83 protein-coding genes, 1 tRNA gene and 2 riboswitches (1 of these 86 cut by a window edge) are annotated in these 84,123 nt (G+C 67.6%); of the genes, 51 read left to right on the top strand and 33 right to left on the bottom strand.

The features are described from left to right. The first annotated feature begins 48 nt into the window (after nucleotides 1–48). Nucleotides 49–125: transfer RNA gene (locus tag CXR42_RS16255), tRNA-Met, on the top strand. A 168-nt stretch (nucleotides 126–293) separates the two neighbouring features. On the opposite strand, the gene CXR42_RS16250 is transcribed toward CXR42_RS16255, so the two are convergent. The 5 genes from CXR42_RS16250 to CXR42_RS16230 all read right to left on the bottom strand — a co-directional run bounded on the left by CXR42_RS16250 (nucleotide 294) and on the right by CXR42_RS16230 (nucleotide 4,878). Further along, on the bottom strand, nucleotides 294–506 hold the full coding sequence (locus CXR42_RS16250) for a hypothetical protein (protein WP_103258621.1): 213 nt from the start codon (nucleotides 504–506) through the stop codon (nucleotides 294–296). Nucleotides 507–786: 280 nt separating this feature from the next. Further along, nucleotides 787–2,301, bottom strand: coding sequence for a tripartite tricarboxylate transporter permease (locus tag CXR42_RS16245; RefSeq protein ID WP_103258620.1), 1,515 nt, complete (start codon nucleotides 2,299–2,301; stop codon nucleotides 787–789). A 4-nt stretch (nucleotides 2,302–2,305) separates the two neighbouring features. Continuing rightward, a complete protein-coding gene (locus CXR42_RS16240) occupies nucleotides 2,306–2,794 on the bottom strand; it encodes a tripartite tricarboxylate transporter TctB family protein (RefSeq protein WP_103258619.1) in 489 nt (162 codons plus the stop codon). Next, nucleotides 2,791–3,735: a tripartite tricarboxylate transporter substrate binding protein gene (locus CXR42_RS16235; RefSeq protein ID WP_103258618.1), complete on the bottom strand. Its 945-nt coding sequence runs from the start codon at nucleotides 3,733–3,735 to the stop codon at nucleotides 2,791–2,793. The genes CXR42_RS16240 and CXR42_RS16235 overlap by 4 nt, the downstream gene beginning before the upstream one ends. A gap of 102 nt (nucleotides 3,736–3,837) precedes the next feature. Next, nucleotides 3,838–4,878 carry an ABC transporter substrate-binding protein gene (locus CXR42_RS16230; protein ID WP_245875467.1) on the bottom strand — a complete coding sequence of 347 codons (1,041 nt, stop codon included), beginning with the start codon at nucleotides 4,876–4,878 and terminating at the stop codon, nucleotides 3,838–3,840. Between the two features lie 172 nt (nucleotides 4,879–5,050). Between CXR42_RS16230 and CXR42_RS16225 the strand changes: the two genes are divergently transcribed. The 7 genes from CXR42_RS16225 to zapE all read left to right on the top strand — a co-directional run bounded on the left by CXR42_RS16225 (nucleotide 5,051) and on the right by zapE (nucleotide 12,101). Beyond that, entirely contained in the window at nucleotides 5,051–5,722 is a 672-nt protein-coding gene (locus CXR42_RS16225; RefSeq protein WP_103258616.1) for a response regulator, read from the top strand. Further along, nucleotides 5,715–7,085: a sensor histidine kinase gene (locus CXR42_RS16220; protein ID WP_219727959.1), complete on the top strand. Its 1,371-nt coding sequence runs from the start codon at nucleotides 5,715–5,717 to the stop codon at nucleotides 7,083–7,085. The genes CXR42_RS16225 and CXR42_RS16220 overlap by 8 nt, the downstream gene beginning before the upstream one ends. Before the next feature lie 59 nt (nucleotides 7,086–7,144). Beyond that, a complete protein-coding gene (gndA, locus tag CXR42_RS16215; protein WP_103258614.1) occupies nucleotides 7,145–8,563 on the top strand; it encodes an NADP-dependent phosphogluconate dehydrogenase in 1,419 nt (472 codons plus the stop codon). Nucleotides 8,564–8,641: 78 nt separating this feature from the next. Beyond that, nucleotides 8,642–9,496: a 3-oxoadipate:acetyl-CoA acetyltransferase gene (locus CXR42_RS16210; protein WP_103258653.1), complete on the top strand. Its 855-nt coding sequence runs from the start codon at nucleotides 8,642–8,644 to the stop codon at nucleotides 9,494–9,496. A gap of 61 nt (nucleotides 9,497–9,557) precedes the next feature. Next, nucleotides 9,558–10,379, top strand: a complete 822-nt coding sequence (locus CXR42_RS16205) for an aldo/keto reductase (protein WP_103258613.1) — start codon at nucleotides 9,558–9,560, stop codon at nucleotides 10,377–10,379. 10 nt (nucleotides 10,380–10,389) lie between these two features. Beyond that, nucleotides 10,390–11,022 carry a VOC family protein gene (locus CXR42_RS16200; RefSeq protein WP_103258612.1) on the top strand — a complete coding sequence of 211 codons (633 nt, stop codon included), beginning with the start codon at nucleotides 10,390–10,392 and terminating at the stop codon, nucleotides 11,020–11,022. Then, nucleotides 11,022–12,101, top strand: a complete 1,080-nt coding sequence (gene zapE, locus CXR42_RS16195; protein ID WP_103258611.1) for a cell division protein ZapE — start codon at nucleotides 11,022–11,024, stop codon at nucleotides 12,099–12,101. The genes CXR42_RS16200 and zapE overlap by 1 nt, the downstream gene beginning before the upstream one ends. Nucleotides 12,102–12,104: 3 nt before the next feature. Here zapE and CXR42_RS16190 read toward each other — a convergent pair whose 3' ends face one another. From CXR42_RS16190 to serB, 3 genes are read right to left on the bottom strand one after another with little or no spacing between them, the layout of a single operon-like run. Continuing rightward, complete coding sequence (locus CXR42_RS16190; protein ID WP_103258610.1) at nucleotides 12,105–12,866, bottom strand: TSUP family transporter; 762 nt, start codon at nucleotides 12,864–12,866, stop codon at nucleotides 12,105–12,107. A gap of 58 nt (nucleotides 12,867–12,924) precedes the next feature. Then, nucleotides 12,925–13,392, bottom strand: a complete 468-nt coding sequence (locus CXR42_RS16185) for a GNAT family N-acetyltransferase (RefSeq protein ID WP_103258609.1) — start codon at nucleotides 13,390–13,392, stop codon at nucleotides 12,925–12,927. Beyond that, nucleotides 13,386–14,261 (bottom strand): phosphoserine phosphatase SerB, encoded by an 876-nt coding sequence (gene serB / locus CXR42_RS16180; RefSeq protein WP_103258608.1) that lies wholly within the window; start codon nucleotides 14,259–14,261, stop codon nucleotides 13,386–13,388. Before serB ends, CXR42_RS16185 begins: the two co-directional genes overlap by 7 nt. Before the next feature lie 154 nt (nucleotides 14,262–14,415). Between serB and CXR42_RS16175 the strand changes: the two genes are divergently transcribed. The 4 genes from CXR42_RS16175 to CXR42_RS16160 all read left to right on the top strand — a co-directional run bounded on the left by CXR42_RS16175 (nucleotide 14,416) and on the right by CXR42_RS16160 (nucleotide 18,710). After that, nucleotides 14,416–15,573, top strand: coding sequence for a phosphoserine transaminase (locus tag CXR42_RS16175; RefSeq protein WP_103258607.1), 1,158 nt, complete (start codon nucleotides 14,416–14,418; stop codon nucleotides 15,571–15,573). 91 nt (nucleotides 15,574–15,664) lie between these two features. After that, the gene (gene serA, locus CXR42_RS16170; RefSeq protein ID WP_103258652.1) at nucleotides 15,665–17,257 is read left to right on the top strand and encodes a phosphoglycerate dehydrogenase; all 1,593 of its coding nucleotides are present in this window, start codon (nucleotides 15,665–15,667) and stop codon (nucleotides 17,255–17,257) included. A gap of 43 nt (nucleotides 17,258–17,300) precedes the next feature. Further along, the gene (locus CXR42_RS16165) at nucleotides 17,301–17,891 is read left to right on the top strand and encodes a dimethylsulfonioproprionate lyase family protein (protein ID WP_103258606.1); all 591 of its coding nucleotides are present in this window, start codon (nucleotides 17,301–17,303) and stop codon (nucleotides 17,889–17,891) included. Nucleotides 17,892–17,972: 81 nt separating this feature from the next. Then, on the top strand, nucleotides 17,973–18,710 hold the full coding sequence (locus CXR42_RS16160) for a metallophosphoesterase (RefSeq protein WP_103258605.1): 738 nt from the start codon (nucleotides 17,973–17,975) through the stop codon (nucleotides 18,708–18,710). On the opposite strand, the gene CXR42_RS16155 is transcribed toward CXR42_RS16160, so the two are convergent. Both CXR42_RS16155 and CXR42_RS16150 read right to left on the bottom strand, forming a co-directional pair. Then, a complete protein-coding gene (locus tag CXR42_RS16155) occupies nucleotides 18,707–18,928 on the bottom strand; it encodes a hypothetical protein (RefSeq protein WP_103258604.1) in 222 nt (73 codons plus the stop codon). The genes CXR42_RS16160 and CXR42_RS16155 overlap by 4 nt on opposite strands. Next, a complete protein-coding gene (locus tag CXR42_RS16150; RefSeq protein ID WP_103258603.1) occupies nucleotides 18,925–19,362 on the bottom strand; it encodes a hypothetical protein in 438 nt (145 codons plus the stop codon). The genes CXR42_RS16155 and CXR42_RS16150 overlap by 4 nt, the downstream gene beginning before the upstream one ends. A gap of 52 nt (nucleotides 19,363–19,414) precedes the next feature. On the opposite strand from CXR42_RS16150, the gene CXR42_RS16145 reads away from it, so the two are divergent. Beyond that, nucleotides 19,415–19,975, top strand: coding sequence for a DUF2585 domain-containing protein (locus tag CXR42_RS16145; protein ID WP_103258602.1), 561 nt, complete (start codon nucleotides 19,415–19,417; stop codon nucleotides 19,973–19,975). 57 nt (nucleotides 19,976–20,032) lie between these two features. Here CXR42_RS16145 and CXR42_RS16140 read toward each other — a convergent pair whose 3' ends face one another. Next, entirely contained in the window at nucleotides 20,033–21,133 is a 1,101-nt protein-coding gene (locus tag CXR42_RS16140; RefSeq protein WP_103258601.1) for an MFS transporter, read from the bottom strand. Between the two features lie 130 nt (nucleotides 21,134–21,263). Between CXR42_RS16140 and bktB the strand changes: the two genes are divergently transcribed. Next, nucleotides 21,264–22,421 carry a beta-ketothiolase BktB gene (gene bktB, locus CXR42_RS16135; protein ID WP_103258600.1) on the top strand — a complete coding sequence of 386 codons (1,158 nt, stop codon included), beginning with the start codon at nucleotides 21,264–21,266 and terminating at the stop codon, nucleotides 22,419–22,421. Nucleotides 22,422–22,452: 31 nt separating this feature from the next. On the opposite strand, the gene pbpC is transcribed toward bktB, so the two are convergent. Together pbpC and CXR42_RS16125 are read right to left on the bottom strand one after the other, a co-directional pair. Then, the gene (gene pbpC, locus CXR42_RS16130; RefSeq protein WP_103258651.1) at nucleotides 22,453–24,495 is read right to left on the bottom strand and encodes a penicillin-binding protein 1C; all 2,043 of its coding nucleotides are present in this window, start codon (nucleotides 24,493–24,495) and stop codon (nucleotides 22,453–22,455) included. A 121-nt stretch (nucleotides 24,496–24,616) separates the two neighbouring features. Further along, nucleotides 24,617–30,064 carry an alpha-2-macroglobulin family protein gene (locus CXR42_RS16125; RefSeq protein ID WP_103258599.1) on the bottom strand — a complete coding sequence of 1,816 codons (5,448 nt, stop codon included), beginning with the start codon at nucleotides 30,062–30,064 and terminating at the stop codon, nucleotides 24,617–24,619. 181 nt (nucleotides 30,065–30,245) lie between these two features. Between CXR42_RS16125 and CXR42_RS16120 the strand changes: the two genes are divergently transcribed. Further along, nucleotides 30,246–32,786: a response regulator gene (locus CXR42_RS16120; protein ID WP_103258598.1), complete on the top strand. Its 2,541-nt coding sequence runs from the start codon at nucleotides 30,246–30,248 to the stop codon at nucleotides 32,784–32,786. A 1-nt stretch (nucleotide 32,787) separates the two neighbouring features. Here the strand turns inward: CXR42_RS16120 and CXR42_RS16115 are convergent, their stop codons facing one another. Beyond that, complete coding sequence (locus CXR42_RS16115; RefSeq protein WP_180996090.1) at nucleotides 32,788–33,360, bottom strand: GNAT family N-acetyltransferase; 573 nt, start codon at nucleotides 33,358–33,360, stop codon at nucleotides 32,788–32,790. 127 nt (nucleotides 33,361–33,487) lie between these two features. On the opposite strand from CXR42_RS16115, the gene CXR42_RS16110 reads away from it, so the two are divergent. Further along, a complete protein-coding gene (locus CXR42_RS16110) occupies nucleotides 33,488–33,841 on the top strand; it encodes a cupin domain-containing protein (RefSeq protein WP_103258596.1) in 354 nt (117 codons plus the stop codon). Here CXR42_RS16110 and CXR42_RS16105 read toward each other — a convergent pair. Genes CXR42_RS16105 through CXR42_RS16095 form a run of 3 tightly spaced genes read right to left on the bottom strand, consistent with a single transcriptional unit; the run spans nucleotide 33,828 to nucleotide 35,956 of the window. Continuing rightward, nucleotides 33,828–34,505: a 5-formyltetrahydrofolate cyclo-ligase gene (locus tag CXR42_RS16105; RefSeq protein ID WP_103258595.1), complete on the bottom strand. Its 678-nt coding sequence runs from the start codon at nucleotides 34,503–34,505 to the stop codon at nucleotides 33,828–33,830. The genes CXR42_RS16110 and CXR42_RS16105 overlap by 14 nt on opposite strands. Continuing rightward, nucleotides 34,502–35,500: an NAD(P)H-dependent flavin oxidoreductase gene (locus CXR42_RS16100; protein WP_103258594.1), complete on the bottom strand. Its 999-nt coding sequence runs from the start codon at nucleotides 35,498–35,500 to the stop codon at nucleotides 34,502–34,504. Before CXR42_RS16100 ends, CXR42_RS16105 begins: the two co-directional genes overlap by 4 nt. A gap of 12 nt (nucleotides 35,501–35,512) precedes the next feature. Next, nucleotides 35,513–35,956, bottom strand: a complete 444-nt coding sequence (locus CXR42_RS16095) for a group III truncated hemoglobin (protein WP_103258593.1) — start codon at nucleotides 35,954–35,956, stop codon at nucleotides 35,513–35,515. A 75-nt stretch (nucleotides 35,957–36,031) separates the two neighbouring features. On the opposite strand from CXR42_RS16095, the gene CXR42_RS16090 reads away from it, so the two are divergent. Together CXR42_RS16090 and CXR42_RS16085 are read left to right on the top strand one after the other, a co-directional pair. Beyond that, complete coding sequence (locus tag CXR42_RS16090; protein WP_103258592.1) at nucleotides 36,032–36,445, top strand: Rrf2 family transcriptional regulator; 414 nt, start codon at nucleotides 36,032–36,034, stop codon at nucleotides 36,443–36,445. A gap of 62 nt (nucleotides 36,446–36,507) precedes the next feature. After that, entirely contained in the window at nucleotides 36,508–37,371 is an 864-nt protein-coding gene (locus tag CXR42_RS16085) for a DMT family transporter (RefSeq protein ID WP_103258591.1), read from the top strand. Here CXR42_RS16085 and CXR42_RS16080 read toward each other — a convergent pair. The 5 genes from CXR42_RS16080 to smpB form a co-directional block, all read right to left on the bottom strand. Then, on the bottom strand, nucleotides 37,368–38,243 hold the full coding sequence (locus CXR42_RS16080; RefSeq protein ID WP_103258590.1) for a DMT family transporter: 876 nt from the start codon (nucleotides 38,241–38,243) through the stop codon (nucleotides 37,368–37,370). The genes CXR42_RS16085 and CXR42_RS16080 overlap by 4 nt on opposite strands. A gap of 7 nt (nucleotides 38,244–38,250) precedes the next feature. Next, nucleotides 38,251–39,426, bottom strand: a complete 1,176-nt coding sequence (locus tag CXR42_RS16075; RefSeq protein ID WP_103258589.1) for an amino acid aminotransferase — start codon at nucleotides 39,424–39,426, stop codon at nucleotides 38,251–38,253. Between the two features lie 63 nt (nucleotides 39,427–39,489). Further along, on the bottom strand, nucleotides 39,490–40,353 hold the full coding sequence (gene sseA / locus CXR42_RS16070) for a 3-mercaptopyruvate sulfurtransferase (protein ID WP_103258588.1): 864 nt from the start codon (nucleotides 40,351–40,353) through the stop codon (nucleotides 39,490–39,492). Nucleotides 40,354–40,443: 90 nt separating this feature from the next. After that, nucleotides 40,444–40,728: a hypothetical protein gene (locus tag CXR42_RS16065; protein WP_103258587.1), complete on the bottom strand. Its 285-nt coding sequence runs from the start codon at nucleotides 40,726–40,728 to the stop codon at nucleotides 40,444–40,446. A 102-nt stretch (nucleotides 40,729–40,830) separates the two neighbouring features. Beyond that, nucleotides 40,831–41,310, bottom strand: a complete 480-nt coding sequence (smpB, locus tag CXR42_RS16060; protein ID WP_103258586.1) for an SsrA-binding protein SmpB — start codon at nucleotides 41,308–41,310, stop codon at nucleotides 40,831–40,833. A 49-nt stretch (nucleotides 41,311–41,359) separates the two neighbouring features. On the opposite strand from smpB, the gene CXR42_RS16055 reads away from it, so the two are divergent. Together CXR42_RS16055 and CXR42_RS16050 are read left to right on the top strand one after the other, a co-directional pair. Next, the gene (locus tag CXR42_RS16055; protein WP_103258585.1) at nucleotides 41,360–41,803 is read left to right on the top strand and encodes a potassium channel family protein; all 444 of its coding nucleotides are present in this window, start codon (nucleotides 41,360–41,362) and stop codon (nucleotides 41,801–41,803) included. Between the two features lie 262 nt (nucleotides 41,804–42,065). Beyond that, entirely contained in the window at nucleotides 42,066–43,163 is a 1,098-nt protein-coding gene (locus CXR42_RS16050) for a serine/threonine-protein kinase (RefSeq protein ID WP_180996089.1), read from the top strand. 1 nt (nucleotide 43,164) lies between these two features. On the opposite strand, the gene CXR42_RS19925 is transcribed toward CXR42_RS16050, so the two are convergent. Further along, nucleotides 43,165–45,099, bottom strand: coding sequence for a transglycosylase SLT domain-containing protein (locus CXR42_RS19925; RefSeq protein ID WP_103258583.1), 1,935 nt, complete (start codon nucleotides 45,097–45,099; stop codon nucleotides 43,165–43,167). A gap of 141 nt (nucleotides 45,100–45,240) precedes the next feature. Between CXR42_RS19925 and dapA the strand changes: the two genes are divergently transcribed. Continuing rightward, nucleotides 45,241–46,113, top strand: coding sequence for a 4-hydroxy-tetrahydrodipicolinate synthase (gene dapA / locus CXR42_RS16040; RefSeq protein WP_103258582.1), 873 nt, complete (start codon nucleotides 45,241–45,243; stop codon nucleotides 46,111–46,113). Nucleotides 46,114–46,378: 265 nt separating this feature from the next. Further along, nucleotides 46,379–47,224: a DMT family transporter gene (locus CXR42_RS16035; protein ID WP_281256769.1), complete on the top strand. Its 846-nt coding sequence runs from the start codon at nucleotides 46,379–46,381 to the stop codon at nucleotides 47,222–47,224. A gap of 39 nt (nucleotides 47,225–47,263) precedes the next feature. Here the strand turns inward: CXR42_RS16035 and rlmH are convergent, their stop codons facing one another. The 3 genes from rlmH to CXR42_RS16020 all read right to left on the bottom strand — a co-directional run bounded on the left by rlmH (nucleotide 47,264) and on the right by CXR42_RS16020 (nucleotide 48,890). Further along, nucleotides 47,264–47,734: a 23S rRNA (pseudouridine(1915)-N(3))-methyltransferase RlmH gene (gene rlmH / locus CXR42_RS16030; RefSeq protein ID WP_103258581.1), complete on the bottom strand. Its 471-nt coding sequence runs from the start codon at nucleotides 47,732–47,734 to the stop codon at nucleotides 47,264–47,266. A gap of 7 nt (nucleotides 47,735–47,741) precedes the next feature. After that, on the bottom strand, nucleotides 47,742–48,170 hold the full coding sequence (gene rsfS / locus CXR42_RS16025; protein WP_103258580.1) for a ribosome silencing factor: 429 nt from the start codon (nucleotides 48,168–48,170) through the stop codon (nucleotides 47,742–47,744). Nucleotides 48,171–48,311: 141 nt separating this feature from the next. Then, nucleotides 48,312–48,890: an SOUL family heme-binding protein gene (locus CXR42_RS16020; RefSeq protein WP_245875466.1), complete on the bottom strand. Its 579-nt coding sequence runs from the start codon at nucleotides 48,888–48,890 to the stop codon at nucleotides 48,312–48,314. A gap of 226 nt (nucleotides 48,891–49,116) precedes the next feature. Between CXR42_RS16020 and leuC the strand changes: the two genes are divergently transcribed. From leuC to leuD, 3 genes are all read left to right on the top strand, one after another. Further along, entirely contained in the window at nucleotides 49,117–50,532 is a 1,416-nt protein-coding gene (gene leuC / locus CXR42_RS16015) for a 3-isopropylmalate dehydratase large subunit (protein WP_103258579.1), read from the top strand. Between the two features lie 177 nt (nucleotides 50,533–50,709). After that, nucleotides 50,710–51,693, top strand: coding sequence for a glycosyltransferase family 2 protein (locus tag CXR42_RS16010; protein ID WP_103258578.1), 984 nt, complete (start codon nucleotides 50,710–50,712; stop codon nucleotides 51,691–51,693). Then, nucleotides 51,686–52,291, top strand: a complete 606-nt coding sequence (gene leuD, locus CXR42_RS16005) for a 3-isopropylmalate dehydratase small subunit (protein ID WP_103258577.1) — start codon at nucleotides 51,686–51,688, stop codon at nucleotides 52,289–52,291. Before CXR42_RS16010 ends, leuD begins: the two co-directional genes overlap by 8 nt. A gap of 56 nt (nucleotides 52,292–52,347) precedes the next feature. Here leuD and CXR42_RS16000 read toward each other — a convergent pair whose 3' ends face one another. Together CXR42_RS16000 and CXR42_RS15995 are read right to left on the bottom strand one after the other, a co-directional pair. Further along, complete coding sequence (locus CXR42_RS16000; protein WP_103258576.1) at nucleotides 52,348–53,487, bottom strand: rhamnan synthesis F family protein; 1,140 nt, start codon at nucleotides 53,485–53,487, stop codon at nucleotides 52,348–52,350. Continuing rightward, nucleotides 53,484–54,557: a rhamnan synthesis F family protein gene (locus tag CXR42_RS15995; RefSeq protein ID WP_180996088.1), complete on the bottom strand. Its 1,074-nt coding sequence runs from the start codon at nucleotides 54,555–54,557 to the stop codon at nucleotides 53,484–53,486. Before CXR42_RS15995 ends, CXR42_RS16000 begins: the two co-directional genes overlap by 4 nt. 206 nt (nucleotides 54,558–54,763) lie before the next feature. Between CXR42_RS15995 and CXR42_RS15990 the strand changes: the two genes are divergently transcribed. The 7 genes from CXR42_RS15990 (at nucleotide 54,764) to CXR42_RS15960 (ending at nucleotide 61,951) form a co-directional block, all read left to right on the top strand. Further along, a complete protein-coding gene (locus CXR42_RS15990; protein ID WP_245875465.1) occupies nucleotides 54,764–55,273 on the top strand; it encodes a gluconokinase in 510 nt (169 codons plus the stop codon). A 63-nt stretch (nucleotides 55,274–55,336) separates the two neighbouring features. Next, nucleotides 55,337–55,564, top strand: a riboswitch (cobalamin riboswitch). A gap of 30 nt (nucleotides 55,565–55,594) precedes the next feature. Further along, nucleotides 55,595–56,044 (top strand): DUF1636 family protein, encoded by a 450-nt coding sequence (locus CXR42_RS15985; protein WP_103258574.1) that lies wholly within the window; start codon nucleotides 55,595–55,597, stop codon nucleotides 56,042–56,044. Nucleotides 56,045–56,049: 5 nt separating this feature from the next. Next, nucleotides 56,050–56,808 carry an ABC transporter ATP-binding protein gene (locus CXR42_RS15980; RefSeq protein WP_103258647.1) on the top strand — a complete coding sequence of 253 codons (759 nt, stop codon included), beginning with the start codon at nucleotides 56,050–56,052 and terminating at the stop codon, nucleotides 56,806–56,808. Further along, nucleotides 56,809–57,738, top strand: coding sequence for an ABC transporter substrate-binding protein (locus CXR42_RS15975; protein WP_103258573.1), 930 nt, complete (start codon nucleotides 56,809–56,811; stop codon nucleotides 57,736–57,738). Nucleotides 57,739–58,704: 966 nt separating this feature from the next. Further along, entirely contained in the window at nucleotides 58,705–59,760 is a 1,056-nt protein-coding gene (locus tag CXR42_RS15970) for a FecCD family ABC transporter permease (protein ID WP_103258572.1), read from the top strand. Next, entirely contained in the window at nucleotides 59,757–61,196 is a 1,440-nt protein-coding gene (locus tag CXR42_RS15965; protein ID WP_180996087.1) for a cobyric acid synthase, read from the top strand. Before CXR42_RS15970 ends, CXR42_RS15965 begins: the two co-directional genes overlap by 4 nt. A gap of 167 nt (nucleotides 61,197–61,363) precedes the next feature. Continuing rightward, nucleotides 61,364–61,951, top strand: coding sequence for an outer membrane beta-barrel protein (locus CXR42_RS15960; protein ID WP_103258571.1), 588 nt, complete (start codon nucleotides 61,364–61,366; stop codon nucleotides 61,949–61,951). 241 nt (nucleotides 61,952–62,192) lie between these two features. Here the strand turns inward: CXR42_RS15960 and CXR42_RS19615 are convergent, their stop codons facing one another. Beyond that, nucleotides 62,193–62,333 carry a hypothetical protein gene (locus CXR42_RS19615; protein WP_180996086.1) on the bottom strand — a complete coding sequence of 47 codons (141 nt, stop codon included), beginning with the start codon at nucleotides 62,331–62,333 and terminating at the stop codon, nucleotides 62,193–62,195. A 95-nt stretch (nucleotides 62,334–62,428) separates the two neighbouring features. Beyond that, a complete protein-coding gene (cobO, locus tag CXR42_RS15955; RefSeq protein WP_103258570.1) occupies nucleotides 62,429–63,061 on the bottom strand; it encodes a cob(I)yrinic acid a,c-diamide adenosyltransferase in 633 nt (210 codons plus the stop codon). 36 nt (nucleotides 63,062–63,097) lie between these two features. Next, nucleotides 63,098–63,308: riboswitch (cobalamin riboswitch) on the top strand. Between the two features lie 90 nt (nucleotides 63,309–63,398). On the opposite strand from cobO, the gene CXR42_RS15950 reads away from it, so the two are divergent. From CXR42_RS15950 to cobJ, 7 genes are all read left to right on the top strand, one after another. After that, nucleotides 63,399–63,767 (top strand): DUF1636 family protein, encoded by a 369-nt coding sequence (locus CXR42_RS15950; protein ID WP_103258569.1) that lies wholly within the window; start codon nucleotides 63,399–63,401, stop codon nucleotides 63,765–63,767. Next, nucleotides 63,764–64,798, top strand: a complete 1,035-nt coding sequence (gene cobW, locus CXR42_RS15945) for a cobalamin biosynthesis protein CobW (protein ID WP_103258568.1) — start codon at nucleotides 63,764–63,766, stop codon at nucleotides 64,796–64,798. Before CXR42_RS15950 ends, cobW begins: the two co-directional genes overlap by 4 nt. Nucleotides 64,799–64,900: 102 nt before the next feature. Next, nucleotides 64,901–68,257 carry a cobaltochelatase subunit CobN gene (gene cobN, locus CXR42_RS15940; RefSeq protein WP_103258645.1) on the top strand — a complete coding sequence of 1,119 codons (3,357 nt, stop codon included), beginning with the start codon at nucleotides 64,901–64,903 and terminating at the stop codon, nucleotides 68,255–68,257. A 142-nt stretch (nucleotides 68,258–68,399) separates the two neighbouring features. Then, a complete protein-coding gene (cobG, locus tag CXR42_RS15935) occupies nucleotides 68,400–69,554 on the top strand; it encodes a precorrin-3B synthase (protein WP_103258567.1) in 1,155 nt (384 codons plus the stop codon). Further along, nucleotides 69,538–70,167 carry a precorrin-8X methylmutase gene (locus CXR42_RS15930; RefSeq protein WP_103258566.1) on the top strand — a complete coding sequence of 210 codons (630 nt, stop codon included), beginning with the start codon at nucleotides 69,538–69,540 and terminating at the stop codon, nucleotides 70,165–70,167. The genes cobG and CXR42_RS15930 overlap by 17 nt, the downstream gene beginning before the upstream one ends. Then, a complete protein-coding gene (locus CXR42_RS15925) occupies nucleotides 70,164–70,913 on the top strand; it encodes a precorrin-2 C(20)-methyltransferase (protein WP_180996085.1) in 750 nt (249 codons plus the stop codon). The genes CXR42_RS15930 and CXR42_RS15925 overlap by 4 nt, the downstream gene beginning before the upstream one ends. Beyond that, the gene (gene cobJ / locus CXR42_RS15920) at nucleotides 70,910–71,644 is read left to right on the top strand and encodes a precorrin-3B C(17)-methyltransferase (RefSeq protein ID WP_103258565.1); all 735 of its coding nucleotides are present in this window, start codon (nucleotides 70,910–70,912) and stop codon (nucleotides 71,642–71,644) included. Before CXR42_RS15925 ends, cobJ begins: the two co-directional genes overlap by 4 nt. A gap of 59 nt (nucleotides 71,645–71,703) precedes the next feature. Here the strand turns inward: cobJ and CXR42_RS15915 are convergent, their stop codons facing one another. Next, entirely contained in the window at nucleotides 71,704–72,432 is a 729-nt protein-coding gene (locus CXR42_RS15915) for a cobalt-precorrin-6A reductase (RefSeq protein WP_103258564.1), read from the bottom strand. On the opposite strand from CXR42_RS15915, the gene cbiE reads away from it, so the two are divergent. The 7 genes from cbiE to CXR42_RS15880 all read left to right on the top strand — a co-directional run bounded on the left by cbiE (nucleotide 72,431) and on the right by CXR42_RS15880 (nucleotide 78,715). After that, the gene (gene cbiE, locus CXR42_RS15910) at nucleotides 72,431–73,600 is read left to right on the top strand and encodes a precorrin-6y C5,15-methyltransferase (decarboxylating) subunit CbiE (RefSeq protein ID WP_103258563.1); all 1,170 of its coding nucleotides are present in this window, start codon (nucleotides 72,431–72,433) and stop codon (nucleotides 73,598–73,600) included. The two genes, CXR42_RS15915 and cbiE, sit on opposite strands and share 2 nt — an antisense overlap. Continuing rightward, entirely contained in the window at nucleotides 73,597–73,956 is a 360-nt protein-coding gene (locus CXR42_RS15905; RefSeq protein ID WP_103258562.1) for a cobalamin biosynthesis protein, read from the top strand. Before cbiE ends, CXR42_RS15905 begins: the two co-directional genes overlap by 4 nt. 166 nt (nucleotides 73,957–74,122) lie before the next feature. Then, nucleotides 74,123–74,908 carry a precorrin-4 C(11)-methyltransferase gene (gene cobM / locus CXR42_RS15900; protein ID WP_103258561.1) on the top strand — a complete coding sequence of 262 codons (786 nt, stop codon included), beginning with the start codon at nucleotides 74,123–74,125 and terminating at the stop codon, nucleotides 74,906–74,908. Continuing rightward, a complete protein-coding gene (locus tag CXR42_RS15895; protein ID WP_180996084.1) occupies nucleotides 74,905–76,221 on the top strand; it encodes a cobyrinic acid a,c-diamide synthase CobB in 1,317 nt (438 codons plus the stop codon). The genes cobM and CXR42_RS15895 overlap by 4 nt, the downstream gene beginning before the upstream one ends. A gap of 88 nt (nucleotides 76,222–76,309) precedes the next feature. Continuing rightward, nucleotides 76,310–77,035 carry a uroporphyrinogen-III C-methyltransferase gene (gene cobA, locus CXR42_RS15890; RefSeq protein ID WP_103258560.1) on the top strand — a complete coding sequence of 242 codons (726 nt, stop codon included), beginning with the start codon at nucleotides 76,310–76,312 and terminating at the stop codon, nucleotides 77,033–77,035. Continuing rightward, nucleotides 77,032–77,778 carry a precorrin-6A synthase (deacetylating) gene (cobF, locus tag CXR42_RS15885; RefSeq protein ID WP_103258559.1) on the top strand — a complete coding sequence of 249 codons (747 nt, stop codon included), beginning with the start codon at nucleotides 77,032–77,034 and terminating at the stop codon, nucleotides 77,776–77,778. The genes cobA and cobF overlap by 4 nt, the downstream gene beginning before the upstream one ends. Then, nucleotides 77,771–78,715 carry a phosphotransferase enzyme family protein gene (locus CXR42_RS15880; RefSeq protein ID WP_103258558.1) on the top strand — a complete coding sequence of 315 codons (945 nt, stop codon included), beginning with the start codon at nucleotides 77,771–77,773 and terminating at the stop codon, nucleotides 78,713–78,715. The genes cobF and CXR42_RS15880 overlap by 8 nt, the downstream gene beginning before the upstream one ends. Nucleotides 78,716–78,788: 73 nt before the next feature. Here the strand turns inward: CXR42_RS15880 and CXR42_RS15875 are convergent, their stop codons facing one another. Together CXR42_RS15875 and CXR42_RS15870 are read right to left on the bottom strand one after the other, a co-directional pair. Continuing rightward, on the bottom strand, nucleotides 78,789–79,676 hold the full coding sequence (locus tag CXR42_RS15875; RefSeq protein ID WP_103258642.1) for a DMT family transporter: 888 nt from the start codon (nucleotides 79,674–79,676) through the stop codon (nucleotides 78,789–78,791). Then, nucleotides 79,676–80,578 (bottom strand): LysR family transcriptional regulator, encoded by a 903-nt coding sequence (locus CXR42_RS15870; protein ID WP_103258557.1) that lies wholly within the window; start codon nucleotides 80,576–80,578, stop codon nucleotides 79,676–79,678. The genes CXR42_RS15875 and CXR42_RS15870 overlap by 1 nt, the downstream gene beginning before the upstream one ends. A 101-nt stretch (nucleotides 80,579–80,679) precedes the next feature. Between CXR42_RS15870 and CXR42_RS15865 the strand changes: the two genes are divergently transcribed. From CXR42_RS15865 to rpsP, 5 genes are all read left to right on the top strand, one after another. Further along, nucleotides 80,680–81,162, top strand: a complete 483-nt coding sequence (locus tag CXR42_RS15865; protein WP_103258556.1) for a hypothetical protein — start codon at nucleotides 80,680–80,682, stop codon at nucleotides 81,160–81,162. A 203-nt stretch (nucleotides 81,163–81,365) separates the two neighbouring features. Beyond that, nucleotides 81,366–82,877: a signal recognition particle protein gene (gene ffh, locus CXR42_RS15860; protein WP_103258555.1), complete on the top strand. Its 1,512-nt coding sequence runs from the start codon at nucleotides 81,366–81,368 to the stop codon at nucleotides 82,875–82,877. After that, the gene (locus CXR42_RS15855; RefSeq protein ID WP_103258554.1) at nucleotides 82,877–83,413 is read left to right on the top strand and encodes a GNAT family N-acetyltransferase; all 537 of its coding nucleotides are present in this window, start codon (nucleotides 82,877–82,879) and stop codon (nucleotides 83,411–83,413) included. The genes ffh and CXR42_RS15855 overlap by 1 nt, the downstream gene beginning before the upstream one ends. 37 nt (nucleotides 83,414–83,450) lie before the next feature. Continuing rightward, nucleotides 83,451–83,744 (top strand): chorismate mutase, encoded by a 294-nt coding sequence (locus CXR42_RS15850; protein WP_103258553.1) that lies wholly within the window; start codon nucleotides 83,451–83,453, stop codon nucleotides 83,742–83,744. A gap of 39 nt (nucleotides 83,745–83,783) precedes the next feature. Further along, nucleotides 83,784–84,123: the 5' portion of a 30S ribosomal protein S16 gene (gene rpsP / locus CXR42_RS15845; protein WP_103258552.1), read on the top strand. 14 nt of this gene lie beyond the right edge of the window; the window shows 340 of its 354 coding nt (coding positions 1–340); the start codon lies at nucleotides 83,784–83,786; its stop codon lies off the right edge, out of view.

The raw sequence follows: 84,123 nt of genomic DNA, 5'->3' as shown, positions 1-84,123 counted from the left end.
TCAAAAACGATACAATTACCCCTCCGGATAACCCCGGACATACCCTGGCGCGGGGTGGAGCAGCCCGGTAGCTCGTCAGGCTCATAACCTGAAGGCCGCAGGTTCAAATCCTGCCCCCGCAACCAAATCTTCCTATGTTATCAAGCGCATGCGCCCCGCCATCTGGTGGGGCTTTTTGCGTTCCAAACCGCGGGTCAGCAATAGGTCAACAAGCGGACGAATTCCGCGTGCAAGATCAGGCGGATACGGGGCGGAGCGGCTTTGGAACGAGCGAAAACAGCAAAAGACCGCACTCACTCGGGACGAAGGCTGATCTGCAGTTGGGCCAGCGCCCCGGGCACGATCTCCTCCTGCACCTGATCCAACAAGGCGAGTAGATCGTCCTGCCGCGGTTGACCGAACGACAGAAGATACAGCGCCACCGAGCGGTTCAACCAGAACAGCGCGGTCCCTTCACGGCTGTGGGGGGGCGACCGGATATGGCGTTCGATGCCCTGCCCTGTCACGCCATTCTAACCGATACTGGCATCCAGTTCGCCGAGCAGCTGCGCAACAGGATCACGATGGATTCCCATGCAACTTGGTGTGGAGACGGGAGAGCGTGAACGTCCTCCCGCCTTACGACTGCATCCGCAAGACCTGAACATCGGAGCCGGAACAATTTGTCCCAAAACCGATTCACCAAATGCCAGAACTGAACACCAGACCTCTAACTGTCCAATCAGCTTCGGCCAGCCTGGTGCGTGGACGAATCCCGCTGACCTCACCGCCACAGGTCTGTCGACGTTAGTCCGCATCCCCCGCGACCTGGCTTAGTACTTGCCCACGTCCGCGCAGCCGCATCAGCATTGGTACAAACAGGAACACAGCCGAAATACCCAGTAGTGTGGCGGATACCGGGGTCGCGACCAACGTCGTCCAGTCACCCTGAGCGATTGCCAGTGCCCGTCGCAGTTGCTGTTCGGCCATTGGTCCCAGGATCAGCCCTACCACGACCGGCGCAATCGGATAGCCGTAGAGACGCATTCCATATCCCATCAGGCCGAACAGGATCAGCATTCCCAGTTCCACCGGCGAAGGATTGACCCCGATGGTGCCAAGCGTCGCGAACAAGAGGATGCCGCCATACAGCCACGGGCGGGGGATCGACAGAAGGCGGATCCACAGACCGATCAACGGTAGGTTCAGGACCACCAGCATCAGGTTGGCGATCAAAAGGCTTGCGATCAGCGTCCAGACCAGCTCGGCATTCATCACGAACAGAAGCGGCCCCGGCTGCAAGCCGAATTGCTGAAACCCCGCAAGCATGATCGCTGCCGTTGCCGTCGTCGGCAGGCCGAGGGTCAGCAGCGGCACCAGCGTCCCGGCGGCGGCGGCGTTGTTTGCAGCTTCCGGCCCCGCGACGCCCTCAATGGCGCCCTTGCCGAACTCCTCCGGGTGCTTGGTCAGCTTGCGCTCTGCGGCATAGGACAGAAACGACGCTACATCCGCGCCCCCTGCGGGCATCGAGCCGATGGGAAAACCGATGAACGTGCCGCGCAGCCAGGCTTTCCAGGACCGACCCCAGTCCTGCGCCGTCATCCGCACCGATCCCTTGACCTTGTGCATCCCGTCGGGGGGCGTCAGCATCGCCGCTACGGCCAGCGCCTCTCCAATTGCGAACAGGGCGACGGCGAGCGTCGTGGTCTCGATCCCGTCCATCAGCTGCGGAACGCCGTAAGTCAGGCGTGCAGCACCGGTAAGGCCGTCGATGCCGACGCAGGCGAGCGCGAGGCCGATGAAAAGCGACGTCAGGCCACGCAGCGCGCTGTCGCCGAAGGTTGCCGATACAGTGACAAACGCCAGAACCATCAGGGCAAAATACTCGCGCGGACCAAGCGTCAGCGCCAGCTTCACCACCTGCGGTGCAAGGAAAGCCAGAAGCAGCGTTGCAATCAACCCCGCCACGAAGCTGCCGATCGCCGCAGTTGCCAGTGCCGGGCCCCCGCGTCCCTGCCGGGCCATCTGGTTGCCTTCGATAGCGGTGACGATGGACGCGCTTTCCCCCGGTGTGTTGAGCAGGATCGAGGTCGTCGACCCGCCATACATGCCGCCGTAGTAGATCCCCGCAAACATGATCAGCGATCCGGCGGGGTCCAGCCCATAGGTCACTGGCAGCAGCAAAGCCACCGTCAACGCTGGCCCGATCCCGGGCAGCACTCCGACGGCAGTGCCAAGGGTTACCCCGATCAATGCGTACATCAGGATCAACGGGTCCATCGCCGCCGACAGACCCTGCATCAACAACGAAAAGCTTTCCATCGCGCTATCCCCTGAAGATCAGCCGCTCCAGCGGTCCCGCTGGCAGGTTCAGCTGCAAAAGCCGGTCAAAGACGCCATAGATCACCAGCGCAAGCACCAGCCCTACGGCCACCGCTTTCCACAAAGGCCGTTGCCCGAAGCCGCGCGCGGTCATGCCGAACAGGATCGCGCCCGAAACGATGAAACCCACGACATGCAGCAGTGCCAGTTGCAGTCCAAGGCCCCCCAGGATCCACAACACAGGGGCGGGGGCTTGACGTGGCGGGCGCGGCAGGTTGCCCTTCAAGCCGGACAGCACAGTCAGCACCGCCAGCACCAGCAGGCCATAGGCGACGATCCGCGGCACGTCGCCTGGCCCGACACCGGCATAGCCGCCATCCTGTTTCAGACCTGCCGCATCGATCAGTAGAAGCGCCGCCAGCCCGGCAAGACCCGCCGCAATGATGAACGCCGCCCAACGGGGGCGGCGTTCGGGGGAGACCCCCTGACTCACTTGACCAGTCCGATGTCGCGCAGCACCGTCTCGGTCGCGGCGATGTCCGCGTCCAGTTGGGCAGCGAAGGCGTCTCCGGCGAGATAGGTGTTGGTCCAGCCCTTGTCGGCCAGCATCTTCGTCCAGCCGGCGCTGGCGTTCAGCTTTTCCATGTCGGCGCTGATCTTGGCCACCTGTTCGGGTGTAAGACCGGGGGCTGCCGCAACCATCCGCCAGTTCTCGACAACGACGTCGAAGCCCGCTTCCTTGATGGTCGGCGCGTCGATGCCTTCCAGCCGCTCGGCCGAGGAGACCGCCAAAAGCCGCATGGTCCCGGCCTTCACCTGCTCGGCGAATTCGCCGACGGACGACACGCCTGCCGTCACCTGGTTGCCCAGGATCGCCGCCATCGCCTCGCCGCCGCCCGAGAAGGCGACATAGTTGATCTTGGTCGGGTCAACGCCCGCTGCCTTGGCCAGCAGACCCACGGTGATGTGGTCCGTGCCGCCCGCCGAGCCGCCAGCCCAGCTGACCGCGCCCGGATCGGCCTTCAGCTTTTCGACCAGATCGCCCAGGGTCTGGATGTCCGAAGCCGCAGGCACGACGATTGCCTGCGTGTCGCCCGTCAGCCGCGCGATGGGGGTAACATCCTTGAGCGTCACCGGCGCGCCGTTGGTCAGGATCGCGCCCACCATCACATACCCGCCGACGATCAGCTTCGTCGGATCGCCCGCGCTGTCGGCAACGAACTGTGCCAGGCCTACGGTACCGCCCGCGCCCGGAACGTTGGTCACTTCGACCGACGGCGCGATGCCTTCGGCCTGCAGGACCTCTTGCATGGCGCGCGCTGTGCCATCCCAGCCGCCGCCAGGGTTGGCGGGGGCCATGATCGTGTAGTCCTGCGCAAAAGCCGGAACAGCCAGCGCAGCCGCGAAGGCCACGCCAAGGAATGCATGTTTCATCTGGTTTCCTCCCTTAGTGGCAACCGAAGTCGCCGAATCTGCCGGGGCTCCCTCCCCGGAACAGGTGCAGCAAAGCATGCCAACCTGTCACGAACCTGACAGCTACTCGCTGCCTTCCAATGCGGCATTCCACTGGGCCAGCACCTGCGCCCGACTGGCCGCGTCCAGATAGGCCAGAAGCCCCGGCGAAACAGCCACCGGCCGAAGCTTCGCCCCAAGCGCCTCTTGCATCGCGGCGGCCGAGTCCTTGCCGCGCACCTCCAGGCTGACGGCGGGCAGGCGCAGCCTCTCGGCCAGCACCGTCTGCCCGTCGCGCGACATGAGGAAAGCGAGGAAAGCCTCACCCAACTCCGGGTTCGCGGCGGCGCGTGGCACCAGCGCCACCCGGCTGATCACCACGACATAGTCACGCGGCAGGACCAACCCGATATTTGGCAGCCGGGCGGCCTGGTCAGCCGCGTAAGATCCCAGCACATTGTAGCCCAGGTGCAACTTGCCCGAATTGACGCCGTCGATCACATCCTGCGAGGTTGGATAGGTCTGCACCCCGGCCCGTCCCATCGCCCGGACCAGTGGCCAGAGATCGGCGAAATGTTCCATGTCCCGCATCAGATACAGGTAGCCCACGGCCGAACGGGAGATGTCATAGGTCCCGATCACCCCCTTTGGGGCCGTGTCCAGCCAGTCCATCAGCGCGGCCCGTGTGTCCGGCGGTCCGTTCGGGAAGGAAGGGCGGTGGTAGACGATCACCCCAGGCTCGAACGTCAGGGCAAAGACCATGCTGCGCCACGCCGCCCAATCCGGCCAGACTGCGGCTGCCGCCACCCTCGCTTCGCGTGCGTAGCCGTCATTGGCCAGCTTTACCGTGACATCCATCGCCGAAGAGAACACCAGATCCGCCGTAGGCTGTCCGGCATCGGTTTCGTCCGTCACACGCTGCGCAATCTCGCCGGTCAGCAGGTCCACATAGCGCACGGCGATATCCGGTCGAACCGTCTGGAACGCCTCGACCAGCGGCCGGGCCAAGGGAGAGTCGAGGGAAGAATACACGACAAGCTCGCGCCCGGCCGGCTGAGGCGCGGGAAAGACCACCACCTCTGCCTGAAGCGGCAGGGCAACCAGGGTCAGCAAGGCCAGCATCATGCGCATCGGTCCAGCCTAACCGCATCCCCCGCGCTGCGACAACCGCCCCTCCTCGTGCGACTGCGTCTTCTCGTCGGGAACCTTCGAGGAGTGACGAAGTCATCGACGAGCAGTCCAAGCCTTGCGCCAATCTCTCTTCCGTAACCGTAACCTCATGCCTTACGCTGCCAGGATGCGAATCCTGCTTGTCGAGGATGACCTGCCCCTGGCCGAGGCGCTGACCGCGCTTCTGCTTGGCGCGGGCTATGCGCTGGACGTCACCCATGACGGACTGTCGGCCGAGGCGTTGATCGGGGCAGAGCGGTTCGATCTTGTGATCCTGGACCTCAACCTGCCGGAAAAGGATGGGCTGTCCGTCCTGCGCTCGTTGCGGGGCAGGAAGAACCCGGTTCCGATCCTGATCCTGACCGCCCGAGGCGAACCTGCCGAACGGGTCGCGGGGCTGGACCTCGGGGCGGATGACTACATGGTGAAACCTTTCGATGTGGGCGAGTTCGAGGCCCGCGTCCGGTCGATCCTGCGTCGGCAGGCTGGGCACCATGCTTCCGAACTGCAGATCGGGGCGGTCCGCTTCGACATGGCGTCCCGCCGCTTTCACGCCGGCGACGACCAGCTTGACCTGCCACCCCGGGAATTGGCCCTGCTGGAGCTGTTCTTCCTGCGTGCCGGCCGTGTCGTCGGCAAGGACGCGATCGTGCAGTCGCTGACCTCGTTGGACGACAGCCTGTCCGACAATGCGATCGAGCAATATGTCAGCCGCCTACGCCGACGGCTGCAACCCCACGGGCTGACGCTGCGCACGGCCCGCGGCCTGGGCTATTTGCTGGAGCGTCCTGGTGGCTGACCGCCCCGCCTCGCTGCGCCGAACGATCCTGGTCTGGTTGGTCCTTGCCACAGCCGCTATCGGGGCTCTGGCGCTTGTCGACACCCGGATCGAGGCGTTGCGCACCGCGCGCGAGGTGTCCGACCGCGTCCTGATCGGGTCGGCCATGGCCATCGCCGAAGGGGTCAGTGTCGACGCCGAAGGGCGGCTGGCCATCTCGATTCCCTTCTCAGCTCTCGACATGCTGTCCTCGACCGCGCAGGACCAGGTTTTCTACCGCGTGGACGGGCCCGCAGGTACCCTGACGGGATACCAGGATCTTTCCCCGATTCCGGTCCCGACGGACGAGGACACTGCTCTGGCGGATGCCAGCTACAAGACCTTGCCGATCCGCACGGCGACGCTTCAGCGAGAACTGACCACCGGCGAAGGCACCTTGCCCTTCACGGTCACCGTTGCAGAGACCACCCGGGCGCGGGAGGCCCTCGCAACATCGATCCTGACCCGGTCGGCGCTGCGGATCGCGGGGCTGATCGCCGGGGCCGCGCTGGTTGCCTGGACGGTGGCCACCTATGCGCTGCGGCCGCTGGATCGCCTGTCCCGCGCCATCGCCGCGCGGGAGCCGCACGACCTGACCCCGATCCGGGCCGAGGCCCCGGACGAATTGCGCCCGGTGCTGGACGCGTTGAACGGCTTTCTGTCCCGGTTGGCCAAGGCCATGACGGCGCTGCAGAATTTTGCCAGCAATGCCAATCATCAGATCCGCACCCCGCTGACGGTCGCCCGAACGCAGATCGCCATGTCCTCGCGCGATACCCAGCGCCCTGAGGCCCTGACGAAGGCAGACGCCGCGTTGATCAGGATCGAGCGTGTGCTGCAACAGGTCCTGCTTCTGGCGCGGGTCGAGGCGACGGGGACCAGGCCACAGCTTCAGACCGTGGACGTGGCGGCCCTGGCGCGCAACGTCACGGCTGACCTGCTGCCGCAGGCAATGCGCCGCCATCAGGACCTGGGCTATGACGGCCCCGACCAACTGCTGGCATGGAGCGAGGAGGTTCTGCTGGAAGAACTTCTGCGCAACCTGGTCGGTAATGCCTTGAATCATTCGCCCGAACGGACCGTCGTGACCGTGCACGTCGGACCCGGACCCTGCCTGCGCGTCGAGGATACCGGCCCCGCCTTGCCTGATGCGACACTTGAGACGCTGAAAGGCCGGCTTACGCCCGACCGCGCGGCCGAAGAGGCGCGGCTTGGGACGCACGGGCTGGGCTTGCACATCGTGGCCGAAATCGCACGGGCCTTGCAGGCCGAGATGGCGCTGGATCGTGGCGCCGACGGCATTGGCCTGGCGGTCACGGTCCGCTTGCCCGCCATGGCTGGATAGGAACGACCAAGCCAGCGCCACGTTGGCCTGGGCCGGAAGATGGAAAGGATCGGGACGCAATGAGCAAACCGCAGATCGGGTTGATCGGCCTGGGGACCATGGGGGCCGCGCTGGCCATGAATATTGCCGAGAAGGGCTTTCCCATCGCGGTCTGGAACCGCACAGGCTCTGTGACGCAGGCGTTCCATGCCCAGGCAGGGGCGCTGGCGCAGCGGATCGTCCCCGCTGCCACGCTGTCCGATCTGGTGGCAGCGATGCAGGGGCCGCGGGCAATCATCCTGATGGTCCCCGCCGGGCAAGCCGTGGATGACCAACTGGCGGCTCTTGCCCCCTTGCTGCGACCCGAGGACCTGGTGATCGACGCGGGAAACGCCAATTTCCACGATACCAACCGTCGGGCGCGTGGCGGTCTGCCGTTCCGCTTCATGGGGATCGGTGTCTCCGGCGGGGAAGACGGGGCGCGGCATGGGCCGTCCATCATGGCGGGCGGCACGGCGGGGGATTGGGCGCAGGTCGCCCCCGTCCTTCAGGCGATTGCCGCCCGGGCCGAGGATGGCACCCCCTGCGCGGCCCATCTGGGCCCGGACGGGGCGGGACATTTCGTCAAGGCCGTCCACAACGGGATCGAATATGCCGACATGCAGATGATCGCCGAGACCTACGGCGTCCTGCGCGATGGCCTTGGACTGGAAGCGCCCGCCATTGCCAAGACCTTTGCCGGCTGGAACCGGGGCCTGTTGCGGTCATATCTCGTCGAGATCTCGGCCGAGGTGGCGGGGGCGAGCGATCCCGTGACGGGTGGGCCGCTTTTGGACATGATCGTCGACGCGGCTGGGCAAAAGGGCACCGGGCGCTGGACCGCGATCGAGGCGCAGGATCTGGGCGCGCCGATCCCGGTGATTGAGGCGGCGGTGATGGCCCGCAACGTCTCGGCCCGGCGGGCAGAGCGGGCGGCGGGCGAGGCACTCTATGGCCCCGCACCGCAGCCGCTGTCTGCCGGTCTGACACTTGAGGACCTTGAGAATGCGCTGATTGCGGGCAAGATCCTGTGCTATGCGCAGGGCTTCGCGATGATGACGGCGGCAGGGCAGCAGTTCGGCTGGGCCCTTGATCGTCCCGCCATCGCGCGGGTCTGGCGGGCGGGTTGCATCATCCGGTCCGCGATGCTGAACGACATGGCATCCGCCCTGGCCGAAGAACCCGGGCGGAACCTGATGCTGAAGCCATTCTTCGCCGACCTTCTTCGCGACACGATGCCGGCCTTGCGCCGGGTGGTGGCGGCGGGGGCATTGCATGGCTTGGCCCTTCCGGCGCTGGGCGCGGGGCTGGCCTGGTTCGACATGATGCGGACCGCGCGCGGGACGGCCAACATGATCCAGGGGCAACGCGATTTCTTCGGGCTGCACGGGTTCGAACGGTTGGATGGGCTGGATCGGCCGCATGGCCCCTGGGCGCAGGATCATAACGAAAAGACATGAAGCCCGACGGGTTTCGCATTCTTCCGGCAGGGCCGCCTCGGTATGATCGCGATCATCGCGCCTGACGAAAGCCAACCCATGACGAACCCCCACGCCGGCAAGCCCTGCATCATCTGCGTCGCCATCACCGGCTCGTTGCCGACGAAAGAGAACAACCCGGCAGTGCCGATCACGATTGCCGAGCAGATCGAGTCGACGCATGAGGCGTTCGAGGCCGGCGCCACCATTGCCCATTGCCACGTCCGCGACGCCGAGGGGAAGCCGACCTCGGACCCCGAACGATTTGCCCGGCTGAAAGAGGGGTTGGAAAAGCATTGTCCCGGCCTGATCGTCCAGCTTTCGACCGGGGGTCGGTCCGGGGCAGGGCAGGCACGCGGGGGGATGCTGCCGCTGCGGCCGGACATGGCCTCGCTGACCACGGGGTCGAACAACTTTCCCACCCGCGTCTATGAGAACCCGCCGGACCTGATCGACTGGCTGGCGGCCGAGATGCTGAAGTACGACGTGAAGCCGGAGCTGGAGTGCTTTGATCTGTCGCACATCTTGAAGGCGCACGAGATGCAGCAGAAGGGCCAGATCAAGGGGACGCCCTATGTGCAGTTCGTCATGGGCGTCAAGAACGCCATGCCCGCCGACCGGGACGTGTTCGACTATTACATTCGCACGGTTCACCGCCTTTTCGGCCCCGATGCCCCTTGGTGCGCCGCCGGGATCGGACCGCAGCAGATCGTGCTGAACGACTGGGCCGTGGCCTCGGGCGGCCATGCGCGCACCGGGCTGGAGGATAACGTGCGGCTGGATCGTGACCGGCTGGCGCCTTCAAACGCCGCCCTCGTGCGCCGGGTGGTCGAGCTTTGCGCGCGTTACGAGCGCCCGGTGGCCGACTGGCAGACCGCGCGCGCCATCCTGGGATTGCGCCAACCGGCGGGTTGATTTGCTCTTGCCATGGGGGGCGGTTTGGCCCTTTCTCGGCCCGACAGTTTCAGGACACCCAATGCCCCCAGCACGACTTCGGCTGAACGACGGCCATTCCATTCCCCAGCTTGGCCTTGGCGTCTGGCAGGTTCCGGCAGCCTCCACGGCGGCGACGGTCGCGCAGGCGCTTGGGTTGGGCTATCGGCTGATCGACGGTGCGGCGATCTATGGGAACGAAGAAGGCCTGGGCGCCGGTGTTCGCGACAGTGATGTGCCGCGGGACGAGATCTTCGTCACCACCAAGGTCTGGAACGACGATCAGGGCTATGACGCGACGCTGCGTGCGGTCGAGGCAAGCCTTGCGCGTTTGGGGATGGAACGGGTCGAACTGTGCCTGATCCACTGGCCTGTCCCGGCAAAGGACCGCTATCTGGACACATGGCGCGCCCTGATCCGGCTGCGCGAAGAGGGGCGGGTCCGGTCCATCGGCGTGTCGAACTTCATGGGCCAGCATCTTGAACGTCTGGTGCAGGAAACCGGCGTGGTCCCGGTGCTGAACCAGATCGAGCTGAACCCCCGGCTGCAACAGGCAGAGCTGCGCGCATTGCATGACCGGATGGGGATCGTCACGCAAAGCTGGACGCCGCTTGGCCAGGGCCGCAGCTTCGACGCGGCACCGATCCAGGCCGCTGCGGTCCGCACCGGCAAGACCCCGGCGCAAGTGATCCTGCGCTGGCATGTGCAGTTGGGCCTGTCGGTCATCCCGCGCTCGACCCGGGCCGAAGGGCAGGCCGAAAACCTCGATCTCTTCGGTTGGGAGCTTTTGCCCGAGGAAATGGCCGCCATCGCTACGCTGGACGAGGGCAGCCGCTGCGGTCCCGATCCGCTGACGTTCGGCTAGGGGGCTGACGGTGCTGGTTCCTGAACTTACCCTGCAATCGCCTGAAACTGGGGCCAAGGTTCTGGAGAGTTTCGGCTTTCAGTCTGATGGCGGGCTTTGGCGGCTGAGCTCGCAATCGCTGCGGCTGGTCGAGGGGCAGCCGCAGGGTCATGGCCGGATCGACCATCTGGCGCTGACGGTCCCGGATATCGACGCGGCGGTGGCGGCGCTGGCCGCGAAAGGGATTGCGCTGGATGCAGCGATCACTCCCAAGGGGCCAGAACTGATCCCGGAATTCTGGGAGGACGGCCTCCGCTTCGTCTACCTGGCCGGCCCCGAAGGCGCCCGGATCGAGTTGTGCCAGCGCGTCACCGGGGCACCGGCAGCGGTCGGGCACGACCATGTCGGCATCCCCTGCCATGACCTTGTGGCCATGCAGGACTTCTTCGTCACACAAGGTGCGCGCCTGACGGCCGCCGTGAACCTGCAGCGCCCCGAGGGCGTGATCCCCGTCCGCTTTCTTGCCTTCCACGGCGCGGTGATCGAGCTTTTCCAACCCCCCTCGGCCCCGCGTGCGGTACAGGGGCTGTGGTCGCGGCTGCTTGTCGCCGGGCTGTCCGCCCCGATCCAGGGCCCCGAGGACCTGATCCTCGCCCCCTTGTGATGCGCCGGACCTTGACCGAAATCTATGAGGCCCGGGTGGCAGAGGGGACCCTGCGGCCCGACCCGGCCCAACACGCCGTCCTGGCCCCGCTGGAGGCCATCCGCCTGTGGCTGGAAGAGAACGCGACCCGCCGTGTCGGGCTGTTCGCGGGCCTGTTCGCCCGGCCGATCACCCCGCCGAAGGGCATGTATCTGTGGGGCGGGGTCGGGCGCGGCAAGTCCATGCTGATGGACCTTTTTACCGAGGCCACGGCGATCCCGCAAAAGCGCCGGGTGCATTTCCACGCCTTCATGCAAGAGATCCAGCGCGGCATTCACGCCGCCCGCAAGCAGGGGGTCGAGGACCCCTTGGCCCCGGTGGCCGAGGCGGTGATCCGTGAGGTCCGGCTTCTGGCTTTTGACGAGATGCAGATCACCGACATCGCCGATGCGATGATCGTGGGCCGCCTGTTCGAAAAGCTGTTCGCGGCGGGGGTAGTGGTGGTTACTACTTCGAACCGGCCGCCCAAGGACCTGTACCTGAACGGCCTCAACCGTGGCATCTTCCTGCCCTTCATCGCGATGCTGGAGGACCGGCTGCAAGTGGTGGAACTGGAAAGCCCCACCGACTATCGCCAGCATCGTCTCGCGGGGGCGCAGGTCTATTTCCACCCGGCCCGCAGCGCCACGACGCAGATCGCCGCGATCTGGACCGACCTGACCGGCGGCGCCCCGGCCGCCCCCCTGACTCTGCAGGTCAACGGCCGCGAATTGGTTCTGCCGCGCTTTGCCAACGGCATCGGGCGGGCAACCTTCTGGGACCTTTGCGCCAAGCCCCTTGGACCTGCGGACTATCTGGCCATTGCCCAGGCCCTGCGGGTTCTGATCCTGGAGGATATCCCGCAGCTTTCGGCCGAAAACTACAACGAGGCCAAGCGGTTCGTCACGCTGATCGACGCGCTTTACGAGGCGAAGGTTCGCCTGATCGCCTCGGCCGCGGATATGCCCGAACGGTTGTATCTGGAAGGCACCGGCGCCTTCGAATTCGAGCGCACCGCCAGCCGCCTGCGCGAGATGCAGGCCGCCGACTGGGGCGTCTAGCTCCTAGCCCAGGGCCTGCCACAAAAGCCGCAGCGCCATCGCGGTCGAGGTGAAAACCAGCAGCGGTTTGATCAGCCGCGCTCCGCCCTTCATCGCCAGCCGCGCCCCCAGCGATGCCCCTGCGACCTGCGCCGCCGCCATGGCCAGCCCCACCGCCCACCACATCGCGCCCGACGGGATAAACACGACAAGCGAGCCGATGTTCGAGGCAAAGTTCAGCATCTTGGTATGCGCCGTCGCCTTCAGCACGCCGTAGCCCGCCAGAAGAACGAAGCCCATCATGAAGAAGGACCCGGTGCCCGGCCCGAAGAACCCGTCATAGGCCGCAATCGCTGGCACCGCCGTCACGGCAAAGACTGCCGGTTTGATGCGCTGGGCGCGGGCATCATCGGACAGGCCGGGTTTCAGTGCAAAGAAGGCCGCAACGCCGATCAGCACGACCGGCATGATGACCCGCAGGACTTCGGCCGGGATCAGATGCGCCACCATTGCCCCAGCCGCGCCGAAAACGGCACTGATCGCGGCCATCCCAAGCTGATCCTGAGGCCGGACATGGCCCGCACGGGCGTACGTCAGCATCGCCGTCCCCGCCCCGAAGGTGCCCTGCAGCTTGTTCGTCGCCAGCGCCTCGACCGGCGAAGCACCCGCCAGAAGCAGCGCCGGGACCGAGATCAACCCGCCCCCGCCCGCGATGCTGTCGATCAACCCGGCGCAGAAAGCCGCCAGGACCAGAAGCAGGGCAAGATGGGTGGCGACTTCGAACATTGCCACGGGTTGTCGCTGGTTCCCGCTGCGGGGGCAAGGGGGCCTGCCGCGCTGCCGGTCACAGCGTGAAGCGCCGGTGGACGCGGCCGACCTTGCGACCATCCGGCAGGGCAAAGTCGGGATCCTGGGCAAAGTCGACAAAGCCGATGCGGGCATAATAGGCCAGCCCCGGCACGTTGTCCGCCCGGATTGACGCCACGATCTCGCGCAGCTTCTTGGCCCGCAGCGTCTCGCAGGTCAGGGCAAACATCCGGGCGCCCGCGCCTTTTGCCTGAAGACCCGGCTGGACGAAGCTGCCGATATGCGCCTCGCCCTGCCAATGCGTGACCGACTGCCAGCCGATCACCCGATCGCCGTCCACCGCCACTACTGCGCTCAGGACGTCCGGGCCGTCGATGTAGTCGCGCCGCACCGCCTCGGCCGTCTTGGGCACCTCGTGCGCCGTCGTGCCGCCGACGGCGATCACCGCGTTCAGGATGTCGGCCATTGCTGTCGCATCATCGGGCGTTGCCAGTCGGATCAGCACGCGAACGCCTCGCGCGAATAGCCCTGCAGGTACAAAAGCGCGGTCAGATCGCCGTGGTTCACGCGGACCTCGCACTGGGCTTGCACCCTGGGCTTGGCGTGCAGCGCCACGCCCGTCCCGGCCGCCAGCAACATCGGCAGGTCGTTCGCCCCGTCCCCGACCGCCAAAGCCTTGGCCGGAGTGATCCCCAACTGCGCCGTGATCTCGTTCAAGGCCTGCAGCTTCGCCTCCTTGCCAAGGATCGGCTCGGCCACGGTTCCGGCAAGCGCACCACCTTCGACATGCAGCGTGTTCGCCCGGTTTTCGTCAAATCCAAGTTGCGCGGCCACCGCCGCCGTGAAGGCCGTGAACCCACCCGAGACCAGGGCCGCATAGGCGCCGTTCGCCTTCATCGTCGCCAGAAGGACCTTACCCCCCGGCATCAGCGTGATCCGGTCGCGCAGGACCTGGGCGATCACGCCCTCGGGCAGGCCCTTCAAGAGGCCAACCCTCTCGCGCAGGGCACCCTCGAAGTCCAACTCGCCATTCATCGCCCGCGCCGTGATGTCGGCCACGCGCGCGCCCACCCCGGCCTCGTCCGCCAACTCGTCGATGCATTCCTGGCGGATCATCGTCGAATCCATGTCGGCGATCAGAAGGCGCTTCTTCCGGCCCTCGGCCTTCTGCACCACCATGTCCACGCGGAGTGCTTGCAGGCCCTCCCAGACCTCCCAACGGTTCTGTGGCACCGCTTCAAGATCGAACTCTGCCGCCACTCCGGGATCCAGCCACCGCGCCTCGCCACCGCCCCAGGCGTTGCGCAGGGATTCGACCGTCACCCGCTCCAGCACCGGGGTTTCGGGGTTGGTCAGAAGCGTGACGACATGCATGGGGCAGGTTTCCGATAGTGAACACGGGTGTCGCTTTTTCGCGACGATGCGGCGCATTAGCGCGATTTTTCCGCTTGCGCCAGAGCGGCCGGGTCTTTAGCCAAGGCGGCGGGACACCCTTCCCCAACGAAGGGCTTTTAGCTGGAAGGCTACCATGACAGACCTGACCCCGCCGGCCAAGCGCCCGGCCAATCCGCGCTTCTCTTCTGGCCCCTGCGCCAAGATCCCCGGTTATTCCCTCGACATGCTCAGCGATGCGCCCCTTGGCCGCTCGCACCGTGCCGCCGTCGGCAAGGCCAAGCTGAAAGAGGCGATCGACCTTACCCGCGAGATCCTTGGCGTGCCCGCCGACTACCGGATCGGCATCGTTCCCGCCTCCGACACCGGCGCTGTGGAAATGGCGATGTGGTCGCTGCTGGGTGCCCGCCCGGTCGAGATGTTGGCCTGGGAATCGTTCGGCGAAGGCTGGGTCACGGACGTGGTCAAGCAGCTGAAACTGGACGCCAAGGTCCGCATCGCGCCCTATGGGCAGATCGTGGATTTCGCTCAGGTCGATTTCGACAAGGACGTCGTTTTCACCTGGAACGGCACCACCTCGGGCGTCCGCCTGCCGAACGGCGATGCGATCCCGGCGAACCGCGCGGGCCTGACGATCTGCGACGCAACCAGCGCCGCCTTCGCGATGGACCTGCCGTGGGACAAGCTCGACGTCACCACCTTCTCCTGGCAGAAGGTCCTGGGCGGCGAGGGCGCGCATGGCGTCATCATCCTGTCGCCCCGCGCTGTTGAACGCCTGGAGACGTATGTCCCCGCCTGGCCGCTGCCGAAAATCTTCCGGCTGACCGCCAAGGGCAAGCTGATCGAAGGCATCTTCGCGGGTGAGACGATCAACACCCCCTCGATGCTGGCGAACGAGGATTACCTCGTCGCGCTGAAATGGGCCAAGTCCATCGGCGGCCTTCAGGGCCTGATTGCCCGCGCAACTGCCAACGCCAAGGTCGTCCACGACTTCTGCGCCGCGAACCCCTGGATCGCGAACCTGGCCGAGGACCCTGCGACGGCCTCGACCACCTCGGTCTGCCTCAAGTTCACCGACCCCCGCATCACCGACGGTGAGGTTTTTGCCAAGGCCGTCGCCAAGCGGATCGAGAAGGCCGGCGCGGGCTTCGACATGGGCGCCTATCGCGACGCGCCTCCGGGCCTGCGCATCTGGTGCGGCTCGACGGTCGAGACGGCGGACGTCCAGGACCTGATGCCCTGGATCGCCCACGCCTTCCACGCCGAGATCGCGGCGCTGGCGCAGGCTGCCTGACTAACGGCGGTGCGTGCAGGCACGCACCCTACCCATTCCCCCATACCGCAGGGTGCGTGATTTCACGCACCATCCGCAAAGGATGATCCCCATGCCCAAAGTCCTCGTTTCCGACGAACTCTCCGAAACCGCCGTCCAGATCTTCCGCGACCGCGGAGTCGAGGTCGACTACCTGCCCAAACTCGGCAAGGACAAGGATGCCCTCGCTGCCGTCATCGACCAGTATGACGGCCTTGCCATCCGCTCTGCCACCAAGGCCACCGAGAAGCTTCTGGAGAAAGCCACGAAGCTGAAGGTCATCGGCCGCGCCGGGATCGGGGTCGACAACGTCGATATCCCCGCCGCCTCCAAGAAGGGCGTCATCGTGATGAACACGCCCTTCGGCAACTCGATCACCACGGCGGAGCATGCCATCGCCATGATGTTCGCTGTTGCCCGGCAGATCCCCGAGGCGAACGCCTCCACCCACGCCGGAAAGTGGGAAAAGTCCAAGTTCATGGGGGTCGAGCTTTTCAACAAGACCCTCGGCGTCATCGGGGCGGGCAACATCGGCGGTATCGTCTGCGACCGCGCGGTGGGTCTGCACATGAAGGTCGTGGCCTATGACCCCTTCCTGTCCGACGAACGTGCCAAGCAGCTGGGCGTCACCAAGGTCGACCTTGACGAGCTTCTCGCCCGCGCCGACTTCATCACTCTGCACGTCCCGCTCACCGACAAGACCCGCAACATCCTGTCGAAGGACAATCTCGCCAAGACCAAGAAGGGCGTCCGCATCATCAACTGCGCGCGCGGCGGGCTGATCGATGAATCTGCCCTCCTTGACGCGCTGAACGCAGGCCATGTCGCAGGCGCCGCGTTGGACGTGTTCGAGGTGGAACCCGCCAACGAGAACCCGCTTTTCAACCACCCCAACGTCGTCTGCACCCCGCACCTCGGCGCCTCCACGACCGAGGCGCAGGAGAACGTCGCCCTCCAGGTGGCTGAGCAGATGTCGGATTACCTCCTGACCGGCGCCGTGCAGAACGCGTTGAACATGCCGAACGTCACCGCCGAAGAGGCGGCGGTCATGGGCCCCTGGATCAAGCTGGCCTCGCATCTCGGCAGCTTCATCGGCCAGATGACGGACGAGCCGATCAAGGCGATCAACATCCTCTATGACGGCACCGTCGCCGAGATGAACCTTGCCGCCCTGAACCAGGCGGTCATCGCAGGGGTGCTGAAAACGCAAAACCCGGACGTCAACCTCGTCTCGGCCCCCGTCGTGGCGAAGGAAAAGGGCATCCAGATCTCCACCACCCGGCAGGAAAAGACCGGGGTCTTCGATGCCTACATCAAGGTCACGATGGTCACCGACAAGCGGGAACGCTCGGTCGCCGGGACCTGCTTCAGCGATGGCAAGCCGCGCTTCATCCAGATCAAGGGCATCAACATCGACGCCGAGATCGGGCAGCACATGCTGTATACGACGAACGAAGACGTCCCCGGCATCATCGGCCTTCTGGGCATGACGATGGGCAAGAACAACGTCAACATCGCGAACTTCACCCTGGGTCGGTCGGGCGTGGGGCAGGATGCGATTGCGATCCTGTACCTTGACCAGCCGATCGACCCCAAGGTGATCGAGACGCTGGAGGGAACGGGCATGTTCTCCCAGGTCAAGGCCTTGCAGTTCGACGTGGCCTGACCCACCCTGCCTTGGCCGGGCGCCCCGCCTGGCCGAGGCAACCATGATCCTGTCAGACCTTCTTCTTTCGATCTCTGACCTGATGGCCGCCGAACCGCGCGCCGAGGCCGAGGCCACAGCCAACGCCCTGCGTGCGGGGGCAGACAGTGATCTGCTTTCACAGCCGCCTTCGACGCTCGCGACCGGCATCCAGCGCACCTGCCGACTTGCCGACGCGCATCCGATTGCCCGGCTTGTCGGCGCCGCGCAGCCTTGGCTGCCCTGGCAGGACAGCCCTGCCGCCTCCCTCCAGCCGACCGAACTTCGCGCCATCAAGTCCATCGTGACGCTGCTTGGCCCCGACGCCCCGATCAAATCCGGGGCCTTCCTCTTCGGCCTCTTCTACCAGGCCCCCGGCAGCTACTACCCGCTCCACGCGCATGAGGCGGCCGAGACCTATACGATCCTTGCGGGCAACGCCGACTGGCAGGCCGGCGACCGCCGCCTTGCCCTTTCCCCCGGTCAGGCGATCCACCACCCGCCGAACCTGCCGCACGCCATGCGCGCCGGGCCCGAGGGCTTTCTTGCCATGTGGCGCTGGTCCGGGGACATCAGCTTTGACAGTTACCGCGTGCTTCCCGACCCCCAGGCCTGATCCTCTTGCCCTTTCACATTTGCACAAATATCCCGGGGGTCCGGGGGGAGCACCCCCGGGGCCAGCCACAAGGATTGACCCATGCACATCTACGCCATCGGCGACATCCACGGTCACCTTGGCCTGTTGCAGGCGGCCCATGACCTGATCGCCGCCGACATGGCGCGCCATGGTCCGGGACAGGTGATCCACGTCGGCGACCTGGTGGACCGTGGCCCGGACAGCTGCGGCGTGGTCCGCTTCCTGATCGACGGATGTGCCGGGGGCGAGGACTGGGTGGTCCTGAAGGGCAACCATGACCGCATGTTCACCCGCTTTCTGCGCGACCCCTGGGACCCTGAACCGGGCTTGCGGGCCGAGCTTTCCTGGCTGCACCCGCGCCTGGGCGGAGCGGACACCTTGCGGTCTTACGGCGTGGCGAATGCCGGTGACCGCCCGGTCGAGAAGGTCCATGCCGAGGCGGTGCAGGCCGTGCCGACCAGCCACCTCGACTTCCTCGCAGCGCGGCCAACCCTGCATCAGGCGGGCGATGCCGCCTTTGTCCATGCCGGCATCCGCCCCGGTGTCCCGCTTGCCAACCAGACAGAGACCGATCTCGTGTGGATCCGCGATCCCTTCCTGCATGAGACGTCCAGCTTTGGTCCGCTGATCGTGCATGGCCACACCGCGCTGGACGCGGCCACGCATTACGGCAACCGGCTGAACCTGGACAGCGGGGCGGCCTATGGCGGGCCGCTTTCGGCCGTGGTGATCGAGGGCCGCGAGGCCGCACTTCTGACGCCCGCCGGGCGGCAGAAGCTCAGCGTTGTTGCCCCCTAGGGATGCTCGCGCCGTGCCAGGCGCTTTATCGACCGGCCGCCAAGATAGCCGAACAGCAGCACCGACATCAGCCCGATCTCGACAATGGCGGGGCCGGTGGGCAAGCCGCGCAGGAACAGGGCGAACAGCATCAGCGCCAGCCCGCCGGTGCTGAACCACAGCCAGAACCACAACTCGCCCCGGGTCGGGCCGAAACGCCAGGGGTTCTTTTCGGTCATTCCAACGCCTCCCTTGCCGCCGCGACGGTCCTGGTCGTGGCGGGCTGCATCCACACTTCACCACAATAGGGCTGGATGATGGAAGGCAAGTCCGGTCGCATGTCCGGGACGCGCGACGTCACCACCAGGCGGCCACCCCGCATCGCCCCGATCAGCACCCGGCCACGCGCCAGCACCTCGTGCGGCCCCTGCGCCATGCCTCGGTTCCAGATGAACGTGACCTCGTCCCCTGAGCGGCCCTTCAGCACCTCTTCCACGGCGACCGTCACCAGGGCGCCACCCAGCGGGCCACCAAGCTGCTCGTACGCCGTGACCTCGCCGATCAGAACCAGCTCAGCCCCGCCGATCTGCGCCATGTCGAACGGCTCCAGCACCGGGCAAGCCGACGCCCGACCTGCCGAAAGCACCGCCACGGTCAGGATTACCTTCCACATTCCATGCCTCATTCTTCTGGACGGCGCGTTCGCCGCGTGATTCCCTCGCGTCATGATCAGACGCCTCTCACCCACTGTTGTCGTGGTAGGGATTATCCTACTGACCGCTGCCTATCTGCTGCTGATTGGCCGAGAGCCGATCTGCAAGTGCGGCTATATCAGCCTGTGGCACGGCGAGGTGGTCAGCGCCGAGAACTCGCAGCACCTCACCGACTGGTACACCCCAAGCCACATCATCCACGGCTTTCTTTTCTTCGGTGCGCTCTGGCTGGTGGCGCGGCGGATGTCGCTGGGTTGGCGGTTGGCCATCGCCACGCTGGTCGAGTGCGCCTGGGAGATCGTCGAGAATTCGGACGCGGTGATCGAACGCTACCGGACGGTAACGATCTCGCTGGACTACTACGGCGACAGCGTCATCAACACGGTTTTCGACGTCTTTGCGATGATCCTGGGCTTCTGGCTAGCGGCAAAGCTGCCGGTCTGGGCCACGGTCGCCCTGATCATCCTGTTCGAGGTCGGAACAATGTGGATCATCCGCGACGGGCTGGCGCTGAATGTGCTGATGCTGCTTTACCCGTTGGACTGGATTGCCCAATGGCAGGCCGCGCGCTGAACCCCCGGAAATCGCACGATTTCCGCACCGGAATTCTTCTGCAGAATTCCGCCGTGGTCACACCCGCATGTGCCGCAGGGACATCAGCGCCGCCGCTGTCAGCGCCAGTGTGACGCCTGCCAGGATCCAGAAGAACCCCCGCTCTCCCATGTTGGCCATCAGCGGCGCCAACATCAGCGGCGCGCCGATGCCCCCGACAAGGCCCGAGGCGATGATCGTCGGCGGCACCCGGATATCGTCGCCCATCTTGCCGCTGGCGGTGACATAGAAGCCCGGGAAGAACAGCCCCGCCGGCGCGCCGATGGCCACGAAGAACAGGGCCGGCGACAGGAAGACGGCACCCAGGGCGCATAGGGCCGTTACCGCAACGGCGCCGGTGAACAACAGGAAGGGCGCGATCCGGTGGGCCACGAAGATCAGCACCACCCGCGCGACCAGGAACACGACGAAAAAGGCAGACAGAAGCTCGGCCGCCCTGGCCTCGGTGATGCCGGCGCGGATCAGGGCCGTCGGGCCCAACCCGATCAGGCAGGCCTCCAGTCCGATGGCCACGGCACCAAAGGCCATGATCCCCCAATGCGGCCGGAAGGCGCGGGCCTCGCCCGTGGGCGCCGCGCCTTCGCGACCCGCCGCGCCGGCGAACAGCCAGATCACGGCGGCCAGGGCTGCCGTCAGGCCGAAGGACCACCGCGGATCGCTGCCAAGGGCGACGAAGATCAACGGCGCCGCAATCGCACCGACGCCGAAGGTCGCGTTCAGCAGGCTCAACATCGACGGGCCGCGCGTGCCGAAGGCCCGCAAGACGCGTGGGTTGAACACTGCCGTGGACAACCCATAGCCAAGGCCGAACACCACCGCTCCGGCCACCGTGGCCCACCAGCCTGCCAATGCCGCGACCCCCGCCGCGCCCAGGGCCATGGCCGCCAGGGCATGGCGTGGCGTGATGCCGCCCCCGCGCACATACATGAGTGCCACGCCAACAAAGCAGCCCACCCAATGCGCCGAGACCAGGACACCCGCCTGCGCCTCGCTGACGGCGAAGATGCGCGAAAAGGCCGGCAAGGCGGGCCCATAAAGCGATTGCCCGGCACCCATCATCACGAAGGTGGCCACACCGGCGAACAAAAGCCCCGCATGGGCGCGGATCAGGTCTTTCAAGGCGGGCCTCCTGCTGGTCCGCCTCCCATCCTCCGGTCATCGGGCACTGTCAATGGCGGCCGTGACGCCACGTCGTCTCGGCAAGGGACCGGGATTGGTGCATGATGGGCGGCAAAAGCCGGAGGCCCCCATGACCGATATCCACATCCTTTCCGCTGCCCGCACCGCCATCGGTGGCTTTGGCGGCGCGCTTGCCGCCCTGCCGCCCATCGACATCGCAACCACGGCGGCCAAGGCGGCATTGGCCCGCGCAGGGGTCGAGGGTGCCCGGATCGGCCAGGTCGTCATGGGCCATGTCATCAACACCGAACCTCGCGACATGTATCTCAGCCGCGTCATGGCGATGAACGCCGGCATCCCCGAGACGACCCCGGCGATGAACGTCAACCGCCTCTGCGGCTCTGGCGCGCAGGCGGTGGTCTCGGCCGTCCAGGTCCTGATGCTGGGCGATGCCGAGATGGCGCTGGCGGGCGGGGCCGAGTGCATGAGCCGCTCGCCCTATATCCTGCCCGCCGCGCGCTTTGGGCAGAAGATGGGTGACACCCGCGCGCTTGACATGATGACCGGTGCGTTGACGTGCCCCTTTGGCACGGGCCACATGGGCGTGACGGCCGAGAACGTGGCCGCGCAGCACGGCATCAGCCGCGAAGAGCAGGATGCCTTTGCGCTGGAAAGCCAGACCCGCGCCGCCCGGGCGATTGCCGAGGGCCGGTTCGCGGACCAGATCGTTCCCATCGAGATCGGCGGGAAGAAGGGTCCGGTGACTTTCGCCACCGACGAACATCCAAAGGCCACCAGCGCCGAGGCGCTTGCCGGCTTGCGCCCCGCCTTTCAGAAGGAGGGCACGGTGACCGCTGGCAATGCCTCGGGCATCAATGATGGCGCGGCGGCGTTGGTTCTTTCGCGCAGCGCCAAGGGCAGCCGCGCCCGGATCATGGGCTATGCGCTGGCCGGGGTGGACCCAAAGGTCATGGGGCTTGGCCCGATCCCTGCCGTGCAGGCACTGTGCCGAAAGCTTGGCGTCACGCCGCAATCTTTCGACGTGGTGGAATCGAATGAGGCCTTCGCCGCCCAGGCCCTTGCCGTCTCCCGGGCGCTGGACCTGGACCCGGCCCGCGTGAACCCGAATGGCGGGGCGATTGCCCTGGGCCATCCGGTCGGCGCAACCGGTGCAATCCTGGTGGTGAAGGCCCTGCACGAGCTGGAACGGACCGGCGGCCGCACCGCTTTGATCACCATGTGCATCGGTGGCGGCCAAGGGATCGCCTTGGCCATCGAGCGCGCCTGAAAGGTCCGTAGGGTACGTGCTTGCACGCACCCTACCGAACGCGCACCTGTGACCGCGCCGACCGGCCCTCGGCGTCGATAACGCTCAGCGTCACGAAACCGGCGCCGGGCAGGGCCAGCATCGCCTCGCGCGATTCCAGACCGACCAGCACCGGCACCCCATCAGCCAGCCAGGTAAAGGGTGCGGTTCCTCCGGTCACCCGGACCTTCAGCCCTGCCGCCAGCAGTTCAACCTCTGCGCCATCGGGCGGGAAGGCCACGGCTGGCGCATCCGCCTCGGGGCCAAAGGCCGCTGACCGCGACCGGAAGCGCTGCAGGGGTTGCGGCAGTTCTGAATTGGCGACCAGCAGAGTCGCAGCCGGCGCCGCGCCCTGCGGATCAAGCTCGCGTTTCAACCGGTTGAACGCCTGGAACAGCACCGGCGCTGCCACGTCCGCCCCAAAGGCCCCGGGCACCGGCGTGCCATCCGCGCGGCCCATCCAGACCCCGATCACATGCTTGCCGTCAAAGCCGATCGCCCAGGCATCGCGGTGCCCGTAGGACGTCCCGGTCTTGTAGGCCAGCCGGTTGGGCGGCGCCCCTGGCGGTGGGGCCAGGCCGGCCAGAATATCGCCGACCTGCCAGGCGGCCACCTGCGAGATTACGCGCTGCCCCTCTGGCCCGCCCGCGTCGCGCCGCCAGGACAGGGGCCGTGCCACCCCACCCCGCGCGATGGCCGCGTAAAGCTGGACCATGTCGGTCAGGCTGACGCCGACGCCGCCCAGGGCAATCGCCAGGCCAGGCTGGTTGCCGGGAAACACCGGCCGCATCCCGGCCTTCTCCATTGCCGAGATCAGTCGGGCTGGCCCCAGCGCCTCGGTCAGTTGTACCACCGGGATGTTGAGCGAAAGCTGCAACGCTTCGCGCAGGCGGATGGTGCCGCGATACAACCGGTCGAAATTCTGCGGCGCATAGGTGCCGAAGGTCATCGGCCGGTCGTCGATCATCGTCTCGGGATGGGCGAGCCCCTCGTCGAACGCCAGCGCATAGACCAATGGTTTCAGCGTCGATCCCGGCGAGCGCAGGGCCTGCGTCATGTCGACGAAGCCCTGCCGCAGATCGGCCCGATATCCCGCCGACCCCACGCTGGCCAGGATCTCGCCCGAGGCGTGGTCCGCGACCAGGATCGCGACCTGCAACTGCTCTCCGCGGCCTGCCACTGATTCCAACGCAAGGGTCTCCAGCGTTCCTTGCAGGGCGCCATCCAAAGTCAGGATGTGAAACGGCGCAGTCGGCAGCTCGGCCCTTGCCCGGTCGGCCAGATGCGGTGCCAGCGCGGGAAAGGGTTTGCGCAGCCCCGGAACCGCCTCGCGCAGGGCTGCTTCCGCCTCGTCGGGTTCGACCACCCCTTCGGACACGACACGGGCCAGGACCCGGTTGCGCGCAGCCTCGGCCCGGTCGGCGGCTCGGTCGGGGCGACGGCTTTCGGGGGACTGCGGGATCGCCACCAGCAGGGCCGCTTCGGCCGGGGTCAAACGGCGCGGCTCCTTGCCGAAATAGCTGATCGAGGCGGCACGGACCCCCTCAAGGTTTCCGCCGAACGGCGCCAGGTGCAAGTAAAGCTGCAGGATCTGGTCCTTGGACAGCCGCCGCTCCAGCGCCAGCGCAACCCGCATCTGGCGCAACTTCCCCGCAACCTGGCCCGTCGTGCCCTCTTCCAGCAGGCGGGCGACCTGCATGGTCAGGGTCGAACCGCCGGAAACCACGCGCCCGTTCCACAGCGCCTGCACGACCGCCCGCAGCATCGACCGCGCGTCCACGCCCTGATGCCTGCGAAAACGCTTGTCCTCATAGGCCAGCAGCATCTCCAGATACAGCGGGTCGACCTTGTCGGGCGGCAGGGCCAGGCGCCAGCGGCCGTCCGCCACCGTAAAGGCCCGCAACAATGCGCCATTGCGGTCCAGCACTTCGATCGAGGTCGCGACCACCAGCGGCGGCAGGACCGTCGCATCGATCCAGGCGTCGAACCGGTCACGGCCCAGGCCAGCCAGCCATAGGCCCAGGACAAGGGCCACCAGCCACCGCGCGCGGATCACCCTGGGCTGCTCGTCGAGCACTTCGTGCACTCCTCGCCTTCGTCCCCGACGCGACGTGACCCAGGAAGGCCATCCGCACCCCCCTCCGCAGAAGGGGGTACGTCTGCTTGGCGCAGCCCGGTCACGGCAGGATCGTCAGCGCGCCCGTCTCGCTGCGCGCCCGGAAATCCGGGCGATACATGTCCTCGACCAAGGCTGCCGGGTGGTGGAAAGTGCCCGGGCTGACGGCGCGCACCACATAGGCCAGGCGGAACGGCTGGTCGGAGCGCCAGTCGATTGCCGTCAGGAAGCGGTCTTGCCGGAACTCGGCATGGGCCACGTCCTGTATCGTGTCCAGCCATGACAGCTCCGAGGTCGAGCCTGCGGACATCAGGTTCGGGTTGTCGATCTCGAAACCCGCCGGAAGCGGATCGCTGACCATCAGCCGTGCCTCGCCATAGCTGAAGGGGGTGATCTCCAGGACCGTCACCAGCCGCGTGCCGGCCGTCACACTGTCCAGCGCCACCGGATCGCCCGCCATCGTAAAGTAGCTGCGGGTGATGGCATAGCCGTTACCGCCCGCCGGTTCAGGGTCCGCCGGCACGCCGTAAGTCGTGACCGTGACCGTGGTATCCGGCCCGTCATTCCTTACCACCACCGGGGTCACCGACCCTGCATCAAGCACTCGCACCAGGGGGCCGTCTGCAGGTTGGCCGTCGATGGTCACCCCCTCGGCGCCCGGCCGGTCGATCAGCGCGTTGGTGGCCAGCAGCGCCCAGGTCGCCTCTTGGGTGGACAAGTTCGTGCCCTGCGCCGCCAGCCGATCCGTCAGCGCCTCACGGTCCACGGCCTGGCTTCCGGCCTCGACCGCCAGCGTCAAAAGCGCCGCCGCATCGCGGTAGCGCGTGCCATAGTCCACCCGCCAGATCTGGCCCGTCGCGGCCTCTTGCGCGGCCAGTTTCGCTGCCGCCTTGCGGAACAATGCATCCGCCCGGGTCTGGTCGCCATATGACGCCAAGGCCGCCGCCAGCTGCGCCTGCGCCAGCGGCGTGGCGAAATCGTCCGCCTTCACATCCGCATAGTAGCGCAGGTCCCCGATAGCCGCCGCGCCCTCACGCGCCAGCACCATCAGCGCATAGGCCAGCGCCTCGCCACCGCCGTTGGTCTCGGCGCTGAACTCCGGCGCATAGTTCACCTGATTGCGCAGGTTCGCCAGCGCGTTGCGGAACGCCAGGTCCGGCACCTGATAGCCCTGCGCCTTGGCCCGGCTCAGGAAGTCGGTGACATAGGCGTCCAGCCAGAAGTCGCCGTCATAGGCGCCCCACAGACCGAAGCCCCCGCTGGCGGCCTGGTTTGCCAGGATCTCCACCACCGCCTCGTCGATGCGCTGCTGGATGTTTTCGGCACCCTTCAGGTCCATCACGCGTGCCACTTCATCGAAGTACAGCAGCGGCAGCGCCCGGCTGGTCATCTGCTCGGTGCAGCCATAGGGATAGCGGTCCAGCGCCGCCAAAAGGCCCGGAGCGTTCAGACGGGCGATCGGGCCGACCGCCATCGTTGCCTTGCCCGACCCCGGGACCAGCCCCGCAAAGACATCGCCGTCAAAGGTGAAGCTCTGGCCGCTGGCCAACTCCAGCCGTGTGATCCGAGCGACCTCAGGGTCGTTCACCTGCACCGGGATGGTCAGCGTCTTATCCAGCACCTTGCCGTCCGGCGTGGTCAGGGAAATGTCGACGGTCTGCACCCCGACCGCCCCCGCTGTCAGCGGCACCTCAAACACCGCCTTGGCCTTGTCCCCAAGGTCAAAGCCCGAGGGCACCTCGCCCAAGGACAACCCGTTGGCCGTCACGTCCAGGCTCATCCGGCCCGACGGACCGGTGGCATGGACCACTTCCAGCAGCAACCGCGACGTATCGCCCGGCGACAGGAAGCGCGGGACCGAGGCTGTCACGACCACCGGATCGCGCACCAGCACGTCGGCGCTGGCCTGGCCGACCCCGGTTTTCGACCAGGCCACCGCCATCACCTTCACCGTCCCGTTAAAGCTGGGCAGGTCAAAGCTTGCCCGCGCATAGCCGTCCGCGCCCACTTCCACCGGGCCGGTGAAATAGGCCACCAGTTCCTCTGTGGGGGGCGGCGCCTGCAACCGTGCCTGCGCGCCCGCATCCCCGCCCGATCGGACCTCTCCGGTCGCGCCGTTCAGTCCGTCGATCAGCCGGCCATAGATGTCGCGGATGCCGACGCCCAACCGTCGCTGGCCGAAGTAATGCGCCTGCGGATCGGGGGCCTCGAACCCGGTCAGGTTCAGGATGCCAACGTCCACCGCAGCGATAGTGACATAGGCGGTCTCGCCAGCCGCCACGCCCTCGACCTTCACCGCCACGTCCAGTGGCCCGCGCGGCGCTGCCTCTGCCGCCATCTCGACGGTCGCGGTCAAGGCCCGCGCACCCGGGTCAATGCTGGCATGGGTCAGCCCCAGCGCCCGCGCCGGGTTCCGCCCAGCCGCCACGTCCATCGGCCGCAGGACCGTGGCGGTCACATAGACCCCCGCGCCCCATTCATCGGTCACGGGAAGCTGGATCAGGTTCTCGCCTTCCTTCACCTCCACCGCCTGCATGGCCACCAGCCGGTTCGACAGAACCGTCACCAGCGCCGTCCCCGCCGCGCGGGGCACGATCCGCAGCGTCGCGGTGTCCCCGGGCTTGTAGGCCGGCTTGTCCAGCGACAGTTCCAGCGTGTCAGGCGTCGCCGAGGCGTCGGCCGGCGCATACCAGCCTGCATAGAACTCCATCGACGTGGCGGCTTTTCCGCCATCCGCGGCGGTCACCAGAACCTCATAGGTCCCCCATGTGACATCCGCCGCAACCTCGACCGGAGCGGTGCCAAGCGTGGCTTCACCCTCGGCCACCACCGACCGGCTGACCACAGGCTCCCAACTCCAGTTGCCATAGCTTTGATACCACTGGTAATCGTATTCCACCCGGCTTACCGTCCACTTCACCGGCAGACCCACCAAGGCCTCGCGGGCATCGACCGCGATGATCTGGAACCGTGCTTCGCCGCCCTCGGGTGCGACGCCGTCGAACATCGGCTTCACCCCGATCATCGCTTCGGCCGACGTGACCGCCTTGGTCACCGACCGCTCGACCGGACGACCCGAGCCTTCGGCCACGCGCACCGTCACCCGTGCCTCCAGCGGGCGATGCGGGTCCTCGACCTGCGGCAGGGTGACCGGGATCACCGCATTGCCCGCCTCATCCGTCGCGCCGCCCTCCAACGCGGTCATCTGCGCGCTGAACGGCTGGTCATGGCGTCCAAAGACATAGCCGGGGAAAGCCTCCAGCCCCTCGGAAGCGCGCAAGAGAACTTCGCCCTCGATCGCAAGTCCCGCGCCCGGCGCGCCGAACAGATAGCGCGCGGCCACGGTCAGATCGACCGCCGACGCAGCCCCAACCGACAGCGGCGTGTCCGCTAGCGTCAGGTCAAAGTCGATGCGCTCGGGCAGAAAATCCTCGACCAGAAAGGTCCTGGATGTCAGCGCCGGGGCTTCCAGGTCGGCGAACATCTCCAGCCGCCAGACCCCGCGCGGGGCGCTCTCGGCGATGACCTGCGTAAAGACGTAGCCGCCGCCCCAATCGTTTACGACCGCCCGGGCGTATTCAACACCGTCGGGCCGTTTCCAGACCGCCGTCAGCGGCAAGCCCTCGACCGCCGCCTGTTGCGCATCCCGTGCCAGCGCGGTCACATACACCGTTTCGCCGGCGCGATAGGCCCCACGGTCGGTCGTCACGAACAGGTCCACGGGAGGAGCCGCCTCGCGGCCCTCGACCCCACGGTCGGACAGATCGAACTCCGGGTCGGTCAGCGACAGGAAGGCGATGTCTTGATCGGCTTCCTTCACCACCACCATCGCTGGCGCACTGCCACCCGTCCCCCGCGTCAGGCCCGCGTCGAACCGGGCATAGCCCTGGTCATCCGTCGTCGCCGTCCCCAGCACCGTATTGGCCCGGTTCAAGAGTTCCACCGTCACGCCCGGCTTGGCGCCCGCTGTCCCAAGGGACCGGACAAAGACATGCAGCCCGTCAACCCCGGTCATCGTGGTGACGCCAAGATCCGAAATCACGAACCACTGCCAGGCGGGCGCAATCGTATAGGGGTCCACCCCAGGCACAGCGGCCTTCAAGGCATAGATGCCCGCCGGCAGCCCCTCCAGCGCCTCACCCATCGGCAGGCGGGTGGTGACGTCCTTGTTCACCTCTTGGCTTACGGTGGCGGTCCCGGTCCAGAGGCTTTCGCCCACGGTGTCGGCGAAGTATTCCTCGGAATAGACGTTGATCGGCGCGCCGAAATAATAGTCCTGGACCGAGCGCAACAGGTTCCGGTCGGTCACGCGATACAGCGTCAGGTCCAGCTTTTCGGTGTTCACCGTCTCGACCGGCAGCGCGGGATCGCCCGCCTTCGGCAGCACATAACCCCGGCCGGGGAATTTCACCCCCGGCGCGCGGTCGCGGACGTATTGCGTGATCTCGACCGACTTCGCCATGGTCTGACCGTCGGCGGCCGGAAGCCCCTCGCGGAAAGTCACGCTATAGCGCTTGCCGTGCTCAAGCCCAGCCACGCAAAGCTGCCGCCAGCCGCCGTTTTCCACCGTCAGGCCCGCGTCGTTCAGTTGCACGAAGGTCGAATAATCGACGCCCGAAGCCACCAGATCCTCGCTGAACGTGGCGCAGATCCGCGGACGCGCCAGATCGGACTGCACCAGCGTCTCGGCGATGCGGAAGCCGTATTTGCCAATCGCGTCATCCAGCGCCGCCGCCGTATCGACCCGCTCTTGCAACGACTGCGCCAGCCGCAGCGCGCTGACGGTATCCCGGCCGCGACCGTTCCGCTCCAGCACCTCGCCCATCACCACCAGGATCGTGTGCCGCAGGGCCGGATTCTCGGCCCGCAGATAGGCGTTGATCGACGACGAGAACGCCTGACCCAGCCAGTAATACTGCTGGTTCTGGTCCGCCTTCGCCGCTTCAAGCTGCCGCCGCGCAAATTCGCCCCAGGTGGCCGCATCGTCCGTCAGGTTCAGCGCCGCCCCCGTAAAGGCCGCCGCCCCGGCCCAATCGCCGCGTCCCTCCGCTTCGGCCGCGGCTGCAAGATGCTCTTCGGCTGTCCAGGGTCCGGTGGCGTGCTGGCGACCCAGGCCCTGCGCCTGGTCAAAGGCCGGCGTGATGTCCCAGTCGGGCAGGAAGGCCAATTCCTTCCGCCGTTCCGCCGCCGCCGCCCGGATGCCCGCATCCGCCTCGATCACATAGGCCGAGAAGGCGCCCGCAAAGAACGTGCCCTCGCCGGGGCTGTTCTTCACGAAGCAGGACCCGTTCCTGGTATTGAACACATAGGCCGTGCAACGCGCGTTCGTCAGGCAGGCCCGTTCGCAAGCCTCGATAGTCGTGTCGAACACGCTGCCGATGTCGCCGCCAGGCAGATCCTGGTCCTGGGTGACGACCACCCGCCGCTCGGGAATCAGCTCTTGCGCCGAGACCCACCCGGAAATGCCGACAAATGCCGCAGTGATCGCGGCTTTCGCAAACCAATTCATTGAAAATGCCTCCATGGTGGATTGGCGGGAATCTCGCACGGGGTCGGCAGGCCTGGCAAGGCTGGTTCCCCCTATGGCGTTAAGTCTTGGTTCACTTCGATGCGGCAGGGTAGTCCCGGAATCCGGATGTGCGGTGAAACCGTCACGTGCCGGGGGTTCGGACAGGACGGCCGCACAAGTGATGGAAGTTTCGGAACGACTGCTCAGGGAAAGACGCGCGCGCCTTGCGGCCGAGCGGCTTCTTGAACAGAAAAGCCGGGAACTTTTCGCCGCCAACGAAAAGCTGGCGATCCATGCGCGTGCCTTGTCGGACCAGATCGTCGAACAGCGCCAGATGGTCCGCTCTGCCCTGACCGAGGCGGCGGCGCTGAAGAACCAGAATCACCGCTTTGTCGAGGATCTGGACAAGGCCCATACCGCCGCCGTCATGGCCGAACGGCGCCTGTGGGATTCGATCAACACCATCCGCGACGGATTCGCCGTCTTTGACAGCGGCAAGCGCCTGGTCAGTGCGAACCTCGCCTGGCTTGCCACGTTTGAAGGCCACACCATCGCCCCCGGCTTCCCGTATGAGGAGATGGTGCGCATCATCGCGACCTCGGGCCGCCTGGATCTGGGAGAGGAGGCGCCAGATGCCTTCGTCGACCGGATGATCGCCCGGCTGGACGTCGACCCGATCGAGGCGGTCACCCTGAAATTCAGCGACGGCACCTGGATCAAGCTTCAGGACCGCCGCGCCCGCGATGGCGACCTTGTGTGCCTCGCGCTCGACATCACCGATCAGATGCGCATCTGGGCCGCGATCGAGGCGATCCCGGATGGATTTGTGCTTTACGACAGGGAGGAACGGCTTTTGACCTGCAACCAGCGCTACCGCGACACCTATCCCGCCTCGGCCCCGGCCATGCAGCCCGGCGCGAAGTTCGAGGATATCTTGCGTTTCGGCCTGGCCAACAGCCAGCACGCCGACGCCATCGGCCGGGAAGAGGACTGGATCGCCGAACGCCTGATACGCCACCGCGAGGCGACCGGGATCTTCGAACAGCAGCTCACCGATGGCCGCTGGATCCGTGCCCAGGACCATCCCACCCCCGACGGCGGCCGCGTCGGTCTGCGCGTCGACATCACCCAGTTGAAGGAACACGAGGCACAGCTTGATTCCGCCCGCAAGGCGGCAGAAGCGGCCAGCCGCGCGAAGTCGGCCTTCCTTGCGAACATGAGCCACGAAATCCGCACGCCGATGAACGGCGTGGTAGGGATGGCGGAACTCCTTTGCGATACCGCCCTCACGGAAGAACAGCGCCTGTTTGCCGAAACGATCCGCTCCTCGGGCGAGGCGCTTCTGGTCATCATCAACGACATCCTGGACTACTCCAAGATCGAGGCCGAGCGTCTGACCCTGCGGCCCGAACCCTTTGATCTGGAACGCACGATCCATGAGGTGACGATGCTTCTGCAACCCCGGGCACGGGAAAAGGGTATCGACCTGATGATCGACTTCGACATGTTCCTGCCCACCCGCTTTGTCGGCGATCCCGGCCGGTTGCGGCAGGTGCTGACCAACCTGATCGGCAATGCGGTCAAGTTCACCGAGGCCGGCCACGTCCTGACCCGTGTCGTCGGGATCGAATCTGCCGACGGGGCGCAGACCCTGCATGTCACGGTCGAGGATACCGGCATCGGCATCGCGCCCGAATACCTTGACCACATCTTCGGCGAATTCAACCAGGTCGAGGATGAGCGGAACCGCAAGTTCGAAGGCACCGGCCTGGGCCTGGCCATCACCCGGCGGCTGATCGAACATATGGGCGGCGCGGTCTGGGTGGACAGCGACCCCGGCCAGGGCTCCAGCTTCGGGTTCCGTGTCACCCTTCCGGTGGCCGAGGATGCGGGGCCGGTCCAGGTGCCGGTTTCGGTCCGGCGCGTGCTGGCGGTGGATGACCAGTTCATCAACCGCACCATCCTGGAACGCCAGCTGACCCCCTGCGGGATCGAGGTGACGCTGTGCCGCTCAGGCGCGGAGGTGCTGGAACGTCTGGCGGCCGACCCGGACTATGACGTGCTGCTGACCGACCACGCGATGCCGGAAATGGACGGCGATGTCCTGCTGCACCACATCCGCGCGGCCGGACACAAGCTGCCGGCGATCCTTCTGTCCTCGAACCCCTCGAACCTGGGCGAGGCGGCGCAGGACTTTGCCGCCGTCCTGCAAAAGCCCGTGCTGCGATCGGACCTGTATCGCCACTTGCAGGCCCTGACCGCGCCGGTCCTGCCCGACCTGCCGCCCCTGCTGTTGAAGCCCGTGGAACTGCGCCAACTGCGCATCCTTGCGGCCGAGGACAACCGCACCAACCAGTTGGTGTTCCAGAAGATGGTCCGGGCGATGGACCTGGACCTGGTCTTTGCCGACAACGGCCGCATCGCGGTGGACCTGTTCCAAAGCTATCAGCCCGACATCATCTTCATGGACATCTCGATGCCCGAGATGGACGGCAAGGAAGCCGCCCGCGCGATCCGGGCGCTGGGCGGTGCAGGGGCACATGTGCCGATCATCGCCCTGACTGCCCACGCGATGGAGGGTGACGCTGAAGCGATCCTTGCGGCCGGCATCGACCAGTATCTGACCAAGCCCCTGCGCAAGTCTGCAATCGAGGCCGCCTTGACCGAACATTGCCCGCCCGGTGTCCGCACCCCGGTCGCCGAGACGGAAAGCGCCGCCTAGATCACAGGTCCTTGACGAACAGGATCCATTCCCGCGCATCGACCTGCCAGTCGCCCTTGACCACGGGGCGGCGGGCGATCTCGCGGTACCCCTTGGCGCGGTACAAGCGCAGGGCATCCTGATGGGTGTCCTCGGCGATCAGGCTGATCGTCCGGTGCCCCAGCCGCCGGGCAATCGCCTCGGCCTCGGCCAAAAGCGCGCTGCCGCAGCCGCGACCGCGGAAGCTGTCATAGGTGGCCAGCACGTTCAGATACCATGCCCCCGGCGCCAGCGCCTCCAGTTCCAGAAGCGGCACAAAGATCGGCGGGGTGTCAGGGTCGATCGGCGAAGGCTCGGTCTCGGCCGGATAGCCCAGCAGGCAGGCCGCCACCTTGCCATCCACCTCGGCCAGCCAGGCGTTGCCGTACGAGAAGTTGCCAGTGTCGCGCGCCGCCCGCTCGCGGCCATAGGCCCAGGGGTCGTCCTCGGGCCCCACCGATTTCCGCCAGAAATGCAGCGGCAGGTCGTCGGCAGCCATGTTGATGAACCGGACCAGATGCTCGGCATCCGCCGCCCGCGCTTCCCGGATCTGCATGGTCGCCTCCGTACCGTTGTCCCGCACTTGATCCGACATGGCCGCGTCGGGCGCAAGGTCCGCAGGCGCTTGACTTGGACTTTGGCGCATAGGACCACTTCGACGAAAGTTCTCAGGAGAGACCAAGATGAGCGACATGGTTTTCCGCTTCCCCGCGCCGGGGCCGGACCCGATGCTGACCGACCTTGAAGGCTGGGTGAAGGTCGAGGGCACCCCGACGATGAAAACCTGGGTGCAGCACACCACGATCGACGGCAGCGTGATCAGCGGCACCTGGGAGGCGACACCGGGCACCTGGCACGCCACCTACAAGTTCTACGAATTCGTCCATCTGATCGAGGGCCAGATCACCATCACGCCCGACGGCGGCGCGCCGGTGACGATGGGGCCGGGCGACGGCTTTGCCGTCGAAGCCGGGTTCAAGGGCACCTGGCGGATCGACGCGCCGGTGCGCAAGCATTTCTGCATCAAGCTGAAATAGCCGCCTGCACCCCGGCCTCGGTGACAATCGCATCCAGCCTGATGTCGTGCGGCTGAGGATAGATCGTCGCCAGCCGCGCCGACTGAAAACCCACGCCGATGGTGAAGGGGCGGGGGGACAGGCTGGCCAGCGTCCGGTCGAAGTAACCGCCGCCATAGCCCAGCCGAAAGCTGTCGTCGGTCCAGCCCACCAGCGGGGCAAGTGCAATCTCGGGCGTCACCGCTTCGGCCTCGGGAGGGGGGACGGGGATGTTCCAGTCGCCCCGCACCATCCGTGTCTCTGGTGTCCAGCGGCGAAAGACCAGCGGCGCGGCCTTCACTTCGACCAGCGGCAGGGCGACGCACACCCCCTGGCGGTGCAGGTCCGCTAGCAAGGGCCGCAGGTCCGGCTCGCCCTTGATCGGCCAATAGCCGGAAAACACCCGTCCCCGCAGATCGAAGCGGTCGCTCAGGAAGGCACACAGATTCCGGGCCAGGGCCGCGCCCGCCGCTTGCCGTTCGGCAACCGAAAGCATGTCCCGCTCGCCGCGCAGCCGGGCCCGCTCGGCCTTCCGCCAGCGCGCCACGTCTCGCGCTTGGTCAGGGTCGACTGCCAGCGGGTCGAAATAGGTCGGGTCGACCTCGGCGGCCAGACAGGGCGGCGAGGCATAGCACTTCCCGCTCATCCCAACCGCTCCAGACAGGCTTCCGCCTCACGCACCATCTGCCGCAGCCGGTCGCCGGCCGGCATCACCTGGTGGATCGCGCCTGCGCCCTGACCGGCGTAAAGCGCCATCTCCTCCAGCGCGCCAGAGGTGTGGCGCATCGGCGAGTCGGTGCTGTAGCGCAGCAGCGGCTGGCCTAGGTCATCCGCAATCACCTCGCGCGGCAGGGTATCCGGGTCGTGACCCATCAGCCGGTCGCCAAGCGCCGCCGTGACGCTATTGCCGATCACCCGCACCGCCGCGCCTTTGGGCCAGTTCAGCACGAAGGCATCGGTCAGCACCGTATCCTCGCCCGCCGCCGCCACGACGCGGGCCTTGTGGTAGTCATGCGCAAAGGCTTCGGTTGTGGCCAGGAACGCCGTCCCGCACTGCACCCCTTGCGCCCCCAGCGCCAGCGCCGCCGCCAACCCGCGCCCGGTCGAAATTCCGCCGGACAGGACCACCGGCACCGTGGCGACATCCAGCACCGCCCCGGCCAGGGCAAAGGCACCGGTGCGGCCGTGGACATGGCCTCCGGCCTCGATCCCCTGCGCGATCAGCACATCTGCGCCCGCCTCTTGCGCCTGCCGGGCCGCGTCGACCGTGCCAACCTGATGCAACACCAGACAACCCTCGCGCTTAACGCGGGCCACGGCTTCTGGCACCACGTCCCAGAAGAAGGTGAAGGCCCGCACGCCCAGGTCAAGGCAACGCGATAGCTGACGGTCCAGAAGGGCAGGGTCGGTGGCCGAGGGGATCACGTTGACCGCGAACGGCCGGTTCGACGCGGCGCGCAGGGCGCGGACCTCGGTCTCGATCAACTCGGGGCTTTCGCGGACCATGCCAAGCATCGCGAACCCGCCCGCATTGGCCACCGCAGCCGCCAGTTCCCAGCGCGCGACACCTCCCATGCCGGCAAGAAGGATCGGGACCTCGCAGCCCAGAAGGTCACAAAGCGGCGTCCGCAGATTGGCCATCCTTCCCCCTTCCTAGCGCAGCGACGGCACCCCGGAGCTTGCTGCATCCGTCACCGCCATGTGCAGCGACCGTGCGATCCGCTCCGCCCGCTCGATCAGATGCGCGGCGCCCTGCGGCGGGCACAGTTCCCGCGCGGTCTCGCGGAACAGGGTCAGCCAGCGGTCGAAATGCGCGCCCGTCACCGGCAAGCTGGCATGTGCCGGGACCGGCGCGCCGTGATACCGCCCGGTCATCAGCGCGACCGAGGACCAGAAGTCCACCATCCGCTCCAGATGCGGGCCCCAGTCATGGATACGGTCGGCGAAGATCGGGCCAAGCACCGCGTCTGCCCGCACACGGTCGTAAAAGCCATGCACCACCTGACGCAGCAGGGTATCGCTCAGGCCGGTCTGATCCATCAGGGCCGCAGTGACGGCGGGGCGGGCCGAAGGGGTGCTGTGGGAAAGCGCAGTCATGGCAACATCCGTTCTGCTTGCTTTCCGGTCTAGCCCTGCTAATCAGTATTGTAAATACCGATTGATCGAGTACCCATGCGCCTGACCCTGTTCACCGACTATGGCCTGCGGATGCTGATGCGGATGGCCGCCAGCCCCGACCGTGGCTTTTCCACCGCCGAACTGGCGCAGGAATTCGGCGTCTCACGCCACCATCTGACCAAGATCGTCCAGCGACTGGCGCAGGCGGGCTATGTCACCACGCGGCGCGGGGGTGGGGGCGGGGCGATGCTGGCCCGCCCCGCCACCGAGATCCGGCTGGGCGCCCTGATCCGCCTGCTGGAAGAGGGGCAGGCGCTGGTGGAATGCCTTGCCCCCGGCGGCGGAGACTGCAGCCTGGACGGTCAGTGCCGGCTGAAGTCCCGCCTGCGCCGGGCCGAAGCGGCCTTCCTGACCGACCTCGACCGCTCCACTCTCGCCGACATTGCACTGACCCCGGCAGCCGTCTGATTGGGGCTGTTGCCCGGCAAAGCGCCGCACTAGGGTCCGCCCAAGGACCAAAGGGGCAGGGGATGCAGCGCGAAGGCAGGCCGATGCGCGGGGTTGCGCTGGTGGCGGCGGCGACGCTGCTGTTTGCCTCGGGCGATACGCTGGGCAAGCATCTGGCGATGCTTTACGCCGCGCCGCTGATCCTGTCGGCGCGCTATGTGATCAACCTTGTCCTCGTCGCCGTGACGATGGGCCCGCGCCACCGCAGCGCGGTCTGGCACACGCAGCGCACCGGGCTTGTCGTCCTGCGCGGCCTGTTCCTGGCCACCGCGACGATCACCATGCTTCTGGCCCTCCGCGTCATGCCGGTGGCCGAGACTGTGGCGATCATCTACATCACGCCGGTCCTGCTGATGCTCGCCTCGGGCCCGATCCTGAACGAGAAGGTCAGCCTGATCGGCTGGCTTTGTGCGGGCCTTGGCTTTGCCGGGGTGCTGCTCATCGCCCGCCCCGGCAGCGGCCTTGATGCATGGGGCGTGGCGCTGGCGCTGCTGAACGCGGTCCTTGGCACCGGGTATCACCTTCTGACCCGCATCCTGACCCGGACCGAGACGACAATGGCGCTGATGTTCCATACCGCGCTGGTGGGAACCGTGGTGTCGGTCTCGCTGACGTTGGTCCTTGGCCTGCAAAGCCTGCCAACCCTGCCGGACGCGGCCATGATCCTGGCCTATGGCACCTTGGCCACCGTCGGCCATCTGCTTCTGACCACCGCCTACCGCGAGGCCCCGGCCGCGACGCTTGCCCCGGTCAACTACCTGCACATCGCCTTTGCCACGGTGCTGGGCTGGCTGGCCTTTGCCCAGATCCCCGATGCCCTGGCATTCGCCGGAATGGGTCTGATCGCGGCGGCGGGGCTTCTGGCGGCCTGGCGGGCCAGCCGCTAGCCCGCGGCCAGCGTGATCAGCGCGGTGCCCGCCACAGCCAGCCCCGCACCCGCCCAGGCCAACGCGGTCGGCGGGCGGCGTGAAACGTACCAGACCATCGGCAGAATCAGGATCGGCGTGGTCGATGACAGGGTGGTCACGATCCCCACATCCCCCACCGCCAGGGCCGCCATCAGCAGCGACATGCCCAGGAAGATGCCGCTGAACGCCGTGGCCCCGATGCGCCGCAGGTCTGCCGGTGCCGGCCGCGCCGCCGGGCGCAGGCGCGGCACCGCCAGAAGTCCGATGAAGAACGCCGCCCCCAGCCCCGACCGGATCGCCATGGCGGTAAAGGGCTCTACCCCGTCCAGCATCGCGGGCCGGGCGAACAGGCTGCCCGCCGCCTGTCCCAGCGCCGTGACCACACCCAGCGCCAGACCCAGGCCCAGCGCACCCTGTCGGCCGCTCTCGCGCCCGCCCGGCCCTAGGATCGCCAGCACGATCCCGGCAAGGATCAGCCCGACACCCGCACCCTGCATCGGGTTCACCGTCTCGGCCCGGAAGGCATAGCCCAGCACCAGCGCAAACGGCGCCGACAGAGTAAAGACCAGCGCATTCAGCCGCGGCCCCAGAAGCTGGATCGTCGCGACAAAGGTCGATGTCGCCAGCATGATCCCCGCGGCCGAGGATGCAGCCAGCCACAGGAACTGCTCCAACCCGACCGTCCGCCAGCCCCCCAGCACGACCGAGGCCGCTGCGGTCATCGCAAAGGCCAGCCCCATCTGCCAGCGCGCCAGCTGCAAGGGGCCGACCCGGCCCGTGAGGCTGTCGATCTGCATGGCCGACAGCGCAAAGGTGGCGGCCGCCGCAAGGGAAAGCGCGACGGCAAGCATGGTGGGGTCAGATCACCTGCGCGATTGCGGCGGCCAGCACCGGCACCGTCTTGGCGTTCAGCCCGGCGATGTTGATCCGGCTGTCACCGACCATGTAGATGCCATGCTCTTCCCGCAGCCGGGTCACCTGCGCCTCGGTCAGGCCCAGCCGGCTGAACATGCCCCGGTGATGGGCGACAAAGTCGAAACGGTCCGAATTCGTGGCGCGGCGCAGCTCCTCGGCCAGCGACTTGCGCAGGCCCAGCATGTTCTGGCGCACCTCTTCCAGTTCCGCCTTCCAGTCCTGCGTCAGCGCCTGATCTTCCAGGATCATCGTCACCAGCCGCGCGCCGTGGTCGGGCGGGAAGCTGTAGTTCTGCCGGTTCAGGAAGTTCAGGTTCCCCTGCACCACCGCCTTGCGGTCGGGCGAAGTGAGGGCGACCAGAATCCCGGTCCGCTCACGGTAAATACCAAAGTTCTTGCTGCACGACGCCGCGATCAGCACCTCGGGGAAGGCGGCGGCGACCTTGCGGGTCGCGGCGGCGTCCTCTTCCAGCCCGTCGCCAAAGCCCTGATAGGCCAGGTCCACGAACGGCACCGCCCCTTTGCGTTGCAGCAGCGCGATCACCTGGTCCCATTGGTCCGCCGACAGGTTCGCGCCCGTCGGGTTGTGGCAGCAGCCATGCAGCAGGACCGCATCGCCGGCCACGACGCCCTCCAGGTCGGCCATCAGGCCCGCAAAATCGATGCCCGAGGTGGCGACGTCGAAGTAACGATACTCCACCCCCGTCATCCCAAGGTATTTCACGATGGACGGGTGGTTCGGCCAGGTCGGCGCGGACATCCAGACGCGGGCCTTGGGGTTCGCCATCTTGATCAGTTCCAGCGCCTGCCGGATCGCGCCGGTTCCGCCGGGCGTGGCGACACTGGCCGCCCGGTCGGCATAGCCCTCGCCCAGGATCATCGAGACCAGCGCCGCATTATAGGCCGGCTCACCGGCCAGGCCGGTATAGGTCTTGGTCGTCTCGACCTCCCACAGCTTCTTCTCGGCCGCCTTGACGGCGCGCATGACCGGGGTCAGCCCGGTCGCGTCCTTGTAGACGCCAACGCCAAGGTCGATCTTGGTGGTCCGCGGGTCCTCGCGGTACATGGCGATAAGTTGCAGGATCTTGTCCTGCGGCTGGGGATTCAGGGTTTCGAGCATGGGATTTCCCGGGGTTCTGGACGCCAGCCCAGTGCCACAAGCCGCACCGCTCGGCAAGCGGAGTCAGGGTCCGGTGGCGACCCGCAGATCGTCATACATGCCCCATTCCGCCCAGGACCCGTCATACAGCGCGTGGTTCCGGTGCCCCATCCGCTCCAGCGCCAGCGACAGCACCGCCGCCGTGACGCCGGACCCGCAAGTGGTGATCGCCGGTTTCTTCAGGTCCACCCCCGCCGCTTCGAACACCGCCTTCAATTCGGCCGCCGGCTTCATCGTCCCATCCGGGTTCAGCACATCAGCGAAGGGCAGGTTCTTCGACCCCGGGATATGGCCCGAGCGCAGGCCCGCCCGCGGTTCCGGCGCCTCTCCCCGGAAACGGGGGGCCGAGCGCGCGTCGATGATTTCCGCCTCGCCCAGCTTGGCGGCATGGGCGACCTGCGTGACGTCCTTCACCAGATGGTTCTGGCGGCTGACGGTCATGTGCCGGTCGCGGATCACCGGCGGCATATCCTCGACCTCGCGCCCCTCGGCCTGCCACTTGGGGAAACCGCCGTCCAGCACGGCCACGTCGGTCTTGCCCATCAGGCGGAAAGTCCACCATACCCGCGCCGCGCTGAAGATGCCGGCACCGTCATAGACCACGACCTGATGCCCGTCGCCCACGCCCATCGCCCGCATCCGGCTGATGAACTTCTCGGGCGGCGGGGCCATGTGCGGCAGGTTCGAACGCTGGTCCGAGATCTCGTCAATGTCGAAAAACCGTGCGCCGGGGATATGGGCGGCCTGATACTCGGCCTTCGCATCCCGGTTCATCGCCGGCAGGTACCAGCTTGCGTCCAGCACCCGCAGGTCCGGGTCGCGCCGATGTTTCGCCAGCCAGTCGGTCGAGACCAGCGTCTTGGGGTCGTCCTGCGGCGATGGGGTCATTCGGGCCTCCCGGGGATCACCGGGATATATGCATTGCCGCGCGGCCCGCGCAAGCGGCGCGGGGCCATGCCCGACCCCGCGCCCAAGCGATTACTTGACCATGGCCTTCTTCACAAAGCCCGCGATCAGCGTCAGTACTGCACCGCCGACCCCGCCACCTGCGACCGACTGCACCAGCGCGCCGATATCCAGCGCCGAAAGGTCCAGCGCCGCGCCGCCCTCGCCGCCAACGAGCCCGGTCAGAAGCCCGCCGAGCAGCCCGCCAAGGCCACCGACGACCGAGTTTCCTGCCGTCCCCAGGCTAAGGCCCTTGGCCCCGGCCCCTGCGGCATTGCCGCCGACCAGCCCCGCAATGATCTGGATGATCAGTTCCATTACCCGCAACTCCACTGTCCGCCGGTTTTCCGCACCGGTCGACCCGGCTTATGCCGCCGCGCTGCGGTCGGGCAGGGGAAAATCCGTCAGATCGACGCAGGATCAGTCGCGGCTGTTCTGTTTCAGCAGCCGGGCCTTCTGTCGGTCCCAGTCGCGCTTGGCGCTGGTCTCGCGCTTGTCTGCCAGCTTCTTGCCCTTGGCGATGCCCAGCTTCAGCTTCACGATGCCGCGGTCGTTGAAGTACATCTTCATCGGCACGATGGTCATGCCCTCGCGACCCACGGCCGACCACAGGCGCGACAGTTCCTTCTTCGACACCAGCAACTTGCGCCGCCGCCGTTCGTCATGTCCGAAGGTCTTGGCCTGCAGGTAGGGCGCGATATAGCCGTTGATCAGCCACAGCTCGCCCCCTTCGACCGAGGCATAGCTTTCCGCGATGTTCGACCCGCCCTGGCGCAGGCTTTTCACCTCGGACCCAAGCAGCATGATGCCAGCCTCAAGATCGCTCTCGATGCTGTAATCGAAACGCGCCCGCCGGTTTTCGGCGATCAGCTTGGAGTTGGGATCGGATTTGGCAACCATGACCCAGTTCAGATAAGGTCTGGCAGGGGCATAGTCCAGAAGGGTTGCGATGCTGGTCCAGATTGCGCTTGGGGCGGGGCTGCTCTTGCTCAACATCCTGGTGATGGCGGTGGCCGCCCTGGCGCTGGAATCCGCCTTCCGCGCCGCCCATCCCTGGCTGGTCGCCCCGCCGCAGCGCCCGAAGCTTCTGCTCATGCTTGTGGGCGTCAGTTTCTGGGTGTTGGTCGTCCTGACGATCGGGGTCTGGACCTGGGCCCTGGCGCTGCACCAGGTCGGCGCCTTCTCCACGCTGGAGGAAGCTGTCTACTTCGCGCTTGTCGCCTTCTCGACCCTGGGCCTGGGCGATCTGATCCCGCTTCGCGACTGGCGCATCCTGGCCGCCATGGCTTCGGTCAACGGGTTTCTCAGCTTCGGGCTGCTCACCGCGCTTCTGGTCGAGGCCCTGCGCCAGGTCCGTCTGGCGCAGTTGGAACGTCGGCATTCGGACCGCTAAGCCTGCCCATATGGCTTGATATTTTTCGCCCTGCGAACGCGCAGCCGTCGCCACATCAGCCGGAAAATCTGCTAAATTCTCGCTAAGGTTGTAAGTTTTGCCGTCAACATATCCTGTGTGTCGGATCTTCACTAATAAGACAGAATCTTTCCTGCTTTAGTTCCAATTTCGCTGGACTTTTAACAAACCGCTTAGCTTTTGTGCCCTGTACCCGGTGCCCCCCTCAATCTTGCGCCGGCCGTGATTCGCAGGGATGAGTGACGTGAGTGACGATGGTGTCCACCTCGACCCCGAGGATTGGGGCGATGAGCTTAAACCTGGAACCGATCTGTTCCACGCGCAGTACAGTATCGACCGCCATCTGAAATCCGGCGGCTTCGGCATCACCTACCTCGCCCGCGACAGCCTGAACCGCCAGGTCGTCATCAAGGAATGTTTCCCCGAAGGCATGTGCGTCCGGCCCAACCGCGTGGTCCGGCCGCGGTCCCGCACCTATGGCGCCGGGGTGGCGACCCTGATCCAGAAATTCATCGGCGAGGCGCAAAGCCTGGCCCGGATCGACCATCCGAACGTCGTGCGCGTTCATCAGGTGTTCGAAGACAACGACACCGCCTACATGGTCCTCGATTTCATCGACGGCCGCGAACTTGGCGAAGAGATCGTCGAGAATCCGCTTTCCCCGGCCGAGGTGCGTTCGGCACTCTTGCAGCTTCTGGACGCCGTGGCGGTGATCCACGATGCGGGCCTTCTGCACCGCGACATCTCGCCCGACAACATCATGCTGGACGCCGACCGTCGCCCGGTGCTGATCGACTTTGGCGCCGCGCGTGACCAGGAGCGTCCCGCCAACCGCCCGGCCTCGACCGTGCATGTGGTGAAGGACGGATATTCGCCGCAGGAACTTTATCTCCAGGGCGGCGACCAGGGGCCGTGGAGCGACCTTTACGCCCTGGCCGCGACCTTCCACCACCTGATCACCGGCGAAGCCCCGCCGAACAGCCAGATGCGCCTGGCCGCGCTGGCCATGGGCTCGCCCGATCCCTACCTGCCGCTGGCGGGCCGGGTCGACGGATACGCGCCCGCGTTTCTGGCCGCCATCGACAAGGCCCTGTCGGTGATGGCCCATGCCCGCATCCAGACTGCCCGCGACTGGACTGCGATGATCACTGGCGTTCCGGCCCCGGCGCCCCGGCCGGTGTCCCAGCCCCTGTCTGAGCAACAGCCCCAACGCCAGCTTAGCCAGCCCATGCCGTCGGAAACTGCTCGGCCCAATTCGCCGCTCCAGCTGTCCCCAACCCGCGCCGCTGCCGCCGTGGCGACTGTCCTGGCGCTGGGCGCGGTCATCCTCGCCGGCGTCTAGGCTAGCCCTTCAGCTCGTCCGTGATCCGGACCGGCCCGACCGCGCCTTTCAACTTGGCGCGGTAGATCACCACGCCCTCGGCCACGCGCATCACATAGGTCCGCGTCTCGCCAAAGGGGATCGATTCGACCCAGTCGACCACGTCCACATCCGGCCGGCGCGGGTCGCCGAACTCGGTGATCCAACGCCGCGGACGCCCCGGCCCGGCATTGTAGCCCGAGGCGATCAGCGCGATCGACGGGCCGAACTCCTCGACCATCTCGGCCAGATAGGCGGCGCCCATCTTCACGTTATAAGCCGGGTCGCTGATCAGCTTGCCCACCTCATGCGGCACGCCCAGCTTGCCCGCCATCAGCTTGGCCGTCCCGGGCAGCACCTGCATCAACCCCCGCGCATCGGCACTGGACCGCGCGCCCGGGTCAAACTCGCTTTCCCGGCGCGAAATCGCCAGCGCCAGCGCGCGGCTGACGCTCAGCCCGTCCGGCACGAATTCCGGCACCGGGTAATAGGCCACGGGCAGGATCACCCCGCGCTCGGCCGCGGCCTTGCCGACCAGCACCGCCAGGTGCGGCTCGTCCCAGGCCACGACCATATCGGCCATCTGCGCCAGCCCGGTCGGGTCCTGGCTTTCGGCCAGATGCAAAAGGAACCGCTTGGACAGGTTCAGATCGCCCGCCCGCCGCAACAACTCGGCCGCCTCCATGACCGAGGATTGCCGGAATGCCGCGCCCTGCCAATCCGGCGCCGAAGAGCCCGCAAGCAACCCCGCGTCCAGCGTCATCCCCAGCCGTTCCGCCGCCAGAAGGCCGTAATAGGCCGTCTGATGCGCCGCCGCCGCCTGGAAACTTGCCGTGCCGTCCTGCCCCGCCGCGTCCTGCGCGCGGCCGATCCAGTAATGCGCCCGCGCCAGGCTGATCGGCGTTCTGACCCCGGCCAGCAGGTGCTGGAAATGCTTCAAGCCCGTCGCCGGATCGCCCTGCCGCCGCAGCGCGACAAAGCCCGCCAGGAACTCCAGATCCGCATAGGCCGAGGCGCCCGCCCCCTCGGGCAGCCAATGGCTGGAGGCGACGCGATAGGCTTCCGCCGGGCGGCCCTGTCGCATCAGCCAGCGCGTCAGGATCGCGCGCCGCTCTGCCCAGGCTTCCGGCCGACCCAGCCCGTCCGCGCTGGCCGAGCGTTCCAGGATCAGCGGCAAGGCCTCGTCATAAAGGTCGCGCTTCATCCGCCAGATGAACCGGTCAAACGCCAGCCCCGCATCGCCCGCCCGCGCCTTTGGCACCGCATCGATCAGGGCGGTCACACCCTTTTCCTCGTTCTGCAGGGCGATCCGCGCCCGGGCGACGGCACGCAGGTCCTCGGGCACCCTGGCCAGCATCCGGCTTGCCTCACCCGTCCGACCCGACCACAGCAGGTTGTCCAGCCGCAACTCATGCACAAAGCCCACCGCCTCGGGGGCCAGCGCGATCAGCGCCTCCTCCTCCTCGGGGCTGAAGGACAGTTCGGTCCAGGCCCGCATCGCCTCGGTCTCGGCCTCGGCGGCGCGGCCCGCGGCTTGCAGCGCGCGGACATAGGCCACCGCACCTTCGCCCGTCTCGGGCAGGCCGGCTGCGAACCAGGCGATCACCCGGGCCGGATCGTCCGACCGCGCCACCGCCTCTTCACCCTTTTCGCGCAAGAGGGGCAGGCCCGGCCAGTCGGGCCGGCGCTTCAGGAAATCCTCGTAATCTCCCAGCCGCCCCTCGCCCGCGCGCAGGCGTTGCCAGTCCACCAGGTCGCGCCCCACGCCCGCCGGCGCCACCGCCAGCGCGCCGTCCCAATCCTTGCCCGCCGCCAGCTCCAGCGCGGTGCGCATCGCCTGCACCGTGTCGGCCGCCACCGGGCCAGCCTGCAACGCGACCGCCAGAAGCGCCGCACGAATGTATCTCTTGCCTGTCATGCTGCGGAATCTGCCCGACCGACCGCACCGCCACAACCCACGACTGCGTTAGTGGGCAAAGACTTGGCTTTGCACCGCCCACCCGCTAAGAGAGGCGCGTTTTCCGGGCAAATCCGCCCCTGTACATAAAGGAGAAGCGTCATGATCAAAGGGTCCCTTCCTGCCCTGGTGACGCCGTTCAAGAACGGCGAGCTGGATCTGGTGACGCTGAAGAAACTTGTCGACTGGCACATCGCCGAAGGCAGCCACGGCATCGTTCCGGTCGGTACCACCGGCGAAAGCCCCACCCTCAGCCATGCCGAGCATCAGAAGGTGATCGAGGAAGTCGTCGCCATCGTCGCCGGCCGCGTTCCGGTGATCGCCGGCGCCGGGTCGAACAACACCGTCGAAGGCATCAGCCTGATGCGCCATGCCGAGAAGGTGGGCGCCACCGCCGCGCTGGTCGTGACACCCTACTACAACAAGCCCACCCAGGCGGGCCTGATCGCGCATTACACAGCGCTGCACGACTGCTGCCAGTTGCCAATCGTGATCTACAACATCCCCGGCCGCTCGGTCGTCGACATGTCGCCCGAAACCATGGGCACGCTGGCGAAACTCCCCCGGATCATCGGCGTCAAGGACGCCACCGGCAAGATCGAGCGGGTCAGCCAGCAACGCGCCTCTTGCGGGGCCGACTTCATCCAGCTTTCGGGCGAGGACGCGACCGCCCTTGGCTTCAACGCCCATGGCGGCGTCGGCTGCATCAGCGTGACCGCCAACGTCGCCCCCCGCCTCTGCGCCGAGTTCCAGGAGGCGACCCTGCGTGGCGACTACGCCAAGGCGCTGGAATATCAGGACAAGCTGATGCCGCTGCACGAGGCGATCTTCATCGAGCCTGGTCTTGTCGGCGCGAAATACGGTCTGTCGCTTCTTGGCCTGTGCAGCGAAGAGGTGCGCCTGCCGCTGGTCGGCCTGACCGATGGCACCAAGGCCAAGATCAAGGCCGCGATGCAGCACGCCGGGCTGATCTAGGCACCCAGATTCCTTCGAAGGAAACGGCGAATCTTTTCGAAAGGATTTGCGCCCCGCTCCCACCGGCGGGACGCTTGCCATTTCCGCCCCGCCCAAGCACCTTGCCCGCCAACCCGGAGGGCATCATGCGCAGGTCCAAACCCAGCACCATCCCGGCCCATGCCGACGGCGGTGAGGTCATCATCGGCCCCCCAGCCCCTTCGCCCGGCGCGCCCCGGTCCGCGACGCAGACAGCGGGCGACGACTCGTGCTTGCGGAGGTTCGCGTGACCGACAACCAGCGCGGCGCGCTTTACATGACCGCCTCCATGGCCGGCTTCGCGGTCGAGGATGTGTTCGTCAAGGCCGCCGCCCAGACCCTGCCGCTGGGGCAGGTCCTGCTGACCATTGGGCTGGCTGGCATGCTGATCTTCTCGGCCATGGCCGCCCGCCAGGGCGAGGCGCTGTTGCCTGCCGCCTTCTACTCGCGCCCCATGCTGATCCGCTGCGGGTTCGAGGTGACGGGCCGGCTGTTCTACGGCCTTGCGATCACCCTGACTGCGTTGTCCACCACATCGGCGATCCTGCAGGCGACGCCGCTGGTCGTCGTCGCCGGGGCCGCGCTGGTCTTTGGCGAACGGGTCAGCCCGCAGCGCTGGCTTGCGGTGCTGGTGGGCTTCGTGGGCGTGCTGGTGATCCTGCGGCCGGGCGACGACTTCTCGACCCTGTCGCTTCTGGCCGTGGTGGGGCTTCTGGGCTTTGCCGGCCGCGACCTTGCGACCCGCGCCGCGCCAAAGGGCCTGTCGAACCGCCAGCTTGGGGCGCTGGGCTTTGCCATGCTGGCCGTCGCCGGGGCGATCCTTCTCGCGGTCAATGGCGGCGCGATCCTGCCCACCGGCACTGGCCTGCTGCACCTGGCCGGCGGCACCCTGTTCGGGATGCTCGGCTATCACGCGCTGACCTATGCCATGCGCACCGGAGACGTGGGGGCCGTCACCCCATTCCGCTATACCCGTCTGGTGTTCGCCATGGCGCTGGCCATCGCGCTGTTCGGCGAACGTCCCGACCTTGCCACCTGGATCGGCGCTGGGCTGGTCGTGGCCTCGGGCATCGTCGCGCTGACCCGCAAATGACGCGCGGGGGTAGGGTGGGCGATATCGCCCACCTTACGCCTAGACCCGATGATAGGGCGACCCCGCAAGGATCGTCGCGGCGCGGTACAGCTGTTCGGCCAGCATGACCCGGACCAGCATATGCGGCCAGACCATCCGCCCAAAGCTGACCACCAGATCGGCCCGCCCGCGCAAGGCCGGGTCCACCCCGTCCGCCCCGCCGATCACAAAGGCTGCATCCTGCCGCCCGCCATCGCGCCAGCCCGCCAGGGCCTGGGCGAACTCGGGGCTCGACATCTGCTTGCCCCGTTCGTCCAGCACGCACAGCGCGGCCCCCTCGGGGACTGCCTTGGACAACAAGGCGCCCTCGGCCGCCATGCCACCGCCGCGCTTGTCCTCGACCTCATGCTCTGCCACCGGGCCCAGCCCCAAGGGCCGCCCGGTCCGCTCCAGCCGTTGCAGATAGTCGTCCACCAACTCACGCTCTGGCCCCGCCCGCAGGCGGCCCACGGCGCACAGGTGCAGCCGCATCGGCGCGTCAGACGGGGGCGCTGCGGGTCGATCCCGCCGGCAGCCACATCTTCTCAAGCTGGTAGAAGTCGCGCACTTCCGGGCGGAAGACGTGGACGATCACATCGGCCGCGTCGATCAGCACCCAGTCGCCCGTCTCCTTGCCTTCCATCCGGACCGAGATCCGCAGCTCCTGCTTCAGCCGGTCCGCCAGCTTTTCCGAGATCGACGCGACCTGGCGCGACGACCGGCCCGAGCAGATGACCATGTAGTCCGCCACATCCGACCGGCCGCGCAGGTCGATCTGGACGATGTCCTCGGCCTTGTCGTCGTCGACGGATTTCAGGACCAGCGCCAGCACGTCCTCCGAGCTGTAGCCGTCGGCGGCGGGGGTGGCGGGTTTGGGGCGCGGGCCGACCGGCAGGCCGGTGGCGGGATCGGAATGCGACAGGACCATGTCCTCCTGAAACGCGCGGACAGCGGCCCCCGCGCAGGGCCTTGGAACCAGACTAGCACCCGGGGGCGCCAATCTCAACCGAAGGCCGGGCGCCTACGCCTTATTCTGCGGCTTGGCAAGCAGGCACGGGCCGCCCGCCGCCTAGCGGATGGTGAAAGCCACCTCGTTGCGCCGTTTCCAGGGCAATGTCATCGGCGCGTCGTAGAAATAATAATGCGGCCCGGCCAGGATCACATGGCCCTCGGCCTCGGCCCAGGTCCGCAAGGCCTCGGCCCGCTCGGCCAGCCCCGCCGTTCCCGGCAGGCCGGAAAACCGCTCCACCAGCTGGCGCGAGGGGTCGGCCTTCACAAACCGGATCGCCGCGTTGCGCGGGGCCGGCAGGGTCTCGGTCGCGTATCGCGCCGGCATCATGAAACTGACCACCCAGCTTTCCCCCGCCGAAGTCTGCGCCACCGGCACCGTCATCGCGATCTTCTCGCCCGTGGCATTGCCGCCGAAGATGTATCCCGCCAGCATCCCGAACCCGGTCTGGATCGCCCCCTGCCGGCTACCGGCCACCCGGACCTCGGCCAGCAGATGCGGGCCATAGCTGCGAATCTCCCGCGTACCCTCGGCCCATTCCACCTTGTGCGGCGGCATCTCATAGCCTTTGTGGGTGCCCTCGGCCCCCGCGCCCGTCGCCATCGCCACCCCCAGTGCCAGAACCAGTGCCATCCGCATCGCCAAACCCCCGACTTCCCAAGGGAGCTAGCTTGCCTGACAGGCTTTTCGAGCGTATATCGCCCCCATGTCCGGGTTCATCTACTTCAACATCACCGATCACGCGCGGCTTCCCGCCCGCTTCTTCGGCATGACCCGCAATATCCTCGCCCGCGCCTGACGCCGTGCCGTCCCGCGCGCCCGCGCCGTTTGCCTATCCCAGCCATCCCAAGAACAGGTGAGAGCCATGGCTCCTCGTACGCTTTATGACAAGATCTGGGACGACCACGTCGTCCACCAGGCCGAGGACGGCACCTGCCTCCTCTACATCGACCGCCACCTGGTCCACGAAGTGACCAGCCCCCAGGCGTTCGAGGGCCTGCGCATGACCGGCCGCAAGGTGCGTGCGCCGGAAAAGACCATCGCCGTGCCGGACCACAACGTGCCCACGACGCTGGACCGCGCCAATGCCGCGACGATGACCGAGGACAGCCGCATCCAGGTCGCCGCGCTGGACAAGAACGCCAAGGACTTCGGGATCAATTACTACCCGGTGACCGATGTCCGCCAGGGCATCGTCCACATCGTCGGGCCGGAACAGGGCTGGACCCTGCCGGGCATGACCGTGGTCTGTGGTGACAGCCACACCGCCACCCACGGCGCCTTCGGCAGCCTCGCGCACGGGATCGGCACCTCCGAGGTCGAGCATGTGCTGGCCACCCAGACGCTGATCCAGCGCAAGGGCAAGAACATGAAGGTCGAGATCACCGGGTCGCTTCGCCCCGGTGTCACGGCCAAGGACATCACCCTTTCGGTGATCGGCGCGACCGGCACCGCTGGCGGCACCGGCTATGTCATCGAATATTGCGGCCAGGCGATCCGCGAACTGTCGATGGAAGGCCGGATGACCGTCTGCAACATGGCGATCGAAGGCGGTGCCCGCGCCGGTCTGATCGCGCCGGATGAAAAGACCTTCGAGTATGTGAAGGGCCGCCCCCACGCCCCGAAAGGCGCGAAGTGGGAAGCGGCACTTGCCTACTGGAAGACCCTCTATACCGACGAAGGCGCGCATTTCGACAAGGTCGTCACCATCCGCGGCGAGGATATCGCCCCGGTCGTGACCTGGGGCACCTCGCCCGAGGACGTGCTTCCGATCACCGGCGTGGTCCCCGCACCCGAAAGCTTCACCGGCGGCAAGGTCGAGGCCGCGAAGCGGTCGCTTGACTACATGGGCCTGACCCCCGGCCAGAAGCTGACCGACATCGCCATCGACACCGTGTTCATCGGCTCTTGCACCAATGGCCGGATCGAGGATCTGCGCGCCGCCGCCGCGATCCTGAAGGGCAAGAAGATCGCCGTGAAGCGCGCGATGGTCGTGCCCGGCTCGGGCCTCGTCCGCGCCCAGGCGGAAGAAGAGGGCCTGGCCCAGATCTTCATCGACGCGGGTTTCGAATGGCGGCTTGCCGGCTGCTCCATGTGCCTGGCGATGAACCCCGACCAGCTGCAACCCGGTGAGCGCTGCGCCGCGACCTCGAACCGCAACTTCGAGGGGCGTCAGGGCCGCGGCGGTCGCACGCACCTGATGTCGCCCGCGATGGCGGCGGCGGCAGCGATCACCGGCCACCTGACCGACGTGCGCGAACTGATGGGCGAGACGGTATAGGCGGCGCGCCAGCATGGCCCGGTCAGACAGACGCCGTGACCCGATGACCCGCACCAGACAGGCATCCCGCCTGTCTGGGCGGGGCGTCCCGCACTGCCCCGGCGGCAGCGCGGGCGGGCTTGCGTGTGGCGACCACGGCCTTGCCGGGCGGCTGTCTGCTTGGTCCGGCGCCAGACCATGACCGCGTCGCCCGCCTCGGTGCTGATCTCGGCCCAAAAGGACGAGGGGCCGTTCCTCCTGGAATGGCTGGCCTATCACCGGGTCATCGGCTTCGAGCGGATCATCGTGGCCTCGAACGATTGCACCGATGGTTCGGATGCCCTGCTCGACGCGCTGCACGCGGCGGGCGAGGTGGTTCACCTGACGAACCGGGTCGGCCCGGACGAGATCCCGCAGAAGAAGGCGGCGGCGACGATCCTGGCCTCGGGGGCGGTGCCGCCGGGGGCCTGGACCATGTGGCTGGACCTGGACGAATACCTGCTGCCGCCCGACACGACCGGGCGGCTGCCGGCCCTTCTGGCCGAACTTGGCGACCAGGAGGCCTTGTCGATCGCCTGGCGCTTCTGCGGGGACAGCGGCAATGCGACTTGGCCGGGCCGGCAGATCTGGCCCAGCTTCCCGCGTGCCGCCCGCCGCTGGCGCCGCAAGCCGCCGCAGGTCAAGACGCTGTTCCGCTTCGGCGACTGGATCGAGGCGTTCGACATCCACCGCCCGATCCTGCGCGCCGGGGTCGGCCCGGACGATTTCCGCTGGATCGGCAGCGACCGCCAGCCCGTCCCGGCCGAATTCTACCACCGCGACCGGCGCAACCCCTATAACCGCCTGGCCTCGGTGCAGAACCTCTACCGCCTCGGGCAGGTGCTGCACTTCTCGATCCGCACGCCGGACATGTTCCAGCGCAAGCGGGCGCGCGGCGACGGCTATTTCGACGCGGCGAACCAGCATGCGGTCGTCCGCGACGCGCAGTTCTACGCCAAGAAGAACCAGAACCAGGCGGAAGAGCGCAGCGCCTTCCCCCTCATCCCCGACATCACCGCCGAGATGCGGCGACTGGCGGCTCTGCCCGGTGTGGCCGACTGTCTTTCCCGGATCGATGGCTTTCGCTGGCCCGATGCGCCCGCGACCACCCCCCTTTCAACGACGGAGCCCTCTCATGGATAAGTTCACCACCCTGACCGGCATTGCCGCGCCCATGCCGCTGGTCAACATCGACACCGACATGATCATCCCCAAGCAGTTCCTCAAGACGATCCAGCGGTCGGGCCTGGGCAAGAACCTGTTCGACGAGATGCGCTATACCCAAGACGGGGCCGAGATCGCGGACTTCATCCTGAACCAGCCCGCCTATCGCAAGTCGCAGATCCTGGTCGCTGGTGACAACTTCGGCTGCGGCTCCAGCCGCGAACACGCGCCCTGGGCGCTTTTGGATTTCGGCATCCGCTGCGTGATCTCGACCAGCTTTGCCGACATCTTCTACAACAACTGCTTCAAGAACGGCATCCTGCCGGTCGTCCTGCCGCAGGACGCGGTGGATCACCTGATGGACGACGCCCGCAAGGGCGAGAACGCCCGTATCACCGTGGACCTGGAGGCGCAGACCGTCACCGCCTCGGACGGCAAGACCTTCGCCTTCGAGGTCGACGCCTTCAAGAAGCACTGCCTGATGAACGGCCTCGACGACATCGGCCTGACGCTGGAAAAAGCCAGCGCCATCGATTCGTACGAGGCGCGCAACGCCACCCTGCGTCCCTGGGCCTGACCTCTTGACACAAGCTGCCCCGCCGCGCCTTGCGTGGCGGGGTGCAGCCGCCTTGCTCAGGCCGCCGCCATCCGCGCCTCTGCGGCAGACGGTTTCCAGCCCGCCACGCTGGCCGTGATCTCGGCGCGGACGGCGGGATGCAGCGGCGCGATGCGTCCCGCTGCGTCAAGTTCCAGCACCTTTTGCCGGGCCAGATGGAATCGGCGGTCACTGGTCTTTTTCACGAAGCCCATCCCGCAGACCTGCATCGCCGGCGCGATGAACGTGGTCGAGACCATGTGCTGCAACGAATTCGCCAGCGCCCTGTCCACCCAGGCCAGGAAATCCTCGCGCCAGTCCAGCCCCGCTGCGGCGGCGGCGGCAATTCCCTCGCACAAGGTTTTGGCATCCGCGCGGTGATGCACCACCTCGCGCAGGACAGCCAGCAATTCGGCATCGTCCAACACTCGCAGGTGGGTGATAAGACTGTCCCGACCGATCAGGCCACGAACCTCAAGCCCCGCCGCACGGACGGCGCGGGTCAGCCCCTTCTCGCCGTGCCGGATCGTCAGCACCCGGTCGTCCGACATCAGATAGTCCCGCCAGAACCCGGTCAGCGCCGGATGCGCCAGCGCCTTGGCGTCGAACATCAGCAGGTGCGATTCGACATGGTCCCTGTCTGCGGTGCCCTCGGTCTTGAAGATATGCCCGACCATGCCAACACCCATCGCCTCCATCCGGCGCAGGGTGTCGTCACCTTCGCGCAAGGGAAACCAGGTGCTGTCGTTCATCAGGATCAGTCGCTCGGGCCGGTGGCCCAGCCGGTCCAGCCGCCGCACGCCCGCGCGATAGGCGCCAAAGTCATAGCCGACATTGGGCCGTTCCAGCACCAGCGCGGCTTTCTCCTGCACCAGTGCCCGGTCGGCGTCGGACAGGGGCGCATTGGACACCGCCAGCACCGACCAGCCCTCGGCAGCCAGATGGTCCAGCGTCAGTTGCACGGATGCAGCAATCCCACGCGGCTGGAACAGCACCAGCACCGCAACCCGCCCGGTCAGGGGCAGGCGGCCCGGCGTCACCCGCTCGTTGCGGTCGGTCGCCCGGTCGTACAGCCACTGGCGCGGCGGCTCGACCAGCGCGCGACCCAGGGCGCGCGTGGCCGCGTCCCGCACCCGCGCCAACTCGCGCTTGATCTTCCACCAGGGCGGCAGGCTCACCCTGCGGCGTCCCGTGCCTGGACTTCGGACAGGATCGGCGGCGGCGGCGCGTGCAGCCGCCCGGCCTCGATCGCGCGCAGATGCGCCTGCCGCCAGGCGCGGCTGATCGGCTCGGCGGATTTCTTCAGCACCGGATATCCCATCAGCTGGACCGACGCATAGGGGAAGCTGGAATAAAGCTGCCGCTTCTCCAGCACCTTGCCGACATGCGCCACCGTGGCCGACCGGAAACTGCGCCCGCGCGACGCCAGCAGGTGATCGCGTTCGGCCTGCAGGTGGGGGTCGATATAGGCCGCATGTTCCAGTGTCCGGTGCAGAAAATCGTCGTCCTGCTCGGCCAGGTGCAGCGCGGCGGTTTCGGTGTCATAGACCCCAGCCACCCGCAGCCCCGCCGCCCGCATCGCCGCGCTGAATCCGCGTTCGCCCCGGCGGATGACGTAGTACTTGTTCGATGTCAGCCGCAGCCGGGACCAATAATCGCGAAAGGCCGGATGCTCCAGCGCCGGGCGGCGCAGCCGGTACAGATAGCTTTCCAGAAACCGCTCCTCCCCGCGCTTGCGCAGGATCGTCCCGGCCACTTCGGCCGGCTCGGCCGCAAGGCGCGCGGCAAGGTCGCTTTCCGGCAGGACCGGCAGCCAGATGCTGTCGTTCAGGATCAACAGCTCTTCCGGCCGCACGGACCATTGCTCCAGCAAGGTCAGCCCGTCACGGTAGCCGCCGAAGTCATAGCCGAAATTCGGCCGCTCGACCGCGCGCCAGACCAGCGATTGCAACGCCTCGCGGTCGGCCGGCAAAAGCGGCGCGTTCGAGACCAGAAGTGGCGCATAGCCCAGCCCGGCCAGCCAGCGCAGCGTGCCAAAGGTCGAGGCACTAAGACCCCCCGGCTGATAGACCAGGAACAGCGCGACCCGGTCCGTCAGCGGCACCTGGCCCTGCAGGCAGGGCAACCCATTCGCCACCAGCTTGTCCAGGCGCTTTTGCTGCAAGGGATCGGTGAACCTCTCGGTGACGCCGCGCAGTTGCTGCCCCAGACGGTCCAGTTCCCGCCACAGCTTCCAGGGTGTCTGCATACTCGTACCTCTCCCAGCAACGGGGAAACAGACAACCATAGGGCGATCTGCGCACCACTCACACGCACTCTTAAGAAACAACCTGGGCGCAAGGCAAGCGCCTCCGCACAAAGGTGGCGCCCGGTCGCCGATCCGCGTGGCACTTTCGCCCTTTTCCCCGCCACATCCTCTGCCATTCTGGCCCCCCGCCCGGACTGGAGCCCGCCATGACCACGACCCACCCCCCGCAAGACGCCCTGAGGCTGGTGATCATGGGCGTCGCCGGCTGCGGCAAATCCTCGGTCGGCGAGGCGCTGGCGACCCGCCTGGCGATTCGCTACCGCGATGGCGACGACCTGCACCCGCCCGAGAACGTCGCCAGGATGCGCGCCGGGGTGCCTCTGACCGACGCCGACCGCTGGCCCTGGCTGGACCAGGTGGCCGCCACCCTGCGGGCCGAGGCGCCGGTGATCCTTGGCTGCTCGGCCCTGAAACGCGCCTATCGCGACCGCATCCGGGCCGGGGCAGGGGGGCCGGTCACCTTTGTCCACCTTGCGGGCAGTCGCGACCTGATCGCCGCCCGCATGGCGCAGCGTACCGGCCATTACATGCCGCTCTCGCTGCTGGACAGCCAGTTCGCCGCGCTGGAGCCTCCGGGCCCGGACGAAGCGATTACCGTTGACATCGCCCAGCCGCTTCCGGAGCTGGTCGATGCCATCCTGGCCCGGCTTCCCTGACCGCGCCTGCCGCCTCTGGTCCCGGGGGCGTCGTTTTCCGTCTTGCCCCGCCCCGCATTCCGGCGCACACAGATTGGTGATGGTTCCCGGCCAAGCCAAGCGCGGCCGGGTGAAAAGGGAACGGGGTGAGGTGTAGGCATCAGCCGCCAAATCCCCGACTGCCCCCGCAACTGTAAGCGGCGAGCGACCCCTCTCACGCCACTGGCCCCGCCGTCTGAACGGCAGGCCGGGAAGGCAGGGGGAAGCGGCGACCCGCGAAGTCAGGAGACCTGCCATCGAAGACGTGACCCACCGGGCGGGGTGCCCCGGAAGGAGTGTTCGATGGACGATCTTCCCCAGGGCCGCCGCGCCCGACCTTATGCCGTGCCGCAATCCGCGCCGCACCAGATCCTTGTCTGCAAGGCCTGCAAGCATACCGGCCAGGCCTGCACGCAAGGGTTCCAGCTGCTGAAGAACCTGCGCGCCGCGATCTCGGCCGCGGGCCTTGGCGACCAGTTCGAGGTTTCGGGCACCGCCTGCCTTGCCGGGTGCGTGCCCGACCATGGCAAGCCCTGCATCGTCGGCTGGCGGGCCACCGAAAAGGCGACCTGGCTTTTCGGCGACATCGACCCCGACCAGCCCCTGGACGAACTGGTCGAGTTTGCCCGCGCCTATGCCGCCCTGGACGACGGCTGGATGACCGGCCGCGACCTGCCGCCGGGCCTGATCGACACCACGCTCGCCCGCATCCCCGCCGCGATGATCGTCACGCGGGAAGGGGCGATCCAGTGACCGTGATGCAGGTCAAGGGCGTGACGTGGGGCCCGAAACGCGCCCCGGCGATCCTGCACGACATCTCGTTCACCCTGGCCGAGGGCGAGGTTCTGGCGATCTGCGGCGCGAACGGGGCCGGCAAATCCTCGCTCCTGCGCCTCCTTTACCGCCACCAGGCCCCGCTCTCGGGCACCGTCCTCGTCCAGGGCCGCGACCTCTGGCAGCACTCCGCGCGCGAGGCCGCCCGCATCGTCGCCGCTGTCCTGCAGGAACAACCCACCGACTTTGCCCTGACCTGCCGCGAGATCGTGTCTCTTGGCCGCCTGCCGCACCGGCAGGGCATGGGGCCGGGCGCGCGCGACAAGGCGATCACCGACGCGGCCCTTTTGCGGATGGACCTTGCCCAGCTTGCCGACCGCCGCTTCGGCACCCTGTCGGGGGGTGAGCGTCAGCGTGTCATGGTTGCCCGCGCCCTGGCGCAGGAACCGCGCATCCTGGTGCTGGACGAACCCACCAACCACCTCGACATCCGGCACCAGCTGGAACTGCTGCGGCTGCTGCGCGGCCTTGGCCTGGCCGTCGTCTGCACCCTGCACGACCTGACCCTGGCCGCCGAATTCGCCGACCGTGTCCTGATCCTGGACCAGGGCCGCGTCATCGCCGACGCCCCCCCCGACCAGGCCCTGACCGAGGCCACCATCTCCCGCGCCTTCCGTGTCGCCACGCGCATCGACCGCACCGGCACGGCCCCCCGCTTTTCCTTCCACCTGACGGACCATTAGATGAAAACCGCCCTCCTTGCCCTTCTCCTCACCGCCACCCCCGCGCTGGCTTTCCCCGTCACCGTGCCAAGCTGCAACCGGACCGTCACCTTCGACGCCCCCCCCGCCCGCGCCATCGCCAATGACGTGAACCTGATCGAGATGATGCTGGCCCTTGGCCTGCGCGACCACATGGTCGGCTACACCGGCGTCTCCGGCTGGAAGACCCTGGACGAAGAACTCCGCGCCGGGATCGCCGAACTGCCGGAACTGTCCGCCCAATACCCCACGCGTGAGGTCCTCGTCGGTGCCGAACCCGACTTCTTCTTCGCCGGCTGGAACTACGGCATGAAGGTCGGCGGCGAGGTCACGCCCGAGACGCTGGAACCCCTGGGCATCAAGACCTACGAGCTGACCGAAAGCTGCATCTTCGTCGGTCCCAAGGCCAAATCCTCGATGCAGGACATGTACGCCGACCTCTTAAACCTCGGGATCATCTTCGGGATCGAGGACCGCGCGAAAGAGCTGGTCGCCGGCTATGAGGCCCGGCTGGCCGAGATCACCGCCGCCGTCGACCGCACCACGCCGCTGCGCGTTTTCGTCTACGACTCGGGCGAAGAGACCCCGTTCACCGCCGGCGCCTATGCCATGCCCACCGCCCTGATCGAGGCAGCAGGCGGCCGCAACATCATGGACGACCTGGACAAAAGCTGGGCCACCGTCGCCTGGGAGCCAGTGGTCGAGCGGAACCCCGAAGTGATCGTGATCGTCAACTACGGCGACGTGACGGCGGACCAGAAGATCGCCTTCCTGGAAGCCAACCCCGCCTTCGCCAATGTCGACGCGGTGAAGAATGATCGGTATGTCGTCCTTGAGTATGTCGAGGCCACGCCCGGCCCCCGCAACATCCGCGCGGTGGAAAAGCTGGTCGCGGGCTTCTGGGACAAGTGATGCACCGCCGCGCCGCCATGACCCTGCTGCCCGCCGCGCTTCTCGCGCAGCGGGTCCGCGCGCACGCCGCGCCGGGTTGTGGTCACGGGCGCGGGGCGTGGGGGACGTTCTGCCGCACAGCCGACCGTGGAATGCGCGGGATGAGTGCGACAATGTCAGACTGCACTCCTGCGCCGGTGCGCCCCACAAGCCGCTCATCGCACGGCTTCGCCGCTCTTCGCTGCGGCCTTTGCACAGTCACGACCGCGACGCTGCTTGCCACCCCGGTCAACCCCACCCAGCGCCGGATGCGCGAACCGCAGGCCCCCGGCACGGCGCATGACGCTTTCCTCGCAGGTCTGGCCGCCCAGACGATAGCCGGGCGGCACAGGGCCGAAACCTTGGCAGAGGGAACGCCCGCGCCCGCGGTTCCCCCGAGACGCCCATCGAGTGGCTTCGCCAGCGCGGCAAGTCGGTCACAACCTTCATCGTTCCCAAGGGGCCAAGCATGACCGCGACATTGCTTGTCACCCCGGTCAACTTGACCCAGCCCCGGATGCACGAACCGCAGGCCCCCGCCACGGACCACGGCACTTTCCTTGCAGGCCGGACCGCCCAGACGATGTCATCTTGGCGCAGGGCCGAAACCGTGGCGACAGGCACCTCGGCGTCCGCAATCCCCCGAACCGCTCATCGCATGGCTTCGCCGCTCTTCGCTTGCACGCCTTGCTGTGCCGGGGCCGGATCGACAAGCCGTCCCGGGACGCCAGGCCAGCTTCCGCCGGCCGATCTGCCCCGGCACAGCCAGAGGCACCCCCGCTTCCGGCCGCATGGTGATGGAGCGCCACGGACCGCGCCCCGCCCGACCAGCGAGGAGTGCACGAAGTGCATCGACGAGCGCACCCTGGCCAATCCGCCACTGCCGCGCCTCTCGACTTGCGCCAAGGGCCGGAAAGAGCGCCGAGAAGCAGCCCCGGTGGGACGCACATGACCGAAACCCCGCTTTCCACCCCGGCTTCCGCCACCCTCCGCCTGACCCGCCGGGCCGCCCTTGCCCTTGGCGGCGGCGGGGTACTCCTCCTTGCCATCCTCACCGCCGTCTCGGTCGGCGCGGTCGCCGTCCCGCTGGCCACCGTCTGGGGCGTGCTGGCAAACCATGTCGTCCCCGGCCTTGTCACCCCCGACTGGACCCCCGGCCGCGAGGCCATCGTCTGGGACATCCGCTTCCCCCGCGCGCTGCTCGCGGCCCTTGTCGGTGCCGGCCTCGGGATCGTGGGCGCGGCCCTGCAGTCGGTCACGCGGAACCCGCTTGCCGACCCCCACCTCCTGGGCATCTCCTCGGGCGGGGCGTTCGGGGCCATCGCGGCGCTTCTGCACACCGGGCTTTTCCTCGGCCTCCTCACCGTGCCGCTTTTGGCATTCGGCGGGGCGCTTGCCGCGACCCTCCTTGTCCTCGCCGTCGCGCGCGTGACCGGGGCCACCAGCGCCGACCGCCTGGTCCTGGCCGGCGTCGCCGTCAGCTTCATCATCATGGCGGGCGCCAATATCCTGATCTTCCTCGGCGATCCCAAGGCCACCCATACCGTCGTGTTCTGGATGCTCGGCGGCCTGGGCCTTGCCCAGTGGGGCCACCTGATCTACCCGCTTGCCGTCCTGCTGCCCGCCGGCCTCTGGCTCTGGTCCCAGGCCCCGGCCCTCAACGCCATGTCCCTCGGGGATGAAACCGCCGCCTCCCTCGGCATCCCCGTCGCGCGGTTCCGCCTGACCGTCTTTGTCGCGGGCGCCCTGATCACCGGAGTCATGGTTGCCTTCTCGGGCCTCATCGGCTTTGTCGGGCTGATGATGCCCCACCTCGTCCGTCTCGCCGTCGGCGGGGACAACACCCGTGTCCTGCCGCTCTCCGCCCTCCTTGGCGCGATCTTCCTGGTTGCCGCCGACACCGTCGCCCGCATCGTCATGGCGCCCGAGGATATGCCGATCGGCGTGGTCACCGGCCTTGTCGGGGGCGTGTTCTTCCTCTGGCTCATGGCCCGCAAGGCATGAAACGCGTGATGATCCAGGGTGCCGGCTCGAACGTCGGCAAGTCGATGCTGGTCGCCGGCCTTTGCCGGCTTTACACCCGCCAGGGCCTGACCGTCCGCCCGTTCAAGCCGCAGAACATGTCGAACAACGCCGCCGTCGCCGAAGGTGGAGAAATCGGCCGCGCCCAGGCCCTGCAGGCCCGCGCCTGCGGGGTGCAGCCGCATGTCGACATGAACCCCGTCCTCCTGAAACCGGAATCCGAGACGGGCGCGCAGGTCATTGTGCAAGGCCAGCGCCTGACCACCGTCCGCGCAAGGGACTATGCCGCGCTGAAGCCGCAACTGATGGCCCCGGTCCTGGACAGCTTCCACCGCCTGCAGGCCAAGGCCGACCTTGTGATCGTCGAAGGCGCGGGCAGCCCGGCCGAGGTGAACCTCCGCGCGAACGACATCGCCAACATGGGCTTCGCTCGCGCCGCCGATGTGCCGGTGATCCTGACCGGCGACATCGACCGCGGCGGCGTCATCGCGCAACTGGTCGGCACCCAGGCCGTGTTGGACCCAGACGACTCCGCGATGATCAGGGGCTTCCTGATCAACAAGTTCCGCGGCGATACGCGCCTCTTCGACGACGGCTACCGCCTGATCGAGCAGCGCACCGGCTGGCCCGGCCTTGGCGTCGTGCCGTGGTTCCCGCATGCCCACAAACTGCCCGCCGAGGATGCCGCCGACCTCGGCGGCACGCGGGGCAGCGGCAGCTTCCTGATCGCCGTCCCGCACCTGAACCGCATCGCCAATTTCGACGACCTCGACCCCCTGGCGCAGGAGCCCGGCGTCACGCTGCGGATCGTCAAACCCGGCCAGCCGCTGCCGGTCGAGGCTGACCTGATCATCCTCCCCGGCTCCAAGGCCACCATCGCCGACCTGGCGCATTTCCGGGCCCAAGGCTGGGACATCGACCTTCAGGCCGCCCTCAGGCGCGGCGCAAAGGTCCTCGGCCTCTGCGGCGGCTACCAGATGCTTGGCCGCGACATCGCCGACCCCGACGGGATCGAGGGCAAGCCGGGCAGCGTGCCCGGCCTCGGCCTCCTCGACCTCACCACCACCATGACCCCCGACAAGCGCGTCACCGAAACCACGGCCCTGCATCCCGCCTCTGGCACGCAGGTGAAAGGCTACGAAATCCACCTTGGCCGCACGACCGGCCCCGACCGTGACCGCCCGATGTTCACCGTGGACGGCCAGCCCGAAGGGGCAATGCGCGAGGATGGCCGCGTGATGGGCAGCTATCTGCACGGCATGTTCACCGAAGACGCCTTCCGCCGCGCCTTCCTGGCCAGCCTTGGGGTGACGCCGGGCAATACGAGCTATGACCGCACGGTCGAAGAGACACTCGACGCCCTCGCCGATCATCTGGCCACCCACATCGCAACCGATCGGCTTCTGGAACTGGCGTAGGTCGGGCTTCAGCCCGACTTGCCAAAAAAGGTGGCAGCAATGCCACGCCGCCCCCGCCAATTGCGCGCGATTGATCCCGGTCAAGGCCGCCCGTCCGACCGGGGCGCAAGACAGACGCACGACCCGCGCTCCATCCCGGGCTGCGGCGTCGAAAAGGGAGAATCGCCATGAAGATGACTTTGCTTGCAAGCGCCGCCCTCCTGGCCCTTGCCCCCGCCGTGCAGGCCCAGGACGCATATTTCGGTCTGGGGCTGGGCGTGTCGGCCAACAGCACCACCGCGTCCGAGGTAACGGGGTTTGAACCCTCGGCAACCGACTTCGGGCTGGCCCTCACCGCAGGCTATCGTTTCGCCTCGGTCGGGACGGTGACCTATGGGATCGAAGGCAACCTCGACCTGATGGGCGGCAAGCTGATGAGCGACACCTTCGACGCTTGCACGGACTTCGCCCCGACCTGGTGCGAGGTGGACGCAGCCCTGCGCCTGCGGGGCACGGTCACCAGCGATCTGGCCAATGGCAGCCGCGTGATGGGGTCGCTTGGGGCCGTGATCGTGCGCGGCCGCGCCGAGGACGGGCCCGACAACTATGTCAACGCTACGGGCCGGGGCCTGTCTTTCGGCGTATCCTGGGAACAGGTTGGCGGCACGATGCCGGTACGGGTCGACCTGAACTACGACGCGATCCGCGAGGACGACGCGGATCTTTACGAGCGTGACCTCGACATGCTCGGGCTGCGCGTGTCCTACATGTTCTGACCTGCGACCGGGGTGGGTGGAAACACCCACCCTACGCCCGAACCAAAGGCCCGGCGACGCTGTGGTCAGCGCCAGGCACGGCCATTGCCGCACCTCTCGTGGCAGGACGTCCGCTTCGCTCCTCTCCGCCTTGACCCCGATCCGCGACCGCGCGCTGGGCGGACACACCCACCCTACGCCCGCACCGCAGGCCTTGGCGATGCCGTCGCCGGGCAGGGGATGGAAGTCCTTCGGTCAGTCGTCAGAACAGCCCGTCGCCGCCCTGGTCCTGCTCGACCACCTCGTCGGCGAGGACGACCGCGCCGCCCACGATCAGGGGCGTGCAGCCCGCAGCCGCAAGCCCCGCCAGCACCAGCACCAATGTCAGTCCCGTTTTCCGCATCTGCGCCCTCCGCCAAATCCTTGCCAAATGGTAAACGTCGGCGATCAAGTATCTGATTTTGCTTGAGTTCCAGAGAATGTCCACCGTGGACAGCCCTAGAACTCCACCCCCGCCTGGGCCTTGATCCCGGCCCGGAACGGGTGTTTGACCAGCGTCATCTCGGTCACCAGATCCGCCGCCTCGATCAGCGCCTCCGCCGCGTTCCGGCCGGTCAGCACGGCATGGGTCAGCGGGGGCTTTTCCTCGGCCAGGAAGGCCAGGACTTCGTCCAGGTCCAGGTAGCCGTACCGCAGCGCGATGTTGATCTCGTCCAGCAGGACCAGCCGGATGGAGGGGTCGCGGATCAACTCCTTCGCCTTCTCCCACCCCGCCTTCGCCGCCGCGATGTCGCGGGCCTTGTCCTGCGTCTCCCAGGTGAAGCCCTCACCCATCGCGTGGAACTGGCAGAGGTCGGCGAAATGGGTGGTCAGAAGCCGCCGCTCGCCGGTGTCCCAGGCCCCCTTGATGAACTGGACCACCGCGCAGGGCATCCCATGCGCGATGCAGCGCAGGATCATCCCGAAGCCCGAGGAGGACTTTCCCTTCCCCGCCCCGGTGTGAACGATGATCAGGCCCTTCTCGCCCTCTTTCCCGGCCATGATCTTGTCCCGCGCGGCCTTCTTCTTCGCCATCTTGGCGGCGTGCCGGGCCAGCTCTTCGGTTTCGGGTGTCGCATCGGTGTCGGTCATGGTCGGTCGCGTCCTTGACAATGGGCCCCCATCTGCCACAGGTGGATGGGCGCTGGTTCCTGTTATGACAGGCGAAGAGGGAATGCGACAGGTCGGAAGCGACCAGAAGCAGCCGCCCCCGCGACCGTGACCGGAGAGGTCTCCAATGCCACTGGCGATCAGCCGGGAAGGCGGGGGGCCGTGGGGCCCAGACTTTCGGCGCCCCGTATCCGCAAGCCGGGAGACCTGCCAGCGCGGACGGTAACCGGCGGACGGGGTGTTCCGCGACCGGTGATCGGCGGCCCATCTTCCGGGCGGCCCCTCGCTGGCCCACCCTTGCCGCCTTAGGAAGGCTGATATGGGCACGACCCTTTACGTCTGCACCACCTGCAAGGCCGGTCAGCCGGTGCCCGAGGGTGATCTGCCCCCCGGCGCGCAGCTTCATGCCGCGCTTGCCGAAGGCGCCCCCCAGGACGTGCGCATCGTCGGGGTCGAATGCCTGTCGGCCTGCAACACCGGCTGCGCGATCTCGCTGACCAAGCCGGGCGCCTGGTCCTATGTCTACGGTCGCCTTACCCTTGACGACGTCCCCGCGATCCTGGAAGGCGCCGGGAAATACGCCGCCAGCCCGGACGGAATCGTTCCCTGGCGCGAGCGTCCCACTGTCTTCCGCAAGCAATCGATCGCCCGCATCCCCCCACATCCCCTGCCAGAGGCCGCCGAATGACCGACCTGACCAAGATCCCCGTCACCGTGATCACCGGCTTCCTTGGGGCGGGCAAGACCACGCTGATCCGCCACCTGATGCAGAACCCGCAAGGCAAGCGCCTGGCGATCCTGGTGAACGAATTCGGCACCGTGGGCGTTGACGGCGATATCCTGAAATCCTGTGCCGATGAGATGTGCCCGGTCGAGAACATCGTCGAACTTGCCAACGGCTGCATCTGCTGCACCGTTGCCGACGACTTCATCCCGACGATCGAGGCGCTGATGGCCATGCCGCAGCGCCCCGACCATATCCTGATCGAGACCTCGGGCCTTGCACTGCCGAAGCCCTTGCTCAAGGCGTTCGACTGGCCCGCGATCCGCAGCCGCATCACCGTGGACGGCGTGATCGCGCTGGCCGATGCCGAGGCCGTGGCCGCCGGCCGCTTCGCCCCCGACGTGGACGCGGTCGAGGCCCAGCGGGCAGCCGACCCCAGCCTTGACCACGAAACCCCGCTGTCCGAGGTGTTCGAGGACCAGATCCTGTGCGCTGACCTGATCCTGCTGTCGAAGGCCGACCTCGCCGGGGACGCGGGCCTGCAAACCGCCCGCGAGGTCATTGCCGCCGAGATGAATCGCCCCGTCCCGATGCTGGCGATGACCGAAGGCGTGATCGACCCTCGGGTGATCCTGGGCCTGAATGCCGCCGCCGAGGATGACCTCGCCTCCCGCCCCTCGCACCACGACGGGGCTGACGACCATGAGCATGAGGACTTTGACAGCGTTGTCATCGACCTGCCCGAAGTTACCGACCCCGAGGCGCTTTCGACCGCCATCCAGCGCCTGGCGGAAGAGCTGAACATCCTCCGGGTGAAAGGCCACGTCGCCGTCGCGGGCAAGCCGCTGCGCTTGCTGGTGCAGGCTGTCGGCGCCCGGGTCCGCATGCAATACGACCGTCCCTGGGGACAGGAACCGCGCCGGTCGCAACTGGTGGTCATCGCCGAGCATGATGACATCGACGAAGCCGCCATCCGCAAGGTCCTTGGGGCCTGACATCGTGAGCCATCCCTTACCCATCCCAGGCCGAATGGCACCTCCCTCTCCTCACCATGGGGCAGGGTTGGGGTGGAAGGGCGCCCCGCTGCGGAGGACCTGATGCACGTCGTCTTTCGCGAAAGCCATGGGCTGGAGGAAACCGAAACCCCGTTTGACCTGGGTCAGGACCCCGCCGATCTGGTGGTCCTCAGCTTCTCGGACAGCGACCTTGGTGCCTTCACCGCGGGATATGAGCGCATGTGTAGGGTGCGTGATATCACGCACCCTACGGTGCGGCTTGCCAATATCATCGCGCTGAAGCACCCGATTTCGGTCGATACCTACGCCGAACGAACCCTCTCGGGCGCAAAGGCGATCCTGGTCCGACTGATCGGGGGCGAGGCCTACTGGCCCTACGGCCTTGCCACGTTGCAGGACCTGGCCCGGCGTCAGGGCACTGCGCTGGCGATCCTGCCTGCCGATGGCCGCCCCGACCCCCGCCTGGACGAACTTTCCACGCTTCCTGTCTCTACCCTGCGCCGCCTGCAGGCGCTGTGCGACGAGGGTGGGGCCGTCGCGGCCCACGCGGCGCTGGCGCAGCTGGCCTTGGCCGCCGGGATCTATGCAGCCCCGGTCATGGGCGACAAGACCGTGCCGCAGATGGGATTCTACGATCCCGAACGGGGCGTGATTCCGTCGCTGGACGTCAGGATCACCCGTCCCGGGCTTGACCCGGGGCCTCTTCCCGAGCCGGGCGGGGCGTTTGCGGCTGGAGGTCCCGGGTCAAGCCCGGGACGGGGTCTCTCGACGACCATCCAGCAGTCCAGAGGCCCGGTTCTCGTCACCTTCTACCGAAGCTACCTGACCTCGGGCGATACCGCGCCGGTAGACGCCTTGATTCACGCCCTTCGCGCGGAAGGCTTTGCCGCCTACGGTGCCTTCGCCCCCAGCCTCAAGGCCCCCGGGGTCGCTGACTGGCTTTCGACCCACCTGGCGCAGAACCCACCGGTCGCCATCATCAACGCCACCGCCTTCTCGGCCCGCTCCGACACCGGTGCGACCCCGTTCGATGCGGCGCAATGCCCCGTGTTCCAGGTCGCGCTGTCCACCGCCCGGCGCCGGGACTGGGCGACGTCGGACCGGGGCCTGTCGCCCGCCGACCTCGCAATGCATGTCGTGCTGCCCGAGGTTGACGGTCGCCTCTTCGCCGGCATCGTCAGCCACAAATCCCCGGGCAAGCGCCACCCCGATCTGCAATTCTCGCGCTTCGCCCATCGCGCGGATGCCGCACGCATCCAGGCCGTTGTCGATCGCATCGTCCACTGGCACCGTCTGGCCGCTACCCCCGCGCGGGACCGGCAATTGGCGGTGGTCCTCTCCACCTACCCCGGCCGCACGCACCAGATGGCCCATGCCGTCGGCCTTGATGCCCTGGCCTCGACCGAGGCGCTGCTGACGACCCTGACAACCGAAGGCTATGCCATCACCCCGGGCACCCCGCTGCCGGAAGCCCTGACCGCATCCCTGAGCTGGTCGCTGGCCGACTACCAGACGGCGCTGGAAACCCTGCCATCTCTCCTCCGCCAGACCCTGACCGAAGCCTGGGGCGACCCCGCCGCCGACCCCTTGGTCAAGGACGGCCACTTCCACTTCCCCGCAACCCGGCGTGGCCACGCACTCATCGCCCTGCAACCCGAACGCGGCGAAGTGGCGACCCGCGACGGCGACTATCACGACCTCTCGCGCACGCCACGCCACGGCTATGTCGCGTTCTACCTCTGGCTTCGTGCGCAGGGGGTTCACGCCCTGATCCACATGGGTGCGCACGGCACGCTGGAATGGCTGCCGGGCAAATCCGTCGCCCTGTCCGATACCTGCTGGCCCGAGGTTCTGATCGGCCCCACCCCGGTCATCTACCCGTTCATCGTCAACGATCCGGGAGAGGCCGCCCAGGCCAAGCGCCGCATCGGTGCCGTCACCCTCGGCCACCTGCCACCACCGATGGTCGCCAGTGCGACGCCCCCCGAACTCCTGCGGCTTGAGCGTCTGCTGGACGAATATTCCACCGCCGACGGCCTTGACCCCGCCCGACGCAGCCGGCTGGTCGCCAGCATCCGGGACGAGGCCGCAGCCTCCGGCGTCACCGCCGACCTTGGTCTCGCCCCGGACGCCACCCCCGCCGAGGCGATCACCCGCATCGACCGTTTCGTCTGCGACCTGAAGGAAAGCCAGTTCGGCCACGGCCTGCACATCTTCGGCCACGGGGCAGGAGAGCGCGACGGCCTCCTCACCGCCCTGAACGGCCACCATGTCCGCCCCGGCCCGGCAGGATCGCCTAACCGGGGCCGCTCCGACGTGCTGCCAACCGGCCGCAACCTCTATTCCGTCGACCCCCGCGCCGTCCCCTCGCGCAACGCCCACGCTCAGGGGGTCAAGCTGGCCGAAGAACTAATCCGCCGCCACCTGCAGGACCATGGCGACTACCCGCGCGGGCTGGTGGTGGACCTCTGGGGCAGCGCCACCATGCGTACGGCGGGCGAGGAATTCGCCATGGCCCTTCACCTCGCCGGTCTTGCGCCCAAATGGGACGACGGGTCCGCCCGCGTGTCGGGCTTCGAGATCCTGCCCCTCGCGATCCTTGGCCGCCCCAGGATCGACGTCACCCTGCGCGTCTCCGGCCTTTTCCGCGACGTCTTTCCGACCCTCGCCCAGCTTTTCGAAGCCGGGGCCGAAGCCCTGAGCCAACGCGACGAGGCCGCCGAGGACAACCCCTATGCCGCGCGGCAATCCCGTGTGTTTGGCCCCAAGCCCGGCCTGTACGGCCTTGGAATGGGCACCGCCGCCGACACCTTCACCGCCGAGGCGCGCGCCGCCGCTGGCGAAGCCTGGCTGAACGCCTCCAGCTGGGCCATCGGCCCCGACGGCCAGTCGCACGAGGCCCGCGCCGTCCTGGAACAGCGCCTCCTTGCCGCCGACAGCTTCGTCCACGCCCAGGACCTGCCCGAAACCGACGTCCTCATCGCCGCTGACTACGCCGCGCACGAGGCCGGTTTCGCCGCCGCCGTCGCCAAGCTGGGCGGGGCGCAACCCGCCCTCTACCACCTTGACGCCACCCGCCCCGACGACCCCCGTGCCCGCACCCTGACCGAGGAAATCGCCCGCACCGTCCGCGCCCGCGCCGCGAACCCGCTCTGGGCCGATGGCATGATGAACCACGGCTTCCGTGGCGCCGCCGAGATCGCCGCCACGCTTGACCACATGGCCGCCTTCGCCCACCTGGCCCAGGTTGTCCCGCCGCATCTCTTCGACCTCTACCACGATGCCACCCTTGGCCGTGACGAGGTCCGCGCGTTCCTCCAGCGCGAAAATCCCGCCGCCCTCGCGGCAATGGAAGACCTTTTCCGCCGCCTTCGCGACGCCGGCCTTTGGCAGACCCGCCGCAACTCCATCGCCGCAAGGCTGGACGGTGCTGCATGACACCTGTCCATTTTCTGTCGCCAAATATCCCCGCCGGAGGCACGGCCGAGCCGCTCTGCGTTCTTCACGCAGAGCGGCGAGACAAAAGGCTTGCGCGGAACGCGCTCGATCTGAAAACCGCCCGAACCCCAAGGTGCGCCGCATGACCGCCTGGGAGATCAAGGGCTGGTGCCCTGGCGCCCTCCGGCCGATGCAATCCGGCGACGGGCTGGTCGTCCGTATCCGCCCGCCGCTCGGACGTCTCACCCCAGCGCAGGCAAACGCCATCGCGGATGCGTCCGAAACCCACGGCAACGGCGTCATCGACCTTTCCGCCCGCGCCAACCTGCAACTGCGCGGCGTGACCGAGGCCAGCCATCCGCCCCTGATCCAGGACCTCCGCGCCCAGGGCCTGATCGACCCTGACATCAAAACGGAGTCGCTGCGCAACCTCATCGTCACTCCCTTCCGCCCGGTCGGCGCCGGCGACAGCACTGCCGCCCTCGCCGACACCTTGACTGCCGCCCTGAGCCGGATGCCCCGCCTTCCCGGCAAGTTCGGCTTTGCCCTCGACACCGGTCCGCGCCCGGTCCTGACCGGGGCCTCCGTCGATATCCGGGTCGAGCGCTGCACGGACGGCCGCCTGATCCTGCGACCCGAGGGTCATCCGCTTGGCCAACCGGTCACCGAACTTGCCGCCGACGCCATCGCCATGGCCGAATGGTTCGTCGCCAGCGGTGGTGTCACCAATGGGAGGGGCCGGATGGCTGCCCTCATCGCACGTGGCATCGTCCCGCCGAACTGCACGCTTGCCCCAGCGGACCCCTTGCCAGCCCCGCAACCGGGCCTGCACCCGGACGGGGCCCTGATCGCCCTGGCCTTCGGCCAGATGCGGGCGGCGACGCTGCAGGCCCTCTCCGCCCTTGGCCATGAGATTCGCCCCACGCCCTGGCGGATGCTTCTGCTGGTCGGTGCGACCTCTGCCCCGCGGATCACCGGCGTCCTCACCGACCCGGCCGACCCCATTCTTCGCATCACCGCTTGCACCGGCGCACCGGCCTGCCCTCAGGCGCTGGGCGACACCCGCGATCTGGCGCGCCAGCTCGCGCCCCATCTGCCCGGCACCCAGACCCTGCACCTTTCCGGCTGCGCCAAGGGCTGCGCCCATCCCGCGCCCGCCGCGCTGACCCTTACCGCCACAGGCCAGGGCTATGACCTGATCCTGGACGGCACCGCCGCCGACACCCCCAGCCTGACGGGCCTTTCGCCCCAGGCAATCCTTGACCACCTGAAGGCCCCGAATGCCCCATATCTATGAAACCGACGGCGCGGCGATCTACCTGCAAAGCTTCGCCATGATCCGGGCCGAGGCCGACCTCGCCCGCTTCACACCCGAGGAAGAGATCGTCGCCGTCCGCATGATCCACGCCGCCGGGATGGTGGAACTCGCGCCCTACATCCACTTCTCGCACGGCATGGCGATCGAAGCCCGTGCCGCGCTTGAGGGCGGTGCCCCCATCCTCTGCGATGTCCGCATGGTCAGTGAAGGCATCACCAGGAAACGCCTGCCGGCCAACAACCAGATCATCTGTACCCTGCAACACCCCGACGTCCCCGCCCTTGCGGCCCGCATCAACAACACCCGCTCTGCCGCTGCCGTGGAACTCTGGCGCCCGCATCTGCAAGGCGCGGTTGTGGCCATCGGCAACGCGCCCACCGCGCTTTTCCACCTCTTGAACATGCTGGAAGACCCCGCCTGCCCGCGCCCCGCCGCGATCATCGGCTGTCCGGTCGGCTTCGTCGGTGCGGCGGAATCGAAGGACGCACTGATGGAGGCTCCTCCGGTCCCCTCCCTTATCGTCAAGGGCCGGTTGGGCGGCAGCGCCATCACTGTGGCGGCGGTCAATGCCCTCGCCTCGCGGAAGGAATGACCATGGCCCCGGTAACTGGCAAGGTGATCTGTGCCGGCCTTGGCCCCGGCGACCCCGAGTTGATGAGCCTGAAGGCCGCCCGAACCATCGGCTCCGCCAGGCACGTCGCCTATTTCCGCAAGGAAGGCCGCGCGGGGCAGGCCCGCCGGATCGTCGAGGGGATGCTGCCGCTCGACGCCATCGAACACCCGATGGAATACCCCGTCACCACGGAACTGCCCTTCGACAGCCCGGAATACACCGACGCGCTGGCCCGCTTCTACGACGATTGGGCGAACCGCCTGGCCAGCCTTGCCGCCACGCAGGACGTGGTCGTCCTTTGCGAGGGCGACCCCTTCTTCTACGGTAGCTTCATGCACCTGCACTCGCGCCTGCAAGGCCGGGTTCCGGTCGAGGTGATCCCCGGCATCACCGGCATGACCGGCTGCTGGAACGCCACCGACACGCCGATCACCTGGGGCGATGACGTGCTTACCGTCCTGATGGGCACGCTGCCCGAGGAAGATCTCGTCCGTCACATGCAGACAGCCGACGCCCTTGTGGTGATGAAGACCGGCCGCAACCTGCCCCGCGTCCGCCGCGCGTTGGAGCGGGCGGGACGGCTGGACCAGGCCTGGCTGGTGGAACGCGGCACGATGCCGAACCAGCGCGTCGCGCGGCTGGCCGGGGTCGATGCCGCCGACTGCCCCTATTTCGCGATCGTGCTGGTCCACGGCCACGGCCGCCGCCCGGAGATTGCCGAGTGAGCGGCTGGCTGGTCATTGCAGGTCTTGGCCCGGGGGACGAGCGGCTGGTGACGCCCGAGGTCTCGGCCGCGCTGGCCGAGGCGACGGATGTGGTCGGCTACATTCCCTATGTCGCCCGCGTCGCCGCCCGGCCCGGCCTGACGCTGCACCCGTCGGACAACCGCGTTGAACTGGACCGCGCCCGGCACGCGCTGGAGATGGCGGCCGAAGGCAAGCGCGTGGTGGTGGTCTCCTCGGGCGACCCCGGGGTCTTTGCGATGGCCTCCGCCGTGTTCGAGGCGCTGGAGGGTCGCACCGATTGGCAGGCGCTGGAGATCCGCGTGTTGCCCGGCATCACCGCGATGCTTGCCGCGGCCGCCGCTGCGGGTGCCCCCTTGGGTCACGATTTCTGCTGCATCAACCTGTCCGATAACCTGAAACCCTGGGAGGTGATCGAGACCCGCCTCCGCCACGCCGCCCGCGCCGACTTCGCGATGGCCTTCTACAACCCGCGCTCCGCCAGCCGCCCGGAGGGCTTCGTCAAGGCCCTCGCCACGCTGCGCGAAGAATGCGGCCTCGACCGCCTGATCACCTTCGCCCGCGCGGTCAGCACGCCCGATCAGCGCCTGCTGACCGTGACCCTTGGCGAAGCCACGCCCGAGATGGCCGACATGCGCACCGTGGTGATCGTGGGCAACTCGGCCACCCGCCGCGTCGGGCGCTTCGTCTACTCCCCCAGGAGCGCGGGATGACCCGGGCCAAAATCCTTCGAAGGATTTTGCAAGACTTTTCGAAAAGTCTTGGCCCCGCGTCAGCCGTTCAGCCAGGCCATGACCTCGGCAACCGTCCGCACCACGGGTCGGGCCGGGATCATGGGCCGGTCGATCATCACCACCCGCAGTCCCAGCGCCCGGGCCGCCGCGATCTTGGCCACCGCGCCCTTGCCACCGGCGTTCTTGGCCACGACGACGTCGATGCGATGGTCTTGCATCAGGGCGGTATCCCCCGCCACGTCGAAGGGCCCGCGCGCCACGACCACATCGGCTGGGAAGGGCAGGGGGGCGGTTGGCTCGTCCACCAGACGCAGCAAATACATGTGCTGCGGTTGGGCTGCGAAGGCGTCGATGTGCTGGCGGCCGATGGCCAGGAACACCCGCTGCGGTGGCCCGGCCAGCGCCGTTACGGCAGCAGGGATGTCGGGCACCTGCGTCCACTTGTCGCCTTCACCGGCCACCCACGGTGCGCGTTCCAAGGCGACAAGGGGCACGCCCTCGGCCGCGCAGGCGGCGACGGCATTGCTGCTCATCTGCGCGGCGAAGGGATGCGTGGCGTCGATCACATGGCTGATCCCCTCCGCCTTCAGATAGGACCGCAACCCTTCCACCCCGCCAAAGCCGCCAACGCGCATATGGATCGGCTGGCCCATCGGCGCCTCGGTCCGGCCGGCGTAGGAGTAGACGCCCGCCAGCCCCGCCCTTGCGATGGCCTGCGCCACCAGGTTCGCCTCGGTCGTGCCGCCGAGAAGCAGGATGCGTGTCATGGCTGAACCCTGGTTGACGATCATCGGCCTGGGCGAGGATGGACCGGCGGGTCTGTCTCCCGCAAGCCATGCCGCTCTGGCCGCCGCCAAGGTGATCTTCGGCGGTCCCCGGCATCTGGACCTGATCGGGGCCGGGGGCAAGGGCCAAGCCTGGCCGATTCCCTTCGACGCCACCCCGGTCCTGACGCAGCGGGGCCAGCCGACCGTGGTCCTTGCCTCGGGCGATCCGTTCTGGTTCGGCGCGGGCGGCAGCCTTATGGCGCAGCTTTCGCCGGGCGAGTGGGTCTCGCATCCCGCGCCGTCGACCTTCCAATTGGCCGCGAACCGGCTGGGCTGGCGGCTGGAGGAGGTGCTGACCCTGGGCCTGCACGCCGCGCCCTTCGCGCGGCTGCGCCCGCTGCTGGGCCGTGGGGTGCGCGTGATCTGCACGCTGCGCGACGGGGCGGCGGTGGAGGAACTGGCTCGTTGGCTGGCCGGGAACGGCCACCCGAACGCGCGGCTGACCGTCCTGGAACGCCTGGGCGGCCCGCTGGAACGGATCACCAGAGGGGTGCCAGACGGCCCGATCGGGGCCCCGGTCTCGGCGGCCATCGAGGCCACCGATCCCGGGCTGCCGCGGGCCTCGGGCTTGCCGGACGCGTTGTTCCAGCACGATGGCCAGATCACCAAGCGTCCGGTGCGCGCGCTGACGCTCTCGGCCCTGGCACCGCGTCCGGGCGAGGTGCTGTGGGACATCGGTGCAGGTTCCGGGTCAATCGGGATCGAATGGTTGCTGGCCGGCGGTGCGCACGTCGCGGCGCTGGAGGCTGACCCCACCCGCGGTGCCCGAGCGCGGGGGAATGTCGAGGCCTTCGGCCTTTCTCATCGCTACCAGTTGACCGAGGCCCGCGCCCCGGAAGGGCTGGCGGGGCTGGCCACCCCCGATGCCGTTTTCATTGGCGGCGGCGCATCCGAGGCGCTGCTGACCCACCTTTGGGACCTGATCCCGCCCGGCACCCGGCTGGTGCTGAACGCCGTCACGCTGGAAACCGAGGCGCTGGTCCTGGACTGGTCCGCCCGTCACGGCGGCCAGCTTCTGAAGGTCGAGCTGTCGGAACCCACCGCCATCGGCCGCAAGCGCGGCTGGAAATCGGCGCTGCCGATCCTGCAGTGGAGCGTCACCCGATGATCGTCGCGGGGTTCGGCTTTCGGGCAGGCGTGACCCTGTCGGCGCTGCGGGATGCCTTGTCACGGGCCGGCGGTCCGCAGGGTGTGACGCATCTGGCGACGCTTGCGGACAAGGTCGCGGGGCTGGAACCGCTGGCCCTGGCGCTGGACCTGCCGCTGGTCGCACTGGCGCCGGAGGCGCTGCGCAGCCAGCTGACGCTGACCCGGTCGGACCGGGTGGTGGCGCTGTTCGGCACAGGATCTGTCGCGGAAGCGGCGGCGCTGGCGGCGGCGGGGCAGGGGGCGCGGCTGCGTGGCCCGCGGGCGGTGTCGGCCGACGGGACGGCGACGGCCGCGATTGCCGAGGCCCGGCCATGACGCCGGTGCTTTCGGTGACAGGCGGCTGTCAGATCGAGCGCCTTGCGGCGCAAGCCTTTTGTCTCGCCTCTGCGCGCGAAGGGCGCGCAACCGGCTCGGGCGTGCTCCGCAGGGGATATTTGGGCAAATGTGAAAGGGCAGGGGATCATCCCTGCATGGGTGCGGCATGACCGTTCATTTCATCGGGGCCGGACCCGGCGCGCCGGATCTTCTGACCCTGCGGGGGCGGGACCTGATCGCGGCCTCTCCGGTCTGTCTTTATGCAGGCTCGCTGGTGCCTGAGGGGGTGCTGTCGCATTGTCCGCCGGGCTGCCGTATCGTCAACACCGCGCCCCTGTCGCTGGACGAGATCGTGGCCGAGATTGTCGCGGCGCATGAGGCTGGGCAGGATGTGGCGCGGCTGCATTCGGGCGATCTGTCGGTCTGGTCGGCGATGGGCGAGCAGTTGCGGCGGCTGCGCGAGCTTGACATCCCTTATGACGTGACGCCGGGGGTGCCGTCCTTCGCGGCGGCGGCGGCAGCGCTGGGGGTGGAGCTGACGCTGCCGGGCCTGGCCCAGTCGGTCGTCCTGACCCGGACCGAGGGGCGGGCGACGCAGATGCCCCCGCGTGAGACGCTGCCCGCTTTCGCCGCCACCGGGGCGACGCTGGCGCTGCACCTGTCGATCCACCTGATCGACAAGCTGACGGCGGACCTGATCCCGCATTACGGCGCCGACTGCCCGGTCGCCGTGGTCTGGCGCGCATCGTGGCCCGACCAGCGGGTCATCCGGGCTACTTTGGCGACGCTGAAGGCTGCCGTCCCCGAGGAAGTGGAGCGTACCGCGCTGATCCTTGTCGGCCCCGCACTGGCACAGGAGGGGTTCGAGGAAAGCCGCCTTTATGCCGGCGACTACGACCGCCGCTATCGCCCGGTCGGCACCCATCCCCGCTTTCCGGGGACCGGACGGTGATCCCGGGCCTGCTTGTTGCCGCTCCGGCCAGTGGCACCGGCAAGACGACGGTCATGCTGGGGCTTCTGGCCAGCTTGCGGGATCGGGGGCATGTGGTGCAGCCGTTCAAGAACGGGCCGGACTACATCGACCCGGCCTTTCACCGGGCGGCGTCGGGGCGGGAGTCGTTCAACCTGGATACCTGGGCCATGCCCGAGGCGATGCTGGACGGGATGCTTGCCGCCGCCGATGGGGCGGATCTGGTGCTGGCCGAAGGCTCGATGGGCCTGTTCGACGGCGTGGCGGCCCCAGGGGCGACGGGCAATGGCGCCAGTGCTGACCTGGCAGCGCGGATGGGCTGGCCAGTGGTGCTGGTGATCGATGCCAGCGGGCAGGCGCAGACGGCGGCGGCGGTTGCGCAGGGGCTGGCGCGGTTCCGGGCCGGCGTGCGGGTTGCAGGCGTGATCCTGAACCGCATCGCCAGCCCCCGGCATGAGGCGCTGGTGCGAGTGGGGATGAAAGAAGCGGGCCTGTCGGTGCTGGGCGTCCTGCCCAAGCGCGCGGCCATCGCCATGCCGGAACGCCACCTGGGCCTGGTGCAGGCCGAGGAGCAGCCCGCGCTGCAGGCCCTCATCGCCGAAGCGGCAGCCCTGATGCGCGAGGGCGTGGACCTTGACGCCCTGATCGCCGCCGCGCGGACGACCGCCGTGACCCACGCGCCCGCGAAGATCACCCCGCCCGGCCAGCGCATTGCGCTTGCCCGAGACGCGGCGTTCAGCTTCGTTTACCCCCACCTCCTGCACGGCTGGCGCGCGGCCGGGGCTGAGGTGCTGCCCTTCTCTCCGCTGGCCGACCAGGCCCCGGACCCTTCGGCCGATGTCTGCTGGCTGCCTGGCGGCTATCCCGAACTGCACGGCGCAACCCTGGCGCAGGCCGACCGCTTTCGCGCGGGCCTGCGTGCCTTTGCCGCGACCAAACCCGTCCATGGCGAGTGCGGCGGCTATATGGCGATGGGCGAGGCGATCGTGGACAAGGACGGGGTGCGGCACCGGATGGCGGGGCTGCTCGGGCTGGTCACCAGCTTTGAGAAGCGGAAGATGCACCTTGGCTACCGGCTGGCGCAACTGGCCCAGCCGATCCCGGGCCACCGCCCCGACAGCCCGCTGAGAGGACATGAGTTCCACTATTCCACCATCCTGTCGCAGCCCGACGCGCCGCTGGCCCATGTTACCGATGCCACCGGGTCCACCGTGCCCGAAACCGGGTCCACTCGACTCCAGTCCGAAGGCGGGCTATCGACCGGCACCTTCTTCCACCTGATCGCAAGCGCATGACCCGACCTACCCAGCTCGCGCCCGGAACCCTGCAGAATTCCGGTTCAAGACCTGCAAAGGCTTTGCTTTCACGCCAGCGGGGGCGCGCATGACCGGCTTCGTCAGCTTCGTTTCGGCCGGGCCGGGCGACCCGGACCTGCTGACCGTCAAGGCGGTGAAGGCTCTGGAACGCGCGGATGCCGTGCTGTTCGACGACCTGTCCTCGGGGCCGATCCTTGCGCTGGCGAAACCCGGTGCCGACATGGTGGGCGTGGGCAAGCGCGCCGGCCGCGCCTCGCCCAAGCAGGACCATGTCAGCCGCCTGCTGGTGGACTACGCCCTGACCGGGGCGCATGTCGTCCGCCTGAAGTCGGGTGACAGCGGTATCTTCGGGCGACTGGAGGAGGAGTTGACCGCCGTCCGCGCCGCCGGGATCGCCTGCGAGATCATCCCCGGCGTCACCTCTGCCTCGGCCGCCGCAGCCGCTGCCGGCATCCCGCTGACCCGGCGCCAGCACGCCCAGCGGGTCCAGTTCATCACCGCCGCCGATGTCACCGGCAACCTGCCGCCCGGCCTGAACATGGCCGCGCTTGCTGATCCGCAGGCCACCACCGTCATCTACATGGGCAAGCGCACCTTCCCGGCGCTGGCCGAAGCCCTCATTGCCCACGGCCTGCCGCCCTCGACCCCTGCGCTTCTGGCCGAATCCGTCAGCACACCCGAGCAGACCCTGCACCGCTCTACCGTTGCCGATCTTGCCGCGCGGCTGGCCGAGGACCGCTCACCCCACCCCGGCCTGATCCTGGTTGGCAACCTGGCCGAGGGCACGGAATGACCACCCTCTGGCTGGTCGGCATTGGCACGGGGAACCCGGACCATGTGACGGGGCAAGCCATCAAGGCATTGAACGCAGCCGACCTGATCCTGATCCCGCGCAAGGGCACGGCAAAGTCCGACCTGGCAGAAGTGCGCCAGCTTATCCTGTCGCAAGTTCTGACCAGCCCGGTCCCGGTGGCTGATTACGACGTGCCGCAGCGGGCCGACCAGGACGACTATCTGGGCGCGGTGAATGACTGGCACGATGCCATCGCCCGCGTCTGGGCCGACACCATCGCCACCCACCGGCCAGATGCCGCGAATGTCGCGCTGATGGTCTGGGGCGACCCCTCGCTGTACGACAGCACGCTGCGCATCGCCGCGCGTCTGCCCGGCCTGACTGTCCGGGTAATCCCCGGCATCACCAGCCTTCAGGCCCTGACGGCGGCCCATGCGATCCCGTTGAACACGCTGGCCGCTCCGGTGACCATCACGACCGGCCGCCAGCTGCGCGACCATGGCTGGCCGGACGGGGCGACCACCCTGGCCGTGATGCTGGACAAGGGCGGGGCCTTCACCACCCTTGACCCGACTGACACGGATATCTGGTGGGCCGCCTATGTCGGAATGCCGGAAGAGACGCTGATCCATGGCCCCCTGTCGCAGGTTGCCGACCAGATCCTGTCCACCCGCGTCCGGCTGCGGGTGGAGCACGGCTGGATCATGGATATCTACCTTCTGCGCCGGGGGGGCGATGTCTGACCTTCTGGCCCGCGCGCTGCCGCTTTACGGCCTGCCGCCCGAAACGCCCCTGACCCTTCTCAACAGGTCCGAGAATGAGACCTGGGCGGCGGGCGACCTTGTCCTGCGGCTGCACCGCCCAGGCTATCATACGCGCGCAGAAATCGCCTCCGAACTTGCTTGGCTGGGTGCCTTGCAGGGCCTGCCGGGGCTGGATGCCGTGCGGCCCATTTCCGGCGCCGATGGCCCGGTGACGGACATCGACGGCCGTTTCCTCGTCGCCTTCGCCCGGCTTCCGGGGCAAGAGCTTCAGCCCGGCGATGATCTGGCGCGCTGGTTCGCGCCGTTGGGCGAGATCACCGCCCGGCTGCACCTGCACGCGCGTGACTGGACCCCGCCGCCAGGCTTCACCCGCAAGCGTTGGGATGTGGATACGATACTCGGCCCGCAGCCGCACTGGGGCCACTGGCGGCAGGCCCAGGGTCTTGATCCGCAGGGCGAGGAGCTGTTGGCCCGAGCGACCACGGCTCTGGCCGCGTCGCTTCGCGCCTACGGTACCGGGCCCCGGACCTTCGGCCTGATCCATGCCGACCTGCGGCTGGCGAACCTTATGGTGCAGGGCGACAGCCTCACCGCCATCGACTTCGACGACTGCGGGCATGGCTGGTGGGCCTATGACCTGGCCGCCGCGCTGAGCTTCATCGAGACCGACCCGCGCTTGCCCGATTTGATCGCCGCCTGGGTAACTGGCTACACCCGCATCGCGCCCCTTGGCCCCGAGGACCGCGCAATGATCCCCGCGCTGATCTTCCTGCGCCGGGTGCTGCTGACCGCCTGGCTGGCAACCCGCGCCGACAGCGACACCGCGCAGGCCCTTGGCGGCGTCGCCTACACGCAGGGCACCCTGCACCTGGCCGAACGCTTCCTGACTGACGGGCTGGCCGCGTTCCGTCCCTGACCGCTCCTCGTTCGCCTTCGGCTCCTCCTCGCAGGATCGCCGCGCGAGGAGTGACGAAGTCATCGACGAGCCGCTATTCCTTCAGAAGCAACCCCAGCGCCAGCACCGTCATCGCCACGCCCACCAGCACCAGTCCCGGCTGCACCAGCCCGTGCAGGACCAACTCCCACAGGGCGACCCAGCTGGGCACCAGGTAGGTATAGGCCATCACCTTCGACGCTGGCAGGCGCAGCGTCGCATATTGCAGCAGAACGAAGGTCAGCGCGCTGGCCGCCACCGCGACATAGACCAGCGTGACCCAGACCACCCCCGGCAGCGCGGCCCAATCCGTCGCCACCACGGCGGGCCATGCATAGATCGCCAGCAGCAATGTCCCCGCCACCATCATCCCGAAGGTAAAGACCACAGCCGGCTCGCCCCGGTTCAGCTTGCGCACCAGCGGCGCATAGGCGGCATGGGCCACGCAGCCGACGAAATAGATCACCTCGCCCCGCCCGACCTCGAAGGCCAGCAGCGCCGCGGGATCGGCCCGGAAGATCACCCACAGCGCGCCAAGCCCGCCGATGGTCAGCGCCAGCGCCATGCGGCCGGTCAACCGCTGGCGCAGCGTCAGCCAGCCAAAGCCCGCCGCCATCAGCGGCGTCAGGGTAAACACCGCCGCCGCTGATACGGGCGCCGCCGTCTTCAACCCCTCGAACATCAGCACGAAATAGGCGGCCAGAAGACCGCCCAGCACCAGATAGCGCCATGGCGCCACCCAGGCCTGACGCGGCAGCCCGGTCGTCAGCAGCGCCGCCATGCCCACCAGCACCCCCGCCAGCACGAAGCGCACCACCGACAGCGCGCCCGGGTCGATATGCGGCGCGGCCAGCACCCCCAGCGAGAACGACCCCGCCACCAGCGCCGAAAAGGCCAGCATCGCCAGATGCCCGCGCTGCGGCTCGGTCAACGGCTGGGGCATCAGCCGCAGAACTTCCACTCTTTCGCCGCCTCTTTCAGGTGGACAAGGAAGGCCTGGACCTTTCGGGTCCGGTGCAGGTCGACATGGGTGACGATGCGCAGCGGCGACTCCCACTCAGCGCGGGGCGGCAGCACTTCGACAAGGTCCGGATTGCCGGCCGCGCGAAAGACCGACATGAACCCGATCCCGGCCCCCGCCAGCACCGCCTCTTCCAGCGCGGCAGGCTCGGTCGCGCTATAGGCGATCTGGTCGGGCTGGACCGTTGCACGGAGCCAGCGGTGGAAGGGCGCGCGCGTCGTCTCGTTGTCCGAGCAGACGAAGCGATGCCCCGGGAACTCCTCCTCGCTGCCGGGACGGCCGAAGCGGTCGACATAGGACCGCGCCGCATACAGCGCGGCGCGGATGCGGGCCAGGGGCTGCACCACGTTGTCCGGCTCTTCGGGGCCAGCGCCGGCCCGGATCGCCACATGCGCCTCGCCATAGTCCAGCCGGAACACCCGCATGTCGGTCAGGAAGCGCACGCGGACATCCGGCCATTTCTCCTGGAACGACACCATGACCGGCGTCAGCAGATCGGCCACCCCCGCGATCGAGGTGACGACCAGCTCGCCCGAGACCGTCTCGCCCTGGCCCTTGATCCGGCTGGCCAGATGGGCGAACTGCTCTTCCGTCGTCTGCGCCACCGCCAGCAGGTCGCGCCCTGCCTCGGTCGGCGTATAGCCGCGCGCGTGGCGCTGGAACAGCTTCGATCCCAGCCGCTTCTCCAGCGCGTCGATATGCCGGATCACGGTGGCATGATGCACCCCAAGCACCTCGGCCGCGCCCGAGACGGTGCCCAGCCGGGCGACCTGGAAGGCGGTGCGGATCTCGTCCCAGTTTTCCAATGAAGCCTCCTTGTGCATTGATGCACAGAAAACCGTATTGCGGCGACCTGCGCAAGGCAGCTTGCGGGGCGGTTGCCGACGGCTGGACGGGTGCATAGTCTGTGCCGAACGGGGGATGCATGAAAGTCCTGGACCAGACGCCAGATCGGCTTTTGCTTGAGGAGAACCCGCTGCTCCTTGGCGTCCTCCTGGCAATCGCGGTGTTCCTGCCACTGGCGCTGGCGGTGGTCCTGCTGGTGCAGGGCTCGTGGTTCGGGCTGATCCCCCTGGCGGTTGCGGCTTTTCTGGCGCTCTTCCTCGTCCTCTTTGTCGTGCGGACCCGCGTCCTCTTTGATCGCCCTGCCGGTCACGTCGTGATCCGCCTGCGCCGGCTGACGGGCGAGACGGCGCAGGTTCTGCCCCTGGCCGATATCCGTGCCGCCCGGGTCGAAACCTCGATCTCCCGCTCCACTCCGACAAACGGCGGCACGGCGACGGTCAGCGAAACCCACCGTGCGGTCCTGCTGACACCGCAGGGCGAAGTGCCGCTGACCACCGCATACAGCGCCGGGGACGGGGCCGAACGGATGGCCCAAGCGATCAATGACTGGCTGCAGCCCTGACCCGGCGCCTGCCATCATTGACTCCCCCGCCGTTTCCGCGTATCGCCCCAGCCTGAATTCCCCGGAGGCCCAGGCTTCCGGTCCCATTGGCGCAAGGCCAGGGATCGACACCCGTCAGCGCGGATGCGCCCACGGGTGCCCTTCGGCTTTGCGCAGACGCTTCGCCGCCCCATATCGGGGCCACCGCAACAAAGGGTGACACGATGTTCGAAAGCCTGTCAGAACGCCTTGGTGGCGTGTTCGACCGTCTCACCAAGCAGGGCGCGCTGTCCGAGGCCGACGTCGTCACCGCCCTGCGTGAGGTTCGCACCGCGCTTCTGGAGGCGGACGTCTCGCTGCCGGTCGCCCGCGACTTCATCAAGCGCGTAACCGAGAAAGCTACCGGGTCGGCGGTGACAAAGTCGATCACCCCCGGCCAGATGGTCGTGAAGATCGTCCACGACGAACTGATCCGCGTCCTTGCCGGCGATGACACGCCCGAGGCGCTGAAGATCGACAACCCGCCCGCGACGATCCTGATGGTCGGCCTGCAAGGCTCGGGCAAGACGACGACGACCGCCAAGCTGGCGAAGCGGCTCAAAGAAAAGCAGGGCAAGAAGGTCCTGCTGGCGTCCCTTGACACCAACCGCCCGGCGGCGATGGAGCAGTTGGCGATCCTCGGCACCCAGATCGGCGTCGACTCGCTGCCCATCGTCAAGGGCGAGACGGCGGTCCAGATCGCCAAGCGCGCCAAGACGCAAGCGAACCTTGGCGGCTATGACGTCGTGTTCCTGGATACCGCCGGGCGTCTGCACATCGACGAAGTCCTGATGGACGAAATCCAGGCCGTCCGCGACATCGCCCAGCCGCGCGAGACGCTGCTGGTTGTCGACGGCCTGACCGGCCAGGACGCGGTCAACGTCGCCACCGAATTCGACGGCAAGGTCGGCATCTCGGGCGTCGTCCTGACCCGGATGGACGGCGACGGCCGGGGCGGTGCGGCGCTGTCGATGCGTGCCATTACCGGCAAGCCGATCCGCTTTGTCGGCCTTGGCGAGAAGATGGACGCGATCGAACCGTTCGAGGCCGAACGCGTCGCGGGCCGCATCCTCGGCATGGGGGACATCGTCGCCCTTGTCGAAAAGGCGCAGGAAACCTTCGAGGCCGAACAGGCCGAACGCATGGCCAAGCGTTTTGCGAAGGGTCTGTTCAACATGAACGACCTGAAGCTGCAGCTGGACCAGATGCTGAAGATGGGCGGCATGCAGGGTCTGATGGGCATGATGCCCGGCATGGGCAAGATGGCGGGCCAGGCGGAGGCTGCGGGCCTGAACGACAAGATGCTCCACCACCAGATCGCGCTGATCAATTCGATGACAAAGAAGGAACGCGCGAACCCCGATCTCCTCGCCGCCAGCCGCAAGAAGCGCATTGCCGCTGGCGCTGGCCTTGACGTTGCCGATCTCAACCGCCTGCTGAAACAGCACAAGCAGATGGCGGACATGATGAAGAAGATGGGCAAGGGCGGCATGATGAAGAACATGGTCAAGCAGTTCCTTGGCAAGGGCGGCATGCCCGACCCGTCCAAGATGTCGCCCGAACAACTGGCCGAGATGGCCAAGGGCATGGGTCAGGGCATGGGCGGGATGGGCGGCGGCCTGCCCCCCGGCATGGGCGGCCTGCCGCGCGGGATGACCCTGCCTGCGGGCCTGTCGGGACTGATGAAGAAGAAGTGATGCAGCCCGCCGCGCACCAGATCAGCGTGACGATCCCGGTTCTTGCGACCGAGCGTCTGGTCCTGCGCGACCCGCGTGAGGCGGACTTTCCCGCCATGCTCGCCTTCAACGCCAGCCCGCGCTCCACGTTCGTTGGCGGCGGTGTTCCCCGCCAGCAGGTCTGGCGCGGGCTTCTGGCCAATATCGGACACTGGGCCCTGCGCGGCTATGGCTTCTTCTCAGTGGATACCCTGGGCGGCCACTTCATTGGTCGTGTCGGCGTGATCTATCACGATGGCTGGGACGAACCCGAACTCGCCTGGCACCTGTTCGACGGATACGAAGGCCAGGGCTATGCGGCCGAGGCCGCCCGCGCTGCCCGTGCAGACTACCTTGCCCGGATCTCCAGCCGTCCGCCGATCAGCTATATTGCCGTCGACAATACCCGGTCCGAGGCGCTGGCCAAACGCCTTGGCGCCACGCTGGAGCGGACGCTGGACGACGACAAGGGCCACCACCACGTCTATCGCCACCCGGCGGCCGAGGTGCCGGCATGACCATGACTGCACGCCACACCGCCAGGAGGGGGGCCTGATGGACACCGCGACCAAGGCAGCGGACCTACTGAAGCATCACCGCGAGTCGATCGACCGGCTGGACGCGATCCTTGTCTTCACGCTGGCTGAACGGTTCAAGCACACCCAGGCCGTGGGGCAACTCAAGGCCGAACACGCCCTTCCGCCGTCGGACCCGGCGCGCGAAGCACGGCAGATCGAACGGTTGCAGCGGCTGGCCGAAGAGGCCGACCTCGACCCGGAATTTGCCAAGAAATTCCTGAACTTCATCATCAGTGAAGTCATCAGGCACCACGAAACCTTTCAGAAATGACCGGGATGTCCCGGCCCCAAGCCAAACAGGAGTAACATCATGGCTATGAAGATCCGTCTCGCGCGCGGTGGTTCCAAGAAGCGCCCGTTCTATTCCATCGTCGCGTCCGACTCGCGCATGCCGCGCGACGGCCGCTTCCTGGAAAAGCTGGGCGTCTACAACCCGCTTCTCGCCAAGGACGACGAAAAGCGCGTCGTCATGAACATGGAGCGCGTGCAGCACTGGCTGAGCCAGGGCGCCCAGCCGACCGACCGCGTTGCCCGCTTCCTGGAAGCCGCCGGCGTCCGTCCGAAGGCCGCCCGCGCCAACCTGAAGTCCGGCACCCCCGGCAAGGCGATGGCCGAGCGTGCCGCCAAGAAGGCCGCCCGCGCTGCCGAAC

It is taken from the genome of Tabrizicola aquatica (genome assembly GCF_002900975.1).
Lineage (GTDB): Bacteria > Pseudomonadota > Alphaproteobacteria > Rhodobacterales > Rhodobacteraceae > Tabrizicola > Tabrizicola aquatica.
This window is presented reverse-complemented; position numbering and strand designations above follow the sequence as displayed.

What these genes read in the sequence shown, in the direction of transcription:
- CXR42_RS16150 (WP_103258603.1), bottom strand. Translation starts at nt 19,362, where the DNA reads ATGTGGAAGGTAATCCTGACCGTGGCGGTGCTTTCGGCAGGTCGGGCG.
- CXR42_RS16230 (WP_245875467.1), bottom strand. Translation starts at nt 4,878, where the DNA reads ATGATGCTGGCCTTGCTGACCCTGGTTGCCCTGCCGCTTCAGGCAGAG.
- CXR42_RS15875 (WP_103258642.1), bottom strand. Translation starts at nt 79,676, where the DNA reads ATGCCCCAGCCGTTGACCGAGCCGCAGCGCGGGCATCTGGCGATGCTG.
- CXR42_RS16175 (WP_103258607.1), top strand. Translation starts at nt 14,416, where the DNA reads ATGACAGACCTGACCCCGCCGGCCAAGCGCCCGGCCAATCCGCGCTTC.
- leuD (WP_103258577.1), top strand. Translation starts at nt 51,686, where the DNA reads ATGGATAAGTTCACCACCCTGACCGGCATTGCCGCGCCCATGCCGCTG.
- serA (WP_103258652.1), top strand. Translation starts at nt 15,665, where the DNA reads ATGCCCAAAGTCCTCGTTTCCGACGAACTCTCCGAAACCGCCGTCCAG.
- CXR42_RS16225 (WP_103258616.1), top strand. Translation starts at nt 5,051, where the DNA reads ATGCGAATCCTGCTTGTCGAGGATGACCTGCCCCTGGCCGAGGCGCTG.
- cbiE (WP_103258563.1), top strand. Translation starts at nt 72,431, where the DNA reads ATGGCTGAACCCTGGTTGACGATCATCGGCCTGGGCGAGGATGGACCG.
- CXR42_RS16055 (WP_103258585.1), top strand. Translation starts at nt 41,360, where the DNA reads ATGCTGGTCCAGATTGCGCTTGGGGCGGGGCTGCTCTTGCTCAACATC.
- CXR42_RS16145 (WP_103258602.1), top strand. Translation starts at nt 19,415, where the DNA reads ATGATCAGACGCCTCTCACCCACTGTTGTCGTGGTAGGGATTATCCTA.
- CXR42_RS15985 (WP_103258574.1), top strand. Translation starts at nt 55,595, where the DNA reads ATGGACGATCTTCCCCAGGGCCGCCGCGCCCGACCTTATGCCGTGCCG.
- CXR42_RS16100 (WP_103258594.1), bottom strand. Translation starts at nt 35,500, where the DNA reads ATGGCCAATCTGCGGACGCCGCTTTGTGACCTTCTGGGCTGCGAGGTC.
- CXR42_RS16120 (WP_103258598.1), top strand. Translation starts at nt 30,246, where the DNA reads ATGGAAGTTTCGGAACGACTGCTCAGGGAAAGACGCGCGCGCCTTGCG.
- CXR42_RS15990 (WP_245875465.1), top strand. Translation starts at nt 54,764, where the DNA reads ATGACCACGACCCACCCCCCGCAAGACGCCCTGAGGCTGGTGATCATG.
- CXR42_RS19615 (WP_180996086.1), bottom strand. Translation starts at nt 62,333, where the DNA reads ATGCGGAAAACGGGACTGACATTGGTGCTGGTGCTGGCGGGGCTTGCG.
- CXR42_RS15965 (WP_180996087.1), top strand. Translation starts at nt 59,757, where the DNA reads ATGAAACGCGTGATGATCCAGGGTGCCGGCTCGAACGTCGGCAAGTCG.
- CXR42_RS15915 (WP_103258564.1), bottom strand. Translation starts at nt 72,432, where the DNA reads ATGACACGCATCCTGCTTCTCGGCGGCACGACCGAGGCGAACCTGGTG.
- cobM (WP_103258561.1), top strand. Translation starts at nt 74,123, where the DNA reads ATGACCGTTCATTTCATCGGGGCCGGACCCGGCGCGCCGGATCTTCTG.
- CXR42_RS16210 (WP_103258653.1), top strand. Translation starts at nt 8,642, where the DNA reads ATGACGAACCCCCACGCCGGCAAGCCCTGCATCATCTGCGTCGCCATC.
- CXR42_RS16125 (WP_103258599.1), bottom strand. Translation starts at nt 30,064, where the DNA reads ATGAATTGGTTTGCGAAAGCCGCGATCACTGCGGCATTTGTCGGCATT.
- cobA (WP_103258560.1), top strand. Translation starts at nt 76,310, where the DNA reads ATGACCGGCTTCGTCAGCTTCGTTTCGGCCGGGCCGGGCGACCCGGAC.
- ffh (WP_103258555.1), top strand. Translation starts at nt 81,366, where the DNA reads ATGTTCGAAAGCCTGTCAGAACGCCTTGGTGGCGTGTTCGACCGTCTC.
- CXR42_RS15865 (WP_103258556.1), top strand. Translation starts at nt 80,680, where the DNA reads ATGAAAGTCCTGGACCAGACGCCAGATCGGCTTTTGCTTGAGGAGAAC.
- CXR42_RS16095 (WP_103258593.1), bottom strand. Translation starts at nt 35,956, where the DNA reads ATGACTGCGCTTTCCCACAGCACCCCTTCGGCCCGCCCCGCCGTCACT.
- CXR42_RS15960 (WP_103258571.1), top strand. Translation starts at nt 61,364, where the DNA reads ATGAAGATGACTTTGCTTGCAAGCGCCGCCCTCCTGGCCCTTGCCCCC.
- CXR42_RS16245 (WP_103258620.1), bottom strand. Translation starts at nt 2,301, where the DNA reads ATGGAAAGCTTTTCGTTGTTGATGCAGGGTCTGTCGGCGGCGATGGAC.
- CXR42_RS15870 (WP_103258557.1), bottom strand. Translation starts at nt 80,578, where the DNA reads ATGCACAAGGAGGCTTCATTGGAAAACTGGGACGAGATCCGCACCGCC.
- CXR42_RS19925 (WP_103258583.1), bottom strand. Translation starts at nt 45,099, where the DNA reads ATGACAGGCAAGAGATACATTCGTGCGGCGCTTCTGGCGGTCGCGTTG.
- cobG (WP_103258567.1), top strand. Translation starts at nt 68,400, where the DNA reads ATGACCGCCTGGGAGATCAAGGGCTGGTGCCCTGGCGCCCTCCGGCCG.
- CXR42_RS16155 (WP_103258604.1), bottom strand. Translation starts at nt 18,928, where the DNA reads ATGACCGAAAAGAACCCCTGGCGTTTCGGCCCGACCCGGGGCGAGTTG.
- CXR42_RS16205 (WP_103258613.1), top strand. Translation starts at nt 9,558, where the DNA reads ATGCCCCCAGCACGACTTCGGCTGAACGACGGCCATTCCATTCCCCAG.
- CXR42_RS16160 (WP_103258605.1), top strand. Translation starts at nt 17,973, where the DNA reads ATGCACATCTACGCCATCGGCGACATCCACGGTCACCTTGGCCTGTTG.
- zapE (WP_103258611.1), top strand. Translation starts at nt 11,022, where the DNA reads ATGCGCCGGACCTTGACCGAAATCTATGAGGCCCGGGTGGCAGAGGGG.
- CXR42_RS16110 (WP_103258596.1), top strand. Translation starts at nt 33,488, where the DNA reads ATGAGCGACATGGTTTTCCGCTTCCCCGCGCCGGGGCCGGACCCGATG.
- rlmH (WP_103258581.1), bottom strand. Translation starts at nt 47,734, where the DNA reads ATGCGGCTGCACCTGTGCGCCGTGGGCCGCCTGCGGGCGGGGCCAGAG.
- CXR42_RS15880 (WP_103258558.1), top strand. Translation starts at nt 77,771, where the DNA reads ATGTCTGACCTTCTGGCCCGCGCGCTGCCGCTTTACGGCCTGCCGCCC.
- CXR42_RS15975 (WP_103258573.1), top strand. Translation starts at nt 56,809, where the DNA reads ATGAAAACCGCCCTCCTTGCCCTTCTCCTCACCGCCACCCCCGCGCTG.
- CXR42_RS16090 (WP_103258592.1), top strand. Translation starts at nt 36,032, where the DNA reads ATGCGCCTGACCCTGTTCACCGACTATGGCCTGCGGATGCTGATGCGG.
- leuC (WP_103258579.1), top strand. Translation starts at nt 49,117, where the DNA reads ATGGCTCCTCGTACGCTTTATGACAAGATCTGGGACGACCACGTCGTC.
- CXR42_RS16075 (WP_103258589.1), bottom strand. Translation starts at nt 39,426, where the DNA reads ATGCTCGAAACCCTGAATCCCCAGCCGCAGGACAAGATCCTGCAACTT.
- cobO (WP_103258570.1), bottom strand. Translation starts at nt 63,061, where the DNA reads ATGACCGACACCGATGCGACACCCGAAACCGAAGAGCTGGCCCGGCAC.
- CXR42_RS15980 (WP_103258647.1), top strand. Translation starts at nt 56,050, where the DNA reads ATGCAGGTCAAGGGCGTGACGTGGGGCCCGAAACGCGCCCCGGCGATC.
- CXR42_RS15995 (WP_180996088.1), bottom strand. Translation starts at nt 54,557, where the DNA reads ATGCAGACACCCTGGAAGCTGTGGCGGGAACTGGACCGTCTGGGGCAG.
- CXR42_RS15850 (WP_103258553.1), top strand. Translation starts at nt 83,451, where the DNA reads ATGGACACCGCGACCAAGGCAGCGGACCTACTGAAGCATCACCGCGAG.
- CXR42_RS15930 (WP_103258566.1), top strand. Translation starts at nt 69,538, where the DNA reads ATGCCCCATATCTATGAAACCGACGGCGCGGCGATCTACCTGCAAAGC.
- gndA (WP_103258614.1), top strand. Translation starts at nt 7,145, where the DNA reads ATGAGCAAACCGCAGATCGGGTTGATCGGCCTGGGGACCATGGGGGCC.
- CXR42_RS15855 (WP_103258554.1), top strand. Translation starts at nt 82,877, where the DNA reads ATGCAGCCCGCCGCGCACCAGATCAGCGTGACGATCCCGGTTCTTGCG.
- CXR42_RS16165 (WP_103258606.1), top strand. Translation starts at nt 17,301, where the DNA reads ATGATCCTGTCAGACCTTCTTCTTTCGATCTCTGACCTGATGGCCGCC.
- CXR42_RS15970 (WP_103258572.1), top strand. Translation starts at nt 58,705, where the DNA reads ATGACCGAAACCCCGCTTTCCACCCCGGCTTCCGCCACCCTCCGCCTG.
- CXR42_RS16190 (WP_103258610.1), bottom strand. Translation starts at nt 12,866, where the DNA reads ATGTTCGAAGTCGCCACCCATCTTGCCCTGCTTCTGGTCCTGGCGGCT.
- serB (WP_103258608.1), bottom strand. Translation starts at nt 14,261, where the DNA reads ATGCATGTCGTCACGCTTCTGACCAACCCCGAAACCCCGGTGCTGGAG.
- cobN (WP_103258645.1), top strand. Translation starts at nt 64,901, where the DNA reads ATGCACGTCGTCTTTCGCGAAAGCCATGGGCTGGAGGAAACCGAAACC.
- CXR42_RS16065 (WP_103258587.1), bottom strand. Translation starts at nt 40,728, where the DNA reads ATGGAACTGATCATCCAGATCATTGCGGGGCTGGTCGGCGGCAATGCC.
- cobW (WP_103258568.1), top strand. Translation starts at nt 63,764, where the DNA reads ATGACCGACCTGACCAAGATCCCCGTCACCGTGATCACCGGCTTCCTT.
- CXR42_RS15905 (WP_103258562.1), top strand. Translation starts at nt 73,597, where the DNA reads ATGATCGTCGCGGGGTTCGGCTTTCGGGCAGGCGTGACCCTGTCGGCG.
- CXR42_RS15950 (WP_103258569.1), top strand. Translation starts at nt 63,399, where the DNA reads ATGGGCACGACCCTTTACGTCTGCACCACCTGCAAGGCCGGTCAGCCG.
- CXR42_RS16020 (WP_245875466.1), bottom strand. Translation starts at nt 48,890, where the DNA reads ATGCGGATGGCACTGGTTCTGGCACTGGGGGTGGCGATGGCGACGGGC.
- smpB (WP_103258586.1), bottom strand. Translation starts at nt 41,310, where the DNA reads ATGGTTGCCAAATCCGATCCCAACTCCAAGCTGATCGCCGAAAACCGG.
- sseA (WP_103258588.1), bottom strand. Translation starts at nt 40,353, where the DNA reads ATGACCCCATCGCCGCAGGACGACCCCAAGACGCTGGTCTCGACCGAC.
- dapA (WP_103258582.1), top strand. Translation starts at nt 45,241, where the DNA reads ATGATCAAAGGGTCCCTTCCTGCCCTGGTGACGCCGTTCAAGAACGGC.
- CXR42_RS16085 (WP_103258591.1), top strand. Translation starts at nt 36,508, where the DNA reads ATGCAGCGCGAAGGCAGGCCGATGCGCGGGGTTGCGCTGGTGGCGGCG.
- rsfS (WP_103258580.1), bottom strand. Translation starts at nt 48,170, where the DNA reads ATGGTCCTGTCGCATTCCGATCCCGCCACCGGCCTGCCGGTCGGCCCG.
- bktB (WP_103258600.1), top strand. Translation starts at nt 21,264, where the DNA reads ATGACCGATATCCACATCCTTTCCGCTGCCCGCACCGCCATCGGTGGC.
- CXR42_RS16010 (WP_103258578.1), top strand. Translation starts at nt 50,710, where the DNA reads ATGACCGCGTCGCCCGCCTCGGTGCTGATCTCGGCCCAAAAGGACGAG.
- CXR42_RS15925 (WP_180996085.1), top strand. Translation starts at nt 70,164, where the DNA reads ATGACCATGGCCCCGGTAACTGGCAAGGTGATCTGTGCCGGCCTTGGC.
- cobF (WP_103258559.1), top strand. Translation starts at nt 77,032, where the DNA reads ATGACCACCCTCTGGCTGGTCGGCATTGGCACGGGGAACCCGGACCAT.
- CXR42_RS16115 (WP_180996090.1), bottom strand. Translation starts at nt 33,360, where the DNA reads ATGCAGATCCGGGAAGCGCGGGCGGCGGATGCCGAGCATCTGGTCCGG.
- CXR42_RS16080 (WP_103258590.1), bottom strand. Translation starts at nt 38,243, where the DNA reads ATGCTTGCCGTCGCGCTTTCCCTTGCGGCGGCCGCCACCTTTGCGCTG.
- CXR42_RS16235 (WP_103258618.1), bottom strand. Translation starts at nt 3,735, where the DNA reads ATGAAACATGCATTCCTTGGCGTGGCCTTCGCGGCTGCGCTGGCTGTT.
- CXR42_RS16105 (WP_103258595.1), bottom strand. Translation starts at nt 34,505, where the DNA reads ATGAGCGGGAAGTGCTATGCCTCGCCGCCCTGTCTGGCCGCCGAGGTC.